The organism is Ancylobacter sp. Lp-2, assembly GCF_020523795.1.
GTDB lineage: Bacteria > Pseudomonadota > Alphaproteobacteria > Rhizobiales > Xanthobacteraceae > Ancylobacter.
In genome coordinates, this window is the sequence record NZ_JAJALI010000001.1 from 284,037 (window position 1) to 397,984 (window position 113,948).

Genomic DNA, 113,948 nt, shown 5'->3' on the forward strand with positions numbered 1-113,948 from the left:
GCCTATGCGCTGGCCGGCTCGCTGCAGATCGACCTGACCACCGAGCCGCTCGGCACCGGCACGGACGGCCAGCCGGTCTATCTCCGCGACATCTGGCCCTCCAACAAGGAGATCGCCCAGTTCATCCGCGAGAACGTCACCAAGACGATGTTCCTCGAGAAGTACTCCGACGTCTTCAAGGGCGACGAGAACTGGCAGAAGATCGCGATCCCGCAGGGCGAGACCTATGCCTGGGACGACCGGTCGACCTATGTGCAGAACCCGCCCTACTTCGTCGGCATGACCCGCGAGCCGGAACCCGTCACCGACATCCTCAAGGCGCGGGTGATGGGCCTGTTCCTCGATTCGATCACCACCGACCACATCTCCCCGGCCGGTTCGATCAAGGAAGCCAGCCCCGCTGGCTACTATCTGCGCGACCATCAGGTCCGCCCTGCCGACTTCAACCAGTACGGCACGCGGCGCGGCAACCATGAAGTGATGATGCGCGGCACCTTCGCCAATATCCGCATCAAGAACCAGATGCTGGGCGGTAAGGAAGGCGGGTTCACCCGGCACTGGCCGGACGGCACGGAAATGCCGATCTACGACGCCGCCATGCTCTATAAGCAGGAAGGCGTGCCGACGGTGATCTTCGCCGGCAAGGAATACGGCACCGGCTCCTCGCGCGACTGGGCGGCCAAGGGCACCAAGCTGCTCGGCATCCGCGCCGTGATCACCCAGAGCTTCGAGCGCATCCACCGCTCGAACCTGGTCGGCATGGGCATCGTGCCGCTGGTGTTCCAGAACGAGGACTCGTGGCAGTCGCTCGGCCTGAAGGGCGACGAGGTCGTCACCATCAAGGGCATCGAGGGCGACCTCAAGCCGCGCCAGACGCTGATCGCCGAGATCGTGTTCGCCGACGGCACGGTGAAGAACGTGCCGCTGACCTGCCGCATCGATACGCTGGACGAGCTGGACTATTTCCGCAACGGCGGCATCCTCCAGTACGTGCTGCGTAATCTCGCCGCCTGAACGGCTGGCTGTTTCACGTGAAATGAGCGGCGCGGGGCATCCCCGCGCCGTCCGTGTTTCCGGGCTCCGCCCCGCTGGCGCGCCGCGGCGGCGGGGGCGGAGAGCGGCCGGTGTGTAAGCTGCCGGTTTGTGACCTTGCGGCAACTTCACCCTTCCGTGCGCGAGCGACACTCCAATGTGACTGGCGGCCGGCGGTGGTGCGTCTTAAAGCCTAGCCGGTACCGTTTCGCTGCCCCACCTGCCGCCCCCGCCCGCCGGGACGAAGATGAGGAATTTCCGCGCCGATGCCGTTCCCGTTCTCCGGCCCCGCCGGCCTTCTCGCCCGAGCCGCCTTCCCCCGCCTTGCGGGGTTGAGGGCGTATCTCGTGGAGCGGGATAGTGCGGGACGGAACATTCTCGAACGGACTATTCCGGGGCTCGACATCGGGAGCGCGGCGATCCGGGGGTTGGCGCTCGTCGGGCTGATCGCCGCGACCACCGCCCCCGCCCGCGCGCAGGACGCGGCGGCAGCGACTGCTACTCCGGCCGCCGCCGCGCCGATCCACGCGGTGACCAAACCCCGCGCGGTCGTCGAACTGTTCACCAGCCAGGGCTGCTCCGCCTGCCCGCCCGCCGACAAGTTGCTCGCTGAGATCGCCGACCGGCCGGACGTGATCGCGCTCACCCTCGCCGTCGACTACTGGGACTATCTCGGCTGGAAGGACACGCTGGCCAAGCACGGCCACACCTCGCGCCAGAAGGCCTATGCCAAATTGCGCGGCGATTCCAAGATGTTCACCCCGCAGGCGGTGGTGAACGGCACCGCCATGGCGGTGGGGAACGACCGCTCGGCGCTGGAACAGACGCTCGCCACCTCCCGCGCGCCGGACGTGCCGGTGACGCTGAGCGTGCGCGACGGTAAGCTGCATGTCGCCGTCGGTCCCGGCAGCGGCGCCGGCGAGGTCTGGCTCTGCCCGGTCGCCAGCAAGGCCAAGGTGGATATCGGCCGCGGCGAGAATGAGGGCACCGAGATCACCTACCACAATGTGGTGCGCGGCTGGGTGAAGCTCGGCGACTGGACCGGCGCGCCCGCCAGTTTCGAGGCGCCGCTGCGCCGGCCCAACGATGTCGACATCGACGCGCTGGCGGTGCTGGTGCAGTCCGGCTCCTCCGCCGCGCCCGGCCCGATCCTCGGCGCCGCTCTCCAGCCGATTCCCTGAACGATCCGCACGGACTGCCCGGCGATGCGCCGAACACCAGGCAAAAGAAAAGGCCGGCGTTGCGGCCAGCCTTGGTCAGTCGATTGGGGATTGAACCTGAGTAGCGCCAGGCACGTTCCACGCGACGCCGCGGGGGGCTGGGGGGCTGGGAAACCGATGCGCTTCGCGGATCGGCCTGACGCTATGGTTAATCTTATCCACCCCCGGCTTGGCGGCCGAAAGGCCGAATTTTGGCAAGCCTGTGGCCGTCGTTGACGAGGCCGTGAGAGGCGGAACCTCCTGCAGACGGGGGCTGGTATCCGGCCCCTCGCAAGGCCCCCTCCGCATCCGGGGGGCTTGTGGCCGCCGGATGCAGAGGCGATCATGACAGATCGATGATGCGTCGCGGCCCGCCGGGGCGGCGGGCATCTCCAGCAAGGCTTCGGCAAGGTTTCGGGAGGTCCGCGTGGCGGATATCGAACCCATAGGATTGGCCGCCGGCGCGCGCGCCGACGACAAAGGCGGCCAGAAGGACAGCGTCGTCACCTTCGACCGGCACGAACTCGACCGCATTCTCGGCCTCTACGGCCGCATGGTGGCGCTGGGCGAATGGCGAGACTATGCCATCGCCTTCACCCGCGACCGGGCGGTGTTCTCCATCTTCCGCCGCGCCGCCGAGGTGCCGATCTACCGGGTGGAGAAGGACCCGCGCCTTGCCCGCAAGCAGGGCGCCTACACGGTGGTGTCGCAGACCGGGCTCATCCTGAAGCGCGGACATGAGCTTGCCCGCGTGCTCGCGGTGTTGGAAAAGCCGCTGCGGGCGGTCAACTGAGCCACAGCCGCCCCGATTCGGCTTCCCGCGCCACCGGAGTTCCCCATGCGCCTCCTGACCCTCGCCGCCACCCAGATGCGCTGCGACTGGGACATTCCCGGCAATATCGCCCGCGCCGAGCGCCTGGTACGCGAGGCGGCCTCTCAGGGGGCGAAGCTGATCCTGCTGCAGGAGCTGTTCGAGACTCCGTATTTCTGCCAGGACCAGCTCCACGAATTCCTCGATCTCGCCGCCCCGGTCGAGGGCAACAAGCTGATCGCGCATTTCGCCGCGCTGGCCGCCGAGCTCGGCGTGGTGCTGCCGCTCTCCTTCTTCGAGCGCGCCGGGCCGGCCGCCTATAACAGCCTCGCCATGATCGACGCCGACGGCACCGTGATGGGCATCTACCGCAAGAGCCACATTCCCGACGGACCGGGCTACACGGAGAAGTTCTACTTCTCGCCCGGCGATACCGGCTTCAAGGTGTGGGACACCGCGGTCGGGCGCGTCGGGGTCGGCATCTGCTGGGACCAGTGGTTCCCTGAATCGGCGCGTGTCATGGCGCTCAAGGGCGCCGAGGTGCTGCTCTACCCGACCGCCATCGGCTCCGAGCCGCAGGACCCCAGCCTCGATTCCGCCGCCCACTGGCAGCGGGTGATGCAGGGCCATGCCGGCGCCAACCTGATGCCGCTGGTCGCCTCCAACCGCATCGGCACCGAGCCTGGTCGTAACGGCACCGAAATTACCTTCTACGGCTCCTCCTTCATCGCCGGGCCGACCGGCGAGAAGGTGGCGGAGGCGAACCGCACCGACGAGAGCGTGCTGGTGGCGAGCTTCGACCTCGACGCCATCGCGCAGCAGCGCCGCTCATGGGGCGTGTTCCGCGACCGCCGGCCGGAGCTCTACGCGCCGATCCTCACCCTCGACGGCCACACCTCTCGCTGAAGACCGCACACCGATGACCGACACGCTCCCCAGCCTGCCCACCGCCGACGGCTTCCGCATGCCGGCCGAGTGGGAGCCGCATGACGGCACCTGGATGATCTGGCCGGAGCGGCCGGACAATTGGCGCGAGGGCGCGGTACCGGCGCAGGCCGCCTTCGCGGCGGTGGCGAGCGCCATCGCCCGCTTCGAGCCGGTGAGCATGCTGGTCACCGCCGCGCAATGGCAGAACGCCCGCGCGCAGCTTCCCCGGCATATCCGCCTCGTCGAGGCTGCGAGCGACGACAGCTGGTGCCGCGACAGCGGGCCGACCTTCGTTAGCGACGCGCAGGGCCGGCTGCGCGGCGTCGATTGGGAGTTCAACGCCTGGGGCGGGCTCTATTCGCCCTATGATAATGACCGGCTGATCGCCGCCAAGGTGCTGGAGACCGAGCGCGCGCCGCGCTACGCCGCGCCGCTGGTGCTGGAGGGCGGCTCGATCCATGTCGATGGCGAGGGCACGCTGCTCACCACCGAGGAATGCCTGCTCAACCCCAACCGCAATCCCGACCTCTCCCGCGAGGAGATCGAGCAGCACCTGAAGGACCATCTCGGCGTCTCGACCATCCTCTGGCTCGGTGCCGGGCTGGTGGACGACGAGACCTCCGGCCATATCGACAACATCGCCTGCTTCGTGCGGCCGGGCGTGGTGGCGCTGACCTGGTGCGACGACCCGGACGACCCGCAATACGCCATCTCGCGCGACGCCTTCGACCGGCTGAACGGCGCGCGCGACGCCAAGGGCCGCGCCATCGAGGTGGTGAAGCTGCCGCTGCCCGGACCGCTGTTCCGCACGCGGGAGGAGGCGATCGACCTCGCCTCCGGCGGCACCATGACCCGGCAAATCGGCGAGCGGCTCGGCGGCTCCTATGTCAATTTCTACGTCGGCAACGGCTTCGTGCTGATGCCCGCGCTCGACCCCGCCCATGACGGCGAGGCGGCGGAGATCCTCGCCCGGCTGTTCCCCGGCCGCGAGGTGGTGGCGCTGCCGACACGCGAGATCCTGCTCGGCGGCGGCAATATCCATTGCATAACCCAGCAGCAGCCGGCGGGAAGGCCGGGCTGATCGGCAAGCGCCGACTTTCCTCCGCTGGCGTGGACAGCTAGCGTGCGCCGGCTGGGGAGACACCGATGACGCTGCCGACCGAACCGCCGGAGGCGAATGACGCCGCTGCGCCGACCGGCGAACCTGCTGGGACGAGCGTGCCGCTGCTCGCGCCGACCTTGAGCCCGGCCGAGCTCGATACGCTGCTGCGGCACGCCCGGACGGCGCGGGGCATCGTCGAATATGGCTGCGGCCATTCCACCGGCGAATTCGTCCGCCTCGGCGCGGCGCGCATTCTCAGCATCGATTCCGATCCGGCCTGGATCGAGCGGCTGCGGCTGGTGCCGGAGCTGGCCGGGGCGGAGGCCGAGGGGCGCCTCGGCTTCATCCATGTCGATCTCGGCCCGGTGAAGAACTGGGGCAAGCCGAAGGACCGCAGCCTGAAGCAGCGCTGGCCGGCCTATCCCCTGGCGCCTTGGGTGCGCGAGCCGGATTTCGCCCCCGATCTCGTCTTCGTCGACGGGCGCTTCCGCGTCGCCTCGATTCTCGCCGCGCTGCTGTTCGGCCCGCCCGGCGTCACCGTGGTGGCGCATGATTTCTGGAGCCGGCCGGAATATCACCCGGTGCTCGCCTTCGCCGAAGTGGTGGAGCGGGCGGAGACGCTGGCGGTGCTGCGCGCCGCGCCGGGCCTCGACCTCGCGGCGCTGGCGACCGCGCTGCGCCCGGCACTCGTCGAGCCGCGCTGAGACGCGGCTCGCGGCCCACTCAGCCGATCACGCCGGCCTGCCTGAGCGAGGCGATCCGCTCCGGCGCGTAGCCCAGCGCCTCGGCCAGCACGAGATCGGTGTGCTCGCCGAGCCCCGGCGGCACCGCGCGTACGGTAGGCGGCGCTTCCGACAGTCGCAGCGGGCTCGCCACCGAGCGGAACGTGCCGATGGCCGGGTGCGGCGTCTCCACCACGCTGCCGCGCAGCTGCGCCGTCTCGCCGGCGAAGGCCTCCGACACCGTGTGCACCTTGCCGGCGGGAATGCCGAAGCGGTGCAGCTGATCGAGAATGTCGCCCAGCGCGAAGCCGGCGATCTTCGCCGAGAGCGGCGGCAGCAGCTCGGCCCGGTTTTCCGCCCGGCCGCGATTGGTGACGAAGCGGGGATCGGCGGCGAGCTCGGGCGCGCCGAGCACGTTGACGCACAGCCGGCGATACTGCTCGTCATTGCCGACCGCCAGCGCCAGGCGCCCGTCGCGGCAGGCGAAGATCTGGTAGGGCACGATGGAGGGATGCGCATTGCCGAAGCGCTTCGCCTCCGCCCCGGTGTTGAGATGCGCCGAGGCGACATTGGCGAGCAGGAACAGCGCCCCGTCCATCAGCGCGATGTCGATCGCCTGCCCCTGCCCGGTGCGCTCGCGCATATAGAGGGCGGCGAGGATCGCCTGCACCGCGTTCATGCCGGAGACGAGGTCGACGAAGGCGACGCCGAGCTTCATCGGCTCGCCCTCGGCCTCGCCGGTGATCGCCATGAAGCCGGATTCCGCCTGGATGACGAAATCATAGCCGGGCCGGTCCTCCTGCGCGTGGCCGCGGCCATAGCCGGAGATCGAGCAATAGATCAGCCGCGGGTTGATCGCCTTGAGGTCGTCATAGGTCAGGCGGAACTTGCGCAGGCTCGCCGGGCGGAAATTCTCGATGACGATGTCGGCCTGGCGCGCGAGGCCGATGACGATCTCCCGCCCCTCCGGCGTGGTGAGATCGACGGCGAGGCTCTTCTTGTTGCGGTTGGCGGCGAGATAATAGGTGGCGATGCCGCCGGCGGCGGGCGGGGCCCAGGTACGGGTGTCGTCGCCGGTGCCGGGATTCTCGACCTTCCACACCTCGGCGCCGAGATCGCCGAGCGTCATCGTCGCCCATGGCCCCGCGAGGACCCGCGACAGGTCGAGTACCTTGATGCCGTCGAGCGCGCCTTGCATGGGAATCCCCTCGGTTTCGCGGGACGGCACATAGCGGTATCCGGCGCCACGGGGCAAGCGCCCGTCCAAAGGCGGAGACGCCACAGGCGCGAACGGACTTGCATCCGGCGGCCTTCCCAGCGTTATATTCATATGGATATAGCGATAGGAAGGTAACGACTATGCGCGGCAGGCAGCGCGCGGACCGGCGGCGATCCGCCGTGGCGATCCGCCATGTGGCCTTCGAGGATCTCGGCAGCCTTGCCCGCACGCTCGACGCGCGCGGCTGGGCGGTGTCCTATTGCGAGGCAAGCACCGACCAGCTGTCGCATTATTCCATCCGCGACGCCGACCTCATCATCGTGCTCGACGGCCCGATCGGCCTCGGCGACCGGCGCGCCTTCCGCTTCCTCGACAGCGAGATGCACCTGATCGAGCGCCGGCTGGCGCGCGGGCTGCCGACGCTCGGCATCGGCCTCGGCGCGCAATTGATGGCGGCGGCGACCGGCGGGCGGGTCGAGGCCGGCGCGCCGACGCCGATCGGCTGGGGCGAGGTGTCGCTGACCCCCGAGGGCCGGCGCTCGGCGCTGGCGCCGCTCGGCCACCCCGGCGCCAAGGTGCTGCACTGGCGCGGCGACGGCATCGAGCTGCCGCCCGGTGCCCGCCGGCTCGCCTTCGACGCTCATCGCGAGAACCAGGCCTTCGCCTGCGGCGAGGCCGGACTGGGGCTGCAATTCCATCTGGAGGCCGACCCGCGCGGGCTGGAGGAATGGTATGTCGGCCATGCGGTGGCGCTCGCCGCCGCCGGCATCGACGTGCGCCAGCTGCGCCGGCAGGGCCGAAACTGCGCAATGGCCGCCGGGGCGATGGCCGAGACGGTGTTCGGTGGCTGGCTCGACGCCCGCTTCCCCGAGGCGGCCGCGCCGGCCGGGCTCGGCCCGCTCGACCGGCTGTCGGCCTGAGCCGCCTTCGAGCGGTATTGTCGGACCGGCGGGACGGGGTCTCGCGCCGCCGCCCGCAGTGTCGGTGCGATGATGGTTCGACAGTGCGATGGACGCTTGGCGAGCCGCGCCATCCGTTATAGATAGCTCCCCGCGCGGGCGTGGCGGAATTGGTAGACGCAGCGGACTCAAAATCCGCCGTCCTCACGGATATGTCGGTTCGAGTCCGACCGCCCGCACCAGCCCTCGGCTACATCGGCCAGCCGCGGCGCCACGCCTCTCCTCTCAGCCTGCCTCCCGCACGACCGGAGCACCGCGCGGATTGTGAGAGCATCCTGACAGGATGCGCCGGATCTGACAGGGAATACCGGAAGCTTCGATTTTATCTGCAATCCCAAGGCGATAGTCTTCCTCCTCCTCCGAGCGACGGCGCGTGACGCCGCGCGCCGGGCAGTACAGGAGAAGTCGCCATGGCCGATCACCGCATCACCGGCAAGACCGTCATCATCGCCGGTGGCGCCAAGAACCTGGGCGGCCTCATCGCCCGCGATCTTGCCGCCCACGGCGCCGGGGCCGTCGCCATCCACTACAACAGCGCCGCCTCGAAGCCGGAGGCCGAGGCCACGGTGGCGGCAGTGAAGGCCGCGGGCGCCGAGGCCGTGGCGTTCCAGGCCGACCTCACCTCCGCCGGCGCGGTGGAGAAGCTGTTCGCCGACACCGTCGCCGCCATCGGCCGGCCCGACATCGCCATCAACACCGTCGGCAAGGTGCTGAAGAAGCCGATGAGCGAGATCTCGGAAGCCGAGTATGACGAGATGACCGCCGTCAACGCCAAGACCGCCTTCTTCTTCCTCAAGGAGGCCGGCCGGCACGTGAACGACAACGGCAAGATCGTCACCCTCGTGACCTCGCTGCTCGGTGCCTACACGCCCTTCTACGCCGCCTATGCCGGCACCAAGGCGCCGGTGGAGCACTTCACCCGCGCCGCTTCCAAGGAATTCGGCGCCCGCGGCATCTCGGTAACCGCGATCGGCCCCGGCCCGATGGACACCCCGTTCTTCTACCCGGCCGAGGGGGCCGAGGCGGTCGCCTATCACAAGACCGCAGCGGCACTGTCGGGCTTCTCCAAGACCGGGCTCACCGACATCGCGGACATCGTGCCGTGGATCCGCCTTCTCGTCTCCGAGGGCTGGTGGATGACCGGCCAGACCATCCTCGTGAATGGCGGCTACACCACCAAGTAATTCTCATTCACCTCGTTCTCGTCGGCATCCTCATCGTCCGGACCGGCTCCGCAATGTCGGTCCGGGCGCCCGCCGGCGGCTTCGTTCCACCGGCGGGAAAGGGGAGCGACGGGTAGCCCGAGGCCGCGAGTGCCCCGAGCTGCCCAGCCTCCTCGCAGGGACGGTTTCTGCGCTACGCCCCCAAGCGTCCGGAAGCCGTCCCTCACATCGCCGCCCCTGCTGATGGAGGTGCCGGCCGGTCCTTCACGCACACTGATTCGACCTGCCGCCCCCCACTGTGTTAGCCTGAAGTATTCGTGCAGCAGCAGAGATCTACGGGAAGAACACTCCCGATTTAGCGTGACATGAACAGGCTGGGGGGCCTCATGAATCCGCTGATTTTGCTTGCCGGCAACCTGCTTCCCAGCCTGCTGGACTTCCTCGTCGGTGACCGCGGCGAGAAGGTCGCGGAGGCAGTGGTGAACGCCGTCGCCCGGACGACGGGCGCGAGCGACGCCACCACGGCGCAGGAAAAGGTCGACCAGGATCCCGCCGCCGCCGCCGAATTGCGGCTGGCGCTCGCCCGCATCGTCGCCGACGAGAAGAAGCTGGCGCTCGAGGCCGAGACGCAGCGCCGGCGCGACGAGATCGCGGAGGAAGCCCAGGTCCGCAAGGACGCGCTCGACCGCGACCTCGCCACCCACAAGGCCAGGCTCGACGAGATGGTCGCCACCGAGAAGGCGGCGCTGGAGCAACGCCAGCAAGACATCGTCGAGACCACTGGCGCGCGGCAATTGCTGAGCACGCTGATCGACAAGGACACCATCGTCGCCCGCACGCCGATGGTGCTGTCCTACATCGTCACTATCGGCTTCTTCCTGGTGCTGGTGTCGTTCCTGCTCTTGAAGAACCGGCTGGAAGTGCCGCAGCCGCCGGAACTGCCCAAGGGGCTCAACGACATCCTCGGCACGCTCGAGCCGCAGCAGATCGCCGCGCTGGTGCAGCCGCGCTCCGACTTCGTCGTGCAGATCATCAATATCTGCGTCGGTGCGCTCGCCGCCGCCTTCGCCACGGTGATGAGCTTCTGGCTCGGCTCCTCGCAGAGTTCGCGCAACAAGGACGTGCTGGCCGCCGGCCTGCAACAGCAGACCAATGAGAGCCAGGAGCGTCAGGCACAGCAGAACCGGCGCACCGTCGAGCAGGTGGCGAAGTCGGTGTCGGAGGCCAAGAGCCCCGCCGTGGTGGTCGCCGAGGACGGCTCCGTCACCGCCGTCGTGCCGGCGCCCTCCACCGGCACGGTGATCGTCGCGCCGCCGGCGGAGGCCGCCGCCCAGGAGCCGGCGCCGGAACCGGCCAAGCCGATGAGCGCCAGCGTGCTCACCGAGTTGATGCCCAAGCTCGTGCACCCGCACCGGCATTTCCCGGACGCGGTGAGCTGGGCGCTGACCACCTCCGGCATCGCCATCGACAGTGCCCGCGCCGAAGGCACGCCCGGCGAGCCCACCACCGTCGGCAAGATCTGGGACATGTTCGGGCCGCTCTGCGCCGCCTCGGCGAAGAAATACGGCGTGCCGGTGGAGCTGATCGTCGCCACCATCGCCACCGAGAGCTCCGGCAACCCCAATGCCCGCCGCCCGGAGCCGCAGATCAACGACGAGAGCGTCGGGCTGATGCAGACGCTGGTGAAGACGGCGCGCGACGCCACCGGCCGGAGCGGGCTGCGCGCCGACGAGCTTCTCGACCCCGGCACCTCGATCGATGCCGGCACCGCTTATATCGCCAAGCAGCGCAGCTCCACCCAGCTCGATCCGCCGCGGGTCGCCGCCGCCTACAATGCCGGCTCGCTCAAGCGCGACGACGCGGCAGCCAATCGCTGGAAGCTGCATTGCTTCCCGCGTGGCACCGGCGAGCACATCGACAGGTTCGTCGCCTGGTTCAACGACGCCATGCGGGTGTCCGACGACGAGGACTGGGGCAAGATTCGCGACTGCCCGAGCTTCGCGCAGGAGCTGACCGGCGTCGCCCCGCCGCCGGCGACGCTGGACGTCTCCTCGCCGGATTTTCCGCCCCGGCCTTCCTTCCGCGCACTGGTGTCGCTGGAAGACCGCCAGAAGCTGTTCGGCGCCTTCCAGTTCGTGTCCGCCCCGGTCGCCGGCAATCCCGAGAACATCCGCATCCTCGGCGACTGGGAGGCCCGCAACATCGTCAAGGTGGAGATCCCGCTGCAGAGCTTCCGCGGCAAGCCGGGCCCGCTCGCCCTGCGCTTCCACGTCAAGGCGAAGGACCAGCTGATCGCGCTGTGGCTGGAATGGGAGAAGGCGGGGCTGCTCGGCCACATCCTCACCTATGACGGGGCGTTCGTCGCCCGCTTCCAGCGCAAGAGCACCACCAAGCTGTCCAACCACGCCTTCGGCACCGCCTTCGACATCAACGCCGCCTGGAACCCGCTCGGCGTCGAGCCGGCGGCCATTGGCGAGAAGGGCTGCCTGCGCGAGCTGGTGCCGATCGCCAACAAGCACGGCTTCTACTGGGGCGGGCATTTCAACACCCGCCCGGACGGCATGCATTTCGAGGTCGCCCAGCTGCTGTGACGGGAGGCCGACAGGCTCGCGGCTTCCCACCGGCCGGGCGCCGGCGGCCATGGCGGGCACTCGCACGCAGCAAGGCGGCGCACGGCCGGCGTTACCGCGCTGAAGAAACGCCGCGCCTCCCTTTTTGATGGGCCGGCGATACGGCGTCGATGAAGTCCTGGCGCTGCGCGGGCCGGGGGTCGGGGGTCGGCGATAGCCGACGACGCTCCATCTTCCCCTCATCCAGCCCGCCGACTCGCATGCTCCTAGGGCGGTCGGGGCGACCGGCGGAACCTCGCGGGGAGCGCACGACACCGGTGGGTCGTGGCCGTCGCCGGCGATAATCTCGCGGCAGGCGGGCCTCGCGGGAGCGCATAAGACCGAGGGTACCGCTCGCTCTCTCCCGACATCTTCCTGCGGAAGGCATGCTTCGGCCGCGTTTTCGCCGACTTGGCGACGCGAAGCGGCAGCAACATGGCACCTGGGTCGGCGAAACCCTCGTCACCGTTCCGGCGTTGTAGCGGTACATGGGACCGCTTCCGCACCGGGCGGCGACGTCCCCATGTGGGAGAGTGACGTGGATAGACGTGGATTCCTTCTCGGCCTCGCCGGTGTCATCGGTGCCGGGGCCACGGCCGGGCTGGCGTTCGCCTCCTCGGCAGAGGCGGTACCTCTCGACCAGCTGAAAGATCTCGCCACCGCCGATCCTTCAACCGCTGAGACCCCCGACGGCACGCTCGTCGAGGACGCGCAATATTGGGGTCCGCCGCGCGGCGGCTGGGGCTGGGGCCCGCCTCCCGGCCCGCCGCCGGGCTATTGGCGCCGCCGCCGGCGTCGCTATCGCCGGCGGGTTTGCGGCTGGCGGCGCGACCGCTGGGGCCAGCCGTTCCGCAGCTGCTGGTATGACTGGCGCTAAGCCCGGAACGCGCGGAAAGCCAGACGGAATCGGGCAGACGCGGTCTTGGCGGCCGCGTCTGCTGTCTAGGTGGCCGCCCGCGGCGCCAGGCCCGCGATAGCCGCGCTTGAGATCTACGGCGCGGCTTCCGGAAGCGGCGGGATTTGCACACCGCCCTTGAACCCCTGAAGGGTCCATTCATACGCCGCCGTACCCGCGCGCAGGTAGCCGAGGCGTGCCGAGCCCAGGTCGAGAATGTTGAGAATGACCGTGGTCCACATGAAGGTGAGCAGCGCCACCAGCAGGCGAAGCGGTCTTTCCCTCAAGCCGAGCTGGTAGCCGAGGCAGGCCATGCTCAGCAGGGCCAGCACTATCAGCAACCAGAACATTTGGGTCGGCAGCCGCAAGGAGAAGGCGAAGCGTTCGGCCGTCGCCGCGTCGAAGGCCTCGTTTAGCGCGACCATGAGGGCGCTCGCGACGGGATCGGGGCGTGCGCGCACGATTGCGGAAAGGTGGCCCCACATCTCCGACTGGAGTGCGCTCGTGCGCAGATTGAGCGCATCGACGGCCGCCTGGTCGCGCTCGACGCCGATGAAGCCGGCCCGCACACGGGTATAGTCTTCCAGCAGGCGGGCGATCGCCTCCGACCGGGGATCGCCGAGCGCCTTCGCTCTCAACCAGGCCGTCCCGATCGCATTGGCCTCGGCGAGGCCGCCCGCCTGCCGCTCGCTGAAACGCGCATTGGCGAAGGACAAGGTGAGGGCGAGCACGAAAGCCAGCAGGCCGAGCATGCCGCCGACGATCACCCCGACGGCTTCCGGCTGAGCCAGATTTCGCGCCCGGTGGCGGCGCCCGATCCAATGACCGGTCTCGTAGGCGGCCAATTGCGACAGAAACAGAATGACGCCAAACAGGGCGATGCTGCGCTCGGCAATCGCAATGGCGAGGGACATCAGGCTTCCTTCCGGATCGGCGGTCGTCCGCCCTGCAATTTATGGCGCCGGATCGTCATCGCCGCGGCCCGCGTCCCGCGAGCTAGTTGATGGACGTGGAAGGCGCCGGCGCGGCGCTGTCCTTGCGGTCGAAATAGAGCTGGTAGGCCACGTAGTACTTATAGATGTTGCCGACATATTGGACGGTCTCTCGCCCGACGATGCGGGCGGCGCCGTGCTCGACATTGCCAAACCACACATTCGGATCGAGGCCCATCTTCGTGGCCTCGCGGCGGAATTTGCGCAGATTGCCCGGCCCGGCATTGTAGGCGGCGATGGCGAACAACATGCGGTTGATCGGCGTCAGCGCCGGATCGTTCACATAGCGGGTGGACAGGTAGTTCAGATATTTGGCGCCGGCCTCGATGTTGCGCTCGGCGCTCTTGTCGATGCCGGTGATGCCGACCGCCTTGTCGGCCGCCGTGGAGGGCAGCAGCTGCATGATGCCGACCGCCCCACGGCGGCTGCGGCGGCTCTGGTCCAGCTGGGATTCCTGATAGCCCTGCGCCGCGAGCAGCAGATCGTCGAACGCGTAGCTCTTGCCATATTGCTCGAACAGGACGACGAGCGCCTCGAACTTCTCGATTTCGCTGCGGTCATAGGCGGCGCGCACCATCCTGTCGTTCTGGTAGTAGCGCGTCTTCAGCATGTTGCCGAAGGCGGTGCCGACCTTGTGAGTGGCGACGAACGCGGTGAGCCGCGCGGCGAGCGCGGGGCTGTCCTTGCGGATCGCCCAGGCGATGGCGCCGTCCTCGGCGATCGCGATGTCGGGATGCAAGGTGACGCGGGTGAAGGTGCCCGCCCAGATCTCCGCCTTATGCCGGTCGACAATGGTCCAGGGCAGCAGCCCGGCATTGACCATTTCCAGGAGATCCTCATCCTCGAGGCTCTCGTCGATTGGCTTGATGACGATCTCCGGCTTGCCCTCCAGCTTCAGCCGCGCATTGAGCGTCGTCAGGTGAGCGAAATAGCTGCTGCTCGCCCGTACCGGCACCGTCTTGCCGGCGAGATCGTCGAGCGAGGCGACCGCGGGGGCCGCGGGGGCCGAAGGACCGCTCACCAGCACCTCGCTGACACCGGTGGCGAACGGATCGGTGAAGTCCACCACGCCCTGCCGCTCGGGGGTAATGGTCAGGTTGGCGGCGATGATGTCGCCGCGCCCGGCGATCAGCGCCGGGATCAGCTGGTCGCGCGCGGTCGGCACGAAGGCGACCCGCATCCGCTCGATCTCCTTCTTGCGACCGCGATTGAGATCAGCCTCCAGCGCCTGACCGAACTCCACGGCGGTGCCGAGCTGGCGTCCACGGTCGATGAAGTAGATCGTCTTGCTGTACGGCACCAGGATGCGGATCAGCCGCCGCTTTTCCATGCCGTCGAGATCGCCGGTCCAGGCCCGGAAGCCGGGTCCCGACACCGCGCCTTGCGCCGACGCCGCCGTCGGCAGGAACCATGGCAGCAACGGTGCGACGGACAGGCAGGCGAGAATCGCCACCCGGATGGCAAGACGCGCCGCGCGCGGCGCAGCCGACGGACAGGCACGCGTCCGGCAGATCATGGACACCAGAACACCCCCACACCCGGCAGGGGCACGCTGGCGCCGCTCTACCGACACGCCGCAAGCATAACGTATCGCCATGCCGCGTCCATGCGCATGATGCTAAGCGGGGCACCTCCAGGGGACGCCTCTAGTGGCGTCTCCGGCCCTCTCGACCCGCGCCAGGCGCCGGGTCGCGTGACCACCTCCGCGCCGGCAGCCCCCGGTTGGATCGGCCGGCCAGGCCATCGACGATAATAGCCGGCTTATCATATGCTTGGTGAAGCCGATCGCCCAATCGGACCGGCATACATCCCGGCGCGCGACGGGTGGATGGAGTTCTCGCCGGCCGGGGGTGGAGCCCCTCACCGGGCTCGATAGCCGTGCGAAGGGTCCCGGCAATCGAAAGCGGCACCGGGGCGGCGCCACTTCTTCAGCCCATCGCCGGAGTGTGTTCCCACGGTGACAACTCCGTCGTAATTCCCCATGGGGAAGCCGACTTTCCTCCTATCTCCTTGGCCCGGATGATCTTTGATGATCCCATTGCGCGCCCGACTACGGGTCGCCCGGATGCGCCACCGGTCGGGAAGCGGGGCCGGGACGAAGCATGACAAGTCGATACGCGCGTATGAGGCAGCAGCGCCAGCTTCTCCTGACCGGCGCGAGCTGTCTGGTACTTGGGCTATGCATGCGTATCGGCGAGCCGGCGCGGGCCGATGAGCGCCTCGCCAACGTCCTGCGCGGAACCAGCGGTACGTCCTACACCAATGATGACGGCGCAACCGCCGGAAGCGCCGCCGGACCCGTCACCCTCACCGTCGAGCAGGCCATCAATGACGGGGCGAGCCCGCTCGTCGAGGCCGGATCGATCGGCGGCGACGGCGGCATCGGCACCACGCCCTATACGAAGCTGGACGAGCTGTTCGGCCATGCCCGCGACGTCGCCGGCAAGGATGGCGGCGATGCCGGGGATGTACGCATCACCGTCCGCGACGGCGTCTCGCTACATGTTCCCCGCATCTCCCGCGCCAACAGCGACCGGGCGGTCATCGAGGCCTATTCCATCGGCGGCTCCGGCGGTGTCGGAGCCAGCGGCATCGGTCGCGGCGGCAGCGGCGGGGCGGTCACCGTCGACCTCAACGGCTCGGTGTTCGAAAGCGGCGCCGGGAGCGGATCGGTCATGGGCATCTGGGTGCTCTCGAAGGGCGGACAGTCCGGTCGAAACCGGGCCGGCAATCCGATCGCCTTCGCCTTCGAGCGGGATGAGGAGTGGCAGACCAGCTATTATGCCGGCGGAGCCGGTGGGCCGGTCACGATCAATATCGGCCGTTCGGGGAGCGTCGAGACCTGGAGCGCCCTGCCGGCCGTACTGGCGGAATCCATCGGCGGCGCCGGCCTCGACGCTGGCTATGACGATGAAGGCCGGCTCACGCCGGGCGGCGCCGGCGGCGAGGTGAGGGTCACCAATAGCGGCCGGATCGAGACTCACCAGGAACGCGCGCACGGCATCGTCCTGCGTTCCGTGGGCGGGCAAGGCGGCCGGGCGGTCGCCTATCTCGAGGACGATGGCAGCGGCATCGGCGGCGTACCCGGTGCCGCCGGCGGCGACGGCGGTCATGTCCGGCTGAACCAGAACGGCAGCATCACCACCACCAAGGACTTTGCCTTCGGCGTTTCCGCCGCCTCGATGGGTGGTCCCGGCGGCAATGGCGGCGATTCCGAGGACATCTTCACCCGTGGCGGCAATGGCGGGGCCGGCGGCAGGGGCGGTAATGTCGACGTGTTCAATACCGGCAGCATCGTCACCTCGGGCCAGGGCTCGATCGGGCTGGCGGCGCAGAGCCTCGGCGGCGGCGCGGCGCTGGCGGCGGTGCGGCTGTCGAAGATCACGCCGGGCTCCTATGTGGGCGGCGGCGCCGGCGGCGACGGGACGTTCTTCTCCAAGGGCGGCACCGGCGGCTATGGCGGCGACGGCGGCCGGGTGGTGGTCACCAATGATGGCAGCATCACCACTTCCGGCAAGGATGCCTATGGCCTGCTGGCCCAGAGCGTCGGCGGCGGCGGCGGGGCCGGCGGCGATGCCGGTGGATTTGCGATCCTGCTGGGCGTCGCCCGCGGCGGGGATGGCGGCGCTGGCGGCAATGGCGGCACGGTCAGGATCCGGCCGACCGCCGACGGCAAGCATGGCACGATCGTCACCTCCGGCAACAATGCGAGCGGCATCATCGCCCAGAGCATCGGCGGCGGCGGTGGCGCCGGCGGCAGCGCCGCAAGCAAGACCGGCGGCCTCGTCGCGGCCATATCGGTCTCGATCGGCGGAGATGGCGGAGATGGCGGCACCGGCGGCCGGGTGAGCATCGACAACACCTCGAACATCACCACGTCCGGTATCGGCGCGCATGGCATCGAGGCGAGCAGCATCGGCGGCGGCGGCGGGCGTGGAGGCGACGCCTCCGCCTATGCGGTGGCCGTGGGCCTGCCGGAGATTCCGACCTTCAGCATGACCTATTCGCTGGGAGGATCGGGCGGCAAGGGCGGCAATGGCGACACCGCCACCGTGGTGAACCGCACCGCTATCACCACCAGCGGCGACAGCGCCGTCGGCATGCTGATCAGCAGCATCGGCGGCGGTGGCGGCAACGGTGCCGCCGCCTCTTCGATCAGCGACATGCTCGGCGTCAGCTATAATTTCGGCGCCTCCCTCGGCATTGGCGGCACCGGCGGCGGCGGTGGCAATGGCGGCGACGCACTGGCCACCAATGGGGGCGCCATCACCACATCCGGCGCCTTCTCCCCGGCGATGCAGGTGGTGAGCATCGGCGGCGGCGGCGGCAATGGCGGCACCGGCTCCTCCTCGGTGAAATCCGGCCTCACCACCGATTCCAGCTTCGGCGGCTACCTCTTGGAGACGGCGGCGGGGGCGATCCCGAACGGCGCCTCGCTCGGGGTCAGCATCAGCGTGGGCGGCAATGGCGCCGGCGCCGGAACGGGAGGCCGGGCCAGCGCGACCAATGCGTCGAGCGTGCTGACGCGCGGCTCGTCCTCCACCGGCCTGCTGGTGCAGAGCGTCGGCGGCGGCGGCGGCAATGCCGGTGGCTACGTGACGGCGAGCTCGACCGACGGCGCCGCCCGGCTCGGGGTCGGCGGCAAGGGGGGCAAGGGCGGCGACGGCGGCACGGCGACCGCCACCAATGCGCGCAACGCCTCCATCACCACCTATGGCGACGGCTCCTTCGGCATGCAGGCCCAGAGCGTGGGCGGCGGCGGCGGCAATGGCGGCGCCTTCGGCGACTCGACCGAGCCGCAGGGCAACGCGGTCACCGACGTCGCCTCCAGCGTCGTCAAGATCGCCAACTACCTGGTAGAGGGCAACGACCTGCTCTCCAAGGTCGCCGGCAACAGCGTCGACTGGCTGAACGAGAACTCGTCCTTCCAGCTGAAGCTGCTCGGCGCCAAATCGATCCTCAGCGGCATCAAGGCCGGCCTGGCGCAGGCCAAGCAGGACATCGAGGACGCCCGGCGCAACGTCGCCCGGCAGGTGGCGGCCGGCCATGACGGCTCCCTGTCGGCCAAGGCGGCGCTGGAGGAGGTCGAGCGGCGGATCGACTACAAGAAGATCTACACCGACGCCCTCGTCGAGGCCGTGAAGACCGCCGCGATCAAGGACCTGATCTCGCGCGTGTCGAGCGTGACGCAGTATCTCGCCAAGGAAGGCTGGGCGAACGGCAAGGTGAAGGAATCCCCCATTCCCGTGCCGATCACGCTGGACGTGCAGGTCGGCGGCAAGGGCGGCGATGGCGGCAAGGGCGGCGACGTCACCGCCACCAATGCCGGCAGCATCACCACCCAAGGCGCGATCGCCCATGGCGTGCTGGCGCAATCGATCGGCGGCGGCGGCGGCACCGCCGGCGGCTCGGTCACGGTCGGCCCCGGCATGTTCAACATCAACATGGCCATCGGCAACCGCTCGGGCGGCGCCTCCGGCGCCGGGGCCAGCGCCACGCTCACCAATAGCGGCGCGATCGCCACCACCGGCAATGCGGCGTTCGGCATGCTCGGCCAGAGCATCGGCGGCGGCGGCGGTCTGGTGGCGGCGACGTCGAGCAAGGCGATGACGGCGGCGATGAACGCCAAGGTGAGCCTCGGCGCCAGCATCAATTCGCTGGCCGATGGCGGCGCGGTCACGCTGGACAATTCCGGCCTCATCACCACCGGCGGCAAGGAGGCGCACGGCATCGTCGCGCAGAGCATCGGCGGCGGCGGCGGCGTCTATGTGATCAACCGGCGCGACCCGGCCGATGCCGAAACCCTCGCGGCGAGCCAGGAGGAAGCCGACGCCCTAAAGGCGCTCGACGCGCTGCTGGCGGACACCGCCCGCGAGGCCGGCGATCACAGCCTGGACCTCAAGGCACTGCGCGAGGCCGAGGCCAGCGGCATCCCGGCGGCGAAGGTCACCGCGCAGTTCGGCGGGGCGGGCTACGCCTCGAACAACCCCTTCGGCGGATCCGGCGGCGAGGTGAAGGTCACGACGAGCGGCACCATCGCGACCGCCGGCCTCGGCGCCATCGGCGTGGTGGCGCAGAGCATCGGCGCCGGCGGCGGCCTCGGCGCCGATGCCGGCAGCCAGAACAAGCCGGTGACCTTCGACCTCACCTTCGGCGGCCTGTCGAGCTCGGACACAGAGCGCAACGCCGGCGGCGACGGTGGCAAGGTCACGCTCACTTTGGGGTCGGGGGCGCGGATCGTCACCACCGGCGACGGCGCCTATGGCGCGCTGCTTCAGTCCATCGGCGGCGGTGGCGGCTATGGCGGCGTGGGCACCGGCCAGATCAAGATGGCCTCCGTCTACGACCTCGCGGAGACCACGCGCCGGGTCAATGGCTGGGTGCCGTCCTACGGCCATGGCGGCGACATCAAGGTCGGCATGGACGATCCGTCCTCGCGCATGTCCATCCTCACCACCGGGAAGCGGGCGCACGGCCTGTTCATCCAGAGCCTGACCGGGGGCGGCGGCGCCGCCTTCGACGTCAACGGCACCGACGTGGCGCCGATCACCAGCGCGGCGAGCCGCCCGATCCGCCGGTTCAAGAGCTTCGTCTGGGGCATCATCGAGGATACCTATGACGAGCACACCGATCCGCCCGGCAAGTCCGTGTATGCCGACCGCTACACGCCGAACTGGCACACCGGCCATGCCGGCAAGGTGACGCTGGACACGCGCGGCGACATCATCGCCACCGGCAAGGACGCCTATGGCGTGTTCATCCAGGCCGGCCGGCAGAAGACCGATGGCTCGATCGACAGCCGCGTCGCCTATTGGAGCGGCAGCGCCGACATCACGCATGACGGCACGATCTGGGGCGGCTCCGGCACCGGGGCGGGCATCCGCATCGATGCGGCGGGGGCGAACACCGTGAAGCTCACCGCCGACTCGCTCTTGGGGGCGGCCTCCGAGTTGGCGCTGATCTCGCGGCTGGGCACCACCAGCCTCACCAACTGGGGGACGATCGAGGGCGACGTGCTGCTCTCCTCCGGCGCCAACCAGTTCCTCACCGAGGCAGGCGGCACCTACCGGAGCCGGTCGGGCACCGGCGCGATCGAGATGGGCGGCAGGGGATCGAGCTTCGAGAGCCGAGGCACGCTCGATATCGGCGGCCGCAGCAGCGTCGCCGTGCTGAACGTCACCGCCGAAAAGGTCGTGCTGAGCGGCGAGATGCTGGCCGACGTCACCAGCACGGCGCCCTCCGCCTCCCGCCAGGACACGCTGCGCGCCAGCGGAACGGTCACGGCCCGCGACCTGATGATCTCGCCTTACGCCGTCGACCAGCTGGTGCCGCAGTCCTTCGCGCTGATCGCCTCGACCGGCCGGCTAACGACGAGCCAGGTCACCACGCTCGCCCGCGACGGCAACCCGATCACCTGGTTGGCCAGCCCATCGGAGCATACCCTGTCGGTGACGCCATCGGCCACCTTCCGCACCCCGGAGAGCAAGACCGCCGCCTGGAACGACAATGAGCGCCGGCTGGCCGACGGCCTGCAGCAGTCCTGGGACCGCGATCCCTGGCCGAGCGCGGCGATCTTCGCCCAGATCGCCAATCTCACCTCGGCGGAAGACTACCGGCAGGCGGTGGACAGCCAGTCGAGCGAGGGCCAGCAGGCACCGGCGGTCACCCAGACCCTGGCGGCGCGCACGTCGCTGAGCGCGGCGATGAGCTGCCCGATCTTCGTCGACGACGGGGTGATGATCACCGAGAGCCAGTGCGCCTGGGGCAAGGTGACGGCGGCGCGGATCACCATGGACGACACCTCGGCGGCGGACGGCTTCTCGCAGAACGGCATCACCATGCGCGCCGGCGCCCAGTGGGAGGTCGCCAAGGACTGGTTCATGGGCGTGTCCGGCGCCTACAGCACCACCGATCTCGATGCCAATGACGGCTATACCAGCGTCGACGGCCAGGCCGGCGACGTCTCGATGGCGATCAAGCACCAGATGGGGCCGCTGCTGCTGTCGGCGGCGATGCAGGGTAGCTACGGCCGGTTCGACACCAGCCGCCTGTTCGATTTCGAATCCGAGGCCTGGCGCGCCTCCAGCGCCAGCGACGTCTGGACCGCCGGCTTCCGGCTGCGGGCGGCCTATGAGTTCGTGCTGCCCAATCCGAACTTCTATCTGCGCCCCTATGTCGATCTCGACGCCCTCTACACCTACATGCCCGGTGCCAGCACGGACACCGGCGAAGGCGTCAGCCTGACCAGCGAGGCCATGCGCGAATGGAGCTTCGCCGTCAGCCCGGCGGTGGAGGTCGGCGCGCGCATCGACCTTGCCGGCGGCGGCTGGCTGCGGCCCTTCGCGACTGCCGGCGTGACCTTCCTGTCGAATGACGGGATGAGCCAGGCGCTCAGCTTCGACACCTCGTCCCGCCAGGGCATCGACTTCGTCTCCGAGGTGCAGCTGCCCGACACGCTGGTCGATCTCGGCGCCGGCTTGCAATTCGTCGCCGGCAATGGCTACGAGCTGCGCGGCGAGTACCGCGCCCAGATCGGCGACGCCTATCTCGCCCAGGAGGCGAGCGTGCGGCTGTCGGTGCCGTTCTGACGGATCCCCGCCGCCGGAGCAGGCGAGGGCAGGCGGCGGATCACGACGTCTTCGCCCCCTCCGTTTCGCTGACATAGGACAGCGCCAGCACTGCGGCGCGTTCGACATGCGCCTGCGAGGCTGAATACGCGGCGGCGCCGTCTTGGGCGCGAATCGCCTCGACGATGCGGCGCATCTCGTTCGGGCCGTCCACCGAACGGCCCTTGCTGCTCACCGTGATCGCCCGCAAATGGTTGATGCGCGCGGTCAGCGCCCGCAGCATGTCCCAGGCGATGCTCTTTCCGGCGGCAAGGAACAGCACCTCGTAGAAGCGCGAGGTGGCTTCCAGCACCTTGTTGATGTTGGCTTCGTCATAGCCGGCGCGGATCGTCTCGAGACACGCGTCGAGCTGGACGATGTCGGCCGGCGTGGCCCGGAGCGCGGCATCGCGCGCCGCCATGGCTTCCAGCAGCGCCCGCAGCTCGTAGATCTGCGCCACCTTGCCCGGCTCGGCACGGGCGACGATCGGTCCGTGATGGGGGACGATCTCGACCAGCCCCTCCGATTCCAGATGGCGGATGACCTCCCGCACCACGGTGCGGCTCACGCCGAGAACCTCGACGAGCGTGCGTTCGACGAGGCGTTCCCCCGGCTTGAAATGAAAGCTGAGAATGCCGTCGCGCATCTTCTCCAGCGAGAGCTGGCGCAAGGTCTTGGTCGTTCGATCGACCTTCAGGTTCAGCGTGTCGGCCATGTTTCCCCCTGCCTCACTCATTCCGCGCTTCGCCGTCGCGAGTCAACGTTGACATCTGATATTATGGTATACCATGATATCATCCTATCAACGCCGAGAGGAAGACGATGGTGGCCGCCCTGCGAAAGCTCGTGACTTATGTCGAGGACACGCGGATCGAGGGAGGCAAGGCTGTCGGCGCGCCGTTCAAGCTGATCGGCGCCGCGGCGGTGCTGAAGAATCCCTGGGCCGGCCGCGGCTTCGTCGAGGATCTGCGCCCGGAGATCCATGCCGTCGCCGGCGAGCTCGGCGCGCTGCTGACCGAGGCCGTCTGCGACCTCGCCGGCGGTGGGGCGGCCGTCGAAGGCTATGGCAAGGCCGCCATCGTCGGCCTCGACGGCGAGGTCGAGCACGCCTCCGCGCTCATCCACACGCTTCGCTTCGGCAACCATTACCGCAAGGCCGTGGGTGCCAAGTCCTATCTCAGCTTCACCAATGTCCGCGCCGGCGCCGGCACCGCGATCATGATCCCGCTGATGCACAAGCTCGACGAGGGCATGCGCTCGCACTACCTGACCGTGAACTTCTCGATCCCCGATGCGCCGGCTGCCGACGAGATCGTCGTGGCGCTGGGCGCCTCGATCGGAGGCCGGCCGCACCACCGGATCGGCGACCGCTATCAGGATCTCAGGGAACTCGGGCTACTGGAGCTCTGACGTGAAGCCGCTCCTGCGCCACCACACGCCCGAGGGCACCGCCTATCTGCGCCAGGGACAGCGCGAGCCGCTCGTCCTCGTCCATGGCGTCGGGCTCAATGCCGAGATCTGGGCGCCGCAATTCGCCGATTTCGCCGCCACCTATGACGTGATCGCCCTCGACATGCTCAATCACGGCGCCTCCGCCCGCACGGCCGGGCCGGCGGACACGCTCGATCTCTACATTCTCCAGATCGAGGCGCTGCTCGATCATCTCGGCATCGAGCGCGCCCATCTGGTGGGGCACTCGATGGGCGCCCTCGTCTCCATGGCCTTTGCCGCCACGCATCCGGCGCGGGTGCGCAGCCTCGTGGCGCTCAACGCGGTCTGGTGCCGCAGCCCGGCACAGTCGGAAGCGGTCATCCGCCGGGCCGACGACATCGCGGCGCTCGGGCTCGGCGACAGTTTCGAGGTCGCCATCGGACGCTGGTTCGGCTCGCCGGTGCCAGAGGAGTTGGCGCCCGCCGAGCAGGCGGTCCGGCGGCACATCGCCACCGTCGATCCCGCCGGATATGGGCGCAGCTACGCGCTGTTCGCCCGCTCCGACCGCGCGCTCGTCGGCAGGATGGCAGGGATCACCATGCCGGCGCTGTTCATGACCGGCGAGCTCGATCCCAATTCGACGCCGGCCATGTCGGAAGCCATGGCGCGCGAGGTGCCGCATGGCGAGGCGCAGATCCTCAGGACCGAACGGCACATGATGGCGTTCGTCTCGCCGCAGCGGATCGACGAGCGGCTGCGGGACTTCTGGCAGCGCGCCGGCGCGGCCGATCCCCGGGCCATGAGCGCGGAGGAGGTACGCCCATGACCGGCGCCTCCCTCACCGAGCGGATCTCCGTCAGCGGCACGGGCCCCGCCATCGTGCTGATCCATGGCGTCGGGCTGTCCCGCTGGGTGTGGGATCAGCCGGCTGCCGCTCTGGCGCCGCATGCCCGGGTGGTCAGCTACGATCTGCCCGGCCATGGCTCCGACGACCGCGCTTTCGAGACGGGATCGCTCGACGCCTATGTCGAGGATCTCGCCGCCGTGCTGGACGCGGCGGGCGTCGATCGGGCGGTGTTCGTCGGCGCCGCGTTCGGCAGCTTCATCGCCCGCCGCTTCGCCCGCCTCCATCCGGAGCGGGTCGAGGGACTGGTGCTCGTCTCGCCGCTGGGGCGCCGGACGCCGGAACAGTCGATCGCCGTCGGCGTGCGGCTGCGCGAGACGCAGGCCGAGGGCGTCGCCGCGACGCTGGAGGCCTCGATCGAGCGCTGGCTGTCGCCCGGTTTCCGCACCGAACGGCCGGATGTCGAGGCACGGCTGCGTGCGGTTCTGCTCGCCACGCCGTTTGCCAGCTTTCTTTCCGCCTACCGGGTCTTCGCCACCGTCGACGGGGCGATCGCCGATGAGGCCGCGTCGATCACCGCTCCGGTCCTCGTGATCACCGGCGGCGACGATGCCAATGCGACGCCGCAAATGGCGCGTCAGGTCGGCGAGGCGCTGAACGACGCCACGCTGACGGTCCTGCCCGGCATCCGACACCTCGTGTCGCTCGAAGCCGGCGCGCGGCTCGGCGAGGCCATTCTTCGCTTCGCCCGTGAGAGGACCACCCACGCCTATCGATAGCCTGGCTCATGCAAACTCAAAAAAGGGGAACGTGTCATGCATGAACTGTCGCAGCGCATCTGGAGTCGATTGAAATACGCCGCCCTCGCCCTCGCCCTCGCCGCCGGTCTCGCCGGCACCGCCGATCGCGCCTCGGCGCAGGCCAGCACCTGGGACAAGATCCAGTCCGACAAGGTGATCAAGGTCGGCGTCGCCCAGGCGGAGCCGTGGTTCTTCAAGGATCCCGCCACCGGCCAATGGACCGGCATCGGCCCGTCCTATGCCGCCGCGCTCGCCGAGGCGATGGGCGTGAAGCTCGAGCTCGTGGAGGTGACCTGGGGCACCGCCATCGCGGCACTGCAGTCGAGCAAGATCGACGTGATGCCGCTCTTGAACATCACGCCGAAGCGGGCGCTCACCGTCGACTACGGCAATGCGCCGCTCGCCTATTCCGGCCTCGCGCTGCTGCAGCGCGACGGGCTGAATATCAAGACCTGGGACCAGGCCAACGATCCCGCCCTGACCATCGCCGTGCCGCACGGCGCCTCGGAAGACCAGTTCGTCACCGCCTATCTGTCGAAGGCGAAGGTGCTGCGCTTCCCGTCCTATGCCGAGCAACTCACCGCCTTCCAGAACGGCAATGCCGATGCCGTGCTGCTCTATCACCCGACGCTGGCGGTGATGCACGGCCGGGTCGGCAAGGGCACCATCACCATTCCCACGCCGTTCCATATCGACTCGTCCGACGTCGCGATCCGGCGCGAGCCGGACAAGACCTTCCGCGACTTCCTCGCCGTGGCCGACGGCTATTTCTACAACACCGGCAAGACCCAGGAATGGTACGAAGCGTTCCTGAAGAGCCGTGGCATGGACCCGACCGGCGTGCCCGGCATCCAGCGCGAGGCCTGGACCGGCGTGAAATAGCGCGCAGGCGGGCGCGACGGTCGATACGCGCCGTCCCGCCCGCCGGCCCGCACCCTTGCCCCCGGGCGGATCGCCCGCCCATCGACCGCGACGCCGGGAGGCGATCAAGGACAGGCAATGCACTATCAATGGGACTTCTCCGTCATCAGCGACAATGCCGGGCTGCTGCTCTGGGGCCTCGGCAATACGCTGCTGCTGACGCTGATCGCCATCCTCATCGGCACGCCGCTGGGCCTCGCGGTCGCGCTGATGCGCTTGTCGTCGCGGCGCTCGCTGGCGTGGCCGGCGACGGTCTATGTGGAGGTGTTCCGCGCCGCGCCGGCGCTGGTGCAGCTCTACTGGCTGTATTTCGCGCTGCCGCGCCTGACCGGCCTCCGGCTCGGCGGCTTCGAGGCGGCCGCCATCGCGCTGTCGATCCTGTCGAGCGCCTTCCTGTCGGAGGTGTTTCGCGGCGGCATCGCCTCAATCGGCAAGGGGCAGTGGGACGCCGCGCGCGGCATCGGGCTCGGCTATCCTCGCATGCTGCGCACCATCATCCTGCCGCAAGCGATCCGGCGCATGCTGCCGGTGTTCCTGGAGCGCTATATCGAGCTCCTGAAGACCTCGACCATCGCCGCGACGGTGTCGTTCGGCGACCTGCTGTTCGTCGCGCAGGACATTTCCTACCGCACCTACCGGACGCTGGAGATCTTCTCGGCGATCGCGGTGATGTTCTTCCTCGTCATCCTGTTGTGCAGCCAGCTCACCCGGCTGGTCGAGCACCGTCTCGCCCGTAGCGGCGAATTCACGGCACGCTGAGGAGGCGACGCGATGGATGCCTTCCTCTCGCCCAGCCTCGCGATCAGCCTGCCGGCGCTGGCGCGCGGACTCGTCCACACGCTGGAGCTCGCCGCCGTCTGCCTGGTGGCGAGCCTGTTGCTCGGCCTCGTCTTCGGCGTGATGCGCTATGCCGGCGGCCGCGTGCTGCACGCCCTCGCCATCGCCTATGTCGAGGTGTTCCGCAACACGCCGGTGCTGGTGCAGATCCTCTGGTTCTTCTTCGCGCTGCCGATCCTCGTGCAGTTCGAGATCAGCGCCTTCACCGCCGCCGCGCTCGGCCTGTCGCTGAACTCCGGCGCCTTCTCGGCGGAGATCTTCCGCGCCGGCATGCAGGCGGTGCCGACAGGCCAGTGGGAGGCCGCCAATGCGCTGGGCATGAGCCGGGCCCGCGTCATGTTCCGCATCGTGCTGCCGCAGGCGGTCCGCCACATGATCCCGGCCTTCACCAATCGCTGGATCGAGCTGTTCAAGCTGACCTCGCTCGCCTCGGTCATCGCCTATCCCGAGCTGGTCTATTCGGCGCAGCAGATCTCCAACAGCTACTTCAACCCGGTCGAGGTGTTCACCCTGGTGGCGGTGATCTTCATCGCCCTGGTGATCCCGGCTTCCTATCTCCTTCGCCGCCTTGAGGCCCGTCTACGCAGGAGCGCCCCGTGACCACCGACAACGTCATCGAAATCTCGGGCCTGCGGAAGAGCTTCGGCGCGCATGAGGTGCTGAAGGGCATCGACCTCGTGGTGCCGAAGGGCAAGACGGTGGTGCTGCTCGGCGCCAGCGGCTCGGGCAAGAGCACGCTGCTGCGCTGCGTGAACTTCCTGGAGACGCCGACCGCCGGCACCGTCGCCTTCAACGGCAAGCCGGTCGGCACGCCCAAGGGGACCGGCGGCGAGCGCAGCTATTCCGACCGCGAGCTCAGGGCGCTGCGCGCCCACATCGGCATCGTCTTCCAGCAGTTCAACCTCTTCCCGCACATGACGGCGCTGGAGAACATTATGGAAGGCCAGCGCGCCGTACTCGGACGCAGCCGCGAGGAGGCGGCGGCACGGGCGGAGGCGCTGCTCGCCCGGGTCGGCCTCGCCGGGCGCGGCGGCGCCTATCCCTCGCACCTGTCCGGCGGCCAGCAGCAGCGCGTCGCCATCTGCCGGGCGCTCGCCATGGACCCGGACGTGATGCTGTTCGACGAGGCCACCTCCGCGCTCGACCCGGAGCTGGTCGGCGAGGTGCTGCGCACCATGAAGGCGCTGCGCGAGGACGGCATGACCATGCTCATCGTCACTCATGAACTCGGCTTCGCCTACCACATCGCCGACGAGGTGGTGTTCCTCAGCGAGGGGCGCATCTACGAGCAGGGCCCACCCGAGCAGGTGATGCTGCACCCCAAGGGCGAGCGCACCCGCCAGTTCATGCTCGGCCACAGCGAATTCCGCCTCCCGCATCTCGACTGACGCGGCGGCCTACCCCTCACAGCTGGAACACGCAGATGAAGATTACCTGGTTCGGCCATTCCGCCTTCCGCGTCGAGATCCCCGGCGCCGTGCTGCTGATCGATCCGTTCCTGAAGTATCATCCCGCCTATGCCGGCAATTTCGACGAGATGATCGCCGGCACCACCCATGTGCTGCTCACCCACGGCCATGAGGATCATGTCGGCGATACCGTCGAGATCTGCGCCGCGACCGGCGCCGAGCTGGTCTCCTCGCCGGAAGTGTGCGGCTGGCTGGCGCTGCAGGGTGTGGCGAGCATCAATCCCGGCAATATCGGCGGCACCATCGATTGTGGGGCGTTCAAGGTGTCGTTCACTGACGCGACGCATTCTTCCTCGATGATCGTCGACGGCAAGATGATCTATCTCGGCCCGGCGATGGGGCTGGTGATCCGCGCCGCCAACGAGCCGACGCTCTACCACATGGGCGATACCGGCCTGTTCGGCGACATGGCGCTGATCGACGAGCTGTACCACCCCGAGATCGGCATCGTGCCGATCGGCGACCGCTTCACCATGGATGCACGGCAGGCCGCCATCGCCTGCAAGCGGTTCTTCCATTTCGACACGGTGATCCCCGCCCACTACGCGACCTTCCCGCTGCTCGCCGCCTCCGCCGACGAGTTGGTGCGCGACCTCGCCGGCACCGACACCAAGGTGCAGGTGCTCGGCTACGGCGCCGGCGCCGAATTCACAGGGGCGCGGTGATGGGCGAGCGGATAGCGGAGATCGCCGGCGGCGGCATTGCCGGCCTCGCCTGCGGCTGGGCGCTCGCCCTGCGCGGCTGGAAGGTGCGGGTGCATGAGCGCAGCCCGGAGATCCGCGAGGTCGGCGCCGGCATCTATCTGATGCGCAACACCGTCTCGCTGTTCGAACATCACGGCATCGCCGGCACGATCCTGCGCAACAGCGTGACCCTGACCGGCACCGAGCGGCGCGACGCGCACGGCCGGCTGATCCAGCACCGCAGCCTCGATCCCGCCGAGCCGTGGTATGTGCTGCCGCGCGCCGATCTCGTGCTCGGCCTCGCCGAGGCCGCCCGGCGCGCCGGGGTCGAGATCGTCACCGATTCGATGATCACCGACATGCAGCCCGACGGCACGGTCGTCACGGCGGCTGGCGAACGCCGGCGCGTCGACCTCGCCGTCGCGGCCAACGGCTTCCGCTCGCGCCTGCGCGACGGCCTCGGCCTCACCGGCTTCATCGAGGAACGCGCCGCCGGCGCCACGCGGCTGCTCATTCCGCGTGGCGCGGCCGAGGAAGACCTGGTGATGCGCGAATACTGGTCTGGCCGGCGCCGGATCGGCATCACGCCGTCCTCGCCGACCCTGACCTATGCCTATCTCAGCTGCCCGAACGACGATGCGCGCGGCGTCGCGCTGCCGCTCGACAAGTCATCGTGGAAGCAGGCCTTCCCGGCGCTGGTCGGCTTCTTCGACCGCATCCCCGACGACACCGCGCTGGTGCGCCATGCCTACCCGCTGGCGAAGGCCAAGGCCTGGTCGAACGGGCGCGCCGCCATCGTCGGCGATGCGGCGACGGCTCTGCCGCCGACGCTGGCGCAGGGGGCGGGCCTCGCCATCACCAACGCCTACTCGCTGGCGAAGACGCTGGAGGGGCACCGCGACGTCGCGGCCGGCCTCAGGGCCTGGGAGGCGGAGTATCGCTGGATTTCCGACCAGACGCAGAACTGGTCGGCACGGCTCGACAGCATGACCACGCACTGGCCGCCGGCGCTGGCGCCGCTACGGCGCGGGGTGATCTGGGCCATCGGCGCGGTGCTGAACGACCGGGTGCGCGTTGCCGATCGGGTGCGCCTGGCACCGTGATTATTTGCCGGCTTCGTATCGGCAAGGCTCGGTATCGGCTCCCCTTGCACAATCCGCCCGGTCTCCGCCGTTTATCGCAGCCGACCACGCGCCGCAGGGCGCTTAGGACAATGGATCGACTCTTCGGCCGCAACTGCTAACGATACGTGACGGCGGACGTCGCCCGAATGTGCCGGGAGCACAAGAATGAGGCTGCAAACCGGGTCGGATCCGATCTTGTGGTCATCATGCCTGGCGATGCTGGCCGTCGGGGCCAACAGCACGGCGATCATGGCCGCCTTGCCGCTCATGAAGGACGAGCTTTCGCTGACGTCGGCCGGCGTGCAATGGGCGGTGAACGCGTATCTGGTCATGTCGGCCGCCTGCGTGGTGGCTGGCGGCCGGGCGGCGGACCGGTTCACGGCGCGACGGAGCTCGACAGCCGGATTGGCCCTGTTCGGTCTCGCCTCCTGCCTGATCGCGTCCGCCGAGACGCAAGCCACGCTGCTGGCCGGACGCGCCTTGCAGGGGCTCGCGGCGGCATTTGCCGTACCCGGCACCCTTGCCGCGATCAATGCGGGCGCGGCGCCGGAACGCAGGCAATCCGCCATCGGCGCCTGGACCGGTTTCCTGATGCTCGGCTTCAGCATCGGCCCCTTGCTCGGCGGGGGCGTGACCCATCTCGCCGGCTGGCGCATGGTCTTCTGGCTCAATGTCCCGTTGACGCTGGTCGCGCTCGCCGGCCTCGTCTTCGCGGGCGGCGCGCGCGGCCCGGCCGGAAAGACATCGACAGGGCCTGTCGACGCAGCGGGCTTCGTCTTGCTCGCCACCTTCATGGTGTCGGTGGTCTTCGGACTTCATGCTCTGCCACAGGCCGGCATCACGCCACTGCCGGCGATCGGCCCGCTCGTCCTCGCCGTCGTCGCGTTGCTTCTGCTGCGCCACGTGGAAGCGCGGGCAAGCGCGCCGATGGTCAATCTCGGCTTCTTCGCCCGGCGGGAGTTCGTCACCGGGGCAGCCATCGCGGCGCTGGCAATGTTCTGCATCATGAGCCTGCTGCTCTACTTCAACCTCTATGCGCAGAGCCGGGACGGTCTCGGCCTGACGTCATCGGAAGCCGGCGCACTGTTGCTGCCGCTGGGAGCGTCGCTGCTCGCGCTCGCTCTTTCGGCCTCCGCCCTTTCAGCCCGGATGAGCCTGCGCAAGGCGATCACGGGCGGCATGGCCGCCATCGTGCCGGCCTGCGCCCTCGCCGGCGCGGCCGTCGCCATGGGCTCCATCCCGCTTCTCGCGGTTGGGTTCTTCATGATGGGCGCGGGACTGGCGGTTCCCTACGCCCTGGCCCCGCGCCTAGCCCTGTCGGCCCTTCCCGCGGAACAGGCGGGACAGGGAGCGGGCATCGTCAACGCCAGCACCTTTCTCGGCGGCAGCATCGGCGTGGCAGCGGGCGCCATGGCGTTCACGACGGCCGGCTTCATCGGCACTCTCGCGATGATCGCGCTCGCGGGCGCCGCCGGCGCCGCACTCGGTCGCCGAATTCCGGAAACGCCATGAGCCACTCCACCGGAGTTCCATCGGACCCCGCCGGTAGATAGGAGGACTCCGATGCCGACCATCGGAGCCCTCCGCTCAGCTGGCTGGCGCCTCAGACCTGTGCCAGGCCGCCATCGACGAACACCTCGCCGCCGGTCATGAAGCTGCTGTCCGAGGAGGCGAGGAACGCCGCCACCGCTCCGGTCTCGGTGGGATCGCCCATACGGCCGAGCGGCGTGGTGGCGCCGAGCGCGTCCAGTGCCTCCTCGCCCACCACCTCGACAGCCAGCTCGGTCTTGGTCGGCCCGGGCGACAGCACATTGACGCGGATGCCGGTGCCGCGCAGGTCCAGCGCCCAGCTGCGGGCGAGGTTGCGGATCGCCGCCTTGGTGGCGCTGTAGACGCTGAACTGCGGCGTCCCCATCACCCCCGTGCTGGAGCCGGTGAGAATGATCGACCCGCCCGCCGTCATCAGCGGCAGGGCCTTCTGAACGGTGAACAACAGCCCCTTCACATTGACGTCGAAGATCTGGTCGTAATGCTCGGGCGTGATCTCCCCGAGCGGCGCGAACGACCCGGTCCCGGCATTGGCGAACAGGATGTCGAGGCTGCCGCGCTCGGCCTTGACCGTCTCATAGAGCCGGTCGAGGTCGGCGAGGTCGGTCACCGATCCCGGCACCGCCCGCGCCTGCGGTCCGAGCTGCGCCAGGGCGGCGTCGAGCGCCTCCTGCCGCCGCCCGAAGATGTAGACGAAGGCGCCTTCCTCGATGAACCGCCTGGCGGCGCCAAGCCCGATGCCGGTGCCGCCGCCGGTCACTACCGCCGTCTTGCCGTGTAGCCTGCTCATGATGTGCTCCTTGATTGAGGTTGCACTGAGTTGGCTGGCCACATACTTATCGACAAGTATGCACCTTTTAGTAAGTACTAAGAAATGTCATCGACGCCCTCGAAGCCGATCTCGACGCCTGTCCAGGCCTGCACCCCGACGCTGCCCGGCTTCACCTGCGGGCTGGACGCCACGCTGCGGGTCATCGCCGGCAAGTGGAAGCCGCTGATCCTGTATTTCCTCGCCCAGGGCGGCCCGACCCGCTATGGCGAGCTGCGCCGCGCAGTGCGCGACGTCAGCGACAAGATGCTGATCCAGCAGCTCAAGGAACTGGAGGCGGACGGTCTGGTGAAGCGCACCGACTACAAGGAGATCCCGCCGCGGGTCGATTACAGCCTGACGCCACTCGGCCTCAGCCTGGCCGAGGCGCTGGTGCCGCTCTGCACCTGGGGCACGGAGAACCTCGACGAGGTCACCCGCGTCTTCGCCCGGCGCGAGGCCGGAAACGGCGGGGGACGGTAGGCAGCCGCCAGGTGTCCTGCCGGGAGTGTCCTGCCGGGAAGCGCGGGAGCTTCCCGTCGCCGGACGGCCGGAAAAACGTCGGCAGGGGAACGGCCTAAGCCGGCTTCCGGCCGCCGACCGGCCGGGCCCGGGGCGCTGAGGGCAGCCCCGTCGAATGCGACCAAAAAATGTCATCGTCATCGCTCTCGACGAAAGATAACGTTCGGTCGACTCGGTATGGGGTCGTGGGGCGTGTCATGAAAATTCGGTCGGTTTCGCTCGCCGTGTCGCGGAGACGCGCGCGCAAACTTGTTGTGCTCGGGCTGGGGATCGGCGGCCTCGCGCCGGCGGCGCAGGCCGATATCCTGCTGCCCAAGACGCCGACCACCTACCAGACGCTGAATTTTGGATCGTACGGCACGTTCCTCACCGGCATTCGCGGCGACAACATCGTCGGCAACTACACCATTCCCGGTGCCGGCGAGACCGGTGGCCTCTATTACAACATCGCGACGCAGACCTGGTCGCCGATGCCGGAATCGACCGCCAATGGCGCGAATTTTCCCGGTGCCATCGGCTCTTCGCCCTACGGCCCGAATTTCGGCAATCCGGGCGGCATCCTGCGCGTGGTCGGCAGCTACCAGACCGCTGCCTCGGCCCCCTATGACCTGAGCTATCTCTATGATGCGGCGCAGGCACCGGGGCAGCAGATCACCACCCTGATCTATCCGGGCGCCGATACGCTCTACACCATCGCGCACAGCACCTTCGGCAACAAGGTGATCGGCAATTACGACACAAGGCTCGCGACCGGCAACGCCTTCATCTACGACATCGATACCGGCACCTACACCACCAACAACATTCCCGGCGCCATCAGCACCACCGCCTATGGCATCTATGGCGACAAGATCGCCGGCGGCTACGGGCAGATAAAGGTCGGCGACGGTATCCATGCCGAGCATGGTTACATCTACGATCTGGCCACCGGCACCTACACCACCTATGACCATCCCGGCGCGGTGGCGACGCATTTCGAGGGCATCACCAGCGGCGGCCGATCGGGGGAATACAACCTCGTCGCCAACTGGGTGACCGCCGACGGCACGGTGCATCCGGCAGTGATGCATGTCGACGCGCTGGGCATCGCCACCTGGTACGAGATCGACATTCCCGGCGCGGTGGTGTCGTCGAACTCCGCCTATGGCGACAATGTCGTCGGCATCTATGTCGACGAGAACGGCATCAACGGCTATCTCGCCACCATTCCCGGCATCTACAACCCGATCCGCAACACCGGCACGCTGACCTCCAGCGCCGGCAACGCCGCCGCGCTCGACGGCCGCAAGGGCGACGACATCATCAATAGCGGCACCGTCGCGGTCACCGGCAATGGCGGCGTCGGCATGCGCGGCGAGACCTATGGCGTGCTGACCAACACCAGCACCGGCACGATCACCGCCAGCGGCGTCGCCGGCGCGGCGGTGGAGTTGCACGGGCTCTACGGCACCTTCGTCAATTACGGCACCCTGCACACCGCCTTCGTCGCCGATGCCCTGCGCACCGGGCTCGATGCCTACGGCACGCAGATCGTCAACATGGGCATCATCGACGGCCGGCTGGCCATGACGGCGGGGGAGGCCAAGCGGTTCGAGAACAGCGGCTGGCTGGGCGTCAGCGGCACCGGGCCGTCGATCACCCATTTGTTCAGCGGCACCTTCGTGCAGACATCGGCCGGCACCTATGCGGCGCGCGTGACCGACACCGGCTCCGACGTGTTCGAGGTGACCGGCACGGCACGGCTCGCCGGCACGCTGGAGGCGTCCTTCCAGACCACCAGCTTCGCGCCGACCACCACGCTGATCGCCGCGACGCAAGGCATCACCGGCACGTTCGACAGCTTCGTCACCGACGGCCTGCCGGCGCTGTTCGACGTCAGCCTGAACTATCAGCCGAACACCGTGACGATGAGCGCCGCCGCCGATCTCGCCGGGCTGGCGAACATCACGCCGAACCAGCAGGCGGTCGGCGCTGCCATCGACGGCGTCATCAACACCACCACCAACGGCCTGCTGACCAGCCTGCCGGACGCGCTGGCCCCGCTCTACGACCTCACCTCCGACCAGTTGCCGGCGGCGCTGAGCGCCTTGTCCGGCGAGGCCTATGCCAGCGAAAGCTCGGTGCTGGTCGGCGACAGCCTCTACAGCCGGCAGGCCGTGCTCGGCCGCCTGCGGCAGGGCGCCTATGCCGGCGAGGCCGGACCGACCACCGCGCTGGGCTATGGCGGGCCGGCTCTCGCCTATGCCGCGCCGACCGCCTCCGGTGTGCCGTTCCCCACCAAGGCGCCGGCGGCGGCCCAGCCGAGCTTCAACGGCACCATCTGGGCGCAGGGCTTCGGCGGCTGGGCCGAATATGACGGCGGCGCCTCGACCTCCACTGTCGACGAGACCATTGGCGGCATCCTGTCCGGCGCCGACGTCAAGGTCGGCGACTGGTTGCTCGGTGCCGCGCTGGGCTACACGCATTCCAGCGCTGACGTCGATGCGCTCGCCAGCTCGTCGGACACCGACAGCCTGGTGCTGGCACTCTATGCCGGCACCCGCTCCGGCCCGTGGAACCTACGCGTCGGGGCCAGCTACGCCTTCAACTGGATCGATACCGAGCGCACCATCGCCTATCCCGGCTATAGCGAGCAGGCGACGGCCGATTATGACGGCGGCACCACGCAGCTGTTCGGCGAGATCGGCTATGGCTTCGCGGTCCAGAAACTGGCGATCGAGCCGTTTGCCGGCCTCGCTTATGTCCATGTCTCGACCGACGACTTCACCGAGACCGGCGCGTCCGCCGGCCTGACGGGTTCCGCCGGCTCGATGGGCGTCGGCTATTCCTCGCTCGGCCTGCGGGTGGCGACGGCGATGGAGCTTTCCGCCGGCAAGGTGCTGGAGCCGCATGCCTCGGTCGCCTGGCAATATGCCTTCGGCGACATCACGCCGGAGGCGCAGATGACCTTCCTCAGCGCGCCCGGCGCCAATTTCACCGTGGCCGGCGTGCCGCTCGCCGAGAACACCGCGCTGGTCGAGGTCGGCGCCGATCTGAGCCTCAGCGCGCAAGCCCGGATCGGCCTGTCCTATGTCGGCCAGTTCGCCGACAGCGTCACGGTGAATGCCGTGCAGGCGAACCTGACCTGGCGCTTCTGAGCGATCGACCGCCAAAACCCGGGAGCCGTCGTCGCGGGTCCGCGATGCTATCGGCTCCCGACATGTCCCGGCCATCGGGTCTTCGAGCGACCCCGTCGCGTCCCGCCGGAAGCGGCGCCTGTCGTCATGGGCTCGCGCTGCTGGCGGCTACACCGAAGCGCTCCATCGTCGCGTCCCTTAGGCAATCGGGACACGGTCAGCCGAACATACGCCTCCAGCCCAGACCGGCTTCGGTTTCGGCGGCGGGGATGTATTCGAGCCCGACGGCGCCCCGGTAGCCGGCCTGCGCCAGCGTCGAGAAGAATGCCGTGAAGTCGAAAGCACCGGTCCCCGGCTCGTGGCGTCCCGGGTGGTCAGCGATGTGGACATGCGCGACCCTGGCCGCATGCTCCGCCATGAAGGCATTGGCGTCGACGCCGGCATTCGTCGCATGGAACGCATCGAACAGCAGCTTGAGATTGGGTGCGCCGATTTCCTCGAGCGCCCGCAGCGCCGTGTACGGGTGATCGATGAAATAATTGGCGATCGTCGCGGCGCCGATGGGTTCGACAAGCAGCGTCATGCCGCGCCGCGCGGCCTCCTCGCAGGCGATGCCGAGATTGGCTGTATAGGTCGACCAGGCGGTGTCGCGCTGGGCGGCATCCGCCACGACCCCCGACATCACATGGACATAGTGGCTTCCGGCCGCCTGGGCGTAGTCGAAGCCGGCCGACACGCTGGCGCGGAACTCCTCCTCGCGGCCGGGCAGCGCCGCCAGTCCCTTTTCGCCCCGGGCGGGATCGCCGGCCGGCAGCGCCATCTGGACGAAGGTGAGGGCGTGCTCGGCGCACAGCTCGCGCACGCGGGCGGCCGGGAGCGCATAGGGGCCGGGATGCTCGACATGAGTGAACCCGGCGCGCGCGGCGGCAGCGAAGCGCTCCTCGAGCGGATATTCGGTGAACATGTAGCCGAGATGCGCGCTGTAGACGGGAGTGGACAAGGGTCTCGATCCTCAAACGGGCAGAAGCGACCGGCAACCGAACTCGTCGGCGAGCACCGCGAGGTCGCGTCGCGTGTCGCCGGGCAGGCTCAGGCCGTTCTGGCGATGACGCAGGTCGTTGCGGGCCTCGAGTTCGCCGGGATAGACGATCTCATCATAGCCTTTTGCCAACGGAACCGATTTCAGCTCGCCGATCAACTGCTCCATCCGCGCGCCGAAGGCGTCGAGCGACTGGAAGGCGGCGATATCGAGCGCGATCATGAAATGGCCGGTGCCGCCGCGCTTCTCCGCCTGATAGGGGCCGGTGACGGCGGTGCCGAAGGCGCTGCCGCTGAGCACGCCCGACAGCATGTCCATCATCACCGCGATCGCGTAGCCCTTGTGCTCGGCCATGGGCAGGGTGACGCCCGCCAGCGCCGCCTCGGGATCGGTGGTCGGCTCGCCCGCCGCGTTGATCGCCCATCCCTCGGGGATCGCCAGCTTCTTCTGTCGCGCCAAGTAGATCTTGCCGCGCGCCACGCCGGTATTGGCGATGTCGAGCACCATCGGGGCATGGCGGCCGGCGGGCGCCGCCCAGGACCAGGGGTTGGTTCCCACCGCCTTGGCGCGTCCTCCCCACGGCGCCATGGCCGGGCTGGCATTGGTCGACAGAAAGCCGACGCATCCCGCCCGTGCCGCCATCAGGGTGAAGTACATGGCGGTGCCGAAATGGTTGGAATGGCGCAGCGCCACCGCGCCGACCCCGTGCAGCCGGGCGCGCCGGATCGCGTCCCGCATGCCGTGCGCGGCCACCACCTGGCCCATGGCGTCGCGGCCGTCGATCACCGCGACGGCGCCGGCATCGACGACCGCCTCCGGCACGGCATCGGTCTTCACCACCCCGGATTTCAGGCGCGCCACATACCAGGGCAGTCGCATGACGCCATGCGACTGGTGCCCCCATAGATCCGCCTGCACCAGCGTGTCGGCACAGAGCTCGGCGTCGGGCCGGCCGAGGCCGGCGGCCCTGTAGACCGCCGTCGAGAAGGCGAGGAGATCGTCGGCCTTAATGGGCGGGGAAAGGGGCAGGGACATTGTGAAGGCCTCAAGCCGGAAGATGCGCCGCCCGGCGCCGGCGCAGCAGCACCGGCACGAGGATAAGCAGAAGCCCGATCAGCAGCAGCGCCAGCGAGATCGGATGAGTGACGAAGACGGAGAGGTCGCCCTGGCTGATCGCCAGCGCCCGGCGGAACTGCTGCTCGGCCATCGGCCCCAGGATCAGGCCGACGATGCAGGGCGCGACCGGCACGTCGAGCACGCGCATGCCGAAGCCGATCAGCCCGATCACCCAGAGGATCACGAGGTCGACCAGGTTGTTGTTGAGCGTATAGGCACCCATGGTCGCGAAGATCAGGATGCCGGCATAGAGCCAGGGGCGCGGGATCGCCAGCAGCTTCACCCACACGCCGGCCATCGGCAGGTTGAGCACCAGCAGCAGCACATTGCCGATATAGAGGCTGGCGATCAGGCCCCAGACCAGGGTCGAATTGTTCTCGAACAGCAGCGGGCCGGGTTGCAGCCCGTATTGCTGGAAGGCGGCCAGCATGATCGCCGCGGTGGCCGAGGTCGGCAGGCCGAGCGACAGCAAGGGAGCGAGCACGCCGGCCGCCGAGGCGTTGTTGGCGGCCTCCGGTCCGGCGACCGCCTCGATGGCGCCATGGCCGAACTCTTCCGGGTGCTTGGAGAGCCGCTTCTCGGTGAGATAGGACAGGAAGGTCGGGATCTCGCTGCCGCCGGCCGGCAGCGCACCGATGGGGAAGCCGATCAGCGTGCCGCGCAGCCAGGGTTTCCAGGAGCGTGACCAGTCCTCCCGGCTCATCCATTTGGAGCCCTTGAGGTCGTACATCTCCTCGGGCTCGAAGCGATGGCGGGCGGCGTTGTAGAGCGTCTCGCCGACCGCGAAGAGGCCGACCGCCACCACCACGACGTCGATGCCGTCGAGCAGTTCGGGGATGCCGAGCGCGAAGCGCGCCTGCCCGGTCTGCAGGTCGATGCCGACCAGTCCCAGCGCCAGCCCGAAGAACAGGCTGGCAAGCCCGCGCGGCAGGGAATCGCCCAGCACCGCCGTGACCGTGGTCAGCGCCAGCACCATCAGTGCGAAGTATTCCGCCGGCCCGAAGGCGAGGGCGACCCGCACCATCAAAGGCGCGACGAAGGTGAGGGCCACCGTCGCGATGGTGCCGGCGACGAAGGAGCCGATGGCGGCGGTGGCCAGCGCCTGCGCCCCGCGCCCCTTGCGCGCCATGGCATGGCCGTCGAGCGCGGTGACGATGGAGGCGCTTTCGCCGGGCGTGTTGAGCAGGATCGAGGTGGTCGAGCCGCCATACATCGCGCCGTAGAAGATGCCGGCGAACATGATGAAGGCGCTGGTCGGGTCGAGATTGTAGGTGACCGGCAGCAGCAGGGCGACGGTGAGCGCCGGGCCGATGCCGGGCAGCACGCCGATGGCGGTGCCGAGCGTCACGCCGATCGCCGACCACATGAGGTTGTAGGGCGTGAGCGCCACGGAGAAGCCGTGGAGGAGGGCGCTGAGCGTTTCCATGGTGATCTACTTTTGCAGGGCGTCGAGCAACGGCTCGAACAGCGAGCCGACGGGCAGTTCGAGGTCCAGCCCAAGGTCGAACACCAGCAGGGTGAGGCCGGTCAGCATGAGGCCGATCAGAATGTTCGTGCCATAGCGGCGGCTGCCGAAGGCCCGCGCCGTCATGACGAACAGCAGCGTGCCGGCGACGATCCAGCCGAGGGTTTCGAGCAGCACGATCTGCAGCAGCAGGCCGCTCGCCACCAGCGAGAAGGCGGGCCAGTCGATCTCGATGCCGTCCGCCTCCACCGGGCCAGTGGTGATCGCCTCGACCTGCAGCCACAGGCCGACCAGGATCAGTCCCGCCGCGACAAGGCCGGGGAACAGGCGGGGGCCGACGGTCGTCGCCGCCCCCACCACCGGCATTGTCCAGGTTTCGAAGGCGATGAAGACGCCGAGCGCCAGCACCGCCAGGCCAAAGGCGACCTCACCGAGGCGCAGGCCCTTATCCATCGTCATCGCCGTCGCTCCCTGTCAGCCACCGGTCACTGGGAGAGGCCGACGTCTTTCAGCGCCGTGGCGACGCGTACCTGCTCCTCCTTGAGGAAGCTGGCGAAGCCGGCCGGCGGCAGATAGGTGTCGAGCCAGCCGCGCTTCTGCAGCGCCGCCTTCCATTCCTCGGTCTTGGCCATGGCGGCGATCATCTCGGCGAGCGCTTTCTTCTCCTCTTCGGAGGTGGAGGCGTGCACGGCGAGGCCGCGCCAGTTCATGATGGCGAGATCGACGCCACCTTCCTTGAGGGTCGGGACATCGACGCCCGGCATGCGCTCGCCGGAGGAGATCGCCAGCGCGCGCAGCTTGCCGGCCTCGATCTGGCTGCGGAATTCCTCGAAGCCGCTGATCCCCACCGTCGCATGGCCGCCCAGCGTGGAGGCCAGCACCTCGCCGCCGCCGGCATGCACGACATAGTTGACCTTGGTCGGGTCGACGCCGACGGTCTTGGCGATCAGACCGACCATCACATGGTCGATGCCGCCGATGGAGCCGCCGGCCCAGGACACCGCCTGCGGATTGGCCTTCAGCTTGGCGACGAGATCGGCCATCGTCTTGATGTCGGAGCTGGCCGGCACGACGATGACGTTCGCCTCGCCCATCAGCCGGGCCAGCGGCACCACCTGATCCAGCGTCACCGCCGATTTGGTGGTGATGATGCCGCCCATCAGCGCGAAGCCGAACACCAGGATGCTGGGCGCGCGCTTGCGGCTGGTGATGAACTGCGACAGGCCGACGGTGCCGCCGCCGCCGGCGACGTTCTGCACCTGCACGCTAGAGGCCAGGCGCTTCTCCTGCAGCACCGCCTGCATGGTGCGGGCGAGCTGGTCATAGCCGCTGCCCGGCGCGCTCGGGGCGAGGAGTTCGAGCCCCTTCACCTCATTGGCGAGGAGTGGCGAGGCGCCAGTGGTCAGCGTCGCGACGGCACCGGCGGCGAGAACGGAGAACTGGCGGCGATTGATCTGGATCATTCTTCCCTCCCTGGGAATATCTGCTTGTCTGGATTGGCGTATTTTTATTGGGAGAGCCGGTGGCCGGCCTCCTTCGGCCGGCGCCTAGCGGGCGCCGTGTTCGGCGTCGATGCTCCGCGTGTCGCCGGTGGCGACGATGGTGCGGGTGGCGTTGACCGACGCGTAGGTCCAGAAGATCTTCATCGGCTCGGTCGCCGAGGCGTTGCGGAAATTGTGCGGCACATTGGCCGCGATCCAGGTGGTTTCCTGCGGACCGAGACGGTGCTCGACACCGTCGAGGGTGGCGATGGCGTGCCCCTCCAGCACCATCACGCTTTCTTCGCAATTATGGATGTGGACCGGGATCTCCGCGCCGCCTTCGAACGACGTGATGCCGTTGATCAGGCTGGTCGAGCCGACGCGGCGGGTGACCAGCGGGATGGTGCGCGCACCGCCGCCGCGCTCGCGCGGCACGATCTCGGACGGGCGCAGCACGGCGCCGGTGGGGGTGTTCTCGGTCATGGTCAGGCTGCCTTCACGGGACCGACCCAGAGGGTCTTGAGGTTCACGAATTCGCGGATGCCGTAGGAGCCGAGCTCGCGGCCATAGCCGGAGCGCTTGATGCCGCCGAAGGGCAGCCGCGGATCGGACGCCACGATGCCGTTGACGAACACCGCGCCGGCATCGATCCGCCGCGCCAGCCGCGTGGCCGCCTCGACATCGGCGGTCCACAAGGCCGCGCCGAGCCCGAACTCGGTATCGTTGGCGAGGGCTACGGCCTCGTCCGCCCCGTCGACGCGGATGATGGCGGCGACGGGACCGAAGGTCTCCTCGCGGAACGCCGCCATGTCCGGCGTCACATGGTCGAGCACGGTGGCGGGGTAGAAGAAGCCCGGTCCCTCGACGATCGCGCCGCCCATCTTCAGCACGGCGCCGGCGGCGAGGCTGCGCTCCACCTGGTCGTGCAGCGTCGCCCGCAGATTGGCGCGCGCCATCGGCCCGATCGACACGCCCTGTTGCAGCGGATCGCCCATCTTCAGCGCGGCGGCGTGCCGGCAGAACGCCTCGACGAAGCGCTCGGCCACCCGATTGTCGACGATGAAGCGCTTGGCGTTCACGCAGCTCTGGCCGACATTGACGTAGCGCGCCTTCACCGCAGCCATCGCCGCCGCCTCGACATCGGCATCGGCGAGCACGATGAACGGATCCGAGCCGCCGAGCTCCAGCACCTGCTTCTTCAGCGCCTTGCCGGCCTGCGCCGCGACGATGGCACCGACCTCGGTCGAGCCGGTCAGCGTCACCGCCGCGATGCGGTCATCGGCGATGATCCCGGCGACCGAGCCGGCATCGATGAGCAGCGTGCGGAACAGCCCAGTCGGGCATCCCGCCGCGCGCATGACGTCCTCGATGGCCAGCGCGCAGCGCGGCACGTTATTGGCGTGCTTGAGGAGGGCGCCGTTGCCGGCGGCGAGGGCCGGGGCGGCGAAGCGGAAGAACTGCCAGAACGGGTAGTTCCACGGCATGATGGCGAGCACCACGCCGAGCGGATCGAACACCACGGCGCTGTGCGAGGCCGAGGAAGCGATGATCTCATCCGCGAGGAAAGCCGGGGCCTGGTCGGCATAGAAGTCGCAATTCCAGGCGCACTTCTCGATCTCGCCCTCGGCTTCCGCGAGCGGCTTGCCCATCTCCTCGGTGATCAGCCGGGCATAGCCCGCCTTGCCGGCGCGCAGCACGGAGGCCATGCGCCGTAGCAGCTCGACACGCTCAGTGATCGGCACCCGCCGCCAAGTGGCCTGCGCCGAGGCGGCGTCGGCAAGCGCGGCATCCACCTCGCGCTCGGTGTGGAGCGGGAAGCGCGCCAGTTCTGCGCCGTCGGCGGGATTGACGGATACGAGCATGATGGAACCGTTCGCTTGGGTGGTGGAAGTCACGCCGCCCGGCCGGCGGCCGGCTGGCGCGCGATCGCCTCGCACACCGCATCGGTGAAGGCCTCGGTGGAAAGCGCGCCACCGAGATCGGCGGTGCGCGTCGCGGGGTTGCCCAGCACCGACCCGACGGCCTGTTCGAGCGCCACCGCCGCCGCGACCAGCGTCCGGTTGCCATCCCGCTGCCCGCGCCAGTCCAGCAGCATGGCGGCGGACAGCATGAGCGAGGACGGATTGGCGATGTTGCGCCCGGCGATGTCGGGGGCCGAGCCGTGCTGGGCCTGGGCGACGCAGATGCCGTCGCCGACGCTGATCGAGCCGCCGAGCCCGAGGCTGCCGCACAGTTCCGACGCCTCGTCCGACAATATGTCGCCGAACATGTTGCTGGTGACGATGACGTCGAAGCGATCCGGCGTGCGGATGAGATGGGCGGCGGTGGCGTCGACGATCAGCTCTTCCAGCGTGACGTCCGGATAATCGGCGGCCACCTTGCGCACCTCGCGCAGGAACAGACCGTCGGAAAGCTTCAGCACATTGGCCTTGTGGACCGCCGTCACCTTCTTCCGGCGGGTGCGGGCCAGCTCGAAGGCCGCCCGCGCGACCTGCTGCGAGGCGCGCGCGGTGATCTTGCGTACCGACAGCGCCATGTCCGGGTCCGGCATGAACTCGCCAGTGCCGGCGAACATGTTGCGGTCGGAATAGAAGCCCTCGGTGTTCTCCCGCACGATGACGAGATCCATCGGCCGGCGCAGGATGCTGAGGTCGCTCAGCGACCGGCAGGGGCGGATATTGGCGAACAGTTCGAGGCGCGTGCGCAGCTCGCCCGACGGGTTGATGCCGCCCTGCTGCCGCGCCGGATATTCGTAGTGCGACACCGGGCCGAGCAGCACGCCATCGGCCGCGCGGGCGGCGTCGAGAACTCCCTCCGGCAAGGTGGTGCCCTGCTCGCGCAGCGCCTTCAGGCCGATGTCGATTTCCGTCCAGCGGATGTCGGCGCCGTGGCGCTCGTTGACGACACCAAGCGCGCGCAACGTCGCGGCGGTGATTTCCAGCCCGATTCCATCTCCCGGCAAAACGATCACCTGCACGGCCGTCTTCCTCCCAGGCTGTTTCCATATTGGTTTTTTGTCGCGTTAAAATGCCTTATAGAGACCATATCGGCATTTTGCAATGCCAAAGTACCAAACGCAGTTTGTGCTGCCGGCCGGCTGTGCCAGAAAGGGGGGCGAGAGGATGTTCCCGGCGATGCAGACCACCCCCCTGACCCAGCAACTGGCGGCGCAGATCGCCGACCACATTCGCGCCGAGCGCCTCGGCGAAGGCGAGCGCCTCGCCGAGCGGCGGCTCGGGGAGCTGTTCCGGGTGTCGCGCTCGCCGGTGCGGGCGGCGCTGAAGCTGCTGGAGCAATCGGGGATTGTCCGTCCGGGCGAGGGCGGCGGCTTCGTCATCGCCCAGCCCGATGCGGAGGCGTTCCGCGGCCTCGACCACGTGCCGAGCTATGAGGACGACCAGATCTATCTCGACATCGCCGATGACCGCGTCTCCGGCCGTCTTCCCGACCGCATCACCGAGAACGAGCTGCTGCGGCGCTACAAGCTCACGCGCGGGCGGCTGACGCACATTCTGCGGCGCATGGCGAACGAGGGATGGATCGAGCGCCTGCCCGGCCACGGCTGGGAATTCCTGCCGGTGCTGACCTCGCTGCAGGCCTATGAGGACAGCTACCGGTTCCGCCTGCTCATCGAGCCGGCCGCCATTCTGGAGCCGGGTTTCGTGCTGAACCGGCCGGCGCTGGAGCATTGCCGCGATCAGCAGCAATGGCTGGTCGATGGCGCGATATTCGAAGTCTCGAATGCGCGTCTCTTCGAGCTCAACAGCGGCTTGCACGAGACGATCATCGAATGCAGCCGCAACAGCTTCTTCATCGACGCGCTGAAGCGCATCGACCGGCTCCGTCGCCTGATCGACTACCGGCAGATGCTCGAACGCGACAGCGCCCGAGTTCGGTGCCAGGAGCATCTCCAACTGATCGACCTGCTGCTGGCCGGCAAACGTGTCGAAGCGGCGGAGTTCATGAAGACGCATCTGGAAGAATTGAGCACGCTCAAGGTCCGCGCGCGGAACCTGCGGCCGGGGCAGTCATCCGGCGAGGCCGCGAAATCCCGCTCGCTTTCGGCCTAGCCGGATCCCGAACCACCAGCACGGCACCGCATGAAGCGGTCCTGTCCTGTATCTGCTGATCCGCCGATCCGGACGTTCTTCAGCGCTGGGTCGCAGGCCGCATGCGCCGTCGCCAGACGCGCGGAGTAGTCCGAATTGCGCGATCAAAGTATTGATAGCGTTTAATATCGTGCCGCAAACCACTCAGTGTTATTCAACAAAAATACCAACAGACGCAAATTTTTGCGTTGGCTCGGTTCACCTTGAAGGTTGCCCACAGCGGTTTCGAGGGCCGTTAATCAGCAGCCTTCGGGTTTGAAAAGTAGCGTCATGCGCGAGCATTGAGCCAGCTATTGACCGACTGCACAGCGTCAAAAGCTGACGCAGACCGCCAGTCAAGAAGCGGATATTCGCTCGTCTCGTACATTGCTGACGCGGCTGGTATCAGCCGTCCGGGCGCTCTGCAACGACGACTGTATTTCTGATGTCAGCAAATTCATGATAATCCCGCCGATGCGTGAAAGCGGCTTCTTCGCATCGATGGCGATGGACACGCTCTGCGGTTCGACGCTCTTGTCACGGACCGGCAGGAATCTGAGCTGGCCAGCCGCCAGCTCGGATGCCGCGTCGAGCTCGGAAGTAAAGGCGACGTAGCGTCCACCTCGCGCGAGTTGCTTGACCAGTTGGAGCGAATTGGTCACCAGCGCCTTCTGCGGATCCGCAAACAGCCAGCCATAGCGCGCGTCGAGATAGCGCCGGATCATCAGCGCCTTGCTCTGTAGCGCGATGGGGTGGGCCACCACTTCCTGAAGGCTCACCGTGTCTGCCTTCGCCAGCGGATGGTTTGGAGCGACCACACAGCCGAAGGGCAGTTCGGCGCTCCAGTGGACATGGACGTCGCGGCGCGGCGTGAGATTGAAGATCGCCGCGATATCGGCACTTCCGCCGAGCAGCGCGGTCACCGCATCGTCGGGGCTGGCGATCTCCACCTCCAGTGAGATGCGAGGTTGCTCGGCAGCGAGGCGCTCGACGAAGCGCGGGAGAAAGCCGTTGGCGTGGCTGTCCATTGCCACCAGCCGGACATGGCCCTGATCGACGCCCTGAAGCTGTTTGATCTCCGCCGCCACGCGGCGTTCGTCGCCGCGCCAGCGCCGGGCGAGCGTCACCAGCGCATCTCCGGCAGCGGTAAGGCGCATGCCGCGCGGCAGCCGTTCGAACAGTTCGACGTCGAGTTCCTGCTCAAGCAGCAGGATCTGCCGGTCGATCGCCGAGGCCGCAATGTTCAGCTCTTTCGCCGCCTTCTGGATCGACCCCGAGCGCGCCACCTGATCGAGGTAGCGCAGAGACGCGGGAACGAGAAAGGCGCGAGCCATCCGAGCATCCTAATTATTCGAACGAATTGTTGCTCAATCTGCGCTGGACGGCAATGGCCGATTGACGGAACCTGACTTGCATGACGGAGCAGCAGTCCGCCGCGTGACATCCACCCGCCCGCAACGGGAAACGCCGATGAGCCGTACCGAGAGCATCGACTTGCCCGAGCGCATCCCCCCACATGTGACGAAGCTGACAGCAAACGCAAAGGCGGGAGCCTTCGCGCGGCACACGGCGAAGGTTTGGGAGCTCGCCACCGGCACCCGTATGGCGGGATATCTCCTGGTGGCGCCGGCCGTGCTCTTTATCGCCGTCTGGTTCGTGGGGCCGGTGCTGACGATGGTCCATCTCAGCCTGACAAGCCGCGTCGTCGAGGGCGTGAGCGTTGAGGGCTTCACGCTGGAAAACTATGTCCGGCTGTTCTCCTCGGACCTCTACTTCCGCATCCTGTTGCGCACGGTCCGGATCGCCCTGCTCACCAGCCTGTTCGCAGCGCTGTTCGCCTATCCGCTGGCCATCGCCATCGCGCGGGGAGGCCCCACGCTCGCCCGACTGGTCACCATCACCATTCTCGCACCGCTGCTGGTGAACGTGGTGGTGCGCTCCTATGGCTGGCAGACCATCCTCAACAAGACCGGCGCCCTTGCCTGGGTCCTCAAGATGGTTGGCATCAGTAACCCGCCGGTGCTGCTCTATACAGAATGGGCGGTGCTGATCGCCTGCGTGCACGTCTACCTGCCATTCATGGTGATGCCGATCGCGGGCGCCATCGGCCGGATCGACCGCTCGGTCGAGGAGGCGGCGCGGGTAGCTGGTGCCACACGGCTGGCGGTGCTGGGGCGCGTCATCCTGCCTCTCAGCCTGCCAGGCCTCGCGGTCGGTGCCTCGCTCGTGTTCTCGCTCAGCGCGGCGGCCTATGTCACCCCGCAGATCCTCGGCGGCAATTTCTCGCCGCTGCTCGGCACCTTGATCGAACAGCAGATGCTTACCTTGAACGACTGGCCCTTCGGGGCGGCGATCTCGACACTGCTGATCGCCCTCGTGCTCGCCTCCAACCTCATTTTCCTCAAGCTCGTCAGCCGGCGCTTCGCGCGCTGGACGGCCGGCGCCAGGTGACGGAGACCGCACGATGAACGAGACCGTCAGCCTGCCCCTCAAGATCACCGTCGGCGTCATCCTCGCTCTGGTCGTGGCACCGCTGCTCGTGCCGGTGCTGATGTCGATTTCCGACACGCCCTACATCGTGTTCCCGCCGCAGGGCTTCACGCTGAAATGGTACGGCGAAGTGCTCGCCAATCCGGAAGCGCGTGGCAGCTTCCTGTTCTCGCTGGAACTCGCGACCATCGTCACCGCCGTGTCGCTGCTGCTGGGGATACCCTGCGCGGCGGGGCTGACGCGCTACAAGGTTCCCGGACAGGACGCGGTGCTCGGCCTCATCCTCTCGCCGCTGATCGTGCCGCTCATCGTTACCGGCGTCGCGCTGCTGCAGGTCTTCGCGCTGATGGGATGGCGCGCCACGCTGATGCAACTCGTCATCGGCCACACCGTGGTGTGCCTGCCCTACGTGATCCGCTCGGTCTCTGCGAGCCTCCTGCTGGTCAACCGCAACCTCGAGGACGCCGCCGCCGTGCTCGGCGCCCCGCCCCATGTGGTGGCGACAAAGGTGATCTGGCCGCAGGTGCGGCCGGGCATCCTCGCCGGGGGCACCTTCTGCTTCATCGTCTCCTTCGACGACTACCCGGTCTCGATGTGGCTTGCCGACGGCAACCACTTCCCGGTGCCGCTTTATCTCTACACGGTCATCGAGCGCTCTTTCGATCCGTCGATCGCGGCCATCGCCTCGCTGATGATCTTCTTCGCGCTCCTCCTCGTGCTCGTCATCGAAAAGGTCTTCGGGCTCAGCCTTGCGCGCCTCGCGAGCTGACGCCGGCTCACATCAAATCAGAATTGGGGAACAGGTCATGACACAGATTTCGCGTCGTACGTTCGGCAAGCTTGTCCTCGGCGCCGGTGCGCTGGCGCCCATGGGGTACGTCCGCAATGGCTGGGCGCAGGGCAAGGAAATCCAGATCGGCATCTGGGGCGGCTCGCAGGGCGAGTTCGTGAAGAAGAACATCATCCCGGCCTTCGAGAAGGATTTCGGCGCCAAGGTCACGGCGGAGGAGGGCTTCACCCTCGCCAATGTCGGCAAGATGCGGGCCACCAAGGCCAACCCGAAATTCTCCGTCATGTTCATCGACGACGTCGCAATCCCGATCTGCAAGGCGGAGGGGCTGATCGAGCAGCTGCCGGCGGGCGATATGCCGGCGCTCGCCAAGCTCTATCCGCGCTTCGGTTTCGATGGCTGGGGCACCGCGCTGGCGATCTCGGTGGCCAGCATGTTCAACAACACCTCGATCACCCCGCCGGATAGCTATGCCGAGCTGTGGAAGCCGGAATTCGCCGGCAAGCTGAAACTCGTCAGCCCGAAGAACACACCTTCCGTCTTCTTCCTCATCGTCGCGGCGGCGGTGAAGTCGGGCAAGCCGTTCGCCGAGGCGCAGTACCTCGTCGATGACAGCTTCGACAAGGTCGCCGAGCTCAAGCCCAACATCATGAACCTCTTCGACAACGGCCCGCAGGCCGCGAATGAGGTGGCGCAGGGCCAGGCCGATATCGGCCTGCTGGAACTGTCGAAGTACATCTATCCCTACACCGCCAAGGGCGCGCCGGTGACAATGAGCTTCCCGAAGGAAGGCTCCTTCGCCGGCAACAACTGCCAGGTGCTGGTGAAGGGCGGGCCGAACCGCGACCTCGCCGTGGCCTTCATGAACCGGATGCTGGAGCCCGCCGTGCAGAAGGCGTTCTCCGAATATGCCTATACCGCCCCGCCGGTCTCCGGCATCGAGTTCTCGCCAGAGACGCTGAAATACATCGCCTATCCGGTCGAGGAGATGGACAAGCGCGGCCTGTTCACGCCGGATTGGGAATACATCAACGCCCGTCGATCGGGCTGGACCGAGAAGCTCAACGGCATCTTCGCCGTCTGAGCGACAGGCCCCTCGTCAGGAGATCGACATGGCAACAACAAGCGCTTCGGGGGGCGGCGAAGTCCGCCTCGCCGGCATCAGCCGGTCCTATGGCGACACCCAGGTCGTGCGGAACGTCAACCTCACCGCCGCGAGCGGCAGCATCCTCGCTTTGCTCGGCCCTTCGGGCTGCGGCAAGACCACGACGCTGCGCATGGTCGCGGGCCTCGTCCAGCCCTCCGCCGGAGACATCCTCATCGACGGTGTCTCCGTGACCGGCCAGCCGGTGCACAAGCGCAACCTCGGCATGCTGTTCCAGAACTACGCGCTGTTCCCGCATCTTAACGTACTGGAAAACGTCGCCTTCGGTCTCGCCATGCGCGGCGTCCCGAAGGGCGACACGGTGCGACGCGCCAAGGAGGCGCTGGCCCTCGTGCGGCTTTCCGGCTTCGAGGACCGCATGCCGGCGGCGCTGTCCGGCGGGCAGCAGCAGCGCGTCGCCATGGCCCGCGCCATTGCCTACCGCCCCCGCGTCCTCCTGCTCGACGAGCCGTTCGGCGCGCTCGACAAGAAGTTGCGCGAAGAAATGCAGATCGAGCTGCGCCAGCTCTGCAACGAACTCGGCCTGACCACCATCCTCGTCACCCATGATCAGGAGGAGGCTCTGATCCTCGCCGATCAGATCGCGGTGATGCGCGGCGGGCGCATCGAGCAGGTCGACAATGCGCGGGCGATCTATGAGCGGCCGATCTCACACTTCGTCGCCGATTTCATCGGCACGTCGAACTTCATCCCGGCCAGCATCGTCGACACGCGCGATGGAAGCATGACGCTGCGCTCGACCGCCGGCCATCTGTTCGAAAGCACCGTTCCCAACGACTTCTCGATACAGGATCGGGTCGCGGTGGCGATCCGCCCGGAAAGCATGCGCCTGACACCCGGCGAGCTGCCTGCCGCAGCCAACATGGTCACCGGCACGATCATACGTAGCCTGTTCAAGGGGCAGGTTCTCTCCGTTTGGATGAAACCCAATGGACAGGCGGAGCTTCAGGTCTCGATCCCGATCGAAGATGCCGCCCGCATGAGCCCGCAGCCCGGCGAAACGTGGAGTGCGCACTGGTCCGCCGCTCGCACACTGGTGGTACGCGAACAGTGAACCAGTCCCAGCGTTTCCCGCGCGCGATCGGGATTATCCTGCCATCGTCAAATCGCGTTGTGGAACGAGTGGCGCGATCGATTCTGGACGAACAGCCCGCCATCGATGTCTGTTTCACTCGTGTGCCGTATGCCGGCCATCCACCGGATGACTACGACATGCCTGCGTTCCACCGCGCGGCGGAAATGCTGGCAGAGGCGCGCCCCGATGTGATCCTGTGGAACGCGACGCGTGGCGCGCTGATCGGTTTCGAGCCCGATCGGCGTCTGGTTGCCTTTGTGGAGAAGGAAACCGGCATTCCCTGCACCACCACGGCGCTCGCGACGGTGGACTATCTTCGCCGGCGCAACTTCCGGCGCATTGGCCTGGTGGCTCAGGGGGCTGACTGGGAAGGCGTGCGGTTGAAGCAGACCTTCGGCGCCGAAGGGATCGACATCGTCGCGGGGCACTGTCTCGGCATCGGCGATAATCTTGAAGCCGCAGGGATAACGCCCGAAGAGATTCACGTGCACGCAATGCGGCTGGCATCGGTCGCGGATCTCGACGCTGTTCTCGTATGGAGCACCAATCTCGCCGGGCACGCGCTTACAAGGCTAGCGCTGAATGAAACCCATATCCCCGTGCTCGATTCTACCACCGTCGGATTCGAAAGCGCGCTTGACTATATGACAGGGTCGTTTCGACCATTGGCGCATGCCTGACGGAATGATTGCGCAATCTTTCTCACCATCTGGCGCGGCGCGCGCTCAGAACGGCCCGAACCGGCGGGCGATGCCGCCGGGGCTGATGAAGGCGCGGGCTACGTTCATCGAGGGCGCCGATACTCCTTGGAAATCCTCACTTCAGCGACAAAGCTAGGCCGCTCAAATCGAGGCTGACGATTACGCCCTTTTGCTCGCCGCTTAGCTCCAAAACGGCGCCGTTCTGGTTAGTCAGGACGACGACTTGCGCGCCCTTTCCGAGGGCGGCGCCAGCACCGCCCTGGGCATAGACCCCAGAAACGTCAGACGCACGTCGGATATTTTTGACCCTTCCATGAAATCGTGTCTCTGAAGCGCCGAAGGTGAAGCCGTAACTCAGCCCCCCGACCGAGAGTGGATATTTGCGGCCCTGAAACGTCAGCACGCCATCTCCGGCTGATCCGCCGACCACGAACCCGGCCTTCACGATACGGATGCTGATTGAGCCGTCAGCGGCGTTCGCCATCGATACGGCGCCGATGAGCGCTGCCAATGCGAGGAGCCCGACCCTTAGTACCGACAAGACTTTCATCGACGATACCTCCCAAACTGGAGCGATGGGCCGTGTTGCCCATCGCTAGACAACGCTCACTCTGGCGGTTGGTTGCTCGACAATCAACTGGGAGACTGAACGCCTTTTCGTTGCGCCAAGGCTAATGCAGCGTGTGCGCTCCTACGCCAGCGCGGCTCGCCAGGGCATCGCTAAACCGGCATGCAACGCACACCAACCCATGAGGCTGTGGCCCGGAACCCGTGGGCCGTTGCTTCATCTTGCGCATACCCAACCGGCGCAAAACAGCATTCAAAGTGTTTTCCGAGATGGGTCACAGCACGCTGCGCACCGAAGGGACAACGAGCTAACCCCTACCTGTAAGGCGGTGCAGGTCGTGAGGCAGGGCCATAGCCTGAGGCGGAAGCGGCACGCGGGGCGCGGCGGCGCATTTTCCCGCGGCTCGCGGGGATGTTCCACTTGGCCTTCGCGAAGTCGAACTCCGACCATTCGGCGCTGCACAGTTCACCAGGGCGAGGAAAGAGCCGCACCATCAGCTTCAAGGCCGTCCGTGTCGTCACCTGGCCGTCGAAGCTATCGATCGCCCGCAGCAAAGCGCCAAGCCTTGTCGGCTCCGTCACAGCTGCCCTCGGCGTGACGATCGGCACGGCCAACGCGCCCTTTAGCGCCGCAGTTGGATCGACCTCGCATCACGGCGTGACGATGCCCTAGCGAAAGACGGCACCGATCGTTGAGCGCAGCCGTTTCGCCAGCTTTTGCTTGCCCTCGAAACGGTAGGCGAGGCACCAGAGTTTCGAGCCGTCGGGCTGAAGCCTCAGCTGCAAGCTTCCTCATCAGAGGGTTTCTTGAGGGTTTTGCCCGGCTTGGTGTTCCGGCAGGCGAGATCGGCAAGCGGCACGGCCGATACTCCGGAAACGGGGCGAGACCACCACCGCGATGTCGCGATACTGTCAGCCGTGCCAACGTTCATGTTGGATAGGGCTGCACATCACCGGCCGGCGCTGGACACCGAGCAGCACTAAAACCGTTGATTTTTCTGTATTTGTTGGACTGTATCGAACCCCGTTGGACGGGGTGATGGTGCGCGGAAGGGATTCGAATTGCGCGATCAACCACTTGATAAGGCTCAATTTTACACCGCGCATCACAAAGCATTATTCAACAAAAATACCAACAAATGCAAATTTTTGCATTGGTTCGGTTCACCTCGAGGGTTATCCACAGCCATTTCAAACCTACAAATAGTAGCCGTTTGGCGTGAAACACAATACCAACCAACGGCATTGAGCCAGCTATCGATCGACCGAGTTGCGCCATAAGCGGAAGTTCGCTGCGGCGACGACGAATGGCCGGTTTCGGGGCCGTGAGGAGACTGTCGGCTTCCAAGCGCCAACTGTGCCTTTCTTACCACTGGGTAAGCTGAGCGTTGATGACGGAAATCCCACCGTTGGTTGGTGGTCGGCCCGCACGGCGAGTAGGCTGGAATCAAGCGGGAGCTAGATTGGCCGTCTGCGAACAGATGATGAGCTTTTTGGCGCCACGCGTCATTGCCACATATAGATGCCGACGGTCCATCTCGGCTGGATCGAGAATGACAGCGGTATCGGCCTCGAGCCCCTTGAGCAGCAAGGTGCTACCGACAGTCCGTTTGGCCAGCGGCCGGCCAATAAGGCGCGACCGTTCGCGTTCCTGGACCGCTGCCTCCGCGGGCGCGACATTAGGGCAATCGCCGCAGCTTTTGAGCATGCGAAGAGCGCCGCGCAGAATCGCCGGCCGGTGGGTACGAACGTCGTGCTCGCGTCCAATCTCGACCAACAGATCGGCAGCCAGGCGGTAGGAGGGCGCTTCGACAAGCTGCACAGCAAGAGCTTCGACAGGCGATGCAGGGCGCCGCTCGCGCTCAGCACGCAATGTTGCAACCCTGTTGAGCAAATTCGATGCACCAGTGTTGGTCATGACCGTGCTAGCGAAGGACACGACATGCTGAAGTAATCCAGCCGACGAAAGATCAAAGCCCTCGCCAAAGGTCACGAGGTCGCGCATATCGACATTCTCGACCGTGACAGCGCCAGGGATCTGGCTGGCGAACTGGCGTTGTCCGCTCGGGCTTTTTGAATCGGCGATGATGAGCACCTTTTCGCCTTCGGCCGCGGCCACCGCGCCTGCCCGGAGGCGTCGCAGATGATCCTCACTGCCGTCGAGATGGACCCAGCTGAGGTTTGGCGGGGCGGCCGAAAGGTCGACGCCCTGACCGGTGATGAGCGAGCGGCGAACATCGAGGAGATAGCGACCAAAGCCTTCCTCGCCGGCATTGATCCAGCGCCACGGTTCGGTGAGTTCGGCAGCGATCGGGAAATGCGCACAGACATGCTGATCCCAGTCAGCGAGTGCGTTGCCTTGAAACCCGAAGATCGCCTGCATCGGATCGCCGAGCACACAGGTGCGCAGGCTCTGAGATGCGAAAGCGACAATCGCGTGCTGGATCTCCGAACAGTCCTGATACTCGTCAACGACGAGACGGTCATAGGTCGCCGCCAGCACGTCGTTGATATGGCCGTCGCGCAGGAGCACCGCAGCCGCGTATCGGATCGCTGGATAATGCGCTTTCGGGTTGGTAACCGAAAGGATGGTTGGGTCGTGGCCCCCGCGTTTTGGGAACAGCGTCAGCAAGCGCATGCACCAGCCGTCGATCGTCGCAAGGCGATAGCTGCCAGATGCAACGCCAGCCTTGTCCAGCCGGGCCCGTAGCGCCGCCACACCGGCATTGGTGTGTGTGAGGACGAGGATCGGCTTCGACCCCGCGTGGCGCGAGAGCGCCTGCGCGATCAGATGGGTCTTCCCACATCCAGCCGGTGCGGTGACCGTTCCGCGATCGATCGCCAGAAGGTCGACGTTAGGCATTATGGCACCACTGGAAGAGTCCGTAGACAACGTTCTGGAACGCCGGATTCGCGGTCAGGTAATCTGGACCGATAATGTCTCGTGCCGCATCTTCCATCCAAGTGACGGTCTTGAACCAGGCGTTCTTCTTCCATTTCGCCGCGGTCGCTAGGATCTGGCGGGTCTGGGGTGTCACCGGGCCGCGGCACAGCGCCAGCGTCAGCGTGTTGTTCGACGCTGCCATGATATGCTCCCCGATCAGTTCCTCGCCATGGAGTTCGACCGCGCGTTCAAGCAGCCGGTGAACGGCGGGATCGCTGACGCCATTAAAGATCGCGTGTTCGAGCGCTTGGCCTGGCGCCCATTTGAAGACTGAGCAGCCATTGACTGAGAACAGGCCTTCCTCGATCGCATTGGGTTGAACATCGTCGTCGCGCAGCGAGGCCGTGCGGAATCCGAGATTTCGCAGCACATTGGCGCGGCCGTAAATTTTGCTGACGCCGCCCGCATCGACCAGCGCGACGCCGGCCGCATTGATAGAGGTACAGCCTTGCGCAGTGAAATGCAGGTCGAGGCCCCGAATAAGGCCGACTTCGCTCGCGCCTTCGCAGACCAGAACCGAGCGGGAGAGAAAGGCCTCTGGATGAGCGCGAATAGTGCCCTGGATCGCGTCGGACAGCCCGACAAGCTCCAGCTTGTGCGAGCCCGCCAGCTTGCGAACCACCCAAAGCTGGTCGCCGCGAAGTTCGCGCAGCGCAACCGGCGAATGGGTCGTCACAAACGCCTGAATGGGCGGCGGCGTCTCCTTGGCCCCGATTGAGCCGAGCAGGCGAATGATGCGATGCGGCTCCAGCCCATGTTCGAGTTCATCGACTAGGAGGACGCTCGATTCCTTGGCTGCCTTGCGCTGCAATCCGGCAACGAGCAGCCGTGTCGATCCGACTCCAAGCGCCCGCAGCGGCACGCCGTTCTCGCCGTGGAGGGCGACAGTCCCCCCGCTGAACGAAGCCGAATGCGCGTCCAGCATCGCTTTGAGCTTATCGCCGGCGGAAATCCCGAGTTCGCTCGCCGTCGCAGAAACCAGTTTGAGCGTTTCGCCAAGTTGCGCGTCCGCGAGATCTCCGAACGCCTTCCGCGCATCGCGGGCAGCACTGGCCAGCGCTGCGGAGGTGTCGGCTTTCTCATCGGTTAGGCGATTGAGGACCGATCCGCGTCGCCAAGCGAGGTTGTGCTCGGCGAGAGCGCCGATGCGGGTAGGCGAAAGGCGCGTGCGATCGCCCCAGGTGAGGTTGCGCGAAAGCCCCTGAGCCTTGGCGCGATCGGAAATCAGCGTCCAGACCGGGTCCAAATCGCTCCCGACGGTGAGTTGGACAGTAAGGACTGTTTCCTTGCCGGATTCTGGTTCATCATCTATCGCGCCATTGGCAGCGTCGAAGCTGCGGACGAATGGGCCATAGGTATCCATACTCTTGAGTGCATCGGACAGGTCGCCGATGGTGATCGCGACCGCGATCGGCGTCGTTACCTCAAGCCCGTGAAAATCGGCATCGGTGAATTGAACGGTGCGGCGGGCGCCGAGACAGTAATCGATGGCATCGAGGATCGACGACTTTCCAGTATCACCAGATCCGATCAGGCAATTAATACCGGCGGCGGGAAACCAGTCGAGGTTCTCGATGCATCGAAAGTTGCTGATCCCGATGTGGCGAATCTGCGCCATATGATCCTCCCTTTAGATAACGGACTATCGCACCGGAGTTCGCATGGCCACCGAAGGCAAGCTTTGGCGCTCAATCGCCGCGGCAGCAGTTCGCTTCGTCCCGGTCTCGAGGTAGTTGGGGAACCGTCATGGTTGCATGGACGGAGGCGCTTCTTAAGAGCGTTGGCTGCCCGATTGACCGCTCGGAATGAGGGCACGAAGCAGGTGTGAGTAAGCGGCGGCTTTCAGGAGGGCAAGGGCAACTTCGGAAAGACCTAGATTGTGGGGCTTTGCCGACCGGCGGCTGGCGCCGGATGCCGTACGACTGCGCGGGCGCCGACTGCAGACGGCTCGGTTTAGCTCGCTTATGCGAAAAGCCGCCGTTCCAACTACAACCCTTCGTCGGCAGTCAGGTGTTCGGAATGCGGTATTCCTGCGCCGTCTTCGCTGCGTTATTGCCGGCAGCCCAGGTGCGATAGATCAGGCTCTCGTCCGCGAGGAAAAACTCACCGCCAAGCACCTCGGCCCCATCCATGACGAGTCGCTTCTTCATGGCGTCCTCGCCGGCAATCGCAACGTCTGCGTTGGCATATGGCGCGGTATCGGGCTGAGGGTTTGGCTTTAATACTTCCCAGTTGAAAGCCCCTCTAGGGTAGGCGCTTTGGATCTGATCGCGACGCGCTTGGGGGCTCTTCGAGAAGCCGACTTTGATGATGTGCTTGTCTTCGAGGTCTTCCAACCGACGATCGAGATAGGCAGCGATGTTGCCCGTGAGGCGGAGGATGTAGAGATGCTTCGGCCCGTCCGTTTCACCGACCCAATACGGCCGTGAGGCCGGCCTCACGGCGCGGCTTGTGCTGAGGGCGGATTCTAGGGTCTGGATTGTGGGGTCGACCGGGTTGGTCTGCCCATAGACAGGCACTTCGTAGACGTCCAGTTCGTAAAGCTTTGCCACCTCGTCGATCGAGAGCAGCACTCCGCTAGCGCCGATGAACTCTGGGTGAGCGCTGTTGTAGGCTAACGGAAACAGGTCCTCGACCCTACGCCAATCCTCCGGAATGATCCTCCACGCTCTGGTCGCCTTCACGGCATAAAGCCACTTTCCGCGGGAGTCGGGATCGCGCTCCTTCTCTGCCCAGCGATCCCCGGAGATGAATTCTCGCGCGTGGCCTATCTCGTGGGACATCTCGAGCAACCCGACGACCTTGCCGCGCATGTTTTCGGGGCCTTTCCCCTTGGTCACGTAGATCGCAACCAGCGTTCTCGGCTTCGAGTTCTTCAGGTAGCGCGTCCGTCGGGCCTCGTCGGCAAAGCCGATGCATCCCCAGTTGGCCGGATCGAAGCCCCAGAACGACGTCAGCCAGACCTGTCGTCCGTCCGGCAGCGTGTCGGCTGGTGGTGCGAATTCCGGAAATGACGTCCAATCAAATGCGAACACGTCCTGCTGGCTGGCCTCGATGTCGATGGCTCCGAGCACGCCTCGAATGTACGTCATTGCGTCCTCCGCCGGATACCGTTCCCCTTTCTTCACCAGGATCGTCGTGAGAGGCGGCAGACCGCGCTCCGCCAGTTCGTGCAGAATGACCTCGAGATTACGTCCCAGTCCACGACCCGTCGGATGGCTCCAGCCTATTGCCTCGCCGACCTGATGGTAGGTCGTCCGACGTTTCTGCAGAGCCTTAGCGGCTAGAAAACGGGCGATCGCGAACTGAAGTGCATCCATGCGCTATCTCAATTCCAGTGGCATGAGGACGGTGGCCAATTCATGTTTCTCTCCCAAACGGCTTCAATACAACGATAGCTAAAGCTTCAGCCGTCCATACTTGGTCACTTTATAACTTCGAAGGGCCAGTCGAAGTATGAGTATATCCGTCGTCAGGCTATCTGGCGCAGCTCGCGAGGAAGATTAGCGGAGTGCGGGGCTCTCCAGTTCTGACCGTACAGTGGAACAAACACAGGTGGGTATAGGGCTATCGCTCGTGGCGCTGAAATTAAAGTATTGAAGCCAAGGATCGATCATTTCCTCTCCATGGGATGTTAAGTCATCCAATTTGTCGCCAGCGCTTCCACCTGTCGTAGAACCGTCTTTGACGTGCTCCCGGTTTCTTGGGCCGGCTGGGACTGGAATTTTCCACTAGTGATCCCCTTGTCGGGGACCAGGAGACTTCCATGAAGGCATCGAAGTTGTCAGCGGCCTAGGCTCGAAAACCGTAACGTCGTCGACTTGGAATTTGAACCTTGACGGACCGCAACGAAAGTCGGAGGGACCGTCGCAAGCTCATTAGGTACAGCGGTTTCAGGTTGCGTCCTGTTTTGGGTGATAGCAACTAAAAGTCTAGGGGTGGATCCGGGGCGGTTCAACTACCCCAATTCTTCAATCTGAACGCCACGCTGCGGAGCCTTCCACTCAAGGATGGCACGTGCCCGCTGCTCGAACTGGCGGAATAGGCCGGCGACCCCTTCGGCAAGGTAAAGGGCAAGGCCGTCCTGGTCGATCAGGATAGCTTGGTGACCACTGGTCTCAGCGAGTTGTCTTGCGTGCAAGTGAACAGTCGAAGTGAATACGCCTGTTGTGATGATAAGAATGACCTGAGCCCGGTAAATCACGGCCATTCCGATTTCCTTGGCCAAGGCCGAGACATGTACTTTGGGCATGTTCTTGCACTGGACCATCCAGCGGTGAAAATGCGTGTCTGCCCCTTCAGCGATCAGGTCGACTTCAGCGCCGTCGTTTTGTGTCCCGCGCTCACGAAAAGCTACGGGGGTAAGTCCGAGTTCGTAGAGAATACGCACAGCGAGTGTCTCGAGCGCCAGGCCTTTGACACCCGTGTCCCCGCTCTTGAGCTCATCCATGATCTGGCCGATCGGCCGTTGCAGGTGACGGCGTACTTCCCCAGGGATGCCTCCCAGGTTTGCCAGGTCTAGATAGGTGGGATCCACCGAAGCCAGTTGTTCGGTGGCGCGGACGGTGCCGGACCCGCCACCCCTCCCGCGTCCTTGGCTTCGCCCACCCGCTGTCTCCGAGTGCGTTAGCCAACCATCGCTGACCAGCGGATTGATGACGGCTTTGCGCAAATCGTCGGTGCGCTTGAACACGCTCGGATGGGTGGCCTGACAAATGGCGCGCAAATCCTTGACGAAAACGTCACGTGCTCCATTCACATCCAAGTCCCGGCGCAGCGCGGCGGCAAAAACCTTCTGCCGGCCAGTTAGCTCAATCGCCTTGTTGGCGTCATCGATCGACATACCGACCAGAGACTTGAGAACATCTTCGTTTATGGCGTAGCCAGTCGGCGCGAGCACGCCGGCTTTACGTAGCCACAACAGATAGATCAAATGGTTCTTCGAGCTTGTCGAAATTGGCGTTCCGGCCTTGGTTACAAATCCGTGGCGGTTCAGTTCTTCGGCGAGCGAGGTCTTGTTGATGGCTCGTCCGCTCGACGCCATGGCCCGCACGATGCGAAGGATCTCGATGCCATGCAACCCCAACAGGATGTGTTTGGCGAACAGACGGTCGGCTTCCACTTCCAATGGCTCAACAAGGAGCCGCTCCCCCAGCAGCGTGAGCTTTTCAGTCTCTTCGTTGTAGACCTTGAAGCTGTCCATGCCGATCAGGACATTGCTGGCAAGCTGGCGCTGCTGCGTGTGCCGGCCTTTGGCATCGGGTTGCTTCGCAGCCGCATCCAGAAAATAATGCACCCGAATAGCTTCCACTTGGGCTTCGCGACCGGATGCATCATTGACCAGCTTCAGCACCACCGGCAAGGAGATCGGATTCTTAGCGGGGGCACCCGGACTAAAGTCGTTGGCTATCGGCAGAACGAGCGAATGGTCGCTCTCTTCGCCCCCCAATTCTAAGCTACCTTGGCCGCCCATGTATAAGTGCTCCGAAGCTGCGCAGCGATAGCCCGGCCGATCGCTTCCGCCAGGACCGGCGGGACCGCGTTACCAAGCTGGCGCCACTTCTTGTTGACATCACCGAAGAGCACGAAATCATCGGGAAACGACTGGAGCCGCTTCACTTCCTCCATCCTGAGAACGCGATTGCGCCAGTGTAGAGGGCCCATATTATTGGTGCGCTTAGCCTGAATCGTCCAGGATGGAAGATCGGGACTGAGCTTCAACAGATACGTCCAATAGCGCGAACGCCATTTAAATTGGGGATTTGGATAGCCGCGTTCGGCCGTGAAATATAGGTAGTTCTCGCCGGGTGGCAGCTCTTCTAGGAGGTGCTTGAAGCGGCCGCCGGCTGTATGTCCCCGGTTGTCGGCCGCCTCCTCTGTGTCGATATCGCTCAGCACATCTCCCGCCGTCACCCAAGGCGCAAGGCCTGTCTCCGCCGGCTCCTTGGCATGCGACGGCGCCGGGAACTCGAAGGGCTTGTTGCCGAGAAGTCCGACCACAAAGCATCGCTCGCGAATTTGCGGGACACCGTAGTTGGCAGCATTCACGACGGTCCAGTTGACCGAGTAGCCAAGTGACTCCGCTTCCTTGATGACGGAATCCAGCGCGGAGCGGTGGCCACGGTAGGTGAGGCCCTTCACGTTCTCAATAAGGAAAGCAAGCGGCCGGACCATCCGGATCGCAGCCAACACCGCACGAAAGCTTCCCGCTCCTGCAGGATCCGCGAAGCCTCTGGGAAGATCAGTGCGCCAGAAGCGTGACTTTGAGAAGGGAGGACACGGCGGGCCGGCAGCCAACAGCGCAACGGGACGCTTGAACTGCTCGAACCACCGGTGCATGTCGCTCTCGGGCCAACTGACGATGTCCTCGCAGCGAACATCAGCCAAGGGGAAGTTCGCCTTGAAGCTGGCAACGCAATCCTTGTCCATGTCGACCGCAGCCAGGGTCGTGAAACCGGAGCGTTCGAGCCCGTAGTCGAGACCTCCGCACCCGCTGAACATCGAGATCGAGGTTAGCGCTGCCAGGCGGGCGGTCATGTGATAGCCTCAAGCACCTTAATGATGACCGCCGCGGCCATCTTGGGCGGGACCGCATTACCGATCTGTCGGACGCGCTCACGCCGGCTTCCGGCGAAGCGATACCCATCAGGAAAGCTCTGGATGGCAGCCAGTTCGGGAGTCCGCAACCGACGCGTCTCCCAATGAAACGGGCCTGTCCAAGGACCCGGCGATGCTGCGACGGTCCAGGACAGCTTCTCGGGATGCAGCTTCAGAAGGAAGTTCCAGAAGCGGCTTTCCGCTTCGAACGTGGGATTGGGATGACCCGCCCAAGCCGTATGGGCCTTGTAGTTCCAGCCCGGTGGTACATCAGCGAGATGATCAGCCCAGCGACCCGACACAACCTCCTCGCGCTCGAAAAACTCCTCGCCGGCATAGGCACTGATCGCCTCACCGACGCTGACGAAAGGTTTGAGAAAGATTGACGATTCCTCGGCATGGGTAATCTCGGGCATCGCCGGCGTCTGCGACCGGCTTCCAAGGATGAACACGCGCTGGCGCTTCTGCGGAACACCGAACTCTGCGCTGTTCCCTTTGAAGATAGAAATCTTCATTCCTGCGTCCTTCATCGTATCGATGAAGAGCTCGACTGTCGTGCGATTGCGGGGATGGAAAATGCTGGCTACGTTCTCGAGCACGAACCCATCAGCCTTGGCCTCGATGGTGAGACGCGCGAACTCGAGCAGAAGATTTCGACGATCGTCGGGCCGCGGCTCCGTGATCGACGGCGGCCGCTGGTACACCGCGTCGTCACCACGGTAGAAGGCGAGGCGAAGGCGCAAGTCCTCGCCTGAATCGGTCCAATAGGCGTTTTTAGAAAAGGGCTGGCAAGGTGCACCGCCAATCACCACGAGTGGGTCGGACACATTCAGGCCCGCCATTTGACGCAATTGCTCGCCGGTGAGATCTAGGACACTGCCCTCATGTACAAAATGTCCGTCGTCCGCCTCGTTCAACCGCAGTGTTTCGCATGCCCTCGGGTCGATCTCCACTGATAGCCGAAGGTCAGCGCCAGCGATCCGGCTTGCTATGCCAAATCCACCAGCGCCGGCGAAAAGATCAACAACTGGTAGCACTGCATAGCCCTTTGAAAGGTAACCATTGATTTAATCGGCCGCGACGGTGGCATACAGGCATCTATGCGGCTCCTGAGTGATTCTCGTCAACAGCCGGAGCCCTGTCTACCGTACTCATCCACGGGTCGCCGCAGATGTTATGTTCTTGATATGTTCCCGTCAACCTTCTTCTTCCCAGTTCGAGGCCTAAGATAGGCCGATCGAAATTGCCCTCATCTGGACTGATACGATCGCGATGCTACCGACATGTCCGTGTGTGGACGCCCCGTTGGATGCAAGAGGTTTTTGAGGGCATGTTGCGCGGGTTCAGGTGCTTCCGTGTGTCCGGCCTGTTGATGCAGCATCATCACGGCTGCTGGCCTGTATGGAGATCGCGGATCGAGTGCAGATCGCTTTTGCGCGCTCGAGGCGCCCGGACATTTCACTGGTTTTCCCGCCCCCGCCTGCTGACCGTTGCGCCATACCTCTCTGCTGACCTTACCTCGCGTCCCTGACGCCTCAAGCCGTGGCTGTTATGCCGCCGCGGCCGGAGCTCGGTAGGATCCACCGTGCGCCATCAGCGCCCAGACGATCCTTGCCATCTTGTTGGCCAGTGCGACCGTGACCAGCATACGCGGCTTGCGAGCCAACATGCCGGCCAGCCAGCCGCTAGCCTTGTCGGGATCGCGCGCCGCGACCTTGGTCGCCGAGCTCGCGCCTAGGATCAGAAGCCGTCGCAGGCTGCGCTCCCCCATCTTGGTCGTTCGCCCGAGCCGCTCCTTGCCGCCGCTGGAGTGCTGTTGCGGGACGAGACCCAGCCAGGCCGCGAAGTCACGCCCGCGGCGGAAGGTGCTGGCGGCTGGCGCCAGTGCGACCAGCGCCGTCGCGATGACCGGACCAATGCCCGGGACGGTCATCAACCGCTGCGCCACCGGGTCTGCCTTCGCCCGGGCCGCGATCTCGCGGTCGAGAAGAGCGATCTGCGCCTGCAGTGCCTGCAAACCATGTGCGATGACGACCAGTACCGGCCGCGCTTCAACCGGGATGTCTGATGTGGGATCGCCGACGATCTCGACCAGCTTGCCGACATGTCCGACACCCTGCCGCACGACATAGCCGAACTCGGTGAGGTGCCCGCGCAAGGCGTTGATCAGCTGGGTGCGCTGGCGCACGAGGATGTCGCGCGTACGAAACACCACGGCCGATGCCTGCGCCTCTGCACTCTTGCCCTGAACGAACCGCATCGTCGGGCGTTGCGCCGCCTCGCAGATCGCCTCGGCGTCAGCCATGTCGTTCTTCTGCCGCTTCACGAACGGCTTCACGTACGCCGGCGGGATGAGCCGCGTATCGTGGCCCAAAGCAGCGATCTCGCGGGCCCAGTAGTGCGCGCTCGCGCAAGCCTCCATCGCCACGACGCACCGTGGCAACGACGCGAAGAACGCCAGAACCTGGTCACACCGCAGCTTCTTGCGCAGGATCGTGTTACCGCCCCGGTCCGCGCCGTGAACCTGGAAAACCGACTTGGTCAGATCGATGCTGATTCTGCTGATCTCACTCACGGACACCTCCTCCAGTGGTGATGAAACACCTCCACTCTGGCACATAGATGCCGTCAGGGGGCGTCCACCCATCGCTTTCGGGCGACTTGCGAATGTCGCTGAATGACTGACATGAGGGCGCAAAGCGGGCGTCGCTGAAATGGCAGCCGAAGGTCAGCAAAGGGTCAACAGCGCCTGCGTCACCTTCGGCAGTTGTGCTGTGCCTCACAGCGGCACCTGCCGAAAAACAGGTGTTTTTGGCCGCCGGCAAGGTGGACGCTTAGCGTGAGGCGGTCGATCAGAGTTTAATGTACGAAAAATACTGGCGATTTGGTCGACTGTACGAGAATCGACGCGCGAGGTTTTTAGTCACCTGTCGCTGACGCCAGCCGCCGGGTCCCAACTCGATTTTGAACCCCTCATCGGGCTGCCGGCTGATAGCCAGGTCGATACTTACTAGCGGCTACTAAACGGACTGGGCCGAACGCTACGGCGTCGACGATTCGCCCCGCCCTTCGGCGTCGGCTACTATGCGGCCAGCGCGATCGGGCGCGTCAATCCGGACGAGGGCATGAAGCCGATCGTCGGCTACATGATCGCCCTTGTGATCGGGCTTCTGCTGGTCGCGGCCTTCCCCTGGATATCGATCGGGTTTCTCTGAGAGGTCGACAAATCGATGCGGATACCCAGCAAGAACGGTCGCCCGATCCACATCAGGACGCTCGCGGTCCACGGCGGCCAAAAGCCGGATCCGGCGACCGGCGCCATCGCTCCGCCAATCGTGACGACGTCATCCTACTCCTATGGCAACTTCGATACGGGGGTCGATCGATTCACCGGCGAGAAGCCCGGCTATCTCTACAGCCGGTTTGCCAATCCCACAGTTGCCGTGTTCGAAGCCAAGATGGCCGCGCTCGAGGGAGGCGAAGCGGCCGTCGGGTTCGCAAGCGGCATGGCGGCCATCAGTTCCACGCTTCTTGCCATGCTTTCGGCGGGCGATGAGATCATCTCCGTCGGTACCGTCTACGGCGGCACCGAAGGCGTGATCCGATCATTATTGCCGAGATTTGGTGTTCGATGCGTCCAGCTTGCCAGGCTCGACGAGCTCGCCGCGGCGATGACGCCCCAAACCCGCGTCGTTTACGTCGAAACGCCGGCGAACCCGATTCTGGGCATTGTCGATCTGGAAGCAGCATCACGCATTGCGCATGCCGGGGGTGCTGTCGTCGTCGCGGACAATACGTTTGCAACGCCATGCCTGACCCGCCCGCTGTCGCTCGGAACAGATATTGTCGTCCATTCCGCGACAAAATTCATAAGCGGGCACGGCGATGCCACCGGCGGGATAGCCGTCGGCACGGCCGAGGCGATGCAGAAGGTGAGGCAGGCGGGCATGCTGCAGCTGGGAAGCTGTCTCAGCCCTCACGATGCCAGCTTGCTTATCCGCGGCCTGAAGACCATGCCGTTGCGCGTAGAGGCGGCCTCGCTGAGCGGACAGAAGATCGCGGAATATCTGAACGGGCACGCCGCCGTAGGAAGCGTCTTCTACCCCGGTCTTCCCGACCATCCCGGACATGATATCGCGGCACGCCAGATGACGTTGTTCGGGGGCATCGTCTCCTTCGAAATGACGGGTGGCCGCCACGCCGCGCGCGCCTTTCTGGATAAGCTGAAGCTCGTGACGCAGGCGGTCTCAGTCGGAGACACCGATTCCCTTGCGTGCCATCCCGCCACCACCACCCACAGCGCTGTCCCTCCAGAGTTACGCCAGAAGAGCGGTATCACGGACGGACTTGTACGATTGAGCGTGGGTATTGAACACGCGGATGATTTGGTCAGCGACATTGAACAGGCGCTGCAATGAGCCTGGTCAGGCGTTTGACGGGACCGAACGCCGTTATACGGCGTCCTCCTGCGTCAGGCCGTCCTTGATCTGAACTGCTCCGCCATCCATTCGATGACGACGCGTACACGCGGAGAAAGCTGGCGCGTGTGCGAATAGAGAACGTGGACCGGGAGCGGCGTCGGGGGATAGTCGCGCAGAATCTCGACCAGGGCTCCGCTGGCGAGCTCGGGCGCGACGCGATAGCGCGGAACCTGGATGATCCCGAGTCCCTGGCAGGCGCAAGCCACATTGGTTTCGGCGCCTGTCACGGTCACGAGCGAAGACGGCGTGATCTGCCGTTCCCTGCCCCTGTCAAGAAAGACGAACGGGCTGACCGCGGCGGCATCGGGGGCGAAAAGGCCGACGATGCGATGGTTGTCGAGATCGTCCAGCGTCTGCGGAATGCCGAAGCGGTCGAGATAGGACGGGCTGGCGAAGGTACCCCGGCCAAGTTCAGCGAGCTTCCGACGTATCAACGGGCTGTCGCTCAAGATGCCGGCCCGCAGGATGCAATCGAACCCTTCCCGGACCATGTCGAGCGCCTGATGCGCCTCACCGATATGAAGCCGAATTCCCGGATAGGTGTCGAGAAAACGGGGAAGCCCGGGCAGCAGAAAGTGGCGGGCCTGCGTGCCATGCACATCGACCCGCACCAGGCCGCTTGGCTTGGCACCGGCAAAGGCACCTTCGGCATCTTCCAGGTCGGCGATCAGCGCCAGGCAGCGCTGGTAATAGGCCTCGCCGTCGAGGGTCGGGCTGACCTGGCGCGTCGTCCGCTGAAGCAGCCGCACCCCCAGCCGCACCTCCAGCCCCTTCACCGCATCGGTGACGGACGAACGCGGCAGCCCGAGATCCTCGGCAGCTTTGGTGAAGCTGCGGCGCTCCACAATGCGGGTGAACACCCGCATGGCATCGAAACGGTCCATTGTTCGCCTACTCGGATAGTGTTGCCAATTTATGCCTGATTATCTCCTTCATTGGAACGGGCATTGTCTCCTCACACCCGCCGAACACCGGCGGACAGCAAGGAGCAGGGAACAATGACCAACACTTTCACCAAAGCCGCCGGCAAGGTCGCGATCGTCACTGGCGCCTCGGGTGGTATCGGCGCGGCGGTAGCCGAGCGCCTCGCCAGCGACGGCTTCACCGTCGTGGTGAACTACGCCGGCAGCACCGCGCAGGCCGAGGCGCTGGTCGCCAGGATCGAAGCCGCCGGCGGCCGCGCCGTCAGCGCGCAGGCCGATATCTCCAACGTCGAGGCGGTTCGCCGCATGTTCGACAGCACAGAGGCGGCCTTCGGCGGCGTCGACGTGCTGATCAACAATGCCGGCATCATGAACCTGGCGACCATCGCCGACAGCGACGATGCGCTGTTCGACCGCCAGATCGCGGTGAACCTGAAGGGCACCTTCAACACGCTGCGCGAGGCGGCCAGGCGGCTGCGGGACGGCGGGCGGATCGTGAACTTCTCCTCCAGCGTTGTCGGCATGCTGCAGCCGACCTACGGCGTCTATGCCGGCACCAAGGCCGCGGTCGAGGCGATGACCAAGATCCTGGCCAAGGAGCTGCGCGGCCGCAACATCACCGTCAATGCCGTCGCTCCCGGCCCGACCGCGACCAAGCTTTTCCTCGACGGCAAGCCGCAGGAGGTGATCGACCGGCTGGCCAAGCTCGCACCGCTGGAACGTCTCGGCCAACCCGAGGATATCGCCGCAGCCGTGTCTCTGCTCGTGGGTCCGGATGGCGGCTGGGTCAACGGCCAGACCCTGCGGGTGAATGGCGGAATCATCTGATCCCGCGCCCGCCCGCCAATACCCAATACCTTCCAGGGACGAACCTCATGTCAAAGCTTGTCATTCTCGTTACCGGCGCCTCGTCGGGCTTCGGCCTCATGACCGCCAGGGCCCTCGCTGCGGCCGGCCACATCGTCTACGCCTCGATGCGCGAAACGGAGGGGCGCAATGCGGCTCGCGTGGCTGAAATCGCCGCGTGGTCGGAGGCGGAAAGCGTCAACCTGCGCACTGTAGAATTGGACGTCCAGTCCGATGCCTCCGCCGATGCCGGCGTCGCCCATGTCCTCGCCGAGGCGGGGCGCCTCGATGTCATCGTCCACAATGCCGGCCACATGGTTTTCGGCCCCGCTGAGGCGTTCACGCCCGAGCAGTTCATGCAGCAATATGACGTCAACGTGCTGGGCACGCAGCGGGTCAACCGCGCCGCGCTCCCTCACCTGCGCAAGCGGGGCAAGGGGCTTCTGGTCTGGGTCGGCTCCTCCTCCACGCGCGGCGGCACCCCGCCGTTCCTGTCGCCCTATTTCGCGGCCAAGGCTGCGATGGACGCGCTCGCCGTCTCCTATTCGACCGAACTCGCGCTCTGGGGCATCGAGACCACCATCATGGTGCCGGGCGCTTTCACCAAAGGCACCAACCACTTCGCCCATTCGGGCAAGCCATCCGACGCCCCGCGCGCGGCCGAATACGAGGCCGGCCCCTATGCCGGCATCGCAGACAAGGCGCTGAAGGGGCTCGCCGGTCTCGAACCCGCCGATGCCGATCCCGCCGAGGTCGCCCGCGCCATCGTCCGCGTGGTGGATGCACCTTTCGGCCAGCGCCCGTTCCGCGTCCATGTCGACCCGTCGCAGGACGGAGCGGAAGTGGTGAACGCGGTTGCCGACCGCATGCGCCGCGAGATGTACCGCAACATCGGTCTCGAGGAACTGCTCGGGCCGCGCGTCGTCGTCTGACCGGCACCTCGATGGCCGGAACCGTCAGCGTTCCGGCCACGCACTCTTAACCCTCCGGGAGAAATGATCATGACCAGCATGCCTGCAACCGCGTCGCGCTGGAAGGCGCCTCTCGTCTTCCTCGGCTTCGGCGCCATAGCGGCTGCGGTCGCCTCGACCGCGGCCTTCACCAGCCTCCATCTCGGCCTCGCGCCCTGGGCGATGTTTGTCGGCTGGGTTGCCTATTTCACCCGGCCGATCTCCGGCCGGCAGGGCGTCTATACCTGGCTCTGCCTGCTGTGCGGACTGTTGCTCGGCGCGCTCGCCGTTCTCGCTCTGAGGGAGCTGATGCCGATGATGGGCCCCTTTGCCCTCGCGCTCGTCGTTTTCGTGGTGGCAATGGTGGTCGTCTCGATGCGGGCGATCCGCATCCTCGACAATATACCGGCCTGGTTCCTCGGCCTGATCGCCTTCTTCGCGGCGCATGTTGAACCATCGCTGGGTGGGCTCGCGGAACTAGGCGGCACCGGCGCGCTCGGATCGGCTGCCGGCTGGATCTCGCAACGGCTGCAAGCCCTCCTCACGAGACACTGAAACGGCGAGACATCCCTACCGGACATGCTCCATACTTCCCCCACTGAGCCCGCGCTTCGTGCTCCATAGCACCAACCGTCTCAAACTCGGCTCGCAGGACATGTACAATCCTCGTCAATAGATCCTCAGCGGATTTGGCGACGGTGATTGGGGTCGACGAGACGACGCTTCATGTACTTATCTCGTCAGATGGACACTGGCAGATCCTGATTATCGCCGTTAAGGGGGAAACTAGTTGATCTGTCCGGTGATGGGGTGCGTACGCCGTCGAGCACCGAACATGACTCCTCACCCTCGCCGATAGCGCGAACCTCGATACTGCAGGATGTCCCACCGGCATAACCGTCGCCGCAAAGCCCGGCTATGCCGTGAAGATGGAAGGAGCGATAACGCGGAAATCCCCCTCCCGGCGCATGCCGAGAATGCCCTCGACGCCGGCCTGATGTATCCAGCCGGCCGAGCCAGCGTACCAGCTCCAGCCCCGCCCCGCATGCCGCACGCATCCAAAGCTCTGCCAGAGGGTCAGGCGGCCAATGTCGCGTAGGTCCGGTCGCGCAGCACTTCCCGCAGTCGGTAATAGAGAATGCGGCTGCAGAGGTGATGCATATGGTGCATGCCGATATTGGCGATGAACCAGCGCAGCACGCTCGGCAGGTCATAATGCGAACTGCCATGCAGCGCGGCCTCGTGGAATTTCCAGTTCTCGTTGCCAGCCCAGTGCGTGCCCTAGAACTGGTGCTGCATGTAGAACAGCCAGACGCCGGCACCGGCGGCGGCGATCACGATGGGCAGGTGTGGACCAGCAGGAACGGTCCAACGCCGAAGGCCCACATCAGTAGGCCGGCAGCGACGACGATCTCCAGATTGGTGGTCATGATGCAGATCCACGGCTCCCGTCCCTTGCGGACGACGCCGAGCGGCAGGCGGCTCTGTAGCAGGAAGAAATAGATCGAGCCGATGCCGAACATCACCAGGGGGGTGCGGTAGAGCCGGTAGCGCAACCGTCCCCAGCGCGAATGCGCCGGGTATTATTCCACCAGACCTCCAATATGGCGCGGAGGAATGTACGGACATAGGAGCCCCGACAACGTCTCAATATCCCGATCCGCGGGACGGCTGCGAACATGGAGCCTGGTCTTCGTCCGCGGCGTGCCGACAGACAGGCTTGCTCTACTGAAGGACTGCAATGCAGGCGCGGAGGCATGGATCTCCTATCAGGGGCGCGGCGACGAGAGTACGCAGTCACCGGTCCACCCTGTAGCGCGGCTGGGGATTGTGCCGCGATATGGCAGTTCTCTTCGTCGAGGCCGTGCGGACCCTCGGTTTCGGCGCGCGGATTGTCTCTAGCTATCTGCACAATCCCTCCCAGGAGCTTGCGGGAATGATGGGCTTGGGATCAACCCACGTCTGGGCAGAGGCTATGTTCCCGGAGCGGGCTGGATCACTTTCGGTCCGATGAACCGCGGTGTGGGCGGCGCCAACCTCATCCCGGTTGCGGTTGGCTGCGATATTCGGCAGGTGATGCCCGTCACCTGGGAATTCTTCGGGACGAGCGGTGCGTTCGACGCCATGTCGGTAGACGTTTCCGTCCGGGCGTAAACGCAATCGAGCGCCATCCTTCGGTCAGCTGCCGCGCGTATGGCGCCATGGCGTTCTGCGAGACGTCAGCCAGTTCAATGCCAGGAAGCCGGCTGCTGCCGAAATGATGGAGGCGCCGAGAATGCCGAGCTTGACCGAGTCCAGAAGCGTGGGCTCGAAGGCAAGTTCGGCGATGAAAAGCGCCATGGTGAACCCGATCCCGGTCAGCAGGCTTCCAGCCGCCAGCAGGCCCCACGACAGCTCGTTTGGACGGATCCCCAAGCGCAACTTCACGGCAAGAACGCTGAAAAGCACAACCCCGGCAGGCTTGCCGACCACGAAGGCCGCGACAATCGCGGTGGTGAGCGCGGCATCAAAGGTCGCCGCCGCCATCGGCACGCCGGCATTGGCAAGAGCAAAGAGCGGCATGATGGCGAAGGCTACCCAGGGATGAAGAGCGATCTCCAGACGCTCGATTGGCGACAGCACTTCGCGCGTGGCGACGCCCGCTCGATGGAGGTCGCCGCGCGCCGCCGCATCCCCACTCCAGTGATCGCCGGGAGGATAGGCGACCACGCGATCGAGGATCGCGTGCAATCGCGTGTCACTCACCCAGCTTCGCGCCGGCGTCATCAGCCCGAGGATTACGCCGGTCACTGTCGCGTGGACACCGGAGGTGTCAAATGCGAGCCAGATGCCGCCACCCACCGCGAAATAGACGGGAATGTTGCGCACCCCCAGGCGCGAAATTGCAGCCACCACGGCAAGTCCGATCCCGGCGGCACCGAGAGCAGCCCAGTTCAACGTGCCTCCATAGCCAATCGCCACGACTAGGATGGCACCTACATCATCGAAAATCGCCAGCGAGAGCAGGAACAGCCGCAAGCTCTCCGGAATGCGCGAGCCGAGCATTGCCAGGCACCCGATGACAAACGCCGTATCGGTGGACATAACGATGCCCCAGCCGTTTGCCCCCGGACTGCTGCCAATCACGAGCAGGAAAACCCCGGCCGGTACCACCATCCCGCCGAAGGCCGCTGCCACGGGCAGGGCAGCGACGCGCGGGTTACGGAGTTCCCCTAGCACCAGTTCGCGTTTTAGCTCGAGCGCAATGACGAAGAAAAAGAGCGTCATCAGCCCGTCGTTGATCCAGTGCCTCAGCGAACGGGAGACCTCGACCTCGCCGAACCGGATCCCGGCCGGCATATCCCACAAGGCGAGGAACGAGGCTGACCATGCTGTGTTGGCGATAACCAGCGCGAGGACCGTGCTCAGCAGCAGAACCACGCCCGCCATGGCCTCGATGCGCAGGAAGCGCAGGAAGGGCCGGGTGAGCCGGTCTGCCGGTTCTTTAGGAAGCCGTGCGAGGCTCTCGCTCATTCGACAAGCCTCCTCTCACTCCTGATCGCCTCCCGGCCGGGCTCCTTTACATTTATGTCGGTCCCGGTACCTCGTAGGTCCATACCCTGAACGCCTTCAGGACGTGAGGACCGAAGGAGTTGATCAGCGGTATGTCAGCGGCGTCACGGCCGCGAGAGACCACGATCCGGCCGATGCGCGGCACGTTGTTGCGCGGATCAAATGTGTACCAAGCGCCGTCGAGAAAGACTTCGATCCAGGCGCTGAAATCCATCGGGTCTACGACCGGCACGCCGATATCCCCCAGATGCCCGTTCACATAGCGCGCGGGGATGTTGAGACAACGGCAGAAGGCGACGGCGAGATGGGCAAAGTCGCGGCACACGCCGACCCGCTCGTGGAAGGTCTCGAAAGCCGACCGCGTGGAGCGGGCCTGCATGTAATCGAAGCGGATGTGGTTGTGCACGAAGTCGCAGATCGCCTGCACACGGCCCCATCCGGGCGGCAGCGTACCGAACATGTCCCATGCCGTCTGGCTGAGGCGGTCGGTCTCGCAATAGCGGCTGCCCAGGAGATAGACGAGGGTATCGTCCGGTAGTTCCAGCACCGGCACTTCCTGCGCGGCCGGCAGCACCGGATCCAGCCCGCCATCGTCCTCGATGGTGGCGTCGCCCCAGATCATCAGGTCGCCCGCCGGCGCGACCAGCCGCCGGCATCGGTTGCCGAACAGGTCGCGATAGGTCGATGTCGGGACATCGGGGGTGGTGAAGAATGTCTCCGCCGCGCGGATATCGGCGGCGCGATCCTCATGGACGGACAGCAGGCAGACGAGCACGGTCGGTTGCTGGCAGGTCAGCGTTATCTCATAGCCGTAGCGGATCAGCATCAAGGATTCCCGGGAGTCGTGCCCCGTCTAACGGATGTCGGCGGCAGTGAGGATATAAGGGGCGCGGTGTCCGTTCGAATAGGCCCTGGACGCGGCCGCATAGATGGAGCTTCGCCGGGAGTCGAAAGCGGAAAGACATGCCGTTTCCGATGCCTCCGACAGGAACAACGGATTGGCCGGATTCACCAGCGCGCCGATGTCGACGAGGAACGCAACCTCGAACATGCCGTCATAGCCGGTGAACCGGACGGCGTTCCGCGCCTTGTCAAGGCTGCGGCTCGGATTGGGAAAGGCCAGCGTCATGGTGACCGTGCCGTGATTCGAGACATAACGCTCCGGGCGAGCATCCCCCCGAGTTGGTTCAAGGCGACAGCCTCTCTTCTTGCCCAAGAGCGGCGTCGAAAGTGCAGGAATGAAGTGTATGACCATTCTCGTCGACAATCCCGAGAGCATCAGGCCGCTGCGGCATTTCGAGCGACTGAGCCAGCGACCGCGCCAACCCTATCGCAGCGTCGAGGTCGACCGCGTCCACGGTTTCGCGGCCGACGACCGCATGCGCGTAGTCCCGTTCCCGTGTGCGATAGAACTCGATCACGAACTGCATCATATCTCTTTCTCGGCATCGGCGGTCAGCTGAGTGCCTTGACACGCGGTGCTCCGGCAGTGGTTTTCAGCTTCATATGCATCTCGAACGTACCGTCGGACTTGGAAGCAGCTCTTTCTTCGGCGTCCGGATCTCGCGGCCGCTGCGCTACTGTCCCTTAGCCATGGCTGAAGGTCTGTTCGAGAAGCGCGGCGCCCTCACCCAACGGCGCAGAGACGACCGGCTGCAGATTGTCTTCCGTCGTCACCCGCTCGTAGTGCTCGTTCTCATTGTGGATGCGGTACTGTAGCGTGTTTCCGTAAGGCGGCAGCGTGGCTGTGATGCGGTAGATGTCACCGGATTTCGAGGGATACGTGCCGAATCCGCCCTTCAGTCGAACGGACTGCCCGATTGCGAAGAGATGAGTTTCGCTGTCGCGCCGGGCCGGAGGAGTGCTGCGAAGCGGAGTGGTCGCGGTCATGTTGCTTGTGGTCCTTTTCAAGTGTGGTTTGGCAGGCCGCCGGAGTGTCCGGCGTCTGCGTCTGTATTGACGCCGCAGGGCGAACGCCCCGGGCACCCGGACGGGAAGATGGCGTAGGCACAGCGGAACAGGGGGTACGTAAATATCCGTTACGCCCCCCGATATCGCCTGATCCGGTGCTCGATGCTGCCAGTACATCCGTGGTCAGCGCAGGGTTCATCCAAATTCGAACAACGCGACATGCGCCCGGGAGGCGCCACGCATTCGCTGTCGAGAACTTGGTGATGTCTGGCGGGCCTAGGTCTCTGACACCGCGAAAGCCAACTCGGCCAAATCAACGAGTCCTACCGATACGCCTCAATCGCGATCCAAGCAAGCCAAACTCTCGGCGGCGAACAATCCGGGTCATCAAATTCTCGGACATCAAAATAAAACGTATGGGAATTCGCCTTTCAGCTGTCTCTCTCGGGAAATCGATCGTTCGATCGCGAGAGAAATTCGCGCCGAATATTTTCAAATATTTCGTGATCGCTGAATTATAATTTTGGCACTCCTATCCTTCGAGTGCCAAAGGCGCTATACAGATCCTGCGGTCGCCCTGTAGGCAGGCCGCGGAAAGAACCCAATGACATTCCGACCCCTCCACGACCGCGTCGTCATACGGCGTGCGGAAGGCGATCTGCTATCCAAGGGCGGGATCATCATTCCCGACACCGCGAAGGAGAAGCCCTCGCAGGGCGAAGTCGTCGCCGTCGGCCCGGGTGCCCGCGACGAGGCCGGCAAGTTGGTCCCGCTCGATGTGAAGGCCGGCGACACCGTGCTGTTCGGCAAGTGGTCCGGCACCGAGGTGAAGCTCGACGGCGAGGACCTGCTGATCATGAAGGAGGCCGACATCCTGGGCATCGTCGAGAAGACCGAGGCGGCGACCAAGAAAGCCGCCTGACCGGTCGATTTCCGATCCCGCTCCCCGAGACCGAACTGGACGAACATCATGTCTGCCAAGGAAATCAGGTTTTCCACCGACGCCCGCAACCGCATGCTGCGCGGCGTCGAACTGCTCAACAACGCCGTCAAGGTGACGCTGGGGCCCAAGGGCCGCAACGTCATCATCGACAAGTCCTATGGCGCTCCGCGCATCACCAAGGACGGCGTCACCGTCGCCAAGGAGATTGAGCTCGAGGACAAGTTCGAGAACATGGGCGCGCAAATGGTGCGCGAAGTGGCCTCGAAGACCAACGACCTCGCCGGCGACGGCACCACCACCGCCACCGTGCTCGCCGCCTCTATCCTGCGCGAAGGCGCCAAGCTGGTCGCCGCCGGCATGAACCCGATGGACCTCAAGCGTGGCATCGATCTCGGCGTGGCCGAGGTCGTCAAGGAAATCCGGGCCCGCGCCCGGAAAGTCGGATCCTCGGCCGAGATCGCCCAGGTCGGCACCATTGCCGCCAATGGCGATGCCGCCGTCGGTGAGATGATCGCCAGGGCGATGGACAAGGTCGGCAAGGAGGGCGTCATCACCGTCGAGGAGGCCAAGACCGCCGAGACCGAGCTCGACGTCGTCGAGGGCATGCAGTTCGACCGCGGCTACCTCTCCCCTTACTTCATCACCAACACCGAGAAGATGCGCGTGGAACTGGAGGACCCCTACGTCCTCATCCACGAGAAGAAGCTCGGCAATCTGCAGGGGCTGCTGCCGATCCTTGAGGCCGTGGTGCAGACCGGTAGGCCGTTGCTGATCATCTCCGAGGATGTCGAGGGTGAGGCGTTGGCCACGCTGGTGGTCAACAAGCTGCGCGGTGGGCTGAAGGTCGCGGCGGTGAAGGCACCCGGCTTCGGCGATCGCCGCAAGGCTATGCTGGAGGACATCGCGGTTCTCACGGCCGGCCAGGTGGTCTCCGAGGAACTCGGCATCAAGCTCGAGAACGTCACCCTCGACATGCTCGGCCGGGCCAAGCGCGTGCTGATCGAGAAGGAGACGACGACGATCATCGACGGCGCCGGCAAGAAGAAGAACATCGAGGCCCGCATCGCCCAGCTCAAGGCACAGGTCGAGGAGACCATCTCGGACTACGACAAGGAGAAGCTGCAGGAACGGCTGGCCAAGCTTGCCGGCGGCGTCGCGGTGATCCGCGTCGGCGGCGCCACCGAGATCGAGGTGAAGGAAAAGAAGGACCGCATCGACGATGCGCTGAACGCGACCCGCGCTGCCGTTGAGGAAGGCATCGTGCCGGGCGGCGGCGTGGCGCTGCTGCGCGCGAGGTCTGCCCTGAAGGCGCTGACGGGCGCCAATGCCGACGTGACAGCCGGCATCCTGATCGTGCTCAGGGCGATCGAGGCGCCGATCCGGCAGATCGCCGAGAACGCCGGCGTGGAAGGCTCGATCGTGGTGGGCAAGCTCACTGACGGCAAGGATCACAACCAAGGCTTCGACGCGCAGACGGAGACCTATGTCGACATGATCAAGGCCGGCATCGTCGATCCCGCCAAGGTCGTGCGCACCGCCTTGCAGGACGCCGGCTCGATCGCTGCGCTGCTGATTACCGCCGAAGCGATGATCGTCGATATTCCCGCGAAGGAAACCGCATCGCCGGCCGGCAACGGCGGCATGGGATACTGAGCGCAGTGCCTGAATCGCTGGTCGCTGCCACGACGGGTGATGTCGCGCGTGGAGAACTGGCGTCCGCCATCTGCGTCCAGCGGTTCAACGCCGCGTCGGACGCGCCTGCGAAGCTCGCCGAGTTCAAGGCGATCCCCAACAACTACAAGAAGCGTTAGTTCATCGAGGCTGGCGGCTGGGCGACCATGCCCGGCCAGACGTCGCCCGATCGTCGTGGTGTCGAAGGCTGCACGACGGTCCTCGCCACCTGATTGGCTCGGGCCGGGGTATCGTCAGCGAGGCATTCGATCTCGCCCTCAGGGTCGGCCGACCGGGTTTTCACTGGGAAATCCGCCGCTGGCCCTTTGCAGGCTCCAGCGCCTCGTCGGGTTGGTGGAGTGCTTGCAGGCGGATTTCTCCCCGCCTTCAGATCCGAGGCCGCGCTTGGGCCGCACGTGCCGCCTTCATGAGATGCTGCGAACAGATATCGAGCTTCTGGAAGACGGGGGATCCGGTCATCGCGGCGAGTGACAGGCCGGGTCACAGGGAACGTCGTCGACGTTGTCTATGTTTAGGTCAACAACATTCTGGCTGGCCAGCCGAGAATGTCGGCTCCCAGCCGCCTTACTAACGTCCGCTCATGGCGCTACCGGGGCATTGAGAAATCCTGGCACAAGCGCTCAATACTCCTGCGCGAGCATGATAGTGAGGACGCGGCCGGTCGCCCGCGGGTCGGCGGGAGCAGCGCTCCCGGCCGTCAGGGTGTAGTCATAATAGTCGATTTTCCAGAACACGCGGCCGGCTTCGGCGTGATCGATCGCACCGAAATCGTGCTCGCTATAGGGATCGTTGTCGGCAGAGAAGTCGTTGAAGCTGCGAGCCCTGGCGAGAACGTCTAACTGTGTTTGCATCGGCAGGGCCCGGATGCCAAGTGTCAGCATGACGCGACCGCCATTGAGGCTCATGCGCAGCCGGTCATTGAGCGCGGCGATGGTCGAGCGGCGATCGGTCATGACGCGCGCTCCGGCATGGCGACGATCGAGCAGTGTTCGACCCGTCCCATGGCGCCGCTGAGGGTCGAGCGCGCGACGCCAAAGGTCCGGCATACGCTGGCTTTCGAGGCGCCGGCGTCGAGTGCGGCGAGGATCTGTTGCAGCTTTTCTTCGTCGATGGCACGCGGGCGCCCGCCGCGCCGGCCCCGGCGCTTGGCGGCGGCAAGCCCGGCGATCACACGCTCGCGGGTCAAGGCCCGCTCGAACTGCGCCAGGGCGCCGAAGATCGAGAACAGCAACTCGCCATGCGGGGTGGTGGTGTCCATCTGCTCGGTGAGCGAACGAAACGCGATGCCGCGCTGCTTGAGGTCTTCGACGAGGGTGAGCAGGTGGATCAATGAGCGGCCGAGCCGGTCGAGCTTCCACACCACCAGGCAATCGCCGGGGCGCAGGAAGGCGAGACATTGCTGAAGCCCCGGCCGATCATCACGGGCACCGGAGGCCTTGTCATGGTGGAGATGACGCTCGTCGATGCCGGCGGCGGTGAGGGCGTCGCGCTGGAGGTCGACCGATTGCCGGTCATCGGCGGTCGATACGCGCATATATCCGATGAGCATAGTGGCTCCGATGTCAGTGGGGTTTTGGTGGGCGGCGGTTCGGCGACCGACCGGCATCCGAGTCATGTGCGGCCTGGGGCGGGCGCTGACGGCCATGGGCATGATCGGCTAGGGTACCGCCGGCCTGTTGCGCGAGGGCGCCAGCGGCACCCTCGCGGGGTCGATGGTTCAGCCGACAGCGCGGTCGGGCGGCGGCAGCAGGGCAAGCTGGCGCTTGGTACGCAGGAACAGCGGCTCGTCCGGCCAATCACGCCATTTCAGCACGAACAGGTCCGACGCCTTTACCTCGGTAATGGTGGCTTCCCACCAGCCCTCATTGGGCTCGGCGGTCGCCAGCACCAGGCTGCCGAGCTTGATGTCGCCCCAGTCGGTCGGCAGGCGAGAGCCGCTGAAGTCGTAGAGCGTCGGGGCGAGGCTCGCATGCTCAGCCTCCTTCTCCTCACTCACCGGGACGTCGTCGGTCATGCCGAGGGTCTTGACCAGCTCGGCATAGAGCTGGCCCTTCACGAAGGGCACGAAGGCCTTGCCGCTCGAATAGACCTTGCCGGCCGGCAGCTGCGCAGCGGCGGCCCGCAGGGCATCGCTGTCGAGCTCGGCGAGCTTCAGCCCCATGATGGCGGCGGAGCTCCGGGCGCTGTCGGCATCGGCCTCGAAGAAGCTAGCGGCATGCGGCTTGCCGCCGGAATCACGCCCGAACAGCACCACAGCTGCCGGGCGGGCGGCGGACAGCTTTTGCGGTTTGGCGACGACAGCAAGACTGGGCTTGGCCATTCAGGTCTCCTGATATGCAGAAGGGCCCCGAAGGGCCCTTGAGGTTGCGAACGACGATGGCGGCCGCGGCGGCGACCGTTCATGCACAATACACAATCTTGAGTTGTTTTTCAAGTTTAACTGGTTGTGGATACTGAGCTATCCGGCCCGTTCGCCCGCAAGTCGCGGCAGCGCCAGCGGTTTTCGCGCCGGTCGCCGTGCCGCACCGCAACGCTGATGAAAACACGTTGCAGTTCTGTACCTTAGCACCTATCATGGGGGTGCGTGTGGAAACGCAAAAGCAACCGAAGCAGCACCCTTGTCGGGTGGCCTGCTTAATAAAACACCCGGCTTCGGCCTAGGGGTGAACGGGTTTGCTCGTTCATTCGGATGGGGAATAGGCAGGACGTGTTGAGCTTCGGTTGCACGTTTCCACCCACCCGGCGCCAGTGCCGCGGTGGGTGGAGGTATTCAAACCGGAGCAACCCAAATGACCGAGCCTTGCCAGCCTGCCCAAAGTGACGGACCACCGATCCCGGACCTGTCGCTTCACACCCCCGCGCTGTTCACCATCACGCGGTAGCGCCGGGGAGCATCATCATGACCGTTTCAATCTGCAGCCGGCAGAGGATGACGCACGCCTGTGCCACGGCCCTGCTGCTCAGCGTTGGCCTCGTGCCGACAATCTCCAAGGCCCAAAGCCTCGAAACCCTCGCCACTGGCGTGGAGTACTATCATCAGAGCGAAAGTCGCTGCGCCTATGCCGATGGCGTCGGCATGCTCGTCGATGCGATTGAGGGCTTTGTGCGACCCGACAAGCCCTATCAGTGGGATGTCGAGCGCCGGAAGGCAGCAAAGGGCATTCCGATCGTCATCAACATACGGAAGCTGGAGAACAAGTCGGACCATACGGTCATATCCGACGATCAACTCTTCTGCGATGTGATGGCCTACCCGGTCAGCAATGTCGTCGAGCTTTCCGAACTCATTGTCGGACCGGATGCGAAGGGCCTTGAGGATACGAAACGCCTAAGGTCGGGCCATGGCCAGGTGAAAGAGGCGGAGGACTGACATGCGCATCGCTGTTTTGATCATCGCCCTGTCTCTGACGATCATCGTTGCGCTGCAATCCTGCGCCGTCGGCTTCGGCGGCAACCTCGGCGGCCGTGAGGAAGTCTCGGCCGCGGGCGGGGCCGGCTTCCTCGTAGCCCTGCTGTTCGCCCTCGGGGCCGCCTTCGCCATGGGTTACCCGAAGGTATCGATGGCGGTGTTCGCCGTGGCGGCCCTCATCGCCTTCGGCTTCTCCGGTGCGTTCAGCGACCTGAAAGTCTGGGGCATCGTCGCGTTGCTGCTCACGGGCTTGTCCTATATGGGCAGCCGCGAGCTACGGCGAAAACTACCGGTAAAGGCAGGCCCCGGACAGCTATGAGTACGAAGGCGCCCGCCGCGCGCCGAGCGCGAGCGCGGCGGGCGATCAGCCTAAAAAAATGCGGATATGTGTGGTGAGCAGTGAGCAGTTGGGTGGGCATACCGCGCAACTGCTCACCTGTTTTTGTGAAATGCGCGGTGATTTGGTGGTGCAATGGGGTAGGTGCAGTTACCCCTACCTACACCCCAAACCCCTCAATCAGCGTTTTTGCGATATTCCGACGATTGTGCCGGATAGCCGTGAAATACGGCCGGGGCCGTTCTGCCCCGGCTTGATGGTGAGTGTGCGTGACGGCTCATCAGGCCGCTCGCGGCACGTCCGCGAACACGCCACTGGCCTTGAGGCCGTAATAGCGCGAGCGGCTCGAAACCCCTTCCACCTGAGCCTGGATCGTGTTGATGCGCCCCCGCTTGGCGAGCACGAGCAAACCGCGCGCCTTGAGCTCCTCAATGACCAGGTCGAGATCACGTGCGTCAGGCCAAAATGTGTGGAGATAGTCGCGGCGCAGCAGCACACACTCGCCATGGGTAGGGAGCTTACGGCGAATACCGACCGCGCCGGCGGGAATCGCGAGCGATTTTTCGACATGCGGCAGGCAGCCGGCGGCCCGCGCGAGCGCGAGAAGCGCCAGAAGGAAATCGACCTTACCCACCGGGTCGAAGCTCGAAGCGAGAGCGCGCCGGTAAAGGCGAACGACAACCCGTTCGACGTGTGTGACACCGCGCCAAGGCGTTGTCCCGGCGCGCGTGGCGATGACGCTAGCGGCGAAGACAAGCCCGAATGCCGAGGCGAGGGGATGGTCGAAGACTTTCCAGCGCTTGCGGACTGCCTCGACAAACCGCATTTGCAGATCGATGGCGGCCGCCTTCACCTCCGCCTGATTGTCGACCAGATGCCGGATGAAGGCGTCGAACGCGATGCCGTAATTCGCCTCGACGGTCTCTTCGGCCTGGGCGGCGAGGTCACCGGCATCGTCATCCTCTGCCAAGGCGTTGAAGATGCCCCCGGCGCTCATGGGCAGAACCGGTAGGTCGACATGTTGCAGTTCAGTACCGCGCACGCGTCGGCCGAATGGCGCTTCCGACGTCGACAGGCCCATGGTGCGCCAGCCCAGTTCGAGCCGTTTAGACCGGTTGGCGTGCTTCGATGGCGCCGCATCAACGCTATGGACCACGGCATCGATGAGCGCCTTGCGCATTTCGGTGTCGAGGCGAATCTCGTCGAATATTGCCAGCAGGTCCGACCGGCTCGCGCAGCGCTCCGCGACGGTGCCGGGTCGAAGGGTATTGGCGGACACATCGACCTTCCGCGCCCGGCCGAACACGGATTGGGCGGCGCGCGAGCACACCGAAATGTGCGCTTCGGGCTCGCCCCACAAATGGAACAGCACGCCCCGCTCGATGCCGAGCAAGCCCGGAATGAGGCTGGCGAAGGCGAGGCAAATGCTGAAGGTCAAGGCGTCCGACTTCAGGCAAGGTGCGTGCAAACCGGCCTTCCAATCGTCAAGCGAGCCCCTTCGGCAGCGTAGCGCCGGCTCGCGCACCGAGCCGAGCAACTTCGAAGCGCCAGCCCCGTAGCTCGCGCGATGGCCGATATAGGCCTCGCCCCGCCAGCCAGAGCGCAGCGTAGCGCCGATGATATTGTCGGGCTCATTTGCAAGGGCGTCATCGACAAGCGCCCGTACCTCGTGAGGGGGCGCATTCAAGCCGTGGGCAAGCAGCGCACGCACCAGCTTAGCGATTGAGGTTTCCCGTGGCAGGTCGAGGGTTCGGCGTCGCCCGTTCAGATCGGTGAAGCTGAAGCGGTAAAAATAGTGCGGCGGGTCGGTGTCGAGCGACTTCAATATATGGGCGACTCGGAGGACGGGAGCTGAGTTGTGGTGTGCGTGCGACGATGCCTTGGTCATGTTCGGTTCCAATCAATCTGGGGGAGACATCGGCCGCGCGGCAGGGGGCCGCGCGGCCGATGTGTGTGGCTGGATGGGAAAGCGCGGCGACGGGGACTGCAGCGACGATGGCCGGCTCAGTCTTCGATCCGCACGAAGGTCGGCACCTTGTGATTCGTATCGAGGCGGAAGCCGGGGTGGATGATCCGGTTCACAAGGCCGAAGCCGTCGAGCATCAGCGCAGCCTCGACCCGCTGATGATTAAGCAGTGGCGGCGTCCGAGTATTCGCGCGGTCCTTCTCTCGCCCATCCCCCACCGGATCGATCGAGACCCGTCGCGACAGGTTCGGCCGAAACGTGTAGTTGATGAACTTGGGGTTACCGTCCCAGGGCTCGACAAGTAGGGGGCGGTCGACATTTGGCGTCGACGGCAACATCATCCGCAGTCGGCGGTGCCATACTGGCAGCCCGACCTTTGAGACCAGCAGGTGCGCGTGAGCACATTTGAGCTCCGAGCCAAGCTGTCCCCGGCGTTCGTTGAAGGATAGGTCGATCGCCCCCAGGGCAACCCCAGCGCCGGCAAACCTCATTACGAGAGAAATCAGCTTACGAGCTGTTTCGAGGTCGCCGGTCATGGTCTCCTTGCCCGGGACGTCCCACCGCGTCGGAACGATCGTGACGGAAACGAACTCCTCCGATCGCCCTTCCATCGCGGTCCAAGATGTCCGGGTGAACCAACGCTGGTGCGCCCGGATACACTCAGGGCATGCCCCGCTGAGGCATCGACGCCCGGCACGGCACTTGGCCAAGCGGGCAGCAAGTGCCCGCTTGGAGGATCGCTGGCCCGACGAGTTGCGGAGAAGCTCAATGACTTTACGCCGAGCCTCAATCGCTTCTTCCGCTTTCGCGAGCGGGTGCTTGTCGCACCCCTCCCACCGAACGAAGATGTCGTCACCGTAGTATTTTTTGGGCAGTTCGAGCCCTTGAAGGAGGTCAGCCATTGGCCCCCCCATCAAGCTCCACGTTGGTCATGAGCTGGCGGATATAGGCGCGGGGCCAACATGTTACCGAAGGGCCGAGCCTGACACCGGGCCGAACCCGCCCCGCCTTTACCCAGGCGTAAAAGGTCGACCGCGAGATCGGCCAAATGCCATTGGGCTTGACGATGTCACGCAAACGGACCCAGCCTTCATCGAGTTCGGCTGGCGTCAGGTCGACGAAGTTGGAAACCGTTCCCGTTTGCTGGACGGAACATTGCGGCGCGCTGGGCGCCAACCCATGCCTCCCGAAAGTCAGCGGCTCGAGAGAAGAAGGATAAGTAGCCATTCCTGTTCGCTCCATTCCGAAGCGTGATTGCTTCGACGATGGCGAAGACAGGTAACGACCACTTGGCCCTAGAGAGCCAAAGTTGGATTTCAGGAATCCAACTTTGGATTTTCGGCTGGTCTACCGGCGACCAACCTCATGCACGCCAAGGGCAGCTGCCGCTCGGCGCAGTGTGCTGCGGATGGCTTCATCGGAAAGCTTCAGGATTCCAGCGTAAGGCCCATCGATATGACGTGTCATATCGTCAATTATATCGCTGACAGCTCCTGAGTTTCCTGGAATTTTGAAACTGTATCCCCCGACTGCCATCGCCAAAATCAATTTATATAAGCTTTTTGTAGATGGCTTAGATTCATCCGGCTCAAAATTTAGTGCCATCAATGCAGCATTTTCGGTTCTTAGCCGTTGTACTTCATTTTGCAATTCCTGGTAATTATTATTATTTTCAATCTGAACATTCTTATCTGAAGGTATTAAATCGATCAGATTCTGAGGATAAGAAATTCCAAATTTGGCAATCCGTCTCATGAGATCTCTAGGCCTCAGAGGCTCTGTAAGATCTCCGGCTTGAATCGCTCGAGTGAAACGCTCAAAACGCGCTTCGTATTCTTTCTTGAATCGTGACCCAGGCATTGGCTCAGCAAGGGTCTCTCGATTTACAACACGTGGCTCTTTGCCGAAGGACAAGGCTGTCGCCTCATCCACTGACCAACACGCTAAATCAGCCCAATAAGTATAGTCTGCTTCGGCCTTTGGCTCGTTAAAAAAGCGGAAAACATCGCGCGCCTCCATTTTTTGAAGGCGAGCGAAAGTTTCTGATTTTATAACGCTATTGTAAATGTTTCGTAATTCTAGTGAAGGAGTTTCGTTCAGTAATTTATCATAAAAGTCTAGGCTTATCTTAATATAAAATTTTAGTGAATCGATATCATTCTGGCATACATCTATAAATTTATATCTTATATTTTTTCGATCTGATTCAGAAATATCATCTAATATCGATGGCAACCAAATAGGATTAGAAAAATATGACTCCTCCTCATTTCCAATATCACTCAATATCCGATCAAATACCTCTTCTGATATGTAAGGGAAATTATTATATCTAATTTTTGATATCATTTCCTTTTCTTTTTCTCGTTCTCTTTTAGACAATTTAGTCTCCGCGCTTCATTGTAATCGTTGAATTCGGATAGAGCGACATGTTCAAGCCTATTTGTAATATATTACCTTAAATCTCGCTTCTGACCTTATCAAGGTAGTTCGCCCACCACCCCATCATGCGGACGCGCTCATCCCAGTGCTCTCCGCGTGCATAGGCCCTGCGAACGGCGTTGCCCTCCACATGAGCCAATTGACGTTCAATGGCATCGGGATGCCAGAGCCCGCTTTCATTTAAGAGCGTCGAGGCCGTCGCGCGAAAGCCATGGGCGGTCGCTTCGTCCCGCGCATAGCCCAGTCGACGCAACGCAGCGTTCAGCGTGTTCTCGGAAATCGGCCGTAACACGCTGCGTACCGAGGGAAAGGCCAGCTTGCCCCTGCCGGTGAGACAGTGGAGGTCTTGAAGAACGACTACAGCCTGAGGCGGAAGCGGCACGCGATGTGGGCGACGCATCTTCGCGCGGCTTGCAGGAATGTTCCACTCTGACTTCGCGAAATCGAACTCTGCCCATTCTGAGGCTCGCAATTCTCCAGGCCGAGGAAATAGCAGCACCATCAATTTCAAAGCCGCCCGCGTCGTAACTTGACCATCAAAACTGTCGATGGCCCGGATAAGTGCGCCAAGCTTTTTCGGTTCGGTAACCGCCGCCCTTGGCGTGACGATCGGGGCGGCAAGGGCACCCTTCAGCGCGGCTGTTGGGTCGGCCTCAGCGCGCGCCGTGGCGATGCCATACCGAAACACGGCGCCGATCGTCGAGCGCAAACGTTTCGCCGTCTCGCGCCGTCCGCTGAGCTCGATGCGCTGGAGGACCGGAAAGATGTCCCCCGCTTTGATCGACGCAGCCGGGCGACTACCGAGATCGTCATATGCTAGGCCGAGTAGCCACTCGACCTTTGCGATGGTTCGCTCGGCCTTGCGCTCTCGCTTGAGCTTTTCGACGTACTCCTCCGCGAGCGTACGAAATGTGATGGCGACTTCCGCCTCCGCCTTGGCGGCAAGCTTTTGCGCCGATGGGTCTTCGCCAGCCAGCAAGGCACGCTTCGCCTGATCGCGGGCCTGGCGCGCCTCGACCAGTGAGATCAGCGGGTAAGGCCCGATCGCGAGCAACTTTTGCTTGCCGTCGAACCGATAGGCAAGGCGCCACAGCTTGGAGCCGTTAGGCTGCAGCCAAAGCTGCAGTCCCCCGCCATCTGACAATTTTCGGAGGGTTTTGCCGGCCTTGGTGTTCCGGCAGGCAAGATCGGTAAGTGGCACAGTCGATACCCCCGAAACGGGGCGATACCAACACCCCGATTTGCGATACCAACAATCGTACCAACTTTCACATTGGATAGCACTGCACATCGCCGGTCCGCGCTGGACACTGACCAGCGATCAAACCGTTGATTTTACAATGTTTGCTGGACTATATCGTACCCCGTTGGACGGGGTAATGGTGCCGCGGAAGGGATTCGAACCCCCGACCCACGCATTACGAATGCGTTGCTCTACCAGCTGAGCTACCGCGGCCCACAAAGGCGCATCGACGGCGCCTCTGATAGCCGCGAAGTCGCGGTTTTTCAAGCGTGCCGCCGGCATTGCGTGGAATATGGCACCGCGCACCCCTCGATGCCCCCCGGCCAAGCCCCCGCCCTCCGGCCGAAGCCCGCCCCGAAGCGCGGCTCAGCCCCAGGGGCCGCGCCGCCCGCCCTCCTCGCCGCCGCGCCCCCACGGATCGGACGACGGTCGCGCCGTCGCGGCGCCGCCGCCGTCCGGTCGGCCGCCCCAGCCGGCCCCGGCCGGGGCCGGGGCCGAAGCGCCCATCTCCTGCGCCAGCGCCTGCAACGCGGCGATGCGGTTCTCGGTGGCGGGGTGGGTGGAAAACAGATTGTCCATCCGCTCGCCCGACAGCGGGTTGATGATGAACATATGCGCGGTGGCCGGATTGCGCTCGGCCTCCATGTTCGGCACCTGGTGGGCAAAATTGGCGATCTTGCCCAGCGCCGAGGCGAGCCACAGCGGCTGGCCGCAGATCAGCGCGCCGGTGCGGTCGGCGACATATTCGCGCGAGCGCGACACCGCCATCTGCACCACCATGGCCGCCAACGGCGCGAGCACCATCATCAGGATGGTGCCGATGATGCCGAACGGGTTGTTGTTGTTCTCCCGGCTATGGCCGAAGAACATCGCGAAATTCGCCAGCATCGAGATGGCGCCGGCGAGCGTCGCAGTGATGGTCATGGTCAGCGTGTCGTAATGCTTGATGTGCGCCAGCTCGTGCGCCATCACCCCGGCGACCTCCTCGCGCGACAGCGCGTTGAGGAGGCCGGTGGTCGCCGCCACCGCGGCGTTCTGCGGGTTACGGCCGGTGGCAAAGGCGTTGGGCTGCGGGTTGTCGATGATGTAGACGCGCGGCATCGGCAATTCGGCACGCGCCGCCAGCTGCTCGATCATGCCGACGAATTCCGGCGCGCTGGCGCGATCGACCTCGCGGGCGCCGTACATCGACAGCACCATGCGATCGGAATTCCAGTAGCTGAACAGATTCATGCCGGCGGCGACCACCAGCGCGATCATCATGCCGCTCGATCCGCCGATCAGGTAGCCGACCGCCATGAACAGCGCGGTCATCCCCGCCAGCAGGATCGCCGTGCGAAAATAGTTCATCGCTTTCCTCGTCCGGCGCCGCTCCGGCGGCACCCGTGCTGGAAATAGGATGGGAAGCCCCGCCGGCTACCGCAAGGGAGCCGGGCCGCGCCGGGCCGTTGCCCCAACACCATCGGAGCAACTGCCCGGCCACCCGCCGGCTTGACGCCGCCCCGCGCGCGATGCTTCCAATGAGCCATGGACGAGAACACCAAGGCCCCCGCATCCCCGTCGCCGGCTCCGGCCCGCGAGCTCCCCCCCGCCGCCCGCCGCGCGCTGGAGGAGGCTGCCGCCCGCCGCGCCGCTGAGGGCACGCCGGCGCCGCTGCCGAAGGAGATCGACGGGCGCGGCGGCCCCGAGCCGGTGCGCTATGGCGACTGGGAAGTGAAGGGCATCGCCTCGGATTTCTGAGGCCGCGCCAAGTCTCCCTCACCGACAAGCCTTCCCCGCCGCCTGATCGTTCGCCGCCTAGTCTTCCGCGCCGCCGCCCGGCTTGTCGCGCCGGAGCGCCTTGACGCCGGAACGCTTGGCCTTGCCCTCCAGCCGGCGGATCTTCGAGCCGAGCGTCGGCCGGGTCGGCCGGCGGGTGATCGGCACCACCGCCGCCTCCCGGATCATCTCGACCAGCCGGGCGAGGGCGTCCTCGCGGTTGCGCTCCTGGGTGCGGAAGCGCTGGGCGGAGATCACGATCACCCCGTCATTGGTGAGCCGCTTGCCGGCGATCTTCTCCAGCCGCTCCTTCACCGCCTCCGGCAGGTTCGGCGAGGAGCGCACGTCGAAGCGCAGCTGCACCGCGCTCGACACCTTGTTGACGTTCTGCCCGCCCGGCCCGGAGGCGCGCACGAACACCTCGACGATCTCCTCCTCGGCGAGGCTGATGCGGTTGGTGACGGGGATCATCGCGCCGGTCCGGGCTGGAGCTTGGTCAGGTCGCCCGAAATATCCCGGCACGGCAGGAAAAGCGACAAGGCAACGAAAGGCCGGCGAAGCGCGGCCAGTCCCGGGCGCGGTGCCTCAGCGCCCGCCGGACGGGGCGCCGATCTCGTCGAGCCGCCGGCGCACGCTCTCCAGCTGGCCGAGCGTGACGCTCACCCGCTCGCTCAGCGCCTCGGCGATGCGCACCGCCGATTCCGGGTAGCTCTCCACCGTGCGCATGAAGATCACGCGCGGAATGCGCAGCACCGCCGAAGGCGCCAGCGCCGTGGCGGTGGCCGGGCGCTTGGTGTCGGTGATCAGCGCGATCTCGCCGAGCAGCGTGCCGGGACCGACGTCCTCGCTATGGCCGGGCTTGGCGCTGCGTGCCGGGTTCTCGTGGCACACCCGCAGCCGGCCGGTCACCACCACATAGGCGGCGTCGGCGAACTGGCCCTCGCGGAACAGCACCTCACCTTCGTTGAGGCGGCGCGTATCGGCGCTGATGGCGATCACGCGCAGTCCCTCGCGGCCGAGCAGCTGCAGCAGCGGCACGCCTTCGAGTAGCGCGATGTCGTCCTCGATGGCCATCGGGCGGGCCAACCTCCAGCGCACGGACGCGAATCATCCGCGCGAATCAGATTCACCGGTAAGTGAATCACCTGACGCGCGGTCAGGGTACCAGTTTGTAGCCGCCAGCCTCGGTCGCCAGCAGATTCGGGTGGGACGGATCCTTCTCGATCTTCTGCCGCAGCCGGTAGATATGCGTCTCCAGCGTGTGGGTGGTGACGCCGGAATTGTAGCCCCACACCTCCTGCAGCAGGATCTCGCGCGCCACCGGCTTCTTCCCCGCGCGGTAGAGATAGCGCAGGATCGCCGTCTCCTTCTCGGTGAGGCGGATCTTGGAGTTGCGCTCGGTCACCAGCATCTTGGCGCCGGGGCGGAAAGTGTACGGCCCGATGGTGAACACCGCGTCCTCGCTCGCCTCATGCGAGCGCATCTGCGCCCGCAGCCGGGCGAGCAGCACCGCGAAGCGGAACGGCTTGGCCACATAGTCGTTGGCGCCGGCTTCCAGCCCCATGATGGTGTCGCTGTCGGTATCGTGGCCGGTGAGCATGATCACCGGCGCCTTGAAGCCCTTCTGGCGCATGGCGCGCACGGCCTCGCGGCCGTCGCCGTCCGGCAGGCCGACATCCATCAGCACCAGGTCGATACGGCCAGTGTCGACGGCTTCCTGCGCGGCGCGCACGCTGTCGGCGGATACTACCTCGAACTCGTCATAGAGGGCGAGCTGCTCCACCAGGGCCTCACGCAGTTCCTTGTCGTCATCGACCACCAGAACCCTTTGAGCATTCGCCATCTGTCAATTTCCGATCGCTTGAGTTGCGCTGCCTGTCCCGTCGTCCGAAACCCGGCGTGATATCAGCTTCGTCGTCGATCACGCTCCCGGACTAGGCAGGCTCGGCACCTTCGGCAAGAGTGACCGCATCGCTAAAAGGCGATACGGCCCGGCTCGTGACGTGATCGTGAACGGAAAACGCGTGAAGAAGAAGAGCTTTCGCAAACAAAAGCCGGGGACGATCTCCCGGCTCCAAGTGGTGTCCCGCCCCGGATGCCCCACGCGCGGCCTCGTTCTCGCCCCCGGATTCGCCGCCCCGGTAGCGCTCGGCCGCGGCGGTATCCGCCACGACAAGCGTGAGGGCGACGGCGCCACCCCGGCCGGCACCTGGCACCCGCTCGAGCTGCGCTGGCGCGCCGATCACGGCCGGCGGCCGGCAAGCGGCCTGCCGCTGCGCCGCACCCGGCCGGACGATCTGTGGTGCGACGCGCCGGCGCATGGGCGCTACAACCGGCCGGTGCGCGCGCCCTTCGGCCCCTCGCATGAGGAGATGTGGCGGCCGGACCGCCTCTACGATCTGGTACTGGTGCTCGATCACAACCAGCGCCCGCGCCGCGCCCAGCGCGGATCGGCGGTGTTCGTCCATCTGGCGCGCGAGGGCTTCGAGCCCACCGCCGGCTGCATCGCCTTCCGCCGCGCCGACCTCATGCGGCTATTGCCGCGCATCGGCCCGCGCACCGCCCTCGTCGTCGGCTGAGCCGCGCCGGTCAACGTCCTCAGCGCGTCCCGAAAATGGCGCTGCCGACCCGCACATGGGTGGCGCCCAGCGCCACCGCGGTCTCGTAGTCGCCGCTCATCCCCATGGAGAGCACCGGCAGCCCGTTGCGCCGGGCGATGGTGGCCAGCAGCGCGAAATGCGGCGCCGCCGGCTCACCGGCCGGCGGGATGCACATCAGCCCGTCCACCGCGAGGCCATACTCCTCGCGGCAGGCCTTGAGGAAGCCATCGGCCTCCAGCGGCGCCACGCCGGCCTTTTGCGGCTCCTCGCCGGTATTGATCTGCACCAGCAGCCGCGGCGCCGGCCGGCCGCTCTTCGGGATCTCCTTGGCGAGCTCCTTCGCCAGCGAGGCCCGGTCCAGCGTGTGGATCACATCGAACAACGCCAGCGCCTCGCGCACCTTGTTGCTCTGCAGCGGCCCGATCAGGTGCAGCTCGACATCGGGATAGTCCGCCTTCAGCTCCGGCCATTTCGCCTTGGCCTCCTGCACCCGGTTCTCGCCGAAGCGGCGCTGCCCGGCCTCCAGCGCCGGACGGATGGCGTCGGCGTCGAAGGTCTTGGACACCGCCACCAGTTTCGCGGCGTCCTCCGGCCGTCCGGCGTCGCGGCAGGCGCGGGCGATGGCGGCGCGCACCTCGGCGAGGTGCAGGGGAACGGTCGAGGCGACGGGCGAACCAGCGGGAGAGGCAGCAGTCATGGCGAGCTTCCTTCGGGCGGCGGGCGAACCAGACGCCTCATATGCCAAGCAATGGCGCGATTTGACAGCCACCGCGCGGGATTTCGCGCACCTATCCTTGCCGGGTGGCGGCACTCGGGGTAGCCTCAGACATCACAGGCCCGAGCACGCACGACATTCGGTGACGAAAGATCGGGGTGCCGACGAGGCCCCCTCTCCCGGCCCCTTACGATCCCGCGCTCCTTTCACGGTCCGTCCGCGCGTGCGGACCGTCAGCCTCCGGGTGCGCCTCGCCGCCTTCGTCATCCTGGCGATGGCCCTGCTCGTCGCCGAGCGGACCTCCAGCATTGTCGGCCTGCACCAGGAACGGCTCGCCGCCGCGCGCACGCAGGTGCTCGACGTGGTGGAGCAGGGCGTCGGCAACTACAATCTGGCGCTGGTCGCCGCGCGCTCCATGCTCGCCACCGTGGCATCGCAGGTCGGCGAGCAGTTCTGCCCGGACCTGCCGGCCATATTGGCGGTGTCGGGCTCCGTCGAATCGCTGTTCGTCGCCAATGCCGACGGCCTCATCGTCTGCGGCACCACCGAGAAGGCGGTCGGCCTGAGCGTCGCCAACCGCGACTATTTCAAGATCGCCATGCGCGGCATCGCCAATCTCGACCCCGTGCCGCAGCGTCTGCTCGACCCGATGCCGGCGATCTATCTCGCCCAGCCGCTGTTCGACGATGACGGCATGCCGCGCGGCGCCGTGATGGCACGCCTCGGCATCGACGAATTGTTCCCGAAATCCTTCGCCAACCAGCTGGGCAGCGATGCCGAGGCCATCGTCGTCGATGCCGCCGGCCTCACCCTCACCGCCTTTCCCGATCGCCATCAGCTGGTGGGCCGCACGCTCGCCGGCACCGGTCCGGTGCGCGCGGCCATGGCCCGCAGCCAGGGCACCGTCACCGCTGCCGGACCGGACGGCCGCATGCGGCTGTACGGTTTCGGCCGCCTGCCCGCCAGCAACATGCATCTCATCGTCGGCATCGATCTGACAGCGGTGACGCGCGACGTCGAGCGCGCCACCTGGCGGGCGGGGGCGACGCTGCTCGCCGCCATCGCCATGCTGCTGGCCGGGCTGTGGATCGCCGGCGAGAGGCTGATCGTCGCCCCGGTACAGGCGCTGTCACGCCGGCTCACCCGCTTCGGCCAGGGCAAACGCGACGACGATCCCCGCGAGGGCGGTCGGGTGGTGATCACCGAACTGGCACCGCTGGCCTCGGCCTTCGAGGCGATGGCGGAAGAGCTGACCCATCGCGAGGAGGCGCTGCGCAGCGCCAACAGGCGGCTCAGCTCGCTGGCCAGTCTCGATCCGCTCACCGGCATCGCCAACCGGCGCAGCTTCGACGCCGTCTTTGCCGTCCAGTGGAGCACCGCGCGTCATCTCGGCGTGCTGATGATCGATATCGACGATTTCAAGCTCTACAATGACCATTACGGCCATATGGACGGCGACCGCTGCCTCCACCGCATCGCCCAGGCGCTCGCCGGCGCAGTGGCCGGCACCGATGTGATCGCCCGCATCGGTGGCGAGGAATTCGCCGTACTGCTGCCCGGTGCCACCCTCGCTTCGGCGGCCGAGCTCGCCGAGCGGCTGCGGCTGGCGGTCGAGGAACTCGGCATCGACCACGCCCCCTCGCTGAGGGGGCCGGTCACCGTCAGCATCGGCTGTGCCACCTGCGCGCCGGCGCCGGGCCTGTATGGCGGCGACCTGATGCTGGCGGCCGACCAGGCGCTCTATGCCGCCAAGCAGGCGGGCCGCAACCGGGTCCGGCTCGGCGGCTCGGTCCGACCGGCCGGCCAGGGCCCTGGAACCGCCTCCGCCACCGCCGGCCGGGGCGCCGCCGGAGGTTGACCGAAGCGCCGACTTCGTGCCCTAGTCCGGCGCCGCCAGTCCTTGCGCGCGATTTTCCGCGCGCGGGCGGCCCGCCATCCCCGCCCGCTTCCCACCGACCGTGACGACAAGACCGGCTTCCATGACATCGCCTTCGCCCCAGCCTTCGACCACCACTGAGCGTTACAATGCCCGCGAGGCCGAGCCCCGCTGGCAGAAGATCTGGGACGAGCGCGGCATCTACCGCACGGCCAATGACGATCCGCGGCCGAAATACTATGTGCTGGAGATGTTCCCCTATCCGTCGGGGCGCATCCATATCGGCCATGGCCGCAACTACGTCATGGGCGACGTGGTGGCGCGCTTCAAGCGGATGAAGGGCTTCAACGTCCTGCACCCGATGGGCTGGGACGCCTTCGGCCTGCCGGCCGAGAACGCCGCCATCGAGCGCAACACCCATCCGGGCAAGTGGACCTACGAGAACATCGCCACCATGCGCGAGCAGCTCAAGCTGCTCGGCCTGTCGCTCGACTGGTCGCGCGAGATCGCAACCTGCGATCCGTCCTATTACGGCGAGCAGCAGCGCATCTTCCTGCAGTTCCTCAAGGCCGGCTTCGTCTATCGCCGCGAGAGCGAGGTCAACTGGGACCCGGTCGACAACACCGTGCTCGCCAACGAGCAGGTGATCGATGGCCGCGGCTGGCGCTCCGGCGCTCTCGTCGAGCGCCGCAAGCTCGCCCAGTGGTTCTTCCGCATCTCCGACGCCTCCGAGGAGCTGCTCGCCGGCCTCGACACGCTGGAGCGCTGGCCGGACAAGGTGCGCCTGATGCAGCGCAACTGGATCGGCCGCTCCGAGGGCCTGCATGTCCGCTTCGCGGTGGAGAACGCTCCCGCGGAGCTGCCGCAGGAGATCAAGGTCTACACCACCCGCCCGGACACGCTGTTCGGCGCCTCCTTCCTGGCGCTGTCGCCCGGCCACCCGCTCACCGAGGCGCTGGCGGCCAAGGATCCGGCGCTAAAGGCGTTCGTCGAGGAGTGCCGTCGCGGCGGCACCTCCACCGCCGAGATCGAGACGCAGGAGAAGATGGGCTACGACACCGGCCTGAAGGTCGCCCATCCGCTGGGCGGCCCCTCGGTGCCGGTCTATGTCGCCAATTTCGTGCTGATGGACTACGGCACCGGCGCCATCTTCGGCTGCCCGGCGCATGACCAGCGCGACTTCGACTTCGCCACCAAGTACCGCCTGCCGATCGTGCCGGTGGTGCTGCCGACCGGCGCCGATCCGGCGCAGTTCTCGGTGGCCGACGGCCCCTATGACGGCGACGGCACGCTGTTCAATTCCGGTTTCCTCGACGGCAATAACGTGCCGCAGGCCAAGGAAGCCGTGGCGCTGCGCCTCGAGAACGAGATCGCCGGCAATGCGCCGGTCGGCGAGCGGGCGGTCAACTACCGCCTGCGCGACTGGGGCATCTCGCGCCAGCGCTATTGGGGCTGCCCGATCCCGGTCATCCATTGCGAGAGCTGCGGCCCGGTGGCGGTGCCCGAGGACCAGCTTCCGGTGCGGCTGCCGGAGGACGTCACCTTCGACCAGCCCGGCAACCCGCTCGACCGGCACCCGACGTGGAAGCACGTCGACTGCCCGCACTGCGGCGCCAAGGCGCGGCGCGAGACCGACACCATGGACACCTTCGTGGATTCGTCCTGGTACTTCGCCCGCTTCGCCTCCCAGCCCGACACCGCGCCCCTGCAGAAGGACGCCGCCGACGCCTGGCTCGCCGTCGACCAGTATATCGGCGGCATCGAGCACGCGATCCTGCACCTGCTCTATTCGCGCTTCTTCACCCGCACGCTGGCGAAGATCGGCCGCGTCTCGGTGAAGGAGCCGTTCGCCGGCCTGTTCACGCAGGGCATGATCGTCCACGAGACCTACAAGGACACCGCCGGCAAGTGGCTGTTCCCCGAGGAGGTCGAGAAGCGGCCGGACGGCACCGCCGTGCGCGTCGGCACCGATGAGCCGGTCACCGTCGGCGCGCCGGAGAAGATGTCGAAGTCGAAGCGCAACGTCGTGCCGCCGGAAGTGGTGGCCGACACCTATGGCGTCGACTGCGCCCGTTGGTTCATGCTCTCCGACACCCCGCCGGAGCGCGACAGCGAATGGACCAGCGCCGGCATCGAGGGCGCCTGGCGCTTCGTGCAACGCATCTGGCGGCTGGTCGGCGACACCGTCGCGCTGGCCCCGGCCGGCCTCGCCGCGCCCGGTGATTTCGGCGCCGAATCGACCGCGCTGCGCCGCGCCTCCCATCGCCTCGCCGTCCAGGTGGCCGATGATATCGAGCGCCTGCGCTTCAACGTCGCCGTCGCCCGCGTGCATGGCTTCGCCAACGAGTTCGGCGACGCGCTGACGGTGGCGCGCAAGGCCGGCACGGCGGCCCCCGACCTCGCCTTCGCCCTGCGCGAGGCGGCGTCGATCCTGGTGTCGGTGGTGGCGCCGATGGTGCCGCATCTCGCCGAGGAATGCTGGACGGTGCTCGGCCAGGAAGGTCTCGCCGCCACCGCCCATTGGCCGGCCAGCGATCCCGCTCTGCTGGTCGACGACACCGTGACGCTGCCGATCCAGATCAACGGCAAGCGGCGTGGCGAGATCACCGTGCCGAAGCAGGCGAGCCCCGCCGAGGTCGAGCAGGCGGTACTGGCGCTCGATCTCGTCGCCGAGGCCCTCGACGGGCGCGCGCCGAAGCGTATCATCGTGGTTCCGCAGAGGATCGTGAATGTCGTCGCCTGACCTCCCGCGCAAAGCCGCGCCGTCCCGCCGCCGCCTCATCGCCCTCGCCGGCGTCCTGCTGCTGTCCGGCCTCACCACCGGCTGTTTCCGGCCGATGTACGCCAACAGCACCAACGAGGCCGGCACCGGCCTGCAGGACCAGCTGCGCGACGTCGAGGTGGTGTTCGCCCAGGGGCGTGTCTCCAACGAGGTGCGTAACGACCTGATCTTCGCCCTCACCGGCGGCGCGGGCAACCCGGTCGGCGCGCCCTACCGGCTGGTGCTGAACATCACCGACAACACCAGCTCGGTCATCATCGACCCGGTCTCCGGCCTGCCCGAGGTCGAGATGATCACCGTCGATTCGAAGTGGCAGCTGTTCGAGGCCGGCAACGACAAGAAGCCGGTCACCGCCTCCAACGCCTTTGGCAAGGCCTCGATCGACAGCGGCTACCAGCGCTTCGCCCGGGCCCGCGCCATCCGCGACGCGCAGAACCGCGCCTCCACCGTGGTGGCCGAGACCATCCGCAGCCAGCTGGCGGTGTATTTCACCAACAAGGGCAGCATCGGCGCGGCGGCCGGATCCGCCACCATCACCGATCCCTCCTCGCCCATCATCGGCACGCCCACCTCGGCGCCGCCGAAGAGCTGAGCCCCCATGGTCGCGGTCAGGCCCGGCGACGTCGAGGCCACGCTGTCGCGCATCGATCCGCTGCGGCCGGTGCTGCTGCTGTTCGGGCCGGACACCGGGTTGGTGCGCGAGCGCGCCCGCATCTTCCTCGCCAAGGCCGGGGAAGGCTCCACCGATCCGTTCGGGCTGGTGCGGATCGACGGCGACGACATCGCCGGCGATCCCGGCCGGCTGGTCGACGAAGCCGGCACGGTGGCGCTGTTCGGCGGCCGGCGGGTGATCTCGGTACGTGCCGGCTCCAAGAACATCGTTCCCGCCGTCGAGTCGCTGCTGGCCATGCCGGGTCTCGACGCGGTGGTGGTGATCGAGGCCGGCGACCTCAAGAAGGGCGCGCCGCTGCGGGCCAGCTGCGAATCCTCGCCGCGCGCCAATGCCGTCGCCTGCTACGCCGACAGCGAGCGCGATCTCGCCCGGCTGATCGACACCATGACCGCTAGCGCCGGGATCGCCATCGACCGCGACGCCCGAGAGGAGCTGATGTCGCTGCTCGGCGGCGACCGTCTCGCCTCGCGCGGCGAGGTCGAGAAGCTGCTGCTCTACGTCGCCGGCGAGCCGCGCATCACCGCCCAGCATGTGCGCGACATCGTCGGCGATGCCTCGGCGCTCGCGCTCGACGAGGTGGTCGACAACGCGCTCGCCGGCCTCTCGGCCGAGTCCGCTACCGCCTACCGCAAGGCGCTGGGCGAAGGCATGCGCGGCGACGTTATCCTCGGCTCGGTGGCCCGCGCCGCCCAGGGGCTGCATCTGATGCGGCTCGGCATCGAGGCGGGCGGCAGCGTCGAGCGGGCCATGGAGGGTGCCCGCCCGGCGATCCATTTCCGCCGCAAGCCGCTGGTCGAGAAGGCGCTGCGCTCCTGGACCGCCGCCCGGTTGGAAAAGGCGCTGCTCGCCGTCGACGACGCCCTGCTCGCCGCGCGCCGTAACGCATTGCTCGGGCCGGAGCTGGCCGAGCGCGCGCTGTTTCAGCTCGCCGCCGCCGCCCGGCGCGGCTGAGCGCCGTTCGTTTCGCTATCGAATCGGAAGCGGATCAGCCCGCCGACAGCCGGCGGCACAGCTCGTCGAGTTGCTCCAGCGAGGCGTAGCGGATGCGGAGCTCGCCGGCCTTGCCGTCATGGCGCAGGCTGACCGTGAGGCCGAGTACATCCGACAGCTGCTTCTCCAGCGCCTTGGTGTCGGCATCGACCTCGCGCGGCGTGCGCGACTTGCGCGCCGGCTTGCCCTCGGCCTGCGCCTTCGCCTCGTTGAGCTCCTGCGCGAGCGCCTCGACGGCGCGCACATTCAGCCCCTGCTCGACAATGGCGCGGGCGATGGTCTCCGGGTCGTCCTGCGTCAGCAGCGCCCTCGCATGGCCCGCCGACAGCCGCCCATCGGCGAGATAGGCCTTCACGCTGTCCGGCAGCTTCAGGAGCCGCAGCGTGTTGGCGACATGCGAGCGGCTCTTGCCGATCACCCGCGCCAAATCGTTCTGCGAATAGTCGAACTGGTCGGCGAGTTCCTGGTAGCCCGCCGCCTCTTCCAGCGGGTTGAGGTCGGCGCGCTGGACGTTCTCGATGATGGCGATTTCCAGCGCCTCGCGATCGGAGACGTCGACGACGACGATCGGCACCTCGTGCAGGCCGGCGCGCTGCGAGGCGCGCCAGCGGCGCTCGCCGGCGACGATCTCATAGGCGTCGCGCTGGCCCGCCTGCTGGCGCACCACGATCGGCTGGATGATGCCGCGCTCGCGGATCGAATTGGCGAGATCCTCGAGATCCGCCTCGACGAAGGTCCGGCGCGGATTGCGCGGGTTCGGCCGCAGGAAGGCCACCGGCACCCGCCGCGCCGCGCCCGAAGGCGCCGCCCGTTCCGACGCCGCCGGGCTGTCGTCACCGAAATCGCCGATCAGCGCCGCCAGACCGCGACCCAGCCGCGAACGGCCACCATCTTCCGCCATTGCCATGGAGCGCTCCCAGAACCCTTCAGACCGTCGCCGACGCGCGCAGATTGCGCTCGCGCTGGATTATTTCGGATGCGAGACGAAGATAGGCCTGCGACCCCACGCATTTGAGATCGTAGAGCAGCACCGGCTTGCCATAGGACGGCGCTTCCGACACCCGGACATTGCGCGGGATGATCGTCTCGTAGACCTTCTCGCCCATGAACTGCCGCACATCCTCGACCACCTGGTTAGACAGGTTGTTGCGGGCGTCGAACATGGTGAGCACCACGCCATGGATCGACAGGCCGGGATTCAGCGTCTGCCGCACCTGCTCCACCGTCTTCAGCAGTTGCGACAATCCTTCCAGCGCGAAGAACTCGCATTGCAGCGGCACCAGAATGGCGTTCGCCGCCGCCATGGCGTTGACGGTGATCAGGTTCAGCGACGGCGGGCAGTCGATCAGCACATAGCTGAACTCGAAGGATTCGTTACGCAGATGAGACGAATCCGTGTTCAGCCGCCGCACCGCGTCGCGCAGCCGATAGGCACGGTCGCGCACGGTGGCCAGCTCCAGCTCCAGGCCGGAGAGATCCATGGTGGACGGCGCGATATGCAGCCGCGGCACCGCGGTCGGCAGCGCCGCCTGCCGCAGCGTCGCCTCGCCGCACATCACGTCATAGGTGGAGATGCGCCGGTCGCGCCGCTCGATGCCGAGCCCGGTCGAGGCATTGCCCTGCGGGTCGAGATCGATGATCAGCACCGTCTCGCCGATAGCGGCCAGCGCGGTGCCGAGATTGATCGCGGTGGTGGTCTTGCCGACCCCGCCCTTCTGGTTGGCCAGAGCCAGCACCCGCGGCACCGTCGCCGGCGCGCGCGGCGCCAGCGAGGCCGCCTCGCCGGATATCGTTTCGTCGCCGATTTCGCTCATGGTCCGTTCCCGCTTTCGGTGAACCGCCTCTGGTCCGGCCTTCCCAGGCCAATCTCGCGCCGGCTCTCAGCCGCCGTGCCGTGTCGATCCGCTCGGATCGCGATCCAACGGCACCGCCCGTTCGACCATCAGGATGCGCCCGCCGGGATCGGTGAGGCTCTCGGTAATCCTGGCGTCGATTCTCCAAGATTTAGATGACTCGGTCAATTCGTTATCAACATCTTGTCCCTTCAAAAACAGGCCGCGCGCGCCCTGCGCCAGGAAGGGATAGCTGAGTTCGAGCAGTTTCGGCAGCGGCGCCAGCGCCCGGGCGGAGACGATCTCCACCCCGGCGGCGATCTTCGACGCCACCTGCTCGATGCGCATCGGCAGTACGGTGGCCGGCAGTTCGGCGATCCGCGCCGCCTCGCGCAGGAACGCTGCCTTGCGGCTGTCGCTCTCCACCAGCGTCACGTCGGCGCCGTCGCGCTCCGCCAGCACTGCCGCCACCACCAGCCCGGGGAAGCCGCCGCCAGAGCCGAGATCGACCCAGCGCGTCGCCTCGCCAGCCAGCGGCACCAGCTGCAGCGAATCGGCGATGTGGCGGGTCCACAGTTTCGGCAGCGTGCCCGGCGCCACCAGGTTGATGGTGCGCTGCCACTTCTCCAGGAGCGCGGCAATAGCGACCAGGCGGTCCTCTGTTTCACGTGAAACAGGGGTCAGCGCCAGGGCGCGGCGGCGGTCGTCCGAATCGGCGGTCATCATGGCGCCAGCATAGCGCGGGCGGGCGGGTCGGTAAAAACCCGGCGGGCCTTTCCGCGTGCTTATTCCGGCCGCTGTGTCGCGCCGGCAGCGTCAGCACACTCTACGCGGCGGCTTTCGATGTCAGCGCGCCCGGCGCGCATGCGCCGCCAGCAATGCCAGCGCCGCCGGTGTCATGCCGTCGATGCGCCCGGCCTGGCCAATGGTACGGGGCCGAATCGATTCCAGCTTGGCCTTGATCTCGTTGGAAATCCCGGCCAGCCCGCGATAGTCCAGCTCCGGCAGCTCGGCCGCTTCCTCGCGGCGGAACGACGCGATGTCCGCCTCCTGCCGGTGCAGGTAGACGGCATATTTGGCGTCGATCTCCACCTGCTCGCCGATACCCGCATCTTCGGCCGACGCTTCCGGCCAGATGCGGCAGATATCGGCCCAGCCGACATGCGGGTAGGACAACAGGTCGAAGGCGCTGCGCCGCTGGCCGTCGCGATTGAGCGTCAGCCCGTGGCGGTCGCCCTCGGCCGGGGTCAGCGACACCGAGCGGCTCCAGTCCCGCACCCGCTGCAGCGCCTCGAGCTTGCCGGCGAACAGCCGCTCGCGCACGCCGCCGACCAGCCCGAGCTCGACGCCGCGTGCGGTCAGCCGCTGGTCGGCATTATCAGCCCGAAGCGACAGCCGGTATTCGGCGCGCGAGGTGAACATGCGATAGGGCTCGCTCACCCCGCGGGTGACGAGGTCGTCCAGCATCACGCCGATATAGGCAACGCTGCGGTCGAAGGTGGCGCCGTTCATGCCGGCCGCCCGCCGCGCCGCGTTGAGCCCGGCGACCAGCCCTTGCGCCGCCGCCTCCTCATAGCCGGTGGTGCCGTTGATCTGCCCGGCGAGGAACAGGCCCGGCGCCTTCTTCGCCTCCAGCGTGGCGGCGAGCTCGCGCGGATCGACATGGTCGTACTCGATGGCGTAGCCCGGCCGCAGCATCACCACCTTCTCCAGCCCGGGAATGGTAGCGAGCAGCGTCCGCTGCACCTCTTCCGGCAGCGAGGTGGAGATGCCGTTCGGATAGACCGTGGGGTCGTCGAGCCCCTCCGGCTCGAGGAAGATCTGGTGCCCCTCGCGCTCGCCGAAGCGGACGATCTTGTCCTCGATCGACGGGCAGTAGCGCGGGCCGACGCTCTTGATATTGCCGGAATACATCGCCGAGCGGCCGATATTGGCGCGGATCGCCTCATGCGTCGCCGGGGTGGTGCGGGTGATGCCGCACTCCACCTGCGGATTGGTGATGCGCTCGGTCAGCGCCGAAAACGGCTCTGGCGGCTCGTCGCCCGGCTGCATCTCCAGCGATGCCCAGTCGATGGTACGGCCGTCGAGGCGCGGCGGCGTGCCGGTCTTCAGCCGCCCGAGCGTCAGGCCGAGCCGCGCCAGCGTATCGGAGAGCCCGAGCGCCGGCGCCTCGCCCATCCGCCCGGCCGGGGTCTGCCGGTCGCCGATATGGATGAGGCCGTTGAGGAAGGTACCGGTGGTCAGCACCACCGCGCCGGCGGTCAGCGTACGGCCGTCGCGCAGCAGCGCGCCGGCGATGCGACCGGCCTGGATGACGAGGTCGTGCGCCTCGCCCTCGATGACGGTGAGGTTCGGCTGCGCCGCTATCGCCGCCTGCATGGCGCGGGCATAGAGCTTGCGGTCGGCCTGCGCGCGCGGCCCCCGCACGGCCGGACCCTTGCGGCGGTTGAGCAGGCGAAACTGGATGCCGCCCTGGTCGGCGACCCGGCCCATCAGCCCGTCCAGCGCATCGATCTCGCGCACCAGATGCCCCTTGCCGAGTCCGCCGATCGCCGGATTGCACGACATGGCGCCGATGGTGTCGCGACGATGGGTGATCAGCGCCGTGCGGGCGCCGACGCGCGCAGCAGCCGCCGCCGCTTCGGTTCCGGCATGGCCGCCGCCGATCACCAGCACGTCGAAACGCGTGTCGCTCATTGCATTCGGTCCTTCGGGAGTGTCGGCGGGAGTTGAAGCGCCAATTCCGCCGTGACGTCAAGCCGGACGGCCTCCCGGCGCCGGCGGCATCGGGCCGGGACAGGTCCGCCGGGGGTCGCTGCACGGGGTGGCGTTAAGCAGCTCTTTACCCTGATTCACGTGAAACAATTCGGCGGCGAATCGATGAAGTCGCGCGCGAGCCCAAGGCACGGTTTCACGTGAATCCACCCCCACGTGGCGACGCCGGACCCGGTGACCCGCCCACCCGTCACCGGCACGCCCTCATGTCCCCGACCGTCACTTGCCAATGCAGAACTCGCGGAACACCACGTCGAGCAGGTCCTCGACATCGATGGCGCCGGTCACCCGGCCGAGCGCACGGGCGGCGAGCCGCAGCTCCTCGGCGATCAGCTCGTCGCTCAGCGTCTCCCAACCGGATAGCGCCTGCCCGAGATGGCCGGCCGCCTCGGCGACCGCGCCGCGCTGGCGCTCGCGGATCAGCGCCGGGTGCTCGGCACCGGCCGCCCGCGCCGCGACGAAACCGGCCAGCGCCGTGGTGAGCGCGTCGAGCCCTTCCCCCGTGCGCGCCGAGACCGGGAACGCCCGCGCCGCGCCCGGCAGCCGCGCGGCGACCTCAGCGAGGTCGCTCTTGTTGAGCACCAGCCACACTTCCGCGCCCGGCGGCGGGTCGATCTCCGCCGCGACCTCGCCAGCGCCGCCAATGCTGCCGTCATGCACCCACAGCACCAGGTCGGCCGCCTCGATCCGCGCCCGCGCCCGGCGGATGCCCTCGGCTTCCACCATCCCCGTCGCCTCGCGCAGACCGGCAGTGTCGATGAGGATCGCCTTGTGGCCGTCGAGGTCGAGTGCCGCTTCCAGCACGTCACGAGTGGTGCCCGGCTCGTCGGAGACGATGGCGACGTCGCGCGCCGCCAGCGCGTTCATCAGCGACGATTTGCCGGCATTGGGGCGTCCGGCGATGGCCAGCGCCGCCCCCTCGCGCACCATGGCGCCGCGCCGGTCGGCCAGCGCTTGCTGCAATTCGGCCAGCAGCGACTGAAGTCCCGGACGGGCCAGCGCCCGCGCCTCGGCCGGCACGTCCTCCTCGTCGGCGAAGTCGATGCCGGCCTCGACCAGCGCCATGCCGCGCACCAGCGTCGTGCGCCAGGCCGTGACCCGGTCGGCGAGATGACCGAAGGCGTGCGCCAGGGCCTGCCGGCGCTGCTGCGCCGTCTCGGCGGCGATCAGGTCGGCGAGGCCCTCCGCCTCGGCGAGGCTCATCCGGCCATTGAGGAAGGCGCGACGGGAGAATTCGCCGCGCTCGGCCGCCCGCAGCCCTGGCAGCGCGAACAGAGCCGCCAGCACGGCGGCAACCACCGCCCGCCCGCCATGCACCTGGAACTCGGCCATGTCCTCGCCGGTGGCGCTGCCCGGCCCGGGGAACCACAGCACCAGCGCCGAATCCAGCCCCTCGCCGGTGCTGGGATCGGTGAGGCGGGCAAGGCTCGCACGGCGCGGTGGCGGCAGACGTCCGGCCAGTGCCGTCACCGCCGTCCCGGCCTGCGGACCGGAGACCCGGATCACCGCCACCGCCGCCGCGCCCGTGCCGCTCGACACCGCCGCGATGGTGTCCCGGACGCCGCCCTGCGGGGTGCCCGCTTCAGGGGCGATTCTGCTTTCTTCCTGTCCGCTCACCGGCTACGCCCTAAGTTGAAGATTCGCCATTTGCGCCCGATGCCCTCGTCCGACGGGAGAGACGCCGTGCCGAACCGCCTCGCCGACGCCGCCAGTCCCTATCTGCTGCAGCACGCCGACAACCCCGTCGACTGGTGGGAATGGACGCCGGCCGCCTTTGAGGAGGCGAAGCGCAGCGGCCGCCCGGTACTGCTGTCGGTCGGCTACGCCGCCTGCCACTGGTGCCACGTCATGGCGCATGAGAGCTTCGAGGACGACGCCACTGCGGCGGTGATGAACGAGCTTTTCGTGAACATCAAGGTCGACCGCGAGGAACGCCCCGACATCGACCAGATCTACATGGCGGCGCTACAGCAGCTCGGCGTCTCCGGCGGCTGGCCGATGACCATGTTCCTCGACGCCGAGGGCGCGCCGTTCTGGGGCGGCACCTATTTCCCCAAGGAGGCCCGCTACGGCCAGCCGGCCTTCACCGACGTGCTGAAGACCATGGCCAACGCCTATGCGTCGGGCGACCCGCGCATCGCCACCAATCGCGAGGCGCTGCTGCACCGGCTGCGCGAACGCGCCCGCCCGGAAGGCCGGGTGGTGATCGGCACCAATGAGCTCGACGATGTCGCCGGCCGCATCCTCGGCATCATGGATCCTGAGCATGGCGGGCTGAAGGGCGCGCCGAAATTCCCCAACACGCCGTTCCTCGAGCTGCTCTGGCGCGCCTATGAGCGCACCGGCCGCGAGCGCCTGCGCAACGAGGCGCTGCACGCGCTCGACGCCATGAGCGAGGGCGGCATCTACGACCACATTGGCGGCGGCTATTCGCGCTACGCGGTCGACGACCACTGGCTGGTGCCGCATTTCGAGAAGATGCTCTACGACAACGCTCAGCTGCTCGACCTTTTGTCGCTGGCCTTCGTCGAGACCCATGAGCCGCTGTTCCGCCAGCGCGCCGAGGAGACCATCGGCTGGCTCGAACGCGAAATGCTGGTGCCGGGCGCGGGCGACACCGCCGGCTTCGCCGCCAGCCTCGACGCTGATTCCGAAGGGCATGAGGGCCGCTACTATGTCTGGACGCTCAAACAGCTGCTCGATGCGCTGGGGGTCGAGGATGCCGAGTTCTTCGCCCGGCACTACGACATCACCCCCTTCGGCAATTGGGAAGGCGTTTCGATCCCGAATCGATTGAAGGAGCTGCCGCGTTCCGGTGCCGACGAGATCCGCCTCGCCTTGCTGCGCGACAAGCTGCTTTCCGTGCGCTCCAGGCGGGTGCCGCCCGGTCGCGACGACAAGGTCCTAGCGGACTGGAACGGGCTGATGATCGCCGCCCTCGCCCGTGCGGCCGGCCGGCTCGACCGGCCGGAATGGCTGGAACTGGCGCGCCGAGCCTTCGATTTCGTCGTCGCCCACATGGCGCGCGGCGACCGGCTCGGCCACAGCTACCGGCAGAGCAAGCTAGTGCAGCCCGGCCTGTCGTCGGACTATGCCGCCATGGCCGGCGCGGCGCTGGCACTGCACGCCGCCACCGGCGACGCCGTCTATCTCGACCGTGCCATCGGCTGGATGCGGGCGCTCGATGCCCATCACGCCGGGCCGGACGGCGGCTACTACCTCACCGCCGACGATGCCGAGGGGCTGATCCTGCGTCCCGACGCCACCATGGACGATGCCGTCACCAATCCGAACGCGCTGGCGGTGCGGGTGCTGGCGCAGCTCGCCGCGCTGACCGGCGACGAGAGCTGGCGCGCCCGGCTCGACCTTCTGTTCGACGGGCTGCTGCCACGTGCGGCGCCACAGCTCTATAGCCATGCCGGCCTGCTCAACGCGCTCGACACGCGGCTGCGCGCACCGGAGATCGTGGTGATCGGCGCCGCCGGCGATCCGGCCGCCGACGCGCTGTGGGAGGCCGCGCGCAAATTGCCGCTGATCGACGCGGTGCTCCAGCGCGTCACCGATGCCGGCGAACTCCCTGCCGCTCATCCGGCGACGGCGAAGGCGCAGGCAGCACACGAGCCGTCCGCCTTCTTCTGCCGCGACGCCACCTGCTCGCTGCCAGTCACCCGGCCGGAGCAACTCGCGGCGCTGCTCAACCGCCCGACGCCGGGCTGAACCGGGCGAAGACGCAGGCCGTGCGCATCCTGTGCGCAAGCCTGTGGATAAATCGGGGACAAAACCACCCGATCGCCACAACGCCCCACAAATCGTCCGTGGCGGCGAAACCGGCTTTTACGACCCATCCATCGGATCGCTCCCGAAACGGCCGTCCTGAGTCAAATGTGAGAGGCATCATTCCGGTAGCGAATCGATCCCGTGACTCGCTGCGGTTGCCGAAAACCAACCGATTTCGCACGGGTGATGGGAGCGAACTTCATCCGCCGCGACAAACCGCATCGGCACCATGTGGAAAACCGCCAGACGCGGTCCACCCTCACCCGAGCCGGCGGGTGCGACGCTTGTCGACGTCCTGGCGGTCGAACCGGCTATTGGCGAAGGCCAGCGGCACGATGATCGCCAGCGCGGCGCACAGATCGGCCTGCAGCACGTAGAAGCCGCCGAGTTCCTCGCGGATCGCCGCGCCAATCACCGGGTCGGCGAGCTCGGCGATGATCAGCGACACCGCGAAGGCCACCGGCACCCACAGCATCAGCGGCAGCCACCAGCGCCGGCACGACATGGCAAGGCTCAGTCCGGCGATGGTCAGCAGCGTGATCCACAGCACCGCGGCCGGCGGCTCGCGCTCGGCCATGCCGCCGGTGATCGGAGCGGCGAGGGCAGAGGCGACCGGCAAGATCCAACTCGCCAGCAAGATCGAACTTGCCGGAACGAGAAGGCTCCGCCGCATCGCCATGGCCGTCTCCGCTTCCAGAGGTTCGCCGATCCGCCGCAGATTTCCGGGTCAGCACCGCCGGCCTTCGCCGGCCGGTGCTTCCCGCCAGGTAGTCGCCGTCAGGTATTCATCGAGTCGAAGAAGTCGCCATTGGTCTTGGTCTGGCGCAATTTGTCCAGCAGGAACTCGATGGCGTCGACCGTGCCCATCGGATTGAGGATGCGCCGCAGCACATACATCTTCTTGAGCACGTCGTTCGGTACCAGCAGCTCTTCCTTGCGGGTGCCCGAGCGGGTGATGTCGATGGCCGGGAACACCCGCTTGTCGGAGACCTTGCGGTCGAGGATGACTTCGGAGTTACCCGTGCCCTTGAACTCCTCGAAGATCACCTCGTCCATGCGCGAGCCGGTCTCGATCAGCGCGGTGGCGATAATGGTCAGCGAGCCGCCTTCCTCGATGTTGCGCGCCGCGCCGAAGAAGCGCTTGGGGCGCTGCAACGCGTTGGCGTCGACACCGCCGGTCAGCACCTTGCCGGAGGACGGCACCACGGTGTTGTAGGCACGGCCGAGGCGGGTGATGGAGTCCAAAAGGATCACCACGTCGCGCTTGTGCTCGACCAGGCGCTTGGCCTTCTCGATCACCATCTCGGCGACCTGCACATGGCGCTGGGCCGGCTCGTCGAAGGTAGAGGACACCACCTCGCCCTTCACCGAGCGCTGCATGTCGGTGACTTCCTCCGGCCGCTCGTCGATGAGCAGCACGATGAGGTAGCACTCGGGATGGTTGGTGGTGATCGACTGGGCGATGTTCTGCAGAAGAACGGTTTTACCCGTGCGCGGCGGCGCCACGATCAGGCCGCGCTGGCCCTTGCCGATCGGCGCCACGATGTCGATGATCCGCGGCGAGAAATCCTTGCGGGTCGGATCCTCGATTTCCAGCTTCAGCCGTTCGTCGGGATAGAGCGGGGTGAGGTTGTCGAAGTTGATCTTGTGACGGATCTTCTCCGGGTCCTCGAAATTGATCGTGTTGACCTTGAGCAGCGCGAAATAGCGCTCGCCCTCCTTGGGAGAGCGGATCTGCCCCTCGACGGTGTCGCCGGTGCGCAGGCCGAAGCGGCGGATCTGCGAGGGCGAGACATAGATGTCGTCGGGGCCGGGCAGGTAGTTGGCGTCCGGCGAGCGCAGGAAGCCGAAGCCGTCGGAAAGGATCTCGACGACGCCTTCGCCGATGATGTCGGTCTCGCGGGCGGCCAGTTGTTTCAGAATGGCGAACATCAGCTCCTGCTTGCGCAGCGTGCTGGCGTTCTCGACCTCAAGCTCCTCGGCGGTGACGAGCAGCTCGGCCGGGGTCTTGGACTTGAGGTCCTGGAGCTTCATTTCCCCCATGGGAAAGGGCCTCGGTGTTTGGATGTTTCCGGGGGATCGAGATCCGGCCCGGACAATCGGGGAGTAAGGGAAGCGCTGGTCTGCGGACCGGGCCGGCAAGAAGCCCGCCTCCTGTCCGACCCATCGGCCGGCACCGGGGAAGATGCCGATAAAAGCGATGCGTCAGCCAGCTTCGTGGAAGAGATCGCACCATAGGCAAGCCCGCGATTCCGCGCAAGCCCACCCGGCACGGTTTCCGCGCGCCGTCACGGCGGCGGCGAACACGGAAGCGCGATCAGAACGGTTTCACCACCACCAGGATCACGATGGCGATCATCAGCAGCGTCGGCACCTCGTTGGCGACCCGGTAGAACCGCGCCGAGCGGGTGTTGCGATCCTCAGCGAAATCCCGCACCCGCGCGGTCAGGAAGCCGTGGAAGCCGCTCATCGCCAACACCAGCGCCAATTTGGCGTGGAACCACGGCGCCACCCACCAGCCGCCCTGCCAGGCCAGCCACAGCCCGGCCAGCCAGGTGACACCCATGGCCGGGTTGATGATCGCCTTGAGCAGCCGCCGTTCCATGACCTTGAAGGTCTCGGATTGCGGCGAACCCGCCGGCGCGTCGCAGTGATAGACCATCAGCCGCGGCAGATAGAGCATGCCCGCCATCCAGGAGATGACGGCGAGGATGTGCAGCGCCTTGATCCAGTCGTAGAGCATCCAGGACAATTCCGGCAGAAGGACGGGCGGTTCTGCATCCGGACGGGCGACGAGTCAAAGCCTGAGGCGCTTCCGGGAACCGGAGCCGCCGGGAAAGGCTAAAAACCCCTTACCCGCTTCAGCATCTGCTCGACATGGGCGATCGGCGTCTCCGGTCGGATACCGTGCCCGAGATTGAAGATATGCGCCGCGCCACGCAGATCCGCCATCAGCGCGTCGATGGCGGCGTCGAGGCCCGCGCCGCCGGCGATCAGCGCCAGCGGATCGAGATTGCCCTGCAGCGCCACCTTGCCGCCGAGCGCGAGCCGCACCGCCTTGCGCTCGGCTGTCCAGTCGAGCCCGACCGCGTCGACCCCGGTTTCCTCGACGAGGCGGGTGAGCCCGGCCGGTGTCGCCCCCTTCGGAAAGGCGATGATGCGGGCATCCGGCCGCTTCGTCCTCACCAGCCGCACCAGCCGCGCGATCGGCCGGATCGTCCACCGCACGAAACTCTCCGGGTCGAGGACGCCGGACCATGAATCGAAAATCTGCACCGCGTCGGCGCCGGCTTCCAACTGCCCGACGAGGTAGTCGGCGGAGACCTCGACCAGCCGGTCGATCAGGGTGTCGAAGAAGGCGGGATCCGTCAGCGAGGCGAGGCGGGCCGGCGCCTGGTCGGGGGTGCCGCGCCCGGCGATCATATAGGTCGCCACCGTCCAGGGCGCGCCGCAGAAGCCGAGCAACGCGGTCTCGGCCAGCAGGCTGGCGCGGATCTTCGCCACCGCCTCGAAGACCGGCGAAGTGCGGGAGGGATCCAGCGTCTCGCGCAAACCCTTGAGATCGCTCAGGCTCTTGACCGGATCGAGCCGCGGCCCCTCGCCGGTTTCGAAAGCGAGCTTCATGCCGAGGGCGTGCGGCACCACCAGAATGTCGGAGAACAAAATCGCCGCGTCGAAGCCGAACCGTCGGATGGGTTGTAGCGTTACCTCGGTGGCATAGTCGGGATTGTAGCAGAGGGACAGGAAGTCGCCGGCCTTGGCGCGCAGCTCGCGATATTCCGGCAGATACCGACCGGCCTGGCGCATCATCCAGACCGGCGTGCGATCCGGGACATGGCCGGCGAGAGCCTGAAGGATGATCGATCGAGGAAGCATGTCGTCCACCGCGTCCTTCATACTTCATTAATCTCTTTAAATGAGAGTCTTCAGTGTTTGTGGGTGGGCATTAGCCGGGTTCCTCGGATCGGGCAACCAGCCCCCAGCGCCTGGCCGTTTTCCCCGATTCCCACGCCGCCGATTAGTCGGGATATTCCAAAGGCTTGGTATAGTCGGCGCGGCTTATCCTCACAGTTCGCCTCACGGTGCGCGGATCACCCACAGCCCGCACTAATGTGGATGGATTCCCCCGTCATCCCCAGGCGGGCCCTTGCCAGTGTCTCCGGCACATGGCTTGTTCCCAGCCTATGCACAGCCCTGTGGATGGTTCCGTGACCGACAGCGCCCGACCGGCCGAGAACTACTATCACCTGCATCTCGTGTCGGATTCGACCGGCGAGACGCTGATCAGCGTTGCCCGCGCCGCCGCCGCCCAGTACAGCGGGGTGAAGCCGATTGAGCACATCTATCCGCTGGTGCGCACCCACAAGCAGCTCGACAAGGTGCTGGGTGATATCGACGAATATCCCGGCATCGTGCTGTACACCCTGACCGAGCCGGAGCTGCGCAACCGGCTGAAGGCCTATTGCCTCGACAATGGCATCCCGGTGCTGTCGGTCCTGGCGCCGGTGGTGCGGCTGTTCCAGGCCTATCTCGGCGGCGCGCCGACCCCGCGCGTCGGCGGCCAGCACCAGCTCGACGGTGAGTATTTCCGCCGTATCGATGCGATGAACTTCACCGTGATGCACGATGACGGCCAGCATACCGATGGGCTCGAGGCCGCCGATGTGGTGCTGCTCGGCATTTCCCGCTCCTCGAAGACACCGACCAGCATCTATCTCGCCAATCGGGGCATCAAGACCGCCAACATCCCGCTGGTGCCCAACATCCCGGTACCATCGGGGCTCGCCGAGCTGAGGCGGCCGCTGGTGGTCGGGCTGGTGGCGAGCGCCGAGCGCGTGGTGGAGATCCGCCGCAACCGGTTGATGGGCCTCAATGCCGCCCAGTCCAACGATTCCTATATCGACCGCGATTCCGTCGCCGAGGAGATCGCCTTCTCGCGGCGGCTGTGCGCCCGCCACGACTGGCCGGTGATAGACGTCACCCGCCGCTCGATCGAGGAAACCGCGGCGGCGATCATCGGGCTGCTGCAGGAACATCGTCGCAAGCTGGCGGAGAACAGAGGCTGATGCCCGAGCGCGACGTGAGAGACACCCATTCGCTGTGGCAGGCCAATGATGCGTTGGTGCTAGCTTCCAAGAGCATAGCCCGGCTCTCGCTGCTGGCGGCGGCCGGGTTGCCGGTCGAAACCGTGAGCATCGAGGTCGACGAGCGCGGCATCGAGGACCGGCTGCTGCGCGAAGGCGCCTCGCCGGCCAAGATCGCGGTGGAACTGTCGATCGCCAAGGCGCTTGCCGGTAGCGCGCTGCGTCCCGGTCGCCTGGTCATCGGTGCCGACCAGACGCTGGCGCTCGGCGACGAGCGCTTCCACAAGCCGGTCGATCTCGTGGCTGCCGCCGAGCAACTGCGCCGCCTTGCCGGCCATACCCATGCGCTGCATTCCGGCATCGCCGTGGCGCTCAATGGCGAAGTGGTGTTCCGAACCGTCGAATCCGCGCTGCTCTCCATGCGCGAACTCAGCGAGGCGGCGCTCGCCGCCTATCTCGCCGAGGCGGGACCCTCGGTGTCGTCGAGTGTCGGCGGCTACCAGCTGGAAGGGCTCGGTATTCATCTGTTCGAGAAAGTGACGGGCAATCACATGGTAATCCTCGGCTTGCCGCTCATCCCGCTGCTGGCTTTCCTGCGTGCCCGTGGAGATCTTCTGTGACACGTGCCGTCGCGGTCATCGGCCATCCGGTCGCCCATTCGCGCTCGCCGCTGATCCATGGCTACTGGATCGCCGAGCATGGCATTGACGGCAGCTACGGTCGGCGCGACGTGCCGCCGGAAGAGATCGCCGGCTTCCTCGCCGATTTCGTGGCCAGCGGCCTTGTCGGGGCCAATGTCACCGTGCCGCACAAGGAGGCCGCCTTCGCCGCCGCCGTGGAGCGTGACCCCGTCGCGGAGGCGCTGGGGGCGGTGAACACGCTGTGGCTCGCCGACGGACGGCTGCACGGTGCCAATACCGATGTGCATGGCTTCCTCGCCAATCTCGACGCCGCCGCGCCCGGATGGGACCGGGCGCTGGACGAGGCGGTGGTGCTGGGCGCGGGCGGCGCCGCGCGGGCGATCGTCTATGGCCTGCTCAGCCGTGGCATCGGCCGGGTCACGGTGGCGAACCGCACGCTGTCGCGTGCCGAGGCGCTGCGCACCCAGTTCGGCGACAAGGTGCTGCCGGTGGATTGGCGCGACCTCGCCGGCACCTTGCCGAGCGCCCGGCTGTTGGTGAACACCACCTCGCTCGGCATGAAGGGCCAGCCGCCGCTGGATATCGACCTGTCGCTGCTCTCGCCGGACGCGGTGGTGACCGACGCCGTCTATGTGCCGCTGGAAACGCCGCTACTACGCGCCGCGCGGGCGCGCGGCCTTGCGACGGTGGACGGGCTCGGCATGCTGCTGCATCAGGCGGTGCCCGGCTTCCAGCGCTGGTTCGGCGTCACCCCGCAGGTGACGCCGGCACTGCGAGCGCTGGCGGTGGAGGATCTGCGGGCCAAGGGACAGCTCACGTGACGTCGACCGAGATCGGGAGGCACCGGCCGTTCCGGCTCGGGCTGACCGGTTCGATCGGCATGGGCAAGTCGACCACCGCCGGGCTGTTCCGCGAGCTTGGCGTGCCCGTCCACGATGCCGACGCCGCCGTGCACGACATCTATGCCCATGAGGGCGTCGAGCCGGTGGAAGCCGCGTTTCCCGGCGTCGCGGTCGACGGGCATGTCGACCGGGCGAGGCTCGGCGCGCGCGTGCTGCACGATGCCGAGGCGATGAAGCGGCTCGAGGCCATCGTGCATCCGCTGGTGCGCCGGCGCGAGCAGGCCTTCCTTGAAAAGGCACGCCTCGACGAGGCCGCGCTGGCGGTGCTCGACATTCCCTTGCTCTACGAGACCGGGGCCGAGGCGCGCGTCGACGCAGTGGCAGTGGTTTCGGCGCCGCATTCTGTGCAGCGTGCGCGGGTTCTGGCCCGACCGGGCATGACGGAAGAGAAGTTCCAGGCGATTCTCGCCAAGCAGATTGCCGATTCGGAGAAGCGGCGGCGCGCCGACTACGTCATCGATACCGGCAATGGTATCGAGGCCGCCCGCCGGGACGTGGTGGACCTTGTCCGCCGCCTGACCTCAATACAGGAGTGATGCGATGCGCGAGATCGTGCTCGATACCGAAACCACCGGCCTCGATCCGCTGCGCGGCGACCGGCTGGTGGAAATCGGCTGCGTCGAGATCTTCAACCGCATCCCGACCGGGCAGAATTTCCACGTCTACATCAATCCCGAGCGCGACATGCCGGTCGAGGCGTTCAACGTGCACGGGCTGTCGGCGGAGTTCCTCTCCGACAAGCCGCTCTTCGCGCAGGTCGTCGACGATTTCCTCGCCTTCATCGGCGACGCGCCGCTGGTGATTCACAACGCCTCGTTCGACATCGGCTTCATCAATGCCGAGCTGTCGCGGACCGGTCGGCCGCCGCTAACCTTCGACCGGGTGGTCGACACGCTCGCCATGGCACGCCGGCGCCATCCCGGTTCGTCGAACCGTCTCGACGACCTGATGACGCGCTACGGCATCGACGGCTCGCGCCGTACCAAGCATG

General features: G+C 66.3%; 101 protein-coding genes, 2 tRNA genes and 4 pseudogenes (2 of these 107 cut by a window edge). 55 read left to right on the forward strand and 52 right to left on the reverse strand.

From position 1 onward, the window contains the following. The 6 genes from acnA to LGR54_RS01380 all read left to right on the forward strand — a co-directional run. Positions 1 to 1,014, forward strand: the final stretch of a protein-coding gene (gene acnA, locus LGR54_RS01355) for an aconitate hydratase AcnA (protein WP_230360190.1). The gene continues 1,671 nt to the left of window position 1, outside the view; only the last 1,014 of its 2,685 coding nucleotides appear in the window; the start codon falls outside the window, past its left edge; it ends in the stop codon at positions 1,012 to 1,014. Between the two features lie 446 nt (positions 1,015 to 1,460). Next, on the forward strand, positions 1,461 to 2,213 hold the full coding sequence (locus tag LGR54_RS01360) for a thioredoxin family protein (protein WP_230360191.1): 753 nt from the start codon (positions 1,461 to 1,463) through the stop codon (positions 2,211 to 2,213). A gap of 469 nt (positions 2,214 to 2,682) precedes the next feature. Continuing rightward, positions 2,683 to 3,024 (forward strand): DUF2794 domain-containing protein, encoded by a 342-nt coding sequence (locus LGR54_RS01365; protein WP_230360766.1) that lies wholly within the window; start codon positions 2,683 to 2,685, stop codon positions 3,022 to 3,024. A gap of 45 nt (positions 3,025 to 3,069) precedes the next feature. Next, a complete protein-coding gene (gene aguB, locus LGR54_RS01370) occupies positions 3,070 to 3,948 on the forward strand; it encodes an N-carbamoylputrescine amidase (protein ID WP_230360192.1) in 879 nt (292 codons plus the stop codon). A gap of 13 nt (positions 3,949 to 3,961) precedes the next feature. Beyond that, positions 3,962 to 5,050: an agmatine deiminase gene (gene aguA, locus LGR54_RS01375; RefSeq protein WP_230360193.1), complete on the forward strand. Its 1,089-nt coding sequence runs from the start codon at positions 3,962 to 3,964 to the stop codon at positions 5,048 to 5,050. A 65-nt stretch (positions 5,051 to 5,115) separates the two neighbouring features. Continuing rightward, the gene (locus LGR54_RS01380) at positions 5,116 to 5,775 is read left to right on the forward strand and encodes a hypothetical protein (RefSeq protein WP_230360194.1); all 660 of its coding nucleotides are present in this window, start codon (positions 5,116 to 5,118) and stop codon (positions 5,773 to 5,775) included. Between the two features lie 19 nt (positions 5,776 to 5,794). On the opposite strand, the gene LGR54_RS01385 is transcribed toward LGR54_RS01380, so the two are convergent. Next, positions 5,795 to 6,991: a CaiB/BaiF CoA-transferase family protein gene (locus tag LGR54_RS01385; RefSeq protein ID WP_230360195.1), complete on the reverse strand. Its 1,197-nt coding sequence runs from the start codon at positions 6,989 to 6,991 to the stop codon at positions 5,795 to 5,797. Positions 6,992 to 7,191: 200 nt separating this feature from the next. Between LGR54_RS01385 and LGR54_RS01390 the strand changes: the two genes are divergently transcribed. From LGR54_RS01390 to LGR54_RS01410, 5 genes are all read left to right on the forward strand, one after another. Next, positions 7,192 to 7,932 (forward strand): gamma-glutamyl-gamma-aminobutyrate hydrolase family protein, encoded by a 741-nt coding sequence (locus LGR54_RS01390; RefSeq protein ID WP_230360196.1) that lies wholly within the window; start codon positions 7,192 to 7,194, stop codon positions 7,930 to 7,932. 134 nt (positions 7,933 to 8,066) lie between these two features. Continuing rightward, positions 8,067 to 8,153, forward strand: a tRNA-Leu gene (locus LGR54_RS01395). Between the two features lie 228 nt (positions 8,154 to 8,381). Next, positions 8,382 to 9,155: an SDR family oxidoreductase gene (locus LGR54_RS01400; protein WP_230360197.1), complete on the forward strand. Its 774-nt coding sequence runs from the start codon at positions 8,382 to 8,384 to the stop codon at positions 9,153 to 9,155. A 365-nt stretch (positions 9,156 to 9,520) separates the two neighbouring features. Next, positions 9,521 to 11,725 carry a transglycosylase SLT domain-containing protein gene (locus LGR54_RS01405; protein WP_230360198.1) on the forward strand — a complete coding sequence of 735 codons (2,205 nt, stop codon included), beginning with the start codon at positions 9,521 to 9,523 and terminating at the stop codon, positions 11,723 to 11,725. A 556-nt stretch (positions 11,726 to 12,281) separates the two neighbouring features. Continuing rightward, positions 12,282 to 12,620: a hypothetical protein gene (locus LGR54_RS01410; RefSeq protein WP_230360199.1), complete on the forward strand. Its 339-nt coding sequence runs from the start codon at positions 12,282 to 12,284 to the stop codon at positions 12,618 to 12,620. A 113-nt stretch (positions 12,621 to 12,733) separates the two neighbouring features. Here the strand turns inward: LGR54_RS01410 and LGR54_RS01415 are convergent, their stop codons facing one another. Continuing rightward, positions 12,734 to 13,552 carry a hypothetical protein gene (locus LGR54_RS01415; protein WP_230360200.1) on the reverse strand — a complete coding sequence of 273 codons (819 nt, stop codon included), beginning with the start codon at positions 13,550 to 13,552 and terminating at the stop codon, positions 12,734 to 12,736. A gap of 82 nt (positions 13,553 to 13,634) precedes the next feature. Further along, positions 13,635 to 15,146 (reverse strand): lytic transglycosylase F, encoded by a 1,512-nt coding sequence (locus LGR54_RS01420; RefSeq protein WP_230360767.1) that lies wholly within the window; start codon positions 15,144 to 15,146, stop codon positions 13,635 to 13,637. Between the two features lie 607 nt (positions 15,147 to 15,753). Here LGR54_RS01420 and LGR54_RS01425 point away from each other — a divergent pair. Further along, a complete protein-coding gene (locus tag LGR54_RS01425) occupies positions 15,754 to 22,218 on the forward strand; it encodes an autotransporter outer membrane beta-barrel domain-containing protein (RefSeq protein ID WP_230360201.1) in 6,465 nt (2,154 codons plus the stop codon). A gap of 40 nt (positions 22,219 to 22,258) precedes the next feature. Here the strand turns inward: LGR54_RS01425 and LGR54_RS01430 are convergent, their stop codons facing one another. After that, entirely contained in the window at positions 22,259 to 22,951 is a 693-nt protein-coding gene (locus LGR54_RS01430; protein WP_230360202.1) for a GntR family transcriptional regulator, read from the reverse strand. A gap of 107 nt (positions 22,952 to 23,058) precedes the next feature. Here LGR54_RS01430 and LGR54_RS01435 point away from each other — a divergent pair, with 107 nt between their 5' ends. From LGR54_RS01435 to LGR54_RS01480, 10 genes are all read left to right on the forward strand, one after another. Then, positions 23,059 to 23,646 (forward strand): amino acid synthesis family protein, encoded by a 588-nt coding sequence (locus tag LGR54_RS01435; RefSeq protein WP_230360203.1) that lies wholly within the window; start codon positions 23,059 to 23,061, stop codon positions 23,644 to 23,646. A gap of 1 nt (position 23,647) precedes the next feature. After that, positions 23,648 to 24,493 carry an alpha/beta fold hydrolase gene (locus LGR54_RS01440; protein ID WP_230360204.1) on the forward strand — a complete coding sequence of 282 codons (846 nt, stop codon included), beginning with the start codon at positions 23,648 to 23,650 and terminating at the stop codon, positions 24,491 to 24,493. Continuing rightward, entirely contained in the window at positions 24,490 to 25,290 is an 801-nt protein-coding gene (locus LGR54_RS01445; RefSeq protein WP_230360205.1) for an alpha/beta fold hydrolase, read from the forward strand. The genes LGR54_RS01440 and LGR54_RS01445 overlap by 4 nt, the downstream gene beginning before the upstream one ends. A 36-nt stretch (positions 25,291 to 25,326) precedes the next feature. Then, entirely contained in the window at positions 25,327 to 26,193 is an 867-nt protein-coding gene (locus tag LGR54_RS01450) for a transporter substrate-binding domain-containing protein (RefSeq protein ID WP_230360206.1), read from the forward strand. A 117-nt stretch (positions 26,194 to 26,310) separates the two neighbouring features. Further along, positions 26,311 to 26,991: an amino acid ABC transporter permease gene (locus LGR54_RS01455; protein ID WP_230360207.1), complete on the forward strand. Its 681-nt coding sequence runs from the start codon at positions 26,311 to 26,313 to the stop codon at positions 26,989 to 26,991. A 12-nt stretch (positions 26,992 to 27,003) separates the two neighbouring features. Continuing rightward, a complete protein-coding gene (locus LGR54_RS01460; RefSeq protein WP_230360208.1) occupies positions 27,004 to 27,669 on the forward strand; it encodes an amino acid ABC transporter permease in 666 nt (221 codons plus the stop codon). Beyond that, positions 27,666 to 28,457 (forward strand): amino acid ABC transporter ATP-binding protein, encoded by a 792-nt coding sequence (locus tag LGR54_RS01465; protein ID WP_230360209.1) that lies wholly within the window; start codon positions 27,666 to 27,668, stop codon positions 28,455 to 28,457. The genes LGR54_RS01460 and LGR54_RS01465 overlap by 4 nt, the downstream gene beginning before the upstream one ends. A 35-nt stretch (positions 28,458 to 28,492) precedes the next feature. Next, entirely contained in the window at positions 28,493 to 29,203 is a 711-nt protein-coding gene (locus LGR54_RS01470; RefSeq protein ID WP_230360210.1) for a metal-dependent hydrolase, read from the forward strand. Continuing rightward, a complete protein-coding gene (locus tag LGR54_RS01475) occupies positions 29,203 to 30,324 on the forward strand; it encodes an NAD(P)/FAD-dependent oxidoreductase (protein ID WP_230360211.1) in 1,122 nt (373 codons plus the stop codon). Before LGR54_RS01470 ends, LGR54_RS01475 begins: the two co-directional genes overlap by 1 nt. A gap of 186 nt (positions 30,325 to 30,510) precedes the next feature. Then, complete coding sequence (locus LGR54_RS01480; RefSeq protein ID WP_230360212.1) at positions 30,511 to 31,857, forward strand: MFS transporter; 1,347 nt, start codon at positions 30,511 to 30,513, stop codon at positions 31,855 to 31,857. A gap of 91 nt (positions 31,858 to 31,948) precedes the next feature. Here the strand turns inward: LGR54_RS01480 and LGR54_RS01485 are convergent, their stop codons facing one another. Next, positions 31,949 to 32,683 carry an SDR family NAD(P)-dependent oxidoreductase gene (locus tag LGR54_RS01485; RefSeq protein WP_230360213.1) on the reverse strand — a complete coding sequence of 245 codons (735 nt, stop codon included), beginning with the start codon at positions 32,681 to 32,683 and terminating at the stop codon, positions 31,949 to 31,951. An 84-nt stretch (positions 32,684 to 32,767) separates the two neighbouring features. Between LGR54_RS01485 and LGR54_RS01490 the strand changes: the two genes are divergently transcribed. Both LGR54_RS01490 and LGR54_RS01495 read left to right on the forward strand, forming a co-directional pair. Continuing rightward, on the forward strand, positions 32,768 to 33,184 hold the full coding sequence (locus LGR54_RS01490) for a helix-turn-helix domain-containing protein (protein WP_230360214.1): 417 nt from the start codon (positions 32,768 to 32,770) through the stop codon (positions 33,182 to 33,184). 236 nt (positions 33,185 to 33,420) lie between these two features. Beyond that, positions 33,421 to 36,360, forward strand: a complete 2,940-nt coding sequence (locus LGR54_RS01495; RefSeq protein WP_230360215.1) for an autotransporter outer membrane beta-barrel domain-containing protein — start codon at positions 33,421 to 33,423, stop codon at positions 36,358 to 36,360. Between the two features lie 196 nt (positions 36,361 to 36,556). On the opposite strand, the gene LGR54_RS01500 is transcribed toward LGR54_RS01495, so the two are convergent. The 8 genes from LGR54_RS01500 to LGR54_RS01535 form a co-directional block, all read right to left on the reverse strand. Next, positions 36,557 to 37,339, reverse strand: a complete 783-nt coding sequence (locus LGR54_RS01500; protein ID WP_230360216.1) for a hydroxypyruvate isomerase family protein — start codon at positions 37,337 to 37,339, stop codon at positions 36,557 to 36,559. Positions 37,340 to 37,351: 12 nt separating this feature from the next. Beyond that, positions 37,352 to 38,413: an Ldh family oxidoreductase gene (locus LGR54_RS01505; protein WP_230360217.1), complete on the reverse strand. Its 1,062-nt coding sequence runs from the start codon at positions 38,411 to 38,413 to the stop codon at positions 37,352 to 37,354. 10 nt (positions 38,414 to 38,423) lie between these two features. Beyond that, the gene (locus LGR54_RS01510) at positions 38,424 to 39,920 is read right to left on the reverse strand and encodes a tripartite tricarboxylate transporter permease (RefSeq protein WP_230360218.1); all 1,497 of its coding nucleotides are present in this window, start codon (positions 39,918 to 39,920) and stop codon (positions 38,424 to 38,426) included. Positions 39,921 to 39,926: 6 nt separating this feature from the next. Continuing rightward, entirely contained in the window at positions 39,927 to 40,418 is a 492-nt protein-coding gene (locus LGR54_RS01515) for a tripartite tricarboxylate transporter TctB family protein (protein WP_230360219.1), read from the reverse strand. A 26-nt stretch (positions 40,419 to 40,444) separates the two neighbouring features. Beyond that, on the reverse strand, positions 40,445 to 41,422 hold the full coding sequence (locus tag LGR54_RS01520; protein WP_230360220.1) for a tripartite tricarboxylate transporter substrate binding protein: 978 nt from the start codon (positions 41,420 to 41,422) through the stop codon (positions 40,445 to 40,447). 84 nt (positions 41,423 to 41,506) lie between these two features. Beyond that, positions 41,507 to 41,923 carry a cupin domain-containing protein gene (locus LGR54_RS01525; protein ID WP_230360221.1) on the reverse strand — a complete coding sequence of 139 codons (417 nt, stop codon included), beginning with the start codon at positions 41,921 to 41,923 and terminating at the stop codon, positions 41,507 to 41,509. Between the two features lie 2 nt (positions 41,924 to 41,925). Next, the gene (locus tag LGR54_RS01530) at positions 41,926 to 43,302 is read right to left on the reverse strand and encodes an NAD-dependent succinate-semialdehyde dehydrogenase (protein ID WP_230360222.1); all 1,377 of its coding nucleotides are present in this window, start codon (positions 43,300 to 43,302) and stop codon (positions 41,926 to 41,928) included. A 29-nt stretch (positions 43,303 to 43,331) separates the two neighbouring features. Next, positions 43,332 to 44,417, reverse strand: a complete 1,086-nt coding sequence (locus LGR54_RS01535) for an isocitrate/isopropylmalate dehydrogenase family protein (protein WP_230360223.1) — start codon at positions 44,415 to 44,417, stop codon at positions 43,332 to 43,334. Between the two features lie 157 nt (positions 44,418 to 44,574). Here LGR54_RS01535 and LGR54_RS01540 point away from each other — a divergent pair, with 157 nt between their 5' ends. Continuing rightward, complete coding sequence (locus tag LGR54_RS01540) at positions 44,575 to 45,510, forward strand: GntR family transcriptional regulator (protein WP_230360224.1); 936 nt, start codon at positions 44,575 to 44,577, stop codon at positions 45,508 to 45,510. Positions 45,511 to 45,884: 374 nt separating this feature from the next. Here LGR54_RS01540 and LGR54_RS01545 read toward each other — a convergent pair whose 3' ends face one another. Continuing rightward, positions 45,885 to 46,862, reverse strand: a complete 978-nt coding sequence (locus tag LGR54_RS01545) for a LysR family transcriptional regulator (protein WP_230360225.1) — start codon at positions 46,860 to 46,862, stop codon at positions 45,885 to 45,887. Positions 46,863 to 46,998: 136 nt separating this feature from the next. On the opposite strand from LGR54_RS01545, the gene LGR54_RS01550 reads away from it, so the two are divergent. Genes LGR54_RS01550 through LGR54_RS01570 form a run of 5 tightly spaced genes read left to right on the forward strand, consistent with a single transcriptional unit; the run spans position 46,999 to position 51,728 of the window. Continuing rightward, complete coding sequence (locus LGR54_RS01550; protein WP_230360226.1) at positions 46,999 to 47,979, forward strand: ABC transporter permease; 981 nt, start codon at positions 46,999 to 47,001, stop codon at positions 47,977 to 47,979. A gap of 13 nt (positions 47,980 to 47,992) precedes the next feature. Beyond that, positions 47,993 to 48,787: an ABC transporter permease gene (locus LGR54_RS01555; protein WP_230360227.1), complete on the forward strand. Its 795-nt coding sequence runs from the start codon at positions 47,993 to 47,995 to the stop codon at positions 48,785 to 48,787. Positions 48,788 to 48,824: 37 nt separating this feature from the next. Beyond that, positions 48,825 to 49,892, forward strand: coding sequence for an extracellular solute-binding protein (locus LGR54_RS01560; RefSeq protein WP_230360228.1), 1,068 nt, complete (start codon positions 48,825 to 48,827; stop codon positions 49,890 to 49,892). A 28-nt stretch (positions 49,893 to 49,920) separates the two neighbouring features. Next, the gene (locus LGR54_RS01565) at positions 49,921 to 51,027 is read left to right on the forward strand and encodes an ABC transporter ATP-binding protein (RefSeq protein ID WP_230360229.1); all 1,107 of its coding nucleotides are present in this window, start codon (positions 49,921 to 49,923) and stop codon (positions 51,025 to 51,027) included. Next, on the forward strand, positions 51,024 to 51,728 hold the full coding sequence (locus LGR54_RS01570) for a hypothetical protein (protein ID WP_230360230.1): 705 nt from the start codon (positions 51,024 to 51,026) through the stop codon (positions 51,726 to 51,728). The genes LGR54_RS01565 and LGR54_RS01570 overlap by 4 nt, the downstream gene beginning before the upstream one ends. A gap of 136 nt (positions 51,729 to 51,864) precedes the next feature. Here LGR54_RS01570 and LGR54_RS01575 read toward each other — a convergent pair whose 3' ends face one another. Further along, on the reverse strand, positions 51,865 to 52,299 hold the full coding sequence (locus LGR54_RS01575; RefSeq protein WP_230360231.1) for a hypothetical protein: 435 nt from the start codon (positions 52,297 to 52,299) through the stop codon (positions 51,865 to 51,867). Positions 52,300 to 52,737: 438 nt separating this feature from the next. On the opposite strand from LGR54_RS01575, the gene LGR54_RS01580 reads away from it, so the two are divergent. Further along, positions 52,738 to 52,989 (forward strand): hypothetical protein, encoded by a 252-nt coding sequence (locus LGR54_RS01580; protein WP_230360232.1) that lies wholly within the window; start codon positions 52,738 to 52,740, stop codon positions 52,987 to 52,989. A 774-nt stretch (positions 52,990 to 53,763) separates the two neighbouring features. Here LGR54_RS01580 and LGR54_RS01585 read toward each other — a convergent pair. From LGR54_RS01585 to LGR54_RS01615, 7 genes are all read right to left on the reverse strand, one after another. Continuing rightward, complete coding sequence (locus LGR54_RS01585; protein ID WP_230360233.1) at positions 53,764 to 55,179, reverse strand: UvrD-helicase domain-containing protein; 1,416 nt, start codon at positions 55,177 to 55,179, stop codon at positions 53,764 to 53,766. Beyond that, a complete protein-coding gene (locus LGR54_RS01590) occupies positions 55,172 to 56,878 on the reverse strand; it encodes an ATP-dependent endonuclease (protein WP_230360234.1) in 1,707 nt (568 codons plus the stop codon). Before LGR54_RS01590 ends, LGR54_RS01585 begins: the two co-directional genes overlap by 8 nt. Positions 56,879 to 57,266: 388 nt before the next feature. Beyond that, positions 57,267 to 58,580, reverse strand: a complete 1,314-nt coding sequence (locus LGR54_RS01595) for a hypothetical protein (protein ID WP_230360235.1) — start codon at positions 58,578 to 58,580, stop codon at positions 57,267 to 57,269. Positions 58,581 to 59,218: 638 nt separating this feature from the next. Beyond that, complete coding sequence (locus LGR54_RS01600; RefSeq protein WP_230360236.1) at positions 59,219 to 60,733, reverse strand: restriction endonuclease; 1,515 nt, start codon at positions 60,731 to 60,733, stop codon at positions 59,219 to 59,221. After that, entirely contained in the window at positions 60,712 to 61,797 is a 1,086-nt protein-coding gene (locus LGR54_RS01605) for a DNA cytosine methyltransferase (protein ID WP_230360237.1), read from the reverse strand. Before LGR54_RS01605 ends, LGR54_RS01600 begins: the two co-directional genes overlap by 22 nt. Next, positions 61,794 to 62,894, reverse strand: coding sequence for a DNA cytosine methyltransferase (locus LGR54_RS01610; protein ID WP_230360238.1), 1,101 nt, complete (start codon positions 62,892 to 62,894; stop codon positions 61,794 to 61,796). The genes LGR54_RS01605 and LGR54_RS01610 overlap by 4 nt, the downstream gene beginning before the upstream one ends. Positions 62,895 to 63,406: 512 nt before the next feature. Further along, positions 63,407 to 64,477, reverse strand: coding sequence for an IS110 family transposase (locus tag LGR54_RS01615; RefSeq protein WP_255607143.1), 1,071 nt, complete (start codon positions 64,475 to 64,477; stop codon positions 63,407 to 63,409). A 436-nt stretch (positions 64,478 to 64,913) separates the two neighbouring features. Here LGR54_RS01615 and LGR54_RS01620 point away from each other — a divergent pair. Together LGR54_RS01620 and LGR54_RS01625 are read left to right on the forward strand one after the other, a co-directional pair. Next, positions 64,914 to 65,072, forward strand: a pseudogene (locus LGR54_RS01620) (TRAP transporter large permease subunit); the annotation flags it as partial. A 15-nt stretch (positions 65,073 to 65,087) separates the two neighbouring features. After that, positions 65,088 to 66,275: a PLP-dependent aspartate aminotransferase family protein gene (locus tag LGR54_RS01625; RefSeq protein WP_230360240.1), complete on the forward strand. Its 1,188-nt coding sequence runs from the start codon at positions 65,088 to 65,090 to the stop codon at positions 66,273 to 66,275. Between the two features lie 53 nt (positions 66,276 to 66,328). Here LGR54_RS01625 and LGR54_RS01630 read toward each other — a convergent pair whose 3' ends face one another. Next, positions 66,329 to 67,222, reverse strand: a complete 894-nt coding sequence (locus LGR54_RS01630; protein WP_230360241.1) for a LysR family transcriptional regulator — start codon at positions 67,220 to 67,222, stop codon at positions 66,329 to 66,331. A 114-nt stretch (positions 67,223 to 67,336) separates the two neighbouring features. On the opposite strand from LGR54_RS01630, the gene LGR54_RS01635 reads away from it, so the two are divergent. The 3 genes from LGR54_RS01635 to LGR54_RS01645 all read left to right on the forward strand — a co-directional run bounded on the left by LGR54_RS01635 (position 67,337) and on the right by LGR54_RS01645 (position 69,612). Further along, the gene (locus tag LGR54_RS01635; RefSeq protein WP_230360242.1) at positions 67,337 to 68,089 is read left to right on the forward strand and encodes an SDR family oxidoreductase; all 753 of its coding nucleotides are present in this window, start codon (positions 67,337 to 67,339) and stop codon (positions 68,087 to 68,089) included. A 47-nt stretch (positions 68,090 to 68,136) separates the two neighbouring features. Further along, positions 68,137 to 69,039, forward strand: a complete 903-nt coding sequence (locus LGR54_RS01640) for an SDR family oxidoreductase (RefSeq protein WP_230360243.1) — start codon at positions 68,137 to 68,139, stop codon at positions 69,037 to 69,039. Positions 69,040 to 69,108: 69 nt separating this feature from the next. Beyond that, the gene (locus LGR54_RS01645; protein ID WP_230360244.1) at positions 69,109 to 69,612 is read left to right on the forward strand and encodes a DUF1097 domain-containing protein; all 504 of its coding nucleotides are present in this window, start codon (positions 69,109 to 69,111) and stop codon (positions 69,610 to 69,612) included. Between the two features lie 185 nt (positions 69,613 to 69,797). Here LGR54_RS01645 and LGR54_RS25915 read toward each other — a convergent pair. Together LGR54_RS25915 and LGR54_RS01650 are read right to left on the reverse strand one after the other, a co-directional pair. Further along, positions 69,798 to 70,102: pseudogene (locus tag LGR54_RS25915) on the reverse strand (hypothetical protein); the annotation flags it as partial. Between the two features lie 3 nt (positions 70,103 to 70,105). Next, positions 70,106 to 70,640 (reverse strand): annotated as a pseudogene (locus LGR54_RS01650) (fatty acid desaturase); the annotation flags it as partial. A gap of 257 nt (positions 70,641 to 70,897) precedes the next feature. On the opposite strand from LGR54_RS01650, the gene LGR54_RS25920 reads away from it, so the two are divergent. Further along, complete coding sequence (locus LGR54_RS25920) at positions 70,898 to 71,071, forward strand: transglutaminase domain-containing protein (protein WP_370638103.1); 174 nt, start codon at positions 70,898 to 70,900, stop codon at positions 71,069 to 71,071. A gap of 164 nt (positions 71,072 to 71,235) precedes the next feature. Here the strand turns inward: LGR54_RS25920 and nhaA are convergent, their stop codons facing one another. From nhaA to LGR54_RS01670, 3 genes are read right to left on the reverse strand one after another with little or no spacing between them, the layout of a single operon-like run. Then, positions 71,236 to 72,570, reverse strand: a complete 1,335-nt coding sequence (gene nhaA / locus LGR54_RS01660) for a Na+/H+ antiporter NhaA (RefSeq protein ID WP_230360245.1) — start codon at positions 72,568 to 72,570, stop codon at positions 71,236 to 71,238. A gap of 52 nt (positions 72,571 to 72,622) precedes the next feature. Then, complete coding sequence (locus tag LGR54_RS01665) at positions 72,623 to 73,435, reverse strand: transglutaminase family protein (RefSeq protein ID WP_230360246.1); 813 nt, start codon at positions 73,433 to 73,435, stop codon at positions 72,623 to 72,625. Positions 73,436 to 73,462: 27 nt separating this feature from the next. Next, positions 73,463 to 73,738, reverse strand: a complete 276-nt coding sequence (locus tag LGR54_RS01670) for a DUF1488 family protein (protein WP_214009079.1) — start codon at positions 73,736 to 73,738, stop codon at positions 73,463 to 73,465. Positions 73,739 to 73,856: 118 nt separating this feature from the next. Here LGR54_RS01670 and LGR54_RS25925 point away from each other — a divergent pair, with 118 nt between their 5' ends. Next, complete coding sequence (locus LGR54_RS25925; RefSeq protein WP_370638104.1) at positions 73,857 to 74,072, forward strand: hypothetical protein; 216 nt, start codon at positions 73,857 to 73,859, stop codon at positions 74,070 to 74,072. A 124-nt stretch (positions 74,073 to 74,196) separates the two neighbouring features. Here the strand turns inward: LGR54_RS25925 and LGR54_RS01680 are convergent, their stop codons facing one another. After that, complete coding sequence (locus LGR54_RS01680; protein ID WP_230360247.1) at positions 74,197 to 74,499, reverse strand: hypothetical protein; 303 nt, start codon at positions 74,497 to 74,499, stop codon at positions 74,197 to 74,199. A 625-nt stretch (positions 74,500 to 75,124) separates the two neighbouring features. On the opposite strand from LGR54_RS01680, the gene LGR54_RS01685 reads away from it, so the two are divergent. The 3 genes and pseudogenes from LGR54_RS01685 to LGR54_RS01695 all read left to right on the forward strand — a co-directional run. Then, positions 75,125 to 75,442, forward strand: a complete 318-nt coding sequence (locus tag LGR54_RS01685; RefSeq protein WP_230360248.1) for a co-chaperone GroES — start codon at positions 75,125 to 75,127, stop codon at positions 75,440 to 75,442. 48 nt (positions 75,443 to 75,490) lie between these two features. Next, a complete protein-coding gene (gene groL / locus LGR54_RS01690; protein ID WP_230360249.1) occupies positions 75,491 to 77,116 on the forward strand; it encodes a chaperonin GroEL in 1,626 nt (541 codons plus the stop codon). Positions 77,117 to 77,130: 14 nt separating this feature from the next. Beyond that, positions 77,131 to 77,367, forward strand: a pseudogene (locus LGR54_RS01695) (hypothetical protein); the annotation flags it as partial. Between the two features lie 408 nt (positions 77,368 to 77,775). On the opposite strand, the gene LGR54_RS01700 reads toward LGR54_RS01695, so the two are convergent. From LGR54_RS01700 to LGR54_RS01710, 3 genes are all read right to left on the reverse strand, one after another. Beyond that, positions 77,776 to 78,108, reverse strand: a complete 333-nt coding sequence (locus tag LGR54_RS01700; RefSeq protein ID WP_230360250.1) for a DUF3768 domain-containing protein — start codon at positions 78,106 to 78,108, stop codon at positions 77,776 to 77,778. After that, a complete protein-coding gene (locus LGR54_RS01705; RefSeq protein WP_230360769.1) occupies positions 78,105 to 78,704 on the reverse strand; it encodes a recombinase family protein in 600 nt (199 codons plus the stop codon). The genes LGR54_RS01700 and LGR54_RS01705 overlap by 4 nt, the downstream gene beginning before the upstream one ends. Before the next feature lie 168 nt (positions 78,705 to 78,872). Further along, a complete protein-coding gene (locus LGR54_RS01710; RefSeq protein ID WP_230360251.1) occupies positions 78,873 to 79,475 on the reverse strand; it encodes a tudor domain-containing protein in 603 nt (200 codons plus the stop codon). A gap of 579 nt (positions 79,476 to 80,054) precedes the next feature. On the opposite strand from LGR54_RS01710, the gene LGR54_RS01715 reads away from it, so the two are divergent. Both LGR54_RS01715 and LGR54_RS01720 read left to right on the forward strand, forming a co-directional pair. Further along, positions 80,055 to 80,525 (forward strand): hypothetical protein, encoded by a 471-nt coding sequence (locus LGR54_RS01715; RefSeq protein ID WP_230360252.1) that lies wholly within the window; start codon positions 80,055 to 80,057, stop codon positions 80,523 to 80,525. 1 nt (position 80,526) lies between these two features. Further along, positions 80,527 to 80,883, forward strand: a complete 357-nt coding sequence (locus LGR54_RS01720; protein ID WP_230360253.1) for a hypothetical protein — start codon at positions 80,527 to 80,529, stop codon at positions 80,881 to 80,883. Positions 80,884 to 81,181: 298 nt separating this feature from the next. On the opposite strand, the gene LGR54_RS01725 is transcribed toward LGR54_RS01720, so the two are convergent. From LGR54_RS01725 to htpX, 7 genes are all read right to left on the reverse strand, one after another. Next, positions 81,182 to 82,789, reverse strand: coding sequence for a DUF927 domain-containing protein (locus tag LGR54_RS01725; protein WP_230360254.1), 1,608 nt, complete (start codon positions 82,787 to 82,789; stop codon positions 81,182 to 81,184). A 116-nt stretch (positions 82,790 to 82,905) separates the two neighbouring features. Continuing rightward, on the reverse strand, positions 82,906 to 83,769 hold the full coding sequence (locus tag LGR54_RS01730) for a hypothetical protein (protein ID WP_230360255.1): 864 nt from the start codon (positions 83,767 to 83,769) through the stop codon (positions 82,906 to 82,908). Then, positions 83,762 to 84,094: an AlpA family transcriptional regulator gene (locus LGR54_RS01735; RefSeq protein ID WP_230360256.1), complete on the reverse strand. Its 333-nt coding sequence runs from the start codon at positions 84,092 to 84,094 to the stop codon at positions 83,762 to 83,764. The genes LGR54_RS01730 and LGR54_RS01735 overlap by 8 nt, the downstream gene beginning before the upstream one ends. Positions 84,095 to 84,214: 120 nt before the next feature. Beyond that, the gene (locus LGR54_RS01740) at positions 84,215 to 85,249 is read right to left on the reverse strand and encodes a hypothetical protein (RefSeq protein WP_230360257.1); all 1,035 of its coding nucleotides are present in this window, start codon (positions 85,247 to 85,249) and stop codon (positions 84,215 to 84,217) included. A 76-nt stretch (positions 85,250 to 85,325) separates the two neighbouring features. Beyond that, the gene (locus tag LGR54_RS01745; RefSeq protein ID WP_230360258.1) at positions 85,326 to 86,510 is read right to left on the reverse strand and encodes a site-specific integrase; all 1,185 of its coding nucleotides are present in this window, start codon (positions 86,508 to 86,510) and stop codon (positions 85,326 to 85,328) included. A 179-nt stretch (positions 86,511 to 86,689) separates the two neighbouring features. Next, positions 86,690 to 86,765, reverse strand: a tRNA-Thr gene (locus LGR54_RS01750). Between the two features lie 153 nt (positions 86,766 to 86,918). Beyond that, on the reverse strand, positions 86,919 to 87,902 hold the full coding sequence (gene htpX, locus LGR54_RS01755; protein WP_230360259.1) for a zinc metalloprotease HtpX: 984 nt from the start codon (positions 87,900 to 87,902) through the stop codon (positions 86,919 to 86,921). Positions 87,903 to 88,079: 177 nt separating this feature from the next. On the opposite strand from htpX, the gene LGR54_RS01760 reads away from it, so the two are divergent. Continuing rightward, positions 88,080 to 88,292, forward strand: a complete 213-nt coding sequence (locus LGR54_RS01760; RefSeq protein WP_230360260.1) for a DUF1674 domain-containing protein — start codon at positions 88,080 to 88,082, stop codon at positions 88,290 to 88,292. 57 nt (positions 88,293 to 88,349) lie between these two features. Here LGR54_RS01760 and arfB read toward each other — a convergent pair whose 3' ends face one another. The 3 genes from arfB to LGR54_RS01775 all read right to left on the reverse strand — a co-directional run bounded on the left by arfB (position 88,350) and on the right by LGR54_RS01775 (position 90,153). Further along, positions 88,350 to 88,781 (reverse strand): alternative ribosome rescue aminoacyl-tRNA hydrolase ArfB, encoded by a 432-nt coding sequence (gene arfB / locus LGR54_RS01765; protein ID WP_214007940.1) that lies wholly within the window; start codon positions 88,779 to 88,781, stop codon positions 88,350 to 88,352. 114 nt (positions 88,782 to 88,895) lie between these two features. Further along, a complete protein-coding gene (locus tag LGR54_RS01770) occupies positions 88,896 to 89,384 on the reverse strand; it encodes a cyclic nucleotide-binding domain-containing protein (RefSeq protein ID WP_230360261.1) in 489 nt (162 codons plus the stop codon). An 82-nt stretch (positions 89,385 to 89,466) separates the two neighbouring features. Then, on the reverse strand, positions 89,467 to 90,153 hold the full coding sequence (locus LGR54_RS01775; protein ID WP_230360262.1) for a response regulator transcription factor: 687 nt from the start codon (positions 90,151 to 90,153) through the stop codon (positions 89,467 to 89,469). A gap of 166 nt (positions 90,154 to 90,319) precedes the next feature. On the opposite strand from LGR54_RS01775, the gene LGR54_RS01780 reads away from it, so the two are divergent. Further along, positions 90,320 to 90,889, forward strand: a complete 570-nt coding sequence (locus LGR54_RS01780) for a L,D-transpeptidase (RefSeq protein WP_370638105.1) — start codon at positions 90,320 to 90,322, stop codon at positions 90,887 to 90,889. A 19-nt stretch (positions 90,890 to 90,908) separates the two neighbouring features. On the opposite strand, the gene LGR54_RS01785 is transcribed toward LGR54_RS01780, so the two are convergent. Further along, positions 90,909 to 91,607 carry a YggS family pyridoxal phosphate-dependent enzyme gene (locus LGR54_RS01785; protein ID WP_230360264.1) on the reverse strand — a complete coding sequence of 233 codons (699 nt, stop codon included), beginning with the start codon at positions 91,605 to 91,607 and terminating at the stop codon, positions 90,909 to 90,911. Positions 91,608 to 91,848: 241 nt separating this feature from the next. Between LGR54_RS01785 and LGR54_RS25930 the strand changes: the two genes are divergently transcribed. From LGR54_RS25930 to holA, 4 genes are all read left to right on the forward strand, one after another. Then, positions 91,849 to 93,483 (forward strand): sensor domain-containing diguanylate cyclase, encoded by a 1,635-nt coding sequence (locus tag LGR54_RS25930; RefSeq protein ID WP_230360265.1) that lies wholly within the window; start codon positions 91,849 to 91,851, stop codon positions 93,481 to 93,483. A 121-nt stretch (positions 93,484 to 93,604) separates the two neighbouring features. After that, entirely contained in the window at positions 93,605 to 96,244 is a 2,640-nt protein-coding gene (leuS, locus tag LGR54_RS01795; protein WP_230360266.1) for a leucine--tRNA ligase, read from the forward strand. Then, positions 96,231 to 96,875 carry a hypothetical protein gene (locus tag LGR54_RS01800; protein ID WP_230360267.1) on the forward strand — a complete coding sequence of 215 codons (645 nt, stop codon included), beginning with the start codon at positions 96,231 to 96,233 and terminating at the stop codon, positions 96,873 to 96,875. Before leuS ends, LGR54_RS01800 begins: the two co-directional genes overlap by 14 nt. Positions 96,876 to 96,881: 6 nt before the next feature. Then, positions 96,882 to 97,907, forward strand: coding sequence for a DNA polymerase III subunit delta (gene holA / locus LGR54_RS01805; RefSeq protein WP_230360268.1), 1,026 nt, complete (start codon positions 96,882 to 96,884; stop codon positions 97,905 to 97,907). Positions 97,908 to 97,941: 34 nt separating this feature from the next. Here holA and LGR54_RS01810 read toward each other — a convergent pair whose 3' ends face one another. The 5 genes from LGR54_RS01810 to mnmE form a co-directional block, all read right to left on the reverse strand. Further along, entirely contained in the window at positions 97,942 to 98,853 is a 912-nt protein-coding gene (locus LGR54_RS01810; RefSeq protein WP_230360269.1) for a ParB/RepB/Spo0J family partition protein, read from the reverse strand. Between the two features lie 19 nt (positions 98,854 to 98,872). After that, positions 98,873 to 99,760: a ParA family protein gene (locus LGR54_RS01815; protein ID WP_255607144.1), complete on the reverse strand. Its 888-nt coding sequence runs from the start codon at positions 99,758 to 99,760 to the stop codon at positions 98,873 to 98,875. A gap of 66 nt (positions 99,761 to 99,826) precedes the next feature. Then, positions 99,827 to 100,504 carry a 16S rRNA (guanine(527)-N(7))-methyltransferase RsmG gene (rsmG, locus tag LGR54_RS01820; RefSeq protein WP_230360270.1) on the reverse strand — a complete coding sequence of 226 codons (678 nt, stop codon included), beginning with the start codon at positions 100,502 to 100,504 and terminating at the stop codon, positions 99,827 to 99,829. Between the two features lie 120 nt (positions 100,505 to 100,624). After that, entirely contained in the window at positions 100,625 to 102,475 is a 1,851-nt protein-coding gene (gene mnmG / locus LGR54_RS01825) for a tRNA uridine-5-carboxymethylaminomethyl(34) synthesis enzyme MnmG (RefSeq protein WP_230360271.1), read from the reverse strand. Positions 102,476 to 102,772: 297 nt separating this feature from the next. Beyond that, positions 102,773 to 104,146, reverse strand: a complete 1,374-nt coding sequence (gene mnmE, locus LGR54_RS01830) for a tRNA uridine-5-carboxymethylaminomethyl(34) synthesis GTPase MnmE (RefSeq protein ID WP_230360771.1) — start codon at positions 104,144 to 104,146, stop codon at positions 102,773 to 102,775. Between the two features lie 90 nt (positions 104,147 to 104,236). Here mnmE and LGR54_RS01835 point away from each other — a divergent pair, with 90 nt between their 5' ends. Then, entirely contained in the window at positions 104,237 to 106,270 is a 2,034-nt protein-coding gene (locus tag LGR54_RS01835; RefSeq protein WP_230360272.1) for a thioredoxin domain-containing protein, read from the forward strand. Positions 106,271 to 106,589: 319 nt separating this feature from the next. Here the strand turns inward: LGR54_RS01835 and LGR54_RS01840 are convergent, their stop codons facing one another. The 4 genes from LGR54_RS01840 to hemE form a co-directional block, all read right to left on the reverse strand. Then, the gene (locus LGR54_RS01840; RefSeq protein WP_230360273.1) at positions 106,590 to 106,949 is read right to left on the reverse strand and encodes a hypothetical protein; all 360 of its coding nucleotides are present in this window, start codon (positions 106,947 to 106,949) and stop codon (positions 106,590 to 106,592) included. A gap of 158 nt (positions 106,950 to 107,107) precedes the next feature. Further along, on the reverse strand, positions 107,108 to 108,373 hold the full coding sequence (gene rho / locus LGR54_RS01845; RefSeq protein ID WP_213352391.1) for a transcription termination factor Rho: 1,266 nt from the start codon (positions 108,371 to 108,373) through the stop codon (positions 107,108 to 107,110). 274 nt (positions 108,374 to 108,647) lie between these two features. Then, positions 108,648 to 109,073, reverse strand: coding sequence for a protoporphyrinogen oxidase HemJ (gene hemJ / locus LGR54_RS01850; RefSeq protein ID WP_230360274.1), 426 nt, complete (start codon positions 109,071 to 109,073; stop codon positions 108,648 to 108,650). 98 nt (positions 109,074 to 109,171) lie between these two features. Then, complete coding sequence (gene hemE / locus LGR54_RS01855) at positions 109,172 to 110,227, reverse strand: uroporphyrinogen decarboxylase (protein WP_370638106.1); 1,056 nt, start codon at positions 110,225 to 110,227, stop codon at positions 109,172 to 109,174. Positions 110,228 to 110,538: 311 nt separating this feature from the next. On the opposite strand from hemE, the gene LGR54_RS01860 reads away from it, so the two are divergent. The 5 genes in view from LGR54_RS01860 to dnaQ are tightly spaced (at most 4 nt apart) and all read left to right on the forward strand, a layout consistent with a single transcriptional unit that may run on beyond the window. Continuing rightward, complete coding sequence (locus LGR54_RS01860) at positions 110,539 to 111,396, forward strand: pyruvate, water dikinase regulatory protein (RefSeq protein WP_230360275.1); 858 nt, start codon at positions 110,539 to 110,541, stop codon at positions 111,394 to 111,396. Next, positions 111,396 to 112,034 carry a Maf family protein gene (locus LGR54_RS01865; RefSeq protein WP_230360276.1) on the forward strand — a complete coding sequence of 213 codons (639 nt, stop codon included), beginning with the start codon at positions 111,396 to 111,398 and terminating at the stop codon, positions 112,032 to 112,034. The genes LGR54_RS01860 and LGR54_RS01865 overlap by 1 nt, the downstream gene beginning before the upstream one ends. Then, positions 112,031 to 112,876, forward strand: coding sequence for a shikimate dehydrogenase (locus LGR54_RS01870; protein ID WP_230360277.1), 846 nt, complete (start codon positions 112,031 to 112,033; stop codon positions 112,874 to 112,876). Before LGR54_RS01865 ends, LGR54_RS01870 begins: the two co-directional genes overlap by 4 nt. Beyond that, the gene (gene coaE, locus LGR54_RS01875; protein WP_370638107.1) at positions 112,873 to 113,493 is read left to right on the forward strand and encodes a dephospho-CoA kinase; all 621 of its coding nucleotides are present in this window, start codon (positions 112,873 to 112,875) and stop codon (positions 113,491 to 113,493) included. Before LGR54_RS01870 ends, coaE begins: the two co-directional genes overlap by 4 nt. A gap of 4 nt (positions 113,494 to 113,497) precedes the next feature. Then, positions 113,498 to 113,948, forward strand: partial view of a DNA polymerase III subunit epsilon gene (dnaQ, locus tag LGR54_RS01880; RefSeq protein ID WP_230360278.1) — the 5' portion only. It continues 269 nt past the right edge of the window; 451 of the gene's 720 nt are visible here — the first part of the coding sequence; its start codon is at positions 113,498 to 113,500; its stop codon lies beyond the right edge, outside the window.

What these genes read in the sequence shown, in the direction of transcription:
- LGR54_RS01420 (WP_230360767.1), bottom strand. Translation starts at nt 15,146, where the DNA reads ATGATCTGCCGGACGCGTGCCTGTCCGTCGGCTGCGCCGCGCGCGGCG.
- LGR54_RS01435 (WP_230360203.1), top strand. Translation starts at nt 23,059, where the DNA reads ATGGTGGCCGCCCTGCGAAAGCTCGTGACTTATGTCGAGGACACGCGG.
- LGR54_RS01725 (WP_230360254.1), bottom strand. Translation starts at nt 82,789, where the DNA reads ATGACCAAGGCATCGTCGCACGCACACCACAACTCAGCTCCCGTCCTC.
- LGR54_RS01730 (WP_230360255.1), bottom strand. Translation starts at nt 83,769, where the DNA reads ATGGCTGACCTCCTTCAAGGGCTCGAACTGCCCAAAAAATACTACGGT.
- LGR54_RS01490 (WP_230360214.1), top strand. Translation starts at nt 32,768, where the DNA reads ATGTCATCGACGCCCTCGAAGCCGATCTCGACGCCTGTCCAGGCCTGC.
- LGR54_RS01430 (WP_230360202.1), bottom strand. Translation starts at nt 22,951, where the DNA reads ATGGCCGACACGCTGAACCTGAAGGTCGATCGAACGACCAAGACCTTG.
- LGR54_RS01510 (WP_230360218.1), bottom strand. Translation starts at nt 39,920, where the DNA reads ATGGAAACGCTCAGCGCCCTCCTCCACGGCTTCTCCGTGGCGCTCACG.
- LGR54_RS01515 (WP_230360219.1), bottom strand. Translation starts at nt 40,418, where the DNA reads ATGACGATGGATAAGGGCCTGCGCCTCGGTGAGGTCGCCTTTGGCCTG.
- LGR54_RS01720 (WP_230360253.1), top strand. Translation starts at nt 80,527, where the DNA reads ATGCGCATCGCTGTTTTGATCATCGCCCTGTCTCTGACGATCATCGTT.
- LGR54_RS01445 (WP_230360205.1), top strand. Translation starts at nt 24,490, where the DNA reads ATGACCGGCGCCTCCCTCACCGAGCGGATCTCCGTCAGCGGCACGGGC.
- LGR54_RS01475 (WP_230360211.1), top strand. Translation starts at nt 29,203, where the DNA reads ATGGGCGAGCGGATAGCGGAGATCGCCGGCGGCGGCATTGCCGGCCTC.
- LGR54_RS01480 (WP_230360212.1), top strand. Translation starts at nt 30,511, where the DNA reads ATGAGGCTGCAAACCGGGTCGGATCCGATCTTGTGGTCATCATGCCTG.
- LGR54_RS01545 (WP_230360225.1), bottom strand. Translation starts at nt 46,862, where the DNA reads ATGGCTCGCGCCTTTCTCGTTCCCGCGTCTCTGCGCTACCTCGATCAG.
- LGR54_RS01415 (WP_230360200.1), bottom strand. Translation starts at nt 13,552, where the DNA reads ATGTCCCTCGCCATTGCGATTGCCGAGCGCAGCATCGCCCTGTTTGGC.
- LGR54_RS01550 (WP_230360226.1), top strand. Translation starts at nt 46,999, where the DNA reads ATGAGCCGTACCGAGAGCATCGACTTGCCCGAGCGCATCCCCCCACAT.
- LGR54_RS01460 (WP_230360208.1), top strand. Translation starts at nt 27,004, where the DNA reads ATGGATGCCTTCCTCTCGCCCAGCCTCGCGATCAGCCTGCCGGCGCTG.
- LGR54_RS01615 (WP_255607143.1), bottom strand. Translation starts at nt 64,477, where the DNA reads ATGTGCCAGAGTGGAGGTGTTTCATCACCACTGGAGGAGGTGTCCGTG.
- LGR54_RS01775 (WP_230360262.1), bottom strand. Translation starts at nt 90,153, where the DNA reads ATGGCGAATGCTCAAAGGGTTCTGGTGGTCGATGACGACAAGGAACTG.
- LGR54_RS01810 (WP_230360269.1), bottom strand. Translation starts at nt 98,853, where the DNA reads ATGGCAATGGCGGAAGATGGTGGCCGTTCGCGGCTGGGTCGCGGTCTG.
- LGR54_RS01605 (WP_230360237.1), bottom strand. Translation starts at nt 61,797, where the DNA reads ATGACCGCCCGCCTGGCAGCGCTAACCTCGATCTCGATGTTCAGCGGG.
- LGR54_RS01400 (WP_230360197.1), top strand. Translation starts at nt 8,382, where the DNA reads ATGGCCGATCACCGCATCACCGGCAAGACCGTCATCATCGCCGGTGGC.
- LGR54_RS01525 (WP_230360221.1), bottom strand. Translation starts at nt 41,923, where the DNA reads ATGACCGAGAACACCCCCACCGGCGCCGTGCTGCGCCCGTCCGAGATC.
- aguA (WP_230360193.1), top strand. Translation starts at nt 3,962, where the DNA reads ATGACCGACACGCTCCCCAGCCTGCCCACCGCCGACGGCTTCCGCATG.
- LGR54_RS25925 (WP_370638104.1), top strand. Translation starts at nt 73,857, where the DNA reads ATGACCATTCTCGTCGACAATCCCGAGAGCATCAGGCCGCTGCGGCAT.
- LGR54_RS01625 (WP_230360240.1), top strand. Translation starts at nt 65,088, where the DNA reads ATGCGGATACCCAGCAAGAACGGTCGCCCGATCCACATCAGGACGCTC.
- LGR54_RS01595 (WP_230360235.1), bottom strand. Translation starts at nt 58,580, where the DNA reads ATGGATGCACTTCAGTTCGCGATCGCCCGTTTTCTAGCCGCTAAGGCT.
- LGR54_RS01560 (WP_230360228.1), top strand. Translation starts at nt 48,825, where the DNA reads ATGACACAGATTTCGCGTCGTACGTTCGGCAAGCTTGTCCTCGGCGCC.
- LGR54_RS01630 (WP_230360241.1), bottom strand. Translation starts at nt 67,222, where the DNA reads ATGGACCGTTTCGATGCCATGCGGGTGTTCACCCGCATTGTGGAGCGC.
- LGR54_RS01455 (WP_230360207.1), top strand. Translation starts at nt 26,311, where the DNA reads ATGCACTATCAATGGGACTTCTCCGTCATCAGCGACAATGCCGGGCTG.
- LGR54_RS01670 (WP_214009079.1), bottom strand. Translation starts at nt 73,738, where the DNA reads ATGACGCTGGCCTTTCCCAATCCGAGCCGCAGCCTTGACAAGGCGCGG.
- arfB (WP_214007940.1), bottom strand. Translation starts at nt 88,781, where the DNA reads ATGATCCCCGTCACCAACCGCATCAGCCTCGCCGAGGAGGAGATCGTC.
- LGR54_RS01800 (WP_230360267.1), top strand. Translation starts at nt 96,231, where the DNA reads ATGTCGTCGCCTGACCTCCCGCGCAAAGCCGCGCCGTCCCGCCGCCGC.
- rsmG (WP_230360270.1), bottom strand. Translation starts at nt 100,504, where the DNA reads ATGATGACCGCCGATTCGGACGACCGCCGCCGCGCCCTGGCGCTGACC.
- LGR54_RS01425 (WP_230360201.1), top strand. Translation starts at nt 15,754, where the DNA reads ATGAGGCAGCAGCGCCAGCTTCTCCTGACCGGCGCGAGCTGTCTGGTA.
- LGR54_RS01815 (WP_255607144.1), bottom strand. Translation starts at nt 99,760, where the DNA reads ATGAGCGAAATCGGCGACGAAACGATATCCGGCGAGGCGGCCTCGCTG.
- LGR54_RS01735 (WP_230360256.1), bottom strand. Translation starts at nt 84,094, where the DNA reads ATGGCTACTTATCCTTCTTCTCTCGAGCCGCTGACTTTCGGGAGGCAT.
- LGR54_RS01705 (WP_230360769.1), bottom strand. Translation starts at nt 78,704, where the DNA reads ATGCTCATCGGATATATGCGCGTATCGACCGCCGATGACCGGCAATCG.
- LGR54_RS01575 (WP_230360231.1), bottom strand. Translation starts at nt 52,299, where the DNA reads ATGAAAGTCTTGTCGGTACTAAGGGTCGGGCTCCTCGCATTGGCAGCG.
- LGR54_RS01540 (WP_230360224.1), top strand. Translation starts at nt 44,575, where the DNA reads ATGCAGACCACCCCCCTGACCCAGCAACTGGCGGCGCAGATCGCCGAC.
- LGR54_RS01520 (WP_230360220.1), bottom strand. Translation starts at nt 41,422, where the DNA reads ATGATCCAGATCAATCGCCGCCAGTTCTCCGTTCTCGCCGCCGGTGCC.
- LGR54_RS01380 (WP_230360194.1), top strand. Translation starts at nt 5,116, where the DNA reads ATGACGCTGCCGACCGAACCGCCGGAGGCGAATGACGCCGCTGCGCCG.
- htpX (WP_230360259.1), bottom strand. Translation starts at nt 87,902, where the DNA reads ATGAACTATTTTCGCACGGCGATCCTGCTGGCGGGGATGACCGCGCTG.
- LGR54_RS01685 (WP_230360248.1), top strand. Translation starts at nt 75,125, where the DNA reads ATGACATTCCGACCCCTCCACGACCGCGTCGTCATACGGCGTGCGGAA.
- hemJ (WP_230360274.1), bottom strand. Translation starts at nt 109,073, where the DNA reads ATGCTCTACGACTGGATCAAGGCGCTGCACATCCTCGCCGTCATCTCC.
- LGR54_RS01530 (WP_230360222.1), bottom strand. Translation starts at nt 43,302, where the DNA reads ATGCTCGTATCCGTCAATCCCGCCGACGGCGCAGAACTGGCGCGCTTC.
- LGR54_RS01405 (WP_230360198.1), top strand. Translation starts at nt 9,521, where the DNA reads ATGAATCCGCTGATTTTGCTTGCCGGCAACCTGCTTCCCAGCCTGCTG.
- LGR54_RS01495 (WP_230360215.1), top strand. Translation starts at nt 33,421, where the DNA reads ATGAAAATTCGGTCGGTTTCGCTCGCCGTGTCGCGGAGACGCGCGCGC.
- LGR54_RS01385 (WP_230360195.1), bottom strand. Translation starts at nt 6,991, where the DNA reads ATGCAAGGCGCGCTCGACGGCATCAAGGTACTCGACCTGTCGCGGGTC.
- leuS (WP_230360266.1), top strand. Translation starts at nt 93,605, where the DNA reads ATGACATCGCCTTCGCCCCAGCCTTCGACCACCACTGAGCGTTACAAT.
- LGR54_RS01760 (WP_230360260.1), top strand. Translation starts at nt 88,080, where the DNA reads ATGGACGAGAACACCAAGGCCCCCGCATCCCCGTCGCCGGCTCCGGCC.
- LGR54_RS01680 (WP_230360247.1), bottom strand. Translation starts at nt 74,499, where the DNA reads ATGACCGCGACCACTCCGCTTCGCAGCACTCCTCCGGCCCGGCGCGAC.
- LGR54_RS01645 (WP_230360244.1), top strand. Translation starts at nt 69,109, where the DNA reads ATGACCAGCATGCCTGCAACCGCGTCGCGCTGGAAGGCGCCTCTCGTC.
- LGR54_RS01450 (WP_230360206.1), top strand. Translation starts at nt 25,327, where the DNA reads ATGCATGAACTGTCGCAGCGCATCTGGAGTCGATTGAAATACGCCGCC.
- LGR54_RS01470 (WP_230360210.1), top strand. Translation starts at nt 28,493, where the DNA reads ATGAAGATTACCTGGTTCGGCCATTCCGCCTTCCGCGTCGAGATCCCC.
- LGR54_RS01865 (WP_230360276.1), top strand. Translation starts at nt 111,396, where the DNA reads ATGCCCGAGCGCGACGTGAGAGACACCCATTCGCTGTGGCAGGCCAAT.
- LGR54_RS01505 (WP_230360217.1), bottom strand. Translation starts at nt 38,413, where the DNA reads ATGTCCCTGCCCCTTTCCCCGCCCATTAAGGCCGACGATCTCCTCGCC.
- LGR54_RS01640 (WP_230360243.1), top strand. Translation starts at nt 68,137, where the DNA reads ATGTCAAAGCTTGTCATTCTCGTTACCGGCGCCTCGTCGGGCTTCGGC.
- LGR54_RS01600 (WP_230360236.1), bottom strand. Translation starts at nt 60,733, where the DNA reads ATGGGCGGCCAAGGTAGCTTAGAATTGGGGGGCGAAGAGAGCGACCAT.
- LGR54_RS01485 (WP_230360213.1), bottom strand. Translation starts at nt 32,683, where the DNA reads ATGAGCAGGCTACACGGCAAGACGGCGGTAGTGACCGGCGGCGGCACC.
- LGR54_RS01585 (WP_230360233.1), bottom strand. Translation starts at nt 55,179, where the DNA reads ATGCCTAACGTCGACCTTCTGGCGATCGATCGCGGAACGGTCACCGCA.
- LGR54_RS25920 (WP_370638103.1), top strand. Translation starts at nt 70,898, where the DNA reads ATGGCAGTTCTCTTCGTCGAGGCCGTGCGGACCCTCGGTTTCGGCGCG.
- LGR54_RS01785 (WP_230360264.1), bottom strand. Translation starts at nt 91,607, where the DNA reads ATGACTGCTGCCTCTCCCGCTGGTTCGCCCGTCGCCTCGACCGTTCCC.
- rho (WP_213352391.1), bottom strand. Translation starts at nt 108,373, where the DNA reads ATGGGGGAAATGAAGCTCCAGGACCTCAAGTCCAAGACCCCGGCCGAG.
- LGR54_RS01635 (WP_230360242.1), top strand. Translation starts at nt 67,337, where the DNA reads ATGACCAACACTTTCACCAAAGCCGCCGGCAAGGTCGCGATCGTCACT.
- LGR54_RS01715 (WP_230360252.1), top strand. Translation starts at nt 80,055, where the DNA reads ATGACCGTTTCAATCTGCAGCCGGCAGAGGATGACGCACGCCTGTGCC.
- aguB (WP_230360192.1), top strand. Translation starts at nt 3,070, where the DNA reads ATGCGCCTCCTGACCCTCGCCGCCACCCAGATGCGCTGCGACTGGGAC.
- LGR54_RS01555 (WP_230360227.1), top strand. Translation starts at nt 47,993, where the DNA reads ATGAACGAGACCGTCAGCCTGCCCCTCAAGATCACCGTCGGCGTCATC.
- LGR54_RS01665 (WP_230360246.1), bottom strand. Translation starts at nt 73,435, where the DNA reads ATGCTGATCCGCTACGGCTATGAGATAACGCTGACCTGCCAGCAACCG.
- LGR54_RS01710 (WP_230360251.1), bottom strand. Translation starts at nt 79,475, where the DNA reads ATGGCCAAGCCCAGTCTTGCTGTCGTCGCCAAACCGCAAAAGCTGTCC.
- LGR54_RS01590 (WP_230360234.1), bottom strand. Translation starts at nt 56,878, where the DNA reads ATGGCGCAGATTCGCCACATCGGGATCAGCAACTTTCGATGCATCGAG.
- nhaA (WP_230360245.1), bottom strand. Translation starts at nt 72,570, where the DNA reads ATGAGCGAGAGCCTCGCACGGCTTCCTAAAGAACCGGCAGACCGGCTC.
- mnmG (WP_230360271.1), bottom strand. Translation starts at nt 102,475, where the DNA reads ATGAGCGACACGCGTTTCGACGTGCTGGTGATCGGCGGCGGCCATGCC.
- LGR54_RS01770 (WP_230360261.1), bottom strand. Translation starts at nt 89,384, where the DNA reads ATGGCCATCGAGGACGACATCGCGCTACTCGAAGGCGTGCCGCTGCTG.
- LGR54_RS01700 (WP_230360250.1), bottom strand. Translation starts at nt 78,108, where the DNA reads ATGACCGATCGCCGCTCGACCATCGCCGCGCTCAATGACCGGCTGCGC.
- holA (WP_230360268.1), top strand. Translation starts at nt 96,882, where the DNA reads ATGGTCGCGGTCAGGCCCGGCGACGTCGAGGCCACGCTGTCGCGCATC.
- LGR54_RS01565 (WP_230360229.1), top strand. Translation starts at nt 49,921, where the DNA reads ATGGCAACAACAAGCGCTTCGGGGGGCGGCGAAGTCCGCCTCGCCGGC.
- groL (WP_230360249.1), top strand. Translation starts at nt 75,491, where the DNA reads ATGTCTGCCAAGGAAATCAGGTTTTCCACCGACGCCCGCAACCGCATG.
- hemE (WP_370638106.1), bottom strand. Translation starts at nt 110,227, where the DNA reads ATGAAGGACGCGGTGGACGACATGCTTCCTCGATCGATCATCCTTCAG.